Origin of the sequence: Glycomyces harbinensis, assembly GCF_900101745.1 — a bacterium.
Lineage (GTDB): Bacteria > Actinomycetota > Actinomycetes > Mycobacteriales > Micromonosporaceae > Glycomyces > Glycomyces harbinensis.
The window spans coordinates 113,533-227,884 of sequence record NZ_FNAD01000007.1 but is presented as its reverse complement, the minus strand read 5'-3'; the positions used below and the strand labels follow the sequence as shown (position 1 = coordinate 227,884).

At 69.0% G+C, this 114,352-nt stretch carries 97 protein-coding genes and 2 pseudogenes (2 of these 99 running past the window's edge); 33 read left to right on the top strand and 66 right to left on the bottom strand.

Going from position 1 to position 114,352, the window contains the following annotated elements; genetic code table 11:
- Positions 1-232, bottom strand: partial view of a tetratricopeptide repeat protein gene (locus tag BLQ63_RS27835; protein WP_143014891.1) — the 5' portion only. It extends 494 nt beyond the left edge of the window; the window shows 232 of its 726 coding nt (coding positions 1-232); its start codon is at positions 230-232; the stop codon falls past the left edge of the window.
- A 123-nt stretch (positions 233-355) separates the two neighbouring features.
- Between BLQ63_RS27835 and BLQ63_RS13830 the strand changes: the two genes are divergently transcribed.
- Positions 356-790, top strand: coding sequence for a hypothetical protein (locus BLQ63_RS13830; protein ID WP_143014890.1), 435 nt, complete (start codon positions 356-358; stop codon positions 788-790).
- 531 nt (positions 791-1,321) lie between these two features.
- Here the strand turns inward: BLQ63_RS13830 and BLQ63_RS13825 are convergent.
- From BLQ63_RS13825 to BLQ63_RS13785, 9 genes are all read right to left on the bottom strand, one after another.
- Positions 1,322-2,422, bottom strand: a complete 1,101-nt coding sequence (locus BLQ63_RS13825; protein ID WP_091035579.1) for a Gfo/Idh/MocA family protein — start codon at positions 2,420-2,422, stop codon at positions 1,322-1,324.
- Positions 2,419-3,156 (bottom strand): sugar phosphate isomerase/epimerase family protein, encoded by a 738-nt coding sequence (locus tag BLQ63_RS13820; protein ID WP_218125252.1) that lies wholly within the window; start codon positions 3,154-3,156, stop codon positions 2,419-2,421. The genes BLQ63_RS13825 and BLQ63_RS13820 overlap by 4 nt, the downstream gene beginning before the upstream one ends.
- A 129-nt stretch (positions 3,157-3,285) precedes the next feature.
- Positions 3,286-5,667, bottom strand: coding sequence for a WD40/YVTN/BNR-like repeat-containing protein (locus BLQ63_RS13815; RefSeq protein WP_091035573.1), 2,382 nt, complete (start codon positions 5,665-5,667; stop codon positions 3,286-3,288).
- A 202-nt stretch (positions 5,668-5,869) separates the two neighbouring features.
- Complete coding sequence (locus tag BLQ63_RS13810; protein WP_091035569.1) at positions 5,870-6,835, bottom strand: carbohydrate ABC transporter permease; 966 nt, start codon at positions 6,833-6,835, stop codon at positions 5,870-5,872.
- Positions 6,832-7,815 (bottom strand): ABC transporter permease, encoded by a 984-nt coding sequence (locus BLQ63_RS13805; RefSeq protein WP_091035565.1) that lies wholly within the window; start codon positions 7,813-7,815, stop codon positions 6,832-6,834. Before BLQ63_RS13805 ends, BLQ63_RS13810 begins: the two co-directional genes overlap by 4 nt.
- Positions 7,816-7,900: 85 nt before the next feature.
- Positions 7,901-9,595: a type 2 periplasmic-binding domain-containing protein gene (locus BLQ63_RS13800; RefSeq protein ID WP_091035563.1), complete on the bottom strand. Its 1,695-nt coding sequence runs from the start codon at positions 9,593-9,595 to the stop codon at positions 7,901-7,903.
- Positions 9,596-10,002: 407 nt separating this feature from the next.
- Positions 10,003-12,069, bottom strand: coding sequence for a glycoside hydrolase family 36 protein (locus tag BLQ63_RS13795; protein WP_177154933.1), 2,067 nt, complete (start codon positions 12,067-12,069; stop codon positions 10,003-10,005).
- Between the two features lie 116 nt (positions 12,070-12,185).
- The gene (locus tag BLQ63_RS13790; RefSeq protein ID WP_091035558.1) at positions 12,186-13,646 is read right to left on the bottom strand and encodes a DUF5605 domain-containing protein; all 1,461 of its coding nucleotides are present in this window, start codon (positions 13,644-13,646) and stop codon (positions 12,186-12,188) included.
- A gap of 101 nt (positions 13,647-13,747) precedes the next feature.
- Complete coding sequence (locus BLQ63_RS13785) at positions 13,748-14,062, bottom strand: hypothetical protein (RefSeq protein WP_143014889.1); 315 nt, start codon at positions 14,060-14,062, stop codon at positions 13,748-13,750.
- 536 nt (positions 14,063-14,598) lie between these two features.
- Between BLQ63_RS13785 and BLQ63_RS13780 the strand changes: the two genes are divergently transcribed.
- Both BLQ63_RS13780 and BLQ63_RS13775 read left to right on the top strand, forming a co-directional pair.
- Positions 14,599-15,693, top strand: coding sequence for a glycoside hydrolase family 62 protein (locus BLQ63_RS13780; RefSeq protein ID WP_091035552.1), 1,095 nt, complete (start codon positions 14,599-14,601; stop codon positions 15,691-15,693).
- 316 nt (positions 15,694-16,009) lie between these two features.
- A complete protein-coding gene (locus BLQ63_RS13775; RefSeq protein ID WP_091035549.1) occupies positions 16,010-17,092 on the top strand; it encodes a LacI family DNA-binding transcriptional regulator in 1,083 nt (360 codons plus the stop codon).
- A 53-nt stretch (positions 17,093-17,145) separates the two neighbouring features.
- Here the strand turns inward: BLQ63_RS13775 and BLQ63_RS13770 are convergent, their stop codons facing one another.
- From BLQ63_RS13770 to BLQ63_RS13715, 12 genes are all read right to left on the bottom strand, one after another.
- Positions 17,146-19,557 (bottom strand): glycosyl hydrolase 53 family protein, encoded by a 2,412-nt coding sequence (locus BLQ63_RS13770; protein ID WP_091035546.1) that lies wholly within the window; start codon positions 19,555-19,557, stop codon positions 17,146-17,148.
- Positions 19,558-19,582: 25 nt separating this feature from the next.
- The gene (locus tag BLQ63_RS13765; protein WP_177154932.1) at positions 19,583-20,959 is read right to left on the bottom strand and encodes a BNR repeat-containing protein; all 1,377 of its coding nucleotides are present in this window, start codon (positions 20,957-20,959) and stop codon (positions 19,583-19,585) included.
- 281 nt (positions 20,960-21,240) lie between these two features.
- Positions 21,241-22,542, bottom strand: coding sequence for an RICIN domain-containing protein (locus BLQ63_RS13760; RefSeq protein WP_091035539.1), 1,302 nt, complete (start codon positions 22,540-22,542; stop codon positions 21,241-21,243).
- A 244-nt stretch (positions 22,543-22,786) separates the two neighbouring features.
- A complete protein-coding gene (locus BLQ63_RS13755) occupies positions 22,787-23,788 on the bottom strand; it encodes a LacI family DNA-binding transcriptional regulator (RefSeq protein WP_091035536.1) in 1,002 nt (333 codons plus the stop codon).
- Positions 23,789-23,884: 96 nt separating this feature from the next.
- Positions 23,885-25,504, bottom strand: coding sequence for a glycoside hydrolase family 53 protein (locus BLQ63_RS13750; RefSeq protein ID WP_091035532.1), 1,620 nt, complete (start codon positions 25,502-25,504; stop codon positions 23,885-23,887).
- A gap of 118 nt (positions 25,505-25,622) precedes the next feature.
- Complete coding sequence (locus BLQ63_RS13745; RefSeq protein WP_218125251.1) at positions 25,623-26,447, bottom strand: sugar ABC transporter permease; 825 nt, start codon at positions 26,445-26,447, stop codon at positions 25,623-25,625.
- Between the two features lie 66 nt (positions 26,448-26,513).
- A complete protein-coding gene (locus BLQ63_RS13740; protein WP_218125250.1) occupies positions 26,514-27,941 on the bottom strand; it encodes a carbohydrate ABC transporter permease in 1,428 nt (475 codons plus the stop codon).
- Between the two features lie 12 nt (positions 27,942-27,953).
- A complete protein-coding gene (locus BLQ63_RS13735; protein WP_091035523.1) occupies positions 27,954-29,264 on the bottom strand; it encodes an extracellular solute-binding protein in 1,311 nt (436 codons plus the stop codon).
- Positions 29,265-29,757: 493 nt separating this feature from the next.
- Positions 29,758-30,729, bottom strand: a complete 972-nt coding sequence (locus BLQ63_RS13730) for an NAD-dependent epimerase/dehydratase family protein (RefSeq protein ID WP_091035520.1) — start codon at positions 30,727-30,729, stop codon at positions 29,758-29,760.
- Between the two features lie 129 nt (positions 30,730-30,858).
- Entirely contained in the window at positions 30,859-32,046 is a 1,188-nt protein-coding gene (locus tag BLQ63_RS13725) for a hypothetical protein (RefSeq protein ID WP_143014888.1), read from the bottom strand.
- A gap of 236 nt (positions 32,047-32,282) precedes the next feature.
- Positions 32,283-33,008 carry a hypothetical protein gene (locus tag BLQ63_RS13720; RefSeq protein ID WP_091035514.1) on the bottom strand — a complete coding sequence of 242 codons (726 nt, stop codon included), beginning with the start codon at positions 33,006-33,008 and terminating at the stop codon, positions 32,283-32,285.
- Positions 33,009-33,146: 138 nt separating this feature from the next.
- On the bottom strand, positions 33,147-33,749 hold the full coding sequence (locus BLQ63_RS13715) for a TetR/AcrR family transcriptional regulator (RefSeq protein WP_091035510.1): 603 nt from the start codon (positions 33,747-33,749) through the stop codon (positions 33,147-33,149).
- A 169-nt stretch (positions 33,750-33,918) separates the two neighbouring features.
- Between BLQ63_RS13715 and BLQ63_RS13710 the strand changes: the two genes are divergently transcribed.
- The 3 genes from BLQ63_RS13710 to BLQ63_RS13700 all read left to right on the top strand — a co-directional run bounded on the left by BLQ63_RS13710 (position 33,919) and on the right by BLQ63_RS13700 (position 37,011).
- A complete protein-coding gene (locus BLQ63_RS13710; protein ID WP_091035507.1) occupies positions 33,919-35,001 on the top strand; it encodes an alkene reductase in 1,083 nt (360 codons plus the stop codon).
- A gap of 123 nt (positions 35,002-35,124) precedes the next feature.
- Positions 35,125-36,525 (top strand): dihydrolipoyl dehydrogenase, encoded by a 1,401-nt coding sequence (lpdA, locus tag BLQ63_RS13705; protein WP_091035504.1) that lies wholly within the window; start codon positions 35,125-35,127, stop codon positions 36,523-36,525.
- 117 nt (positions 36,526-36,642) lie between these two features.
- The gene (locus BLQ63_RS13700) at positions 36,643-37,011 is read left to right on the top strand and encodes a nuclear transport factor 2 family protein (RefSeq protein ID WP_143014887.1); all 369 of its coding nucleotides are present in this window, start codon (positions 36,643-36,645) and stop codon (positions 37,009-37,011) included.
- A 29-nt stretch (positions 37,012-37,040) separates the two neighbouring features.
- On the opposite strand, the gene BLQ63_RS13695 is transcribed toward BLQ63_RS13700, so the two are convergent.
- From BLQ63_RS13695 to BLQ63_RS13680, 4 genes are read right to left on the bottom strand one after another with little or no spacing between them, the layout of a single operon-like run.
- Positions 37,041-37,835 (bottom strand): strictosidine synthase, encoded by a 795-nt coding sequence (locus tag BLQ63_RS13695; RefSeq protein ID WP_091035498.1) that lies wholly within the window; start codon positions 37,833-37,835, stop codon positions 37,041-37,043.
- 32 nt (positions 37,836-37,867) lie between these two features.
- A complete protein-coding gene (locus tag BLQ63_RS13690) occupies positions 37,868-38,737 on the bottom strand; it encodes an alpha/beta fold hydrolase (protein ID WP_091035494.1) in 870 nt (289 codons plus the stop codon).
- A 51-nt stretch (positions 38,738-38,788) separates the two neighbouring features.
- Positions 38,789-39,784, bottom strand: a complete 996-nt coding sequence (locus BLQ63_RS13685) for an NADP-dependent oxidoreductase (protein ID WP_091035490.1) — start codon at positions 39,782-39,784, stop codon at positions 38,789-38,791.
- Positions 39,785-39,834: 50 nt separating this feature from the next.
- Positions 39,835-40,686 (bottom strand): alpha/beta fold hydrolase, encoded by an 852-nt coding sequence (locus BLQ63_RS13680; RefSeq protein ID WP_091035486.1) that lies wholly within the window; start codon positions 40,684-40,686, stop codon positions 39,835-39,837.
- A 51-nt stretch (positions 40,687-40,737) separates the two neighbouring features.
- Between BLQ63_RS13680 and BLQ63_RS29830 the strand changes: the two are divergent.
- Positions 40,738-40,908, top strand: a pseudogene (locus BLQ63_RS29830) (hypothetical protein); the annotation flags it as partial.
- A 427-nt stretch (positions 40,909-41,335) separates the two neighbouring features.
- Here BLQ63_RS29830 and BLQ63_RS13670 read toward each other — a convergent pair.
- Together BLQ63_RS13670 and BLQ63_RS13665 are read right to left on the bottom strand one after the other, a co-directional pair.
- Positions 41,336-43,834 (bottom strand): tetratricopeptide repeat protein, encoded by a 2,499-nt coding sequence (locus BLQ63_RS13670; protein WP_091035477.1) that lies wholly within the window; start codon positions 43,832-43,834, stop codon positions 41,336-41,338.
- Positions 43,835-43,945: 111 nt separating this feature from the next.
- A complete protein-coding gene (locus tag BLQ63_RS13665) occupies positions 43,946-44,482 on the bottom strand; it encodes an anthrone oxygenase family protein (protein WP_218125249.1) in 537 nt (178 codons plus the stop codon).
- Between the two features lie 80 nt (positions 44,483-44,562).
- Here BLQ63_RS13665 and BLQ63_RS13660 point away from each other — a divergent pair, with 80 nt between their 5' ends.
- Entirely contained in the window at positions 44,563-45,501 is a 939-nt protein-coding gene (locus BLQ63_RS13660; RefSeq protein ID WP_091035468.1) for an AraC family transcriptional regulator, read from the top strand.
- 166 nt (positions 45,502-45,667) lie between these two features.
- Here the strand turns inward: BLQ63_RS13660 and BLQ63_RS13655 are convergent, their stop codons facing one another.
- On the bottom strand, positions 45,668-46,261 hold the full coding sequence (locus BLQ63_RS13655; RefSeq protein WP_218125248.1) for a TetR/AcrR family transcriptional regulator: 594 nt from the start codon (positions 46,259-46,261) through the stop codon (positions 45,668-45,670).
- Positions 46,262-46,414: 153 nt separating this feature from the next.
- Between BLQ63_RS13655 and BLQ63_RS13650 the strand changes: the two genes are divergently transcribed.
- The gene (locus BLQ63_RS13650) at positions 46,415-48,631 is read left to right on the top strand and encodes an MMPL family transporter (RefSeq protein WP_091035460.1); all 2,217 of its coding nucleotides are present in this window, start codon (positions 46,415-46,417) and stop codon (positions 48,629-48,631) included.
- 200 nt (positions 48,632-48,831) lie between these two features.
- Here the strand turns inward: BLQ63_RS13650 and BLQ63_RS13645 are convergent, their stop codons facing one another.
- The 3 genes from BLQ63_RS13645 to BLQ63_RS13635 form a co-directional block, all read right to left on the bottom strand.
- Positions 48,832-50,994, bottom strand: coding sequence for an NACHT domain-containing protein (locus BLQ63_RS13645; RefSeq protein ID WP_091035456.1), 2,163 nt, complete (start codon positions 50,992-50,994; stop codon positions 48,832-48,834).
- A 228-nt stretch (positions 50,995-51,222) separates the two neighbouring features.
- Positions 51,223-51,639: a hypothetical protein gene (locus tag BLQ63_RS13640; RefSeq protein ID WP_143014886.1), complete on the bottom strand. Its 417-nt coding sequence runs from the start codon at positions 51,637-51,639 to the stop codon at positions 51,223-51,225.
- A gap of 455 nt (positions 51,640-52,094) precedes the next feature.
- Positions 52,095-53,963 carry a hypothetical protein gene (locus BLQ63_RS13635; protein WP_091035446.1) on the bottom strand — a complete coding sequence of 623 codons (1,869 nt, stop codon included), beginning with the start codon at positions 53,961-53,963 and terminating at the stop codon, positions 52,095-52,097.
- On the opposite strand from BLQ63_RS13635, the gene BLQ63_RS28855 reads away from it, so the two are divergent.
- A complete protein-coding gene (locus BLQ63_RS28855; protein WP_218125247.1) occupies positions 53,962-54,360 on the top strand; it encodes a hypothetical protein in 399 nt (132 codons plus the stop codon). The two genes, BLQ63_RS13635 and BLQ63_RS28855, sit on opposite strands and share 2 nt — an antisense overlap.
- Positions 54,357-54,698, top strand: a complete 342-nt coding sequence (locus tag BLQ63_RS13630; protein ID WP_091035443.1) for a YciI family protein — start codon at positions 54,357-54,359, stop codon at positions 54,696-54,698. The genes BLQ63_RS28855 and BLQ63_RS13630 overlap by 4 nt, the downstream gene beginning before the upstream one ends.
- Before the next feature lie 231 nt (positions 54,699-54,929).
- Here the strand turns inward: BLQ63_RS13630 and BLQ63_RS13625 are convergent, their stop codons facing one another.
- Positions 54,930-56,462 carry a glycoside hydrolase family 13 protein gene (locus tag BLQ63_RS13625; protein ID WP_245680965.1) on the bottom strand — a complete coding sequence of 511 codons (1,533 nt, stop codon included), beginning with the start codon at positions 56,460-56,462 and terminating at the stop codon, positions 54,930-54,932.
- Between the two features lie 43 nt (positions 56,463-56,505).
- On the bottom strand, positions 56,506-58,167 hold the full coding sequence (locus tag BLQ63_RS13620; protein WP_091035436.1) for a sugar ABC transporter substrate-binding protein: 1,662 nt from the start codon (positions 58,165-58,167) through the stop codon (positions 56,506-56,508).
- A 340-nt stretch (positions 58,168-58,507) separates the two neighbouring features.
- Between BLQ63_RS13620 and BLQ63_RS13615 the strand changes: the two genes are divergently transcribed.
- A complete protein-coding gene (locus BLQ63_RS13615; protein ID WP_091035432.1) occupies positions 58,508-59,722 on the top strand; it encodes a hypothetical protein in 1,215 nt (404 codons plus the stop codon).
- A 92-nt stretch (positions 59,723-59,814) separates the two neighbouring features.
- On the top strand, positions 59,815-60,936 hold the full coding sequence (locus BLQ63_RS13610) for an epoxide hydrolase family protein (RefSeq protein WP_177154931.1): 1,122 nt from the start codon (positions 59,815-59,817) through the stop codon (positions 60,934-60,936).
- Positions 60,937-61,000: 64 nt separating this feature from the next.
- Here the strand turns inward: BLQ63_RS13610 and BLQ63_RS13605 are convergent, their stop codons facing one another.
- On the bottom strand, positions 61,001-63,259 hold the full coding sequence (locus BLQ63_RS13605) for a tetratricopeptide repeat protein (protein WP_177154930.1): 2,259 nt from the start codon (positions 63,257-63,259) through the stop codon (positions 61,001-61,003).
- Between the two features lie 401 nt (positions 63,260-63,660).
- Here BLQ63_RS13605 and BLQ63_RS13600 point away from each other — a divergent pair, with 401 nt between their 5' ends.
- Both BLQ63_RS13600 and BLQ63_RS13595 read left to right on the top strand, forming a co-directional pair.
- A complete protein-coding gene (locus tag BLQ63_RS13600) occupies positions 63,661-64,422 on the top strand; it encodes a hypothetical protein (protein WP_143014884.1) in 762 nt (253 codons plus the stop codon).
- 359 nt (positions 64,423-64,781) lie between these two features.
- On the top strand, positions 64,782-65,345 hold the full coding sequence (locus BLQ63_RS13595; RefSeq protein ID WP_218125246.1) for a TetR/AcrR family transcriptional regulator: 564 nt from the start codon (positions 64,782-64,784) through the stop codon (positions 65,343-65,345).
- Positions 65,346-65,448: 103 nt separating this feature from the next.
- Here the strand turns inward: BLQ63_RS13595 and BLQ63_RS13590 are convergent, their stop codons facing one another.
- The 3 genes from BLQ63_RS13590 to BLQ63_RS13585 all read right to left on the bottom strand — a co-directional run bounded on the left by BLQ63_RS13590 (position 65,449) and on the right by BLQ63_RS13585 (position 66,603).
- Positions 65,449-65,847, bottom strand: coding sequence for an ester cyclase (locus tag BLQ63_RS13590; protein WP_091035988.1), 399 nt, complete (start codon positions 65,845-65,847; stop codon positions 65,449-65,451).
- Between the two features lie 247 nt (positions 65,848-66,094).
- Positions 66,095-66,208, bottom strand: coding sequence for a CGNR zinc finger domain-containing protein (locus BLQ63_RS29960; protein WP_177154929.1), 114 nt, complete (start codon positions 66,206-66,208; stop codon positions 66,095-66,097).
- A 14-nt stretch (positions 66,209-66,222) separates the two neighbouring features.
- Positions 66,223-66,603 (bottom strand): DoxX family protein, encoded by a 381-nt coding sequence (locus tag BLQ63_RS13585; protein ID WP_091035413.1) that lies wholly within the window; start codon positions 66,601-66,603, stop codon positions 66,223-66,225.
- Positions 66,604-66,667: 64 nt separating this feature from the next.
- Between BLQ63_RS13585 and BLQ63_RS13580 the strand changes: the two genes are divergently transcribed.
- The 3 genes from BLQ63_RS13580 (at position 66,668) to BLQ63_RS13570 (ending at position 69,489) form a co-directional block, all read left to right on the top strand.
- Positions 66,668-67,225: a TetR/AcrR family transcriptional regulator gene (locus BLQ63_RS13580; protein ID WP_091035409.1), complete on the top strand. Its 558-nt coding sequence runs from the start codon at positions 66,668-66,670 to the stop codon at positions 67,223-67,225.
- Positions 67,226-67,318: 93 nt separating this feature from the next.
- On the top strand, positions 67,319-68,809 hold the full coding sequence (locus tag BLQ63_RS13575; protein ID WP_091035405.1) for an FAD-dependent monooxygenase: 1,491 nt from the start codon (positions 67,319-67,321) through the stop codon (positions 68,807-68,809).
- The gene (locus BLQ63_RS13570; protein WP_091035399.1) at positions 68,806-69,489 is read left to right on the top strand and encodes a TetR/AcrR family transcriptional regulator; all 684 of its coding nucleotides are present in this window, start codon (positions 68,806-68,808) and stop codon (positions 69,487-69,489) included. Before BLQ63_RS13575 ends, BLQ63_RS13570 begins: the two co-directional genes overlap by 4 nt.
- A 163-nt stretch (positions 69,490-69,652) precedes the next feature.
- On the opposite strand, the gene BLQ63_RS13565 is transcribed toward BLQ63_RS13570, so the two are convergent.
- On the bottom strand, positions 69,653-69,919 hold the full coding sequence (locus BLQ63_RS13565) for a TfoX/Sxy family protein (RefSeq protein WP_143014883.1): 267 nt from the start codon (positions 69,917-69,919) through the stop codon (positions 69,653-69,655).
- A gap of 254 nt (positions 69,920-70,173) precedes the next feature.
- On the opposite strand from BLQ63_RS13565, the gene BLQ63_RS13560 reads away from it, so the two are divergent.
- A complete protein-coding gene (locus tag BLQ63_RS13560; RefSeq protein ID WP_218125245.1) occupies positions 70,174-70,707 on the top strand; it encodes a hypothetical protein in 534 nt (177 codons plus the stop codon).
- A 105-nt stretch (positions 70,708-70,812) separates the two neighbouring features.
- On the opposite strand, the gene BLQ63_RS13555 is transcribed toward BLQ63_RS13560, so the two are convergent.
- Positions 70,813-72,171: a carotenoid oxygenase family protein gene (locus BLQ63_RS13555; protein ID WP_091035390.1), complete on the bottom strand. Its 1,359-nt coding sequence runs from the start codon at positions 72,169-72,171 to the stop codon at positions 70,813-70,815.
- A gap of 76 nt (positions 72,172-72,247) precedes the next feature.
- On the opposite strand from BLQ63_RS13555, the gene BLQ63_RS13550 reads away from it, so the two are divergent.
- Complete coding sequence (locus BLQ63_RS13550) at positions 72,248-72,790, top strand: TetR/AcrR family transcriptional regulator (RefSeq protein ID WP_091035383.1); 543 nt, start codon at positions 72,248-72,250, stop codon at positions 72,788-72,790.
- A gap of 125 nt (positions 72,791-72,915) precedes the next feature.
- Here the strand turns inward: BLQ63_RS13550 and BLQ63_RS13545 are convergent, their stop codons facing one another.
- Complete coding sequence (locus tag BLQ63_RS13545; protein WP_091035986.1) at positions 72,916-73,806, bottom strand: aminoglycoside phosphotransferase family protein; 891 nt, start codon at positions 73,804-73,806, stop codon at positions 72,916-72,918.
- A gap of 251 nt (positions 73,807-74,057) precedes the next feature.
- Here BLQ63_RS13545 and BLQ63_RS13540 point away from each other — a divergent pair, with 251 nt between their 5' ends.
- A complete protein-coding gene (locus BLQ63_RS13540) occupies positions 74,058-74,729 on the top strand; it encodes a hypothetical protein (RefSeq protein WP_091035378.1) in 672 nt (223 codons plus the stop codon).
- 165 nt (positions 74,730-74,894) lie between these two features.
- On the opposite strand, the gene BLQ63_RS13535 is transcribed toward BLQ63_RS13540, so the two are convergent.
- On the bottom strand, positions 74,895-76,076 hold the full coding sequence (locus BLQ63_RS13535; RefSeq protein ID WP_091035377.1) for a serine hydrolase domain-containing protein: 1,182 nt from the start codon (positions 76,074-76,076) through the stop codon (positions 74,895-74,897).
- Between the two features lie 321 nt (positions 76,077-76,397).
- Here BLQ63_RS13535 and BLQ63_RS13530 point away from each other — a divergent pair, with 321 nt between their 5' ends.
- The gene (locus BLQ63_RS13530; protein WP_143014882.1) at positions 76,398-77,309 is read left to right on the top strand and encodes a hypothetical protein; all 912 of its coding nucleotides are present in this window, start codon (positions 76,398-76,400) and stop codon (positions 77,307-77,309) included.
- Positions 77,310-77,436: 127 nt separating this feature from the next.
- On the opposite strand, the gene BLQ63_RS29270 is transcribed toward BLQ63_RS13530, so the two are convergent.
- From BLQ63_RS29270 to BLQ63_RS13520, 3 genes and pseudogenes are all read right to left on the bottom strand, one after another.
- Positions 77,437-79,089 (bottom strand): outer membrane protein assembly factor BamB family protein, encoded by a 1,653-nt coding sequence (locus tag BLQ63_RS29270; RefSeq protein WP_245680964.1) that lies wholly within the window; start codon positions 79,087-79,089, stop codon positions 77,437-77,439.
- Positions 79,090-79,248: 159 nt separating this feature from the next.
- Positions 79,249-79,980 (bottom strand): annotated as a pseudogene (locus BLQ63_RS29955) (Hsp70 family protein); the annotation flags it as partial.
- Positions 79,981-80,523: 543 nt separating this feature from the next.
- The gene (locus BLQ63_RS13520; RefSeq protein ID WP_091035366.1) at positions 80,524-81,387 is read right to left on the bottom strand and encodes a helix-turn-helix transcriptional regulator; all 864 of its coding nucleotides are present in this window, start codon (positions 81,385-81,387) and stop codon (positions 80,524-80,526) included.
- A gap of 141 nt (positions 81,388-81,528) precedes the next feature.
- Between BLQ63_RS13520 and BLQ63_RS13515 the strand changes: the two genes are divergently transcribed.
- Positions 81,529-82,455, top strand: coding sequence for an SDR family NAD(P)-dependent oxidoreductase (locus BLQ63_RS13515; RefSeq protein WP_091035362.1), 927 nt, complete (start codon positions 81,529-81,531; stop codon positions 82,453-82,455).
- Positions 82,456-82,539: 84 nt separating this feature from the next.
- On the opposite strand, the gene BLQ63_RS13510 is transcribed toward BLQ63_RS13515, so the two are convergent.
- The 3 genes from BLQ63_RS13510 to BLQ63_RS13500 all read right to left on the bottom strand — a co-directional run bounded on the left by BLQ63_RS13510 (position 82,540) and on the right by BLQ63_RS13500 (position 87,385).
- Positions 82,540-83,592 carry an alpha/beta fold hydrolase gene (locus tag BLQ63_RS13510; protein ID WP_091035359.1) on the bottom strand — a complete coding sequence of 351 codons (1,053 nt, stop codon included), beginning with the start codon at positions 83,590-83,592 and terminating at the stop codon, positions 82,540-82,542.
- Between the two features lie 92 nt (positions 83,593-83,684).
- Positions 83,685-84,254, bottom strand: coding sequence for a helix-turn-helix domain-containing protein (locus BLQ63_RS13505; protein ID WP_091035356.1), 570 nt, complete (start codon positions 84,252-84,254; stop codon positions 83,685-83,687).
- Positions 84,255-84,346: 92 nt separating this feature from the next.
- The gene (locus BLQ63_RS13500) at positions 84,347-87,385 is read right to left on the bottom strand and encodes an AfsR/SARP family transcriptional regulator (RefSeq protein ID WP_177154928.1); all 3,039 of its coding nucleotides are present in this window, start codon (positions 87,383-87,385) and stop codon (positions 84,347-84,349) included.
- An 18-nt stretch (positions 87,386-87,403) separates the two neighbouring features.
- On the opposite strand from BLQ63_RS13500, the gene BLQ63_RS13495 reads away from it, so the two are divergent.
- Complete coding sequence (locus tag BLQ63_RS13495) at positions 87,404-87,745, top strand: hypothetical protein (protein WP_177154927.1); 342 nt, start codon at positions 87,404-87,406, stop codon at positions 87,743-87,745.
- Positions 87,746-87,773: 28 nt separating this feature from the next.
- Positions 87,774-88,145, top strand: a complete 372-nt coding sequence (locus BLQ63_RS13490; protein WP_143014880.1) for a hypothetical protein — start codon at positions 87,774-87,776, stop codon at positions 88,143-88,145.
- Positions 88,146-88,329: 184 nt separating this feature from the next.
- Here the strand turns inward: BLQ63_RS13490 and BLQ63_RS13485 are convergent, their stop codons facing one another.
- Positions 88,330-89,394 (bottom strand): NAD(P)-dependent alcohol dehydrogenase, encoded by a 1,065-nt coding sequence (locus BLQ63_RS13485; RefSeq protein WP_091035338.1) that lies wholly within the window; start codon positions 89,392-89,394, stop codon positions 88,330-88,332.
- A gap of 97 nt (positions 89,395-89,491) precedes the next feature.
- Here BLQ63_RS13485 and BLQ63_RS13480 point away from each other — a divergent pair, with 97 nt between their 5' ends.
- On the top strand, positions 89,492-90,076 hold the full coding sequence (locus BLQ63_RS13480) for a TetR/AcrR family transcriptional regulator (protein WP_091035981.1): 585 nt from the start codon (positions 89,492-89,494) through the stop codon (positions 90,074-90,076).
- A gap of 63 nt (positions 90,077-90,139) precedes the next feature.
- Here the strand turns inward: BLQ63_RS13480 and BLQ63_RS13475 are convergent, their stop codons facing one another.
- The gene (locus tag BLQ63_RS13475) at positions 90,140-91,231 is read right to left on the bottom strand and encodes a Gfo/Idh/MocA family protein (RefSeq protein WP_091035335.1); all 1,092 of its coding nucleotides are present in this window, start codon (positions 91,229-91,231) and stop codon (positions 90,140-90,142) included.
- Between the two features lie 77 nt (positions 91,232-91,308).
- Positions 91,309-92,280: an aldo/keto reductase gene (locus tag BLQ63_RS13470; RefSeq protein WP_091035330.1), complete on the bottom strand. Its 972-nt coding sequence runs from the start codon at positions 92,278-92,280 to the stop codon at positions 91,309-91,311.
- A 145-nt stretch (positions 92,281-92,425) separates the two neighbouring features.
- On the opposite strand from BLQ63_RS13470, the gene BLQ63_RS13465 reads away from it, so the two are divergent.
- Entirely contained in the window at positions 92,426-93,064 is a 639-nt protein-coding gene (locus BLQ63_RS13465; protein ID WP_218125244.1) for a MarR family winged helix-turn-helix transcriptional regulator, read from the top strand.
- Positions 93,065-93,133: 69 nt separating this feature from the next.
- Here BLQ63_RS13465 and BLQ63_RS13460 read toward each other — a convergent pair whose 3' ends face one another.
- On the bottom strand, positions 93,134-93,811 hold the full coding sequence (locus BLQ63_RS13460) for a response regulator (protein WP_091035325.1): 678 nt from the start codon (positions 93,809-93,811) through the stop codon (positions 93,134-93,136).
- Entirely contained in the window at positions 93,808-95,028 is a 1,221-nt protein-coding gene (locus BLQ63_RS13455) for a sensor histidine kinase (RefSeq protein ID WP_091035322.1), read from the bottom strand. Before BLQ63_RS13455 ends, BLQ63_RS13460 begins: the two co-directional genes overlap by 4 nt.
- Positions 95,029-95,240: 212 nt before the next feature.
- On the opposite strand from BLQ63_RS13455, the gene BLQ63_RS13450 reads away from it, so the two are divergent.
- From BLQ63_RS13450 to BLQ63_RS13440, 3 genes are all read left to right on the top strand, one after another.
- Positions 95,241-95,705, top strand: a complete 465-nt coding sequence (locus tag BLQ63_RS13450; protein ID WP_143014879.1) for a DUF6326 family protein — start codon at positions 95,241-95,243, stop codon at positions 95,703-95,705.
- A gap of 201 nt (positions 95,706-95,906) precedes the next feature.
- Positions 95,907-96,833 (top strand): NAD-dependent epimerase/dehydratase family protein, encoded by a 927-nt coding sequence (locus BLQ63_RS13445; RefSeq protein ID WP_091035317.1) that lies wholly within the window; start codon positions 95,907-95,909, stop codon positions 96,831-96,833.
- Positions 96,834-96,948: 115 nt separating this feature from the next.
- The gene (locus tag BLQ63_RS13440; RefSeq protein ID WP_091035314.1) at positions 96,949-97,662 is read left to right on the top strand and encodes a CPBP family intramembrane glutamic endopeptidase; all 714 of its coding nucleotides are present in this window, start codon (positions 96,949-96,951) and stop codon (positions 97,660-97,662) included.
- A gap of 7 nt (positions 97,663-97,669) precedes the next feature.
- On the opposite strand, the gene BLQ63_RS13435 is transcribed toward BLQ63_RS13440, so the two are convergent.
- Both BLQ63_RS13435 and BLQ63_RS13430 read right to left on the bottom strand, forming a co-directional pair.
- A complete protein-coding gene (locus tag BLQ63_RS13435; RefSeq protein WP_091035309.1) occupies positions 97,670-99,445 on the bottom strand; it encodes an oleate hydratase in 1,776 nt (591 codons plus the stop codon).
- A gap of 127 nt (positions 99,446-99,572) precedes the next feature.
- Positions 99,573-100,136 carry a TetR/AcrR family transcriptional regulator gene (locus BLQ63_RS13430; RefSeq protein ID WP_091035306.1) on the bottom strand — a complete coding sequence of 188 codons (564 nt, stop codon included), beginning with the start codon at positions 100,134-100,136 and terminating at the stop codon, positions 99,573-99,575.
- Between the two features lie 118 nt (positions 100,137-100,254).
- Between BLQ63_RS13430 and BLQ63_RS13425 the strand changes: the two genes are divergently transcribed.
- On the top strand, positions 100,255-101,121 hold the full coding sequence (locus BLQ63_RS13425) for an alpha/beta hydrolase (RefSeq protein WP_091035303.1): 867 nt from the start codon (positions 100,255-100,257) through the stop codon (positions 101,119-101,121).
- Between the two features lie 65 nt (positions 101,122-101,186).
- Positions 101,187-101,693, top strand: coding sequence for a DUF2975 domain-containing protein (locus BLQ63_RS13420; RefSeq protein WP_091035300.1), 507 nt, complete (start codon positions 101,187-101,189; stop codon positions 101,691-101,693).
- A gap of 48 nt (positions 101,694-101,741) precedes the next feature.
- On the opposite strand, the gene BLQ63_RS13415 is transcribed toward BLQ63_RS13420, so the two are convergent.
- The 10 genes from BLQ63_RS13415 to kdgD all read right to left on the bottom strand — a co-directional run bounded on the left by BLQ63_RS13415 (position 101,742) and on the right by kdgD (position 112,968).
- Complete coding sequence (locus tag BLQ63_RS13415; RefSeq protein ID WP_091035295.1) at positions 101,742-102,572, bottom strand: hypothetical protein; 831 nt, start codon at positions 102,570-102,572, stop codon at positions 101,742-101,744.
- Positions 102,573-102,581: 9 nt separating this feature from the next.
- Positions 102,582-102,953, bottom strand: coding sequence for a hypothetical protein (locus BLQ63_RS13410; protein WP_091035292.1), 372 nt, complete (start codon positions 102,951-102,953; stop codon positions 102,582-102,584).
- Positions 102,954-103,089: 136 nt separating this feature from the next.
- A complete protein-coding gene (locus BLQ63_RS13405) occupies positions 103,090-103,524 on the bottom strand; it encodes a GNAT family N-acetyltransferase (RefSeq protein ID WP_091035288.1) in 435 nt (144 codons plus the stop codon).
- The gene (locus BLQ63_RS13400) at positions 103,508-106,111 is read right to left on the bottom strand and encodes a tetratricopeptide repeat protein (RefSeq protein WP_091035285.1); all 2,604 of its coding nucleotides are present in this window, start codon (positions 106,109-106,111) and stop codon (positions 103,508-103,510) included. The genes BLQ63_RS13405 and BLQ63_RS13400 overlap by 17 nt, the downstream gene beginning before the upstream one ends.
- A gap of 128 nt (positions 106,112-106,239) precedes the next feature.
- Entirely contained in the window at positions 106,240-107,751 is a 1,512-nt protein-coding gene (locus tag BLQ63_RS13395; RefSeq protein WP_091035282.1) for a tripartite tricarboxylate transporter permease, read from the bottom strand.
- A gap of 23 nt (positions 107,752-107,774) precedes the next feature.
- Complete coding sequence (locus BLQ63_RS13390) at positions 107,775-108,284, bottom strand: tripartite tricarboxylate transporter TctB family protein (protein ID WP_143014878.1); 510 nt, start codon at positions 108,282-108,284, stop codon at positions 107,775-107,777.
- A complete protein-coding gene (locus tag BLQ63_RS13385; protein WP_091035277.1) occupies positions 108,281-109,285 on the bottom strand; it encodes a Bug family tripartite tricarboxylate transporter substrate binding protein in 1,005 nt (334 codons plus the stop codon). Before BLQ63_RS13385 ends, BLQ63_RS13390 begins: the two co-directional genes overlap by 4 nt.
- A 43-nt stretch (positions 109,286-109,328) precedes the next feature.
- Positions 109,329-110,654: an enolase C-terminal domain-like protein gene (locus BLQ63_RS13380; protein WP_091035972.1), complete on the bottom strand. Its 1,326-nt coding sequence runs from the start codon at positions 110,652-110,654 to the stop codon at positions 109,329-109,331.
- Between the two features lie 5 nt (positions 110,655-110,659).
- The gene (locus BLQ63_RS13375; RefSeq protein ID WP_091035274.1) at positions 110,660-112,054 is read right to left on the bottom strand and encodes an aldehyde dehydrogenase (NADP(+)); all 1,395 of its coding nucleotides are present in this window, start codon (positions 112,052-112,054) and stop codon (positions 110,660-110,662) included.
- Positions 112,051-112,968 carry a 5-dehydro-4-deoxyglucarate dehydratase gene (gene kdgD, locus BLQ63_RS13370; protein WP_091035272.1) on the bottom strand — a complete coding sequence of 306 codons (918 nt, stop codon included), beginning with the start codon at positions 112,966-112,968 and terminating at the stop codon, positions 112,051-112,053. The genes BLQ63_RS13375 and kdgD overlap by 4 nt, the downstream gene beginning before the upstream one ends.
- Positions 112,969-113,067: 99 nt before the next feature.
- Between kdgD and BLQ63_RS13365 the strand changes: the two genes are divergently transcribed.
- Positions 113,068-113,961, top strand: coding sequence for a LysR family transcriptional regulator (locus BLQ63_RS13365; protein WP_091035269.1), 894 nt, complete (start codon positions 113,068-113,070; stop codon positions 113,959-113,961).
- 1 nt (position 113,962) lies between these two features.
- On the opposite strand, the gene BLQ63_RS13360 is transcribed toward BLQ63_RS13365, so the two are convergent.
- Positions 113,963-114,352 carry the 3' portion of a TetR/AcrR family transcriptional regulator gene (locus BLQ63_RS13360; RefSeq protein WP_091035265.1) on the bottom strand. The gene runs 240 nt beyond the window's last position, so only the last 390 of its 630 coding nucleotides appear in the window; the start codon falls outside the window, past its right edge; its stop codon occupies positions 113,963-113,965.

Genomic DNA, 114,352 nt, shown 5'->3' with positions numbered 1-114,352 from the left:
AGGTCGACGGCCGCCGGTAATGCGACTGGGCCCTGTCCTCGTCTCCAGTCGCGGCGTGAAGGTCGCCGAGGATGTCCAGCGTCTTGGCCACGTAGAACTTGAAGTCGCCCTCTTCCCAAGTCGCGAGGGCCCGTTCAGAGCAGGCGACCGCCTCGCCGACGCTCCCCCCGGTGCGCTCATGCAGTCGCAGCGATGCCTCAGTGTGGATGCCGATGATTCCAACGAATTCCAACCAAGCGTTGCCAAGGACACGCATACCAGATTAAATATTGACAGTTCGCAATATTTCGGCAAATCGAGTCTTAATGGCGCGGACCAACACCGAGTCCCTTGACCCGACAATCAGGGAGTCCAGATGATTCGTCTCCTCAATCGAACGTCCTTGACGACGGCGTTCGCCGCCATCGTCACCACCATCGCACTCGCGCTCGTCTTCTCAGCCGCACCGGCGCAAGCCGCTCCGTCCGACACCAGCGCCTCGACACCGGTCATCGCCGCACCCGGCGACGCCAGCGAGATCGGGGCCTTGATCAATGAACGGCGGTGCAACGTCGGCGAGCGACCCAAGCAGATCGTGCTCTTCCTCGGAATCGGCGGGGAAGACGGCATCCGCTGCTTCGGCGGCACGCTAGGTTCGATCAACATCGGCAACGCCCCCGTCTACGACCTGTACTCCGGTGGCTATAACGGTGCGATCGACTGCCACAACCGACTGCACATGTTCGATCCCGAGCAGTACGTCACTCCGATCGACATCTGCACGACGCTGACCATTCTTCCCGGAAGCTGACCGGGAGCAGAACGCGCGACCGCCACCGCACGCCAAATGTCGCACCCGGCCTGGAAGTAAAAGACCTGAGCGTCGTGGCGGACGGTAGGGACGGTCACCACAAGTGCGGTCAGTCGAAACATCGAGCAAGGCGCTCGGCCGGATAGACCACGGTCGAGCATCTTGCTTGGGCAGGGCCGGAAGCGACCCTCGCCCAATGCGAGTGACGCCCACGAGCAGTCGCTCGCCGACCGTCTTCGGATTCTGGGCCGCGACCATCCCAACACGCCCCTCACCCGCGGCAACCTCGCCGCTTGGCTCAGCAGCGAAGTCCGAGGGGTCGAGCCGAGGGGCGCGTTCGTCAGAAGCTGAGACGGCACGGCCCGCACCTCCCCCGTCCGGCGCCCACGGCGGCACCATCTAGTCGGGCGCCTTTGGCGCTGAAAGGACCGGCCATGGCCTGCGAATACCAGATGACGAAGTGCTCGCTGATCTCATAGGCCAGTCCCGAGCGCAGACGCCGTGGGGCCCCTCGCCTCAGGTCGGCCGTAGTCAGAGTGTGCGGGTCGTCGGATCCCAGTGGTGCGGAAGGGAGTCGGGTCGGGTCACCGTGCTCTGCGGTTCGACGGCGCTCCCTGACGCCGCCGCGTCCGCGATCGCGGCCATGACGTCGAGCACGTGGAAGGCGACGGCGGCCGAGGCCCGCTCGTCAGTGCCCGATCGGATGGCGCGGGCCAGATCGAGCACGCCGGCGCCCCTGCCGTACTCGGCTCCGACGGCCTCGATCTCGTCCGGCTCGCCACCGTCCCGCCACAGCCGTGAGGGGCCGCCGAAGCCGTTCGGGTCGGGGAGCGCGAGCGTGCCCGAGGTTCCGGTGATCTCGACGAGGCCGGCCCGCACCAGGTGGGACTCGAAACTGAACACGGCCACCGCGCTCGCGCCGCCGGTGAACTCCAGCAGTGCGCTGTGCGCCGTCGGCACGTTCACCGGGAACTCCGTTCCAGCGCGCGGACCCGAGCCGATGGCACGCGTGGCATGGGACCGCGACGAGGTCGCGCTTGCGCGGCGCACCGGACCGAAGACGTGGACGAGGGCGGTCAGGTAGTACGGTCCGATGTCGAACAGCGGGCCGCCGCCGATGTCGAAGAGGAACTCCGGGCTCGGGTGCCACGATTCGGGGCCGGGAGACTGCATGACGGCCAGGGCGGTGAGCGGTTCCCCGATCTGCCCGTCCCTGACGGCCCGCAGGCCGGTCTGGATGCCGGAGCCGAGGACGGTGTCGGGTGCGCACGCGACCCTGAGGCCGCGCCGCCTCGCCTCGTCCAGCAGCAGCCGGCCGCTCTCGCGGTCCATCGCGACGGGCTTCTCGCTCCACACGTGCTTGCCGGCGCGCAGGATCTCGAGGCCGACCTCCACGTGCACGGCGGGGATCGTCAGGTTCACCACGATCTCGATGTCCTCGCGCGCAAGCAGTTCGGCCACCGTTCCCGACGCGGGGACGCCGAACGCGTCCGCCTGCGCGTTGGCCCGGTCCGTGTCGAGGTCGGCCACGAACCGCACGGCGAGGTCAGGGAAGGTCGTGAGGTTCCGCAAGTACTCGCCGCTGATGACTCCCGCGCCGATGACACCGACGCCTACGAGCCCGCCGTTCATGACGCCTGCCCGGAGACGAACCGCAGGCTCTGCGCGATCCCGTCGAAGAGGTCGCCGGCGTAGTCGTCGAACTCGATCACCCGCACCGCCCGGGGCGCGGCCGCCAGGATCTCCTTGACGGGCATGTCGCCCGATCCCGCGGGCTGCTGCGCGGACGCGTCGGTGCTGCGGGGTCCGTCCTTGACGTGGAGCAGCCGCACGCGGTCGCCGAGCCGGGTGAGAAGCGCGGGCGCGCTCGCGCCGCCGACCTCGGCCCAGTAGGTGTCGACCTCGAGCACCACTGCGGAGTCGAGCCGATCCGCGAACACGTCGAAGGCGTTGCGTCCGTCGATGTCGGACTCGAACTCCCAAGTGTGGTTGTGGTAGCCGACCTCGATGCCGAGCGGCCCAGCCTGGGCGGCGACCTGCCCGAGCCGGTCTGCGACGGCGGAAACGCCGTCCGCGGTCTCCCAGCCGTGGCGGATCATCGGCTCGATGAGCGTCCGCATGCCGAGGGCGGCCGCGGCGTCGAGCGCACGCTCGGCATCGGCCTGCTCGACGAGCGGCGCGTGGCCCGAGAGCGCGGTGAGGCCCGAGTTCGCGAGCGCGGTGCGGTACTCGTCCACTCGGTCGACGAAGCCGAAGAGTTCGACGTTCGCGAAGCCGAGCCCCGCTAGGCGGTCGAGCGTTCCCTGCAGATCGGCGGCGAGCGCGTCACGCACGCTGTAGAGCTGCACCGAAAGCGCGGCGGTCAAATTGAACTCCTTCTGGACAGGGGGATCTGTATCGGTCGGAGGCGGATCGCAATAGGACGAACCGCGGGAGCCTCGCCACGAGCGGTGCCACATCGGCGATGGCCGCCCCGCGTCGCGAGCTTCCTCCCGTCAGGCGATGTCGCCGTAGATGATGCCGCGGCCGTTGGTGGCGAGGTAGACGCGGCCGAAGATGAGCGGGTCGCCGGTGATCGCGGACCCCGCATAGGCCCACTGGTGCTCGTCGTCGTTGATGCGGGTCCAGGTGGTGCCGCCGTCGATCGAGCGGTAGATGCCGGCCTTGCCCCCGGTCAACGCCGACGTGTAGATCGCCGGGTATCCGGAGCGCTTGGCGGCCTTGCCGAAGCCCATGGACTCCGCCGTCTCGAACTCGGTGATCTGCTTCCAGGCGGTGCCGCCGTCCTTGGACTGCCACATGCCGCCCGGGATGCCTTCCTCGTCGTCGCCGCGCCCGGCGAGCCAGACGTGGTTCTTGCGGCCGGGCACGGCGCGGAAGTCGTCGACACCTCTGGTGGGCAGGCCCGTCGCCCCGGTGTCGGCGAACGTCAAGCCCCCGTCGGTGCTGCGGTAGAACGTGCCGCCCGAGAACGAGTACAGGACCGACGCTCTGACGCGGTCGGCCCGGATCTTCGCCCCCGCCGGGAGACCCTCGACCGGGTTCCACGTCTCGCCCAGGTCGGTGCTGTACACCGGGGTGACCTCGGAGTCGCCAGGCGTCCAGAAGATCCGGGACCCGTCCGCGGTGATCGCGACGGTGCCGCCGTGGCCGTCGCCGGGGACGCCTTCGACGCGCGCGGCGTTCCTCCAGGTCTTGCCCCGGTCGGTGGAGACGCCGACGTGGCCCTTCTCGTTGCCGTGCACATTGCCGGTGCCGACGACGATGTCCGGGTTCGCCTGGGCGAAGTCCACACTGGTGCCCGTGGACCAGTCGGTGTCGATCATGGGCTCGGCCCGGTCGAGGTCGGTGTGGACGAAGCCGCCGACGTCGCCGACAGCGGAGACGAGCGTCCCGCCGAGCGCCGCGAGGTCGAGGACCGCGCACTCCTCCACGCCTTCGGCGCGGACCCCGACCGTGAACTGCTCGATCGGCAGCGGGACGCGCTCGCCGGCCTCGTTCTCGCCGATCAGCTCGCCCTGGGAATCCCACTGGGTCAGCTCCTCGGCGCCCCAGATGGTGGCGCCGGTGCCCCACATGATGCGGTCGGAGTCGTGCGGGTCGATCGCGAAGGCGTCGATCATCCAGCCGTGCTTGACGGCGTAGGCCGGTCCCTGGTCCTCCCCGTTCCACGACAGCCACGGGCTGCCCGAGCTGTCCATGACGAACCGGTCGTGGCGGTCCTGGCCCTCGGCGTAGTCCCAGCTGAGCGACCAGGTCTGGCCGGAGTCGGTGGAGCGGTACAGGATCTCGTCAGGCCACCAGTTGTTGCGCGTGGCCGCCATCAGAGTGCCGGGGTTCTGGCGGTCGACGGTGATCCCTCCGAAGCCCGGGATCACGCCGCGGGGGTTGTAGGACGGGGTCACGTCGGTCCATTCGCCGGTCTGGGTCGCCAGGCGCTGGATGCGGCCGCCGTCGCCCGAGGCGGGGGCACCGTTGTAGGGGCCGGGGTCGTGGCCGGTGACGACGTACAGGTACCCGTTGGTGTTGTCCACAGCGGACTGCTGGGGGAAAGTGCGGTTTCCGTCGGCGGAGCCGAGGGCTTCGACGGCCCCGGGCACGGCCTGCCAGGTCGCCCCGCCGTCCTCGGAGACGTAGAGCGGGTCGGCCGGATCGGCCACGCCCACATAGACCTTGCCGCCGATCTGGTCGAAGTCGATCCAGATGACGCCCTGGTTGTCGGCCTGGGTGGGGTTGTTCGGGTCGATGACGAAGTCGCCGGGGTTGGGGAAGTTCTCGACCTTCGCCCAGGTGCGGCCGTGGTCGGCGGAGCGCCACAGGCCGTTCCCGTTGGGGGTGCCGAGGTAGAGCTCGGCGTTGTCGGCGGGGTTGACGGCGAGGCGTTCGCCCATGCCGCGGCCGGGCATGTTGCCGCCCTGCTTGAACGGGAGTTCGGCGATGCCCCAGGTGTCGCCCCTGTCGTCGGAGTGGAGGATCGCGCCGTTGTTGGGGTCCCAGTCGATCGTGTAGGTGCCGACGGCGGCGTAGACGCGGTCGGTGTCGACCGGGTCGGTGGCCATGGAGACCACTCCCGCATAGCCCCACTTGTCGCGGCCGACCCAGTCCAGGAGCGGCTTCCAGGTCCGGGAGTCCTCCTGCCACCGGTAGCAGCCGCCGATGTCGGTGCGGGCGTAGATCAGGTTCGGCTCGGTCTCGTTGAACACGATGCCGGACACGAAGCCGCCGCCGTTGATGACGGCGTTCTTCCACGTGTAGCCGTCGATCTGCTTCGAATCGGCGTTCTCACCGGCCCAGGCGGAGAGGGCCCCGGTTGCGATCGCGGCGGTCGCCGCGGCGGCGCCCACGGAGGCGGTGGCGGTGAACGTGCGTCGTCGCATGATGTTCTCCTTTGCGTTGGGTACTCGAGGTTGTGGAACTTCGAGCCGGACCAGGTGCGGTCTGGCGCTGGTTCGGATGCTGTTCCGGTGTCGGGCATCGCGGATGGTCGGGCGTGTCGCGGGGAGGCGGGATATGGGCGCCCGGACCCGGATCCGGTCCGGGCGCCCTTCCCTTCGGTCCGCCCTCACACGGACCGCGGGTCTATCCCTTCACGGCGCCGGTGATGACGGCTTTCGTGAAGTGCTTCTGGATGAACGGGTACATGATCACGATCGGGACGATCGTGCACACGACCACGGCCATCTTGAGTGCCGCGGTAGGGGCCGCTTCGCCTTGGGACTGGTACTGGGCGGCGGCCTGTGCGCCGTCCGGGAGCCCCTGACTGGACATGAGCATCCGTTGCAGCACCACCTGGATCGGCTGGGTGTCCAGGCCCGGCGTGTACAGCACGGCCTGGAAGTAGAGGTTCCAGTAGCCGACCGCGTAGAACAGTGCGATGACGGCGAGGATCGCCTTCGACATGGGCAGCACGATCCTGAACAGGGTCCGGAACTCGCCGGCGCCGTCCATCTTGGCGGCGTCGAGGAGCTCGCCGGGGATCGAGTTCATGAAGAACGCGCGGAGGATGATGATGTTGAAGGTGCCCACGGCCCCGGGCAGGATGAGCGACCAGTAGCTGTTGAACAGCCCCAGTTTCTGCACCACCAGGAAGCTCGGGTACATGCCGGGTCCGAACAGGAACGTCAGCAGGATCAGCCACAGGATCGGGCGGTGCAGCAGCGAGCCGGTGCGCGAGAGCGCGTAGGCGCCGCAGATCGTGAGCACCATGCTGATGGCCGTACCGACGACGGTGAGCATGGTGGTCATGACCAGCGAGTCGGTGAGCGCGCCACCGCTGAAGATCTCGCGGTAGGCCTGGAAGCTCACGTCGGTGGGCAGGATCAGGAGGTTGCCGCCGGCGCGGGTCAGCGCCTCCTCGCTCGCGAAGCTGGTGGCGACGACCGCCCAGATCGGGAGGACGATGGCGGCGGCGTAGCAGAGCAGGAACAGGGCTTTGACGGCCTTGCCGGCCGGCGAGGGTTCTTCGTCCCAGATGGGGCGGTTGCTCTTGCGCCGCGGCTTGATGCGGAGATCGGTGGCGGTGGCGCGGATGTCGGTGGTGGTCATGACTTCTGGTAGATCCCTTGCTCTCCGAGGCGGTGCGCGATGTTGTTGGCGACGAGGATCAGGATCAGGCCGATGACGCCTTTGAACAGGCCCGCGGCGGTGCCGAACGATTCGCCTTGGTTGCCGATGATGCTCTGGTAGTAGACGAAGGTGTCGAGCACTTCGGTCGACTGGTAGCCGATGGACTGGCGCTGCAGCTGGTACTGCTCGAAGCCGACGGAGAGGATGGATCCGATCTGAAGGATCAGCAGCAGGATGATGACCGGTCGGATGCCGGGCAGGGTGATGTGCCACATCCGCCGCCAGCGGTTCGCGCCGTCGGAGGCCGCGGCCTCGTACAGGCTGGGGTTGATCGAGGCGAGGGCCGCCAGGAAGATGATCATGCCCCAGCCGGCGTCCTTCCAGGCCCACTGCATCCAGACCAGCAGGAGGAAGGTGTCGGGATTGGAGGTGAAGTTGAGCCGTTCACCTCCCCCGCCCATGATCCAGTTGGAGATGAGGCCGTCGGAGCCGAGGACCTGGACGAAGACGGTGACGACCAGGACCCAGGAGAAGAAGTGGGGCAGGTACACGATCGACTGGAAGGCGCTGCGGGCCTTGATGGAGATGATGCCGTTCATGGCCAGTGCCAGCACAATGGACAGCGGGAACATGAAGACCAGGTTCAGTGCCGCGAACTTCAGGGTGTTGAGCAGCGCCGGCGTGAAGTACGGGTCGGCGAAGAGCCGCTCGAACCAGGCGAAGCCGACGAACGGGTTCTCCCAGAAGGGCCGGTAGGGGCTGTAGTCCATGAACGCGATGATGTTCCAGGCCGTGGGCCAGTAGTGGAACACCGCGAGGTGGGCGACCACCGGGAGCGCCAGCAGCAGCAGGGGCCAGTCATGTCGAAACCGCTGGGCCACCGTGCGTTTGCGCCTGACGACCAAACGGTCCGGGGTTCGGTCCGCGTCCGGTGGGGCCGTGCTCTGGAGTGTTGCCATCGCTTGAGATTCCAGTCGTCGTAGATCCGGTGAGGAGGCGGGAGGCGGCCGGGCGACCCGCGTGACGGGGCCGCCCGGCCGGGCGTCATTCGCCGTGAACGCTCTCGTACGCCTCCGTGTAGTACTCGCGGGCGGCCTCGCCGCCGTTGTTCATGTACGTCTCGACCATTTCGGGGATCGACGAGAGCTCGGCGCGCCCGTAGGCGATGTCGTTCTGCTGATCCCAGAGCGTCTGGCCGGCGGCCTTCGCGTCGGCCGGGGCCTCGATCCGCATGCCCGCGAACGGGTTCTCCGCGGCGTACTGCTGGGCGGCGGCGTGGAAGTCGAACCGCTTCTGGACCACGTCGGGGTCGCCGGTGAGGAAGGTCTGGACCTGGCCGACGACGACCTTGTAGTTGATCGGGGCCAGGACGAGTTCGGACCCGAGTTCGGTGTAGACGGGGGAGCCGTCGTTGCCGAGGGTGAAGTGCTCGCCTTCGACGCCGTACTGCAGCAGCTCATACTCGGTGGTGCCGTATGGAGACGCGCACCAGTTCGCGACGTCCAGGATCTCCTCGACCTGCTCCCGGCCGAGGTCCTTGTTGAGGAAGGTCCAGCCGTCGATGGAGGTGTTCATGGAGATCAACGGCTCGCGGCCCTTCGCGCCCAGCGGAGGGAGCGGGTTGATCTCGCCTTCGGCCTCGCCCCGCTTGACCTGGAGCGCGTAGTCGTTCCACCAGACCATGCTGTCCTGGGTGAACAGGACGTTCCCGGCCTTCTGCATCGCGTGTGGGTCGAGGGTCCCGGTCGGGGCGTCGGGGTGGATGAGCTGCTCGTCCCACAGGGTGCGGCGGAACTCCATCATCTCGGTGAACTCGGGCCGCTCGACGTTGTGGATCATCTTCTTCTGGTCGGGGTCCCAGTTCCAGCCGTCGGTGCCGCCCAGGCTGAACCACTGCCCGACGAACCAGTCGAGGCCGGCGAAGGCCCACTTGCCGTTCGCGTCGTCGGACCAGGCCCGGCAGACCTCCAGGAGCTCCTCGACCGTGGTGGGCACCGCCAGGTTCGCCCCTTCCATCAGGTCGGTGCGGAACATGACGGCGTTGCCCGGGCCGCCGGAGAAGCCCATGGGGATGCCGTAGACGCCGGCGCTGTCGGGGTCCTTGAGGTCCTTCGACCAGACCGACTGGCCCCATGACGAGGTGGGCAGGCCGGCCAGCAGCGGCCAGCGCTCGGCGATGTCGCCCTTGAGGATGTCGGTCAGGTTGTAGAAGTTGTTGACGACGGTCTCGGTGAAGTTGCTGTGGGAGCCGAGCATCCAGCTGAAGATCTGGATGGCGTCGCCGTACTCGTTGGCCTTGAGCCACTGCACCGAGGTGTCGGCGAAGGTGTTGCCGTCGGCGTGGCGGAGGTTGATGGTGGTGCCGCCCCAGGCGTCGGTCACGGTCGTGTAGTACGGGTCGTCCCCGGCCGGCGTGTCGCCCCAGATCGGCACGGTCATCTCGTAAGTGCCGCTGCCCGAAGGCACTTCGGACACGGCCTGGACCGGCTCGGGGTAGGAGATGAAGGCGGAGGGGTGGTTCGGCGGCTCGCCCACGAGGTCGGGCTCGACCGGCAGCGGCCATTCCTGGTATGTCGGCAGGAAGTCGAAGCCCTCGGTCGCCTGAACGCTGCCGCTGCCGGACTCGATGTCGCTGCAGGCCGCCAGGGCGGGCAGTCCTGCGGCCCCGGCGACGCCGAGACCGGCGACCTTGAACAGGGAGCGCCGTTTGAAGGGCGCGGTCGAAGAGGGAACGGGCATGGAGAGGTCCTTTCGAGGATGCTGCCGAAAGGGTTGAAGCAGCGAAGAATCATTAAATTTAGATATGCCTACAAACGAACAGTAAGCCGAGAGCCCTTCCTTGCACAAGGCTTGCCCGCGAAAAAGATCAGATGAATAGCCGCAAACGTTCCCGGTGTCAGCGTCTGACACTGGAATTTCGTAGACTTTTGACGGTTTCCGACCGTGGTGTCCTAATGGAATCGACCCTCGGGGCAGATATAGATCCAGCGAATATCCCAAGCAGCGGATGTCCCTGGTTCCCGATGACGATCCCGGTCGACCGTCTGGTCACGCCCGAGTCGAAATACCGGGCCGCCGCAGCGACCCTGCCGCCGGCCGAAACGACCGCGCAGCAGGCTCCCGGCGGCCCGGCGGTGGACCCTGGATCAGCGTCGCACCGTGAAGATCCTGGCGGCGGGTCCCGCCGGCAGCTCGACGACCGGCGTCTCGCCGTCGGTGCGGATCGTCCACTCCGGCAAGGCGACCGGGTACGCCTGCTTCAGGTCCCGCCCGCGCAGTCCTGGCAGCGCGACCTCCGCAGCCTCACCGCGCGACCACAGCGCCAACAACGACTCGGATCCGGTGTCGAGCTGCAGCGCGATCACCTCGTCCCCCCAGCCCGGAAGCCCCAGCGGCCACACCGGATGCGACCCGGCGATACGGTGGCGCCAGTCCTTATGCAGCGCAACGGCCTCGCGCACCAGATCGGACTGCTCCGCGCTCAACTCGTTGAGGAACCCGGAGAGGTACAACCGGCCCATGACGCCCGCCGTCATCGCGAACGCCGTCTCCTCCAAGGTCATCGACGCGGCCGGATACGCCCAGTTCCCCGCCTGCTCGGGAAGGATGCTCGCGGGCGCGGCCGCCGCGATCGGCGCGTACTTCCGGAAGTCCTGCTGGTCTGAGGTCGACTGCAGATGCGCCGCCGAAAGGATGTTGTAGTCCATGCGCAGCGCACCCGAACCGCAGTTCTCGAACAGCACTCCCGGATGCCGGGCCTGCAGGCCGAGCAGCCAGTCGCGGAAGGCGCGGGTGTGACCGAGCAGCCCGGCCCCTGGCGCGGTCGCGTCCACTTCGGTCCCGGCACCGATGTTCCGGTTGTAGTCGAGTTTGAAGAACTCGAGCCCGAACTCGTCCACCAGCCGGTCCACCGTCTCGTCCAAGTGCGCGCGCGCCGCCGGATGCCGCAGATCGAGCTGGAAGTTCCCCGCCACGATCACCCGCTCGCCGAACCGCCGGAAGAACGCCTCCTCCGGCAACCGCTTCGCGATCGCCGACTCGACCCCGACGGCCTCCGGCTCCAGCCACAACCCGGGCCGCATGCCGGCGGCGCGGATGGCGTCGACGACCGACGACAAGCCGCCGGTGAACCGCCCGGGAGCCTCGAGCCACTCGCCCGTGCTGACCCACCAGGCGCTGCCGGGCGTGGCGTACCACCCGGCGTCGATGCAGAAGTACTCCGCGCCCGCCTCGGCCGCCGACGCGATGAGCGGCAGCAGCTTCTCCGTCGACGGCTCGCCCATGAGGGTGTTCATGTAGTCGTTGTAGACCAACGGCAGCCGCGCGTCGACCGGGCGCACCTCGCGGATCGCGCGCCGGTAGTCCGTGAGCGCCGCGAAGGCCGCGTCCCGGCCGCTCGCGGCCACGCAGAGTCCGGCGGGCACCGAGGTGAACTCCTCGCCCGGCGCCAGCCGCGCGGCGAACTGGTGATGGCTGTCGGTAGCGCCGAACACGCCCACCGTCACGGCGCTCCCGGTCTGCGCCACCTCCCAGTGCCAACCCGCGCTGGTCTCGACCTGCCACGCGATCGAAGGGACGGTCTCTGCCGCGAGGACCCCGGTCGGCAGGAACGAACCGGTCGACCAGCTCCCATGGCTGGTCAGCGAGAAGATCCCGCGCGGGTGCTGGCCGCCGTGCATCGCAGGATCGATGTCGGGCAGCAGCTCGCTCAAGGGGCGCTGCCGCCAGCGCCCCTCGGCCCCCCATTCGCTCTGGCCCCAAAGGAGGTCGTGCGCGCCGTCGGCGGGAACGGCCACGAGCGCCGAGCTCACCGAGAGCAGTATGAGGCTCCGGTCGCCGACGTTGCGCACGGCATTTCGGATCTGGAGGCCCGGTCCGGCGACGCGGAAGACGCTGAGCACCTCGATGCCGAACTCCGGTGCGCGCTGGCGGATCCGCAGCTCGGTCTCATTCGATTCGTGGCCCTCGTAGCGGAGCCGCTGCCCGGCACTTGAGTAGAGGAGGCCCTGGTCGTTGCCGGCGTGCTCGACGCCGGCGGTGGCGACGTCCACGATCGCCCACGGCGCGGCCGCTGACGGCGCCTCGGGTGCGGTCGCGAGGTGCACGAGCCGCACGGGCCGGTCGTCGCGGTGGTCGAACTTCAGGTGGAGCCCGGGGAGGGTCCACTCGAAGTCCGGATCCTCGTCACGATGCAACGGCGCTTGCGATGTCATTTGATACTCCGCTCTCGATTGAAACACGTCTATGCGCCAACGGTGCCGGTGCTCGCGAACGCCCTGCGGCCGTTGATTGGTGAGGAATGCGTTGGGGGGGTCCTTACCCTGGTCACTCATCGTTTTTCGGCGAGGATGCGAACGGCCATGTATTCGCGGCCGGGAAGGGAGACGCGGATGGTGCCCTCGGCGTGGTCGGCGACGCGTTCTACGGTCATGTTCCAGGTGTCGATCACGTCGACCGCCCAGCGCTTGCCTTCGGGGAGCGGGAGTTCGCGGAAGCGGGGGCGGCTGAACCCGAAGTAGGTGACCTCGTATTCACCGGCGACCCCGCCGACTCGCGCGTCCCAGTTCGAGGGGAGCGGGTCGAGGGCCCCGGTCGGGGATGCGGCGATGACCTCGCGCAGGAAGCCCATGCGGGCCGGGCTGGTGCCGACGAGTTCGCCGCCTTTGGACCACCAGAGTTCCTCGGCGTCGTTGAGGTAGGTCTCGCCGTGCGCGACGTAGCCGCCCCGTACCGCGCCCTCCCAGCAGCGCCGGGTCAACTCCTCGCCGGAGATGTTCCCCCAGCCTTGGTCGATGTCGCCTTCGTAGGCGCACTCGTCGATCACGACCGGCTTGCCCCAGCCCTCGCGCCACTCGTCGGTGAACTCGGCGGTCCGGTAGACGTCCTGGCGCTGGACGCTGGAGTGGGTGATCCACGGCTTGGCGTAGTCGTAGAACGGGCCGCAGTTGTGGATCGAGTTGAGGTGCCCGTGCGGGTCCGCTTCGGTCACGACGGCGGCCAGTCGCTCCCAGTCGTCCTCGGTCTTGGCGTCGAACAGGTCGTACTCGTTGGCCATGGACCACCACACGTTCGCGTAGGCCGCGAGGCGCCGGACCGTGTAGCGGGCCAGCCGGTCGTCGGCTTCGGCGCCGAGGTCGGCGAATCCCCACCGGTCGTAGGGGTGGAAGAGGATGACGTCCGCTTCGATCCCCATGTCCTGCAAGGCGGCCACTTCCTGCTCGGAGCGGCGGAAGAACGCCGGGTCGAACCGGGTCGTGTCCCAGCCTTCCTCGACCGAGCCGGGGAAGGGGTAGCGCTCGGGCTCGACGTGGTTGTACTGGTACCACTTGGGCAGCAGGCACATCCGCACCTTGTTGAACGGCCCCGCGGCCAAGGTCCGGCGGGTCTGGTCCCGCAGGCGCTCGACCTGGTGGGTCCACGCGTAGGCGGTGGTGCCGACCGGGAGGTAGCGGGTGCCGTCACTGTGCGCGAAGTGGAAGCCGTCGGCCCGGACCGGACCATGAGCGCCCGGTGCCGGTGCGGTGCAGGTGAACTCGCCGGTCGCGCCGTCGAGTGCGGGGACGTTCGAGGCCGTCGTGAAGGTCCACTGTCCCTCGGCGTCGGGCATGAAGCGGACCCGGTGGATCCCGTCCCCGTCGTAGAACCCCCCGACTCGCATCTCCCGCTCACCGTCGTTGAAGACCGCTACCAGGTCGACGTCGGTGAACGGGTTGCCTTCGGCGGGGCAGTGGAGTTCGATTTCGTACACGCCCCAGCGGGCGCAGCTCTCAGGTGCAGCAGGCTGGTTCATCGGATCCTCTCGGCGGCCGTCGCGGCCTCATTCTTACGGATGGCACAACTTACTACGCGGATCGCGGTCGTCCAAGGCTGAATTGCTCCAGGGCAGCCGACTCAGCCGCATGCAAGAAAGCGGAGCGCTGAAGCGGCGAGGGTGTTGCCGACGTTCCAGCCCGGCTGCATGGCCGCGACCTGCTCGATGGCGGTCATCGACTGCTGCGGTTCGCTCACCGTGCCGTCGCAGAGGCGGCCGTTGGCGTTGAAGCCGCCCGACCATTGGCCGGTGACCTGGCATTCGACCTCGCAGCCTTCGGGGGCTGCGTTAGCGCTGACCGCGCCGATCAGTCCCGCGGTCAAGGCGGTGATCGCGGCGGCGGCGATCGCGCCGATGCGCATTCGTCTCCTATGGACGGTGTTCGAACTCTTCACGACTCTCCTCGGGGGAAGGCGGGTTCCGTGAGGGAGCGGCGTCGCCGCTGGAGGCCTTGCGCGTGATCAGACTAAGTTTGGTGACCAAACTTTGTCAAGAGTTCGACGAGCGCTCTTCGATGCCGCATCGTCCGCCTTCCGTCGCAGGACAGTCGCCGCAGGTGGCGGCGGCCCGATCTGCGGCCAGGCGGTCGCACCGACGGCCGCGGCGGCCCCGGATGAGGCCTTCGATCAGCTCACGGGTGGTCGCCGCCGCGCTCGACCTCGTCTGTCTACTCAGGACATCAAGCGATATCGGTAGGTTCGAAGAAGTATGAGATCCTTAGGGGCGCTTGGAAACCCGGCTCGGAACAGAGACTAGATCATCGCGACGGCCTTACGGCAGGTGTTCCAACAAACTTTTCGCAAACCGTTGACTACATATCGAGACGTCTCTATAGTTCGAAACACCCGGAAAGATCATCAGATGTTTCGGAACCAAGTTGCGACGTGTGATCGATAACAGGCAATTTTGCCTGCTCACGGAAGGGAAATTCATGCAACGAACACTTCGAAATCGCGTGCTGGGCGCGGCGACGGCGCTCGCCGTGGTCACCACTCTGGCCTCGAGTGCGCTCATCGCCAACGCCCAGACCACCGACGGCGGCAGCGCCGACGAAGTCGGGGCGCAGGGCCTCCCGACCTCCTACCAGTGGGAGTCCACCGGGCCCCTGATCGGCCCGAAGCCGGACGCGACGCACAACGTCGTCTCCGCCAAGGACCCGACGATCGTCCGCCACGACAACGAGTGGCTCGCCTACTACACGGTGGCGAACACGCCCCAGGGGCACTGGAGCCTGGCCTTCTCCAAGTTCTCCGACTGGTCTCAGGCCGCAGACGCTCCCGTGACCTACCTGGACACCAACCCGAACATCGGCTCCCGGTACGCCGCGGCGCCGCAGCTGTTCTACTTCGCGCCGGGCGACGAGTGGTACCTGGTCTACCAGACCGGGCCGCCCTCGTACTCCACCAGCAAGAACCCAGCCGACCCGCAGAGCTGGTCGGCGCCGAAGAACTTCATCGACGAAACGCCTCCCATCGTCGAGGAGAACAGCGGCGGCTGGCTGGACTTCTGGAACATCTGCGACGACAGCATGTGCTACCTGTTCGCCGCCGACGACGACGGGCGCGTGTACCGCTCGGAGACCACGATCGGCGAGTTCCCGAACAACTTCCGCAACACCCAGATCGTCCTGCAGGACACCCGTGACCTCCTCTTCGAGGGCGGCGCGGTCTACCAGGTCGACAACTCCAACCAGTACCTGCTGATCTGGGAGGCGATGGGCTCCAACGGCCGCTACTACCGCTCGTACACCGCCGACGGCCTCACCGGGCAGTGGCAGCTGCAGAACGGCGACCAGAGCGATCCGTTCGCCGGGATCGCGAACGTGACGTTCCCCGACGGCCAGTGGACGGCCGACATCAGCCACGGCGAGCTCATCCGGTCCGGCAACGACCAGAGGATGAACATCGACACGGGCAACCTCCAGATGCTCTACCAGGGCCGCGACCCGAGCACCGACGGCATGGAGTACTCCCAGCTGCCGTACCGCCTCGCGCTGCTGACCCTCACGGGCGGCGGCTCGTGCTGACCCCGATGAACCTCTCTTCCTCAGCCATTGAATCCACAAGGGAGTCATCGATGCAAGCGGCACCCGACCTCGCGGTCCTCCACCGCTGGCAGCTCGCCCCGGTCGGCTCCACCTGCGGCGCCGACACCGTACTGGCCGACATCCGCCAGGGGTCCAACGCCTGATTCCCCATGGGGCGGCCGGTGCTTCCGAGCGATACCGAACCGGCCGCCCCACCCCGATCCCAGGCTCCGAGTGCTTCCGGCGCTCGACGCCGCAGCCGCAAAGGCGATCTGGTGGGGCTCGATAGACTCGGTGAGCGGCTCCCCCGCCGCAAGTGCGAGCCCTGACTGCCACCGAGGCGCCCCTGCCGCCCGCACTCGACGACCACGCAGGCGGTGAAGGCATGGCGAAGGACGGCAAGATCACCATGAGCGATGTCGCGCAGCTCGCGGGCGTGTCGACGATGACGGTCTCCAACGTCATCAACGAACGGGTCCGCGTCAGTGAAGACGCGCGCGAACGCGTCCTCGCCGCCATCCGCGAATCCGGGTACCAGATCAATCCGTCCGCGCGGAATCTGCGGGCGGGGCGCAGCGGCGTCATCGGGCTCGCCGTTCCCCAGGTCGGCAACACCTACTTCGGGATGATGGCCGAGCTGGTCATCGAGGAGGCGCGGCGGCGCGGCTATCATGTCGCGATCGAGCAGACCGGTGCCCTCGCCGCCGGCGAGGCCGCGGCCATCGCCCAGTCGCGCAGGCTTCAACTGGACGGCCTCATCCTCTCCGCGGTCGAGGTCGACTCGCTGGTCCCGCCGGTGCCCGTGCAGGGCTACCCGATCGTGCTCATGGGCGAGCAGGACCCGGCAGGCCGCTTCGACCACATCACGGTGCCCAACGAGGCAGGCACCGCGGCGGCCACCGAGCACCTGATCGACCAGGGCTGCCAGCGCATCGCAGTCGTCACCGGGGGAAATCTCGATCGGCTCACCATGTTCACGCGGCGCTACAACGGATACCGGACGGCGCTGGAGGACCGCGGCCTCGCGACCGATCCGCGACTGCGGTTCATGGTCGATGCGCTGTCCCGGGAGGGCGCTCGCAGCACCGGTCGCCGCATCGCCGAGGCGGGACTGGGGATCGACGGGGTGGTCGTGTTCAACGACACCGTCGCGATGGGGGTCATGCGCGGCCTGCGGGACCGCGGCGTCAGCGTTCCCGGCGACATGCGCGTCATCGGCTTCGATGACGTCCCCGAATCCGCGTCCTTCATCCCCTCGCTGTCCACCGTCCATCCCGACCACCGGTGGAAGGCCGCCAAAGCGGTCGATCTCATCATTTCGCGCATCGCCGACCCCTCGAGCCCACCGCGCCAGTACACCGTCCCGTTCGAGATCGTGCGGCGCGAGTCCACCGCCTGAATCGGCATCGGTTCGGCGGCCGCCCTATGGGAGCGGCCGCCGAAGTCACCTGCTCAGAGCCCCGCGCACTGCGCGCTCCTGGCGCCCAGCACTCGGTTGGGCGTCCCGTGGTGGACCGGCGCCGGCTCGTTGCCGGCGCAGGAGAGGGGGCCGAATATCGTGTTGCCCGCCAACACGTTCCATCCGGTCGTGTCGGTGATCGTGACCGGCCCGGTCAGCCGGTTCGGGTCGCAGCCGAGTTCGGGGTCGCCGAGGGCGACGGCCGACCCTCCGGTCAGGGTCACCGGGCCGAGCACTCGGGTATCGCACAGCGCCACCAGGTCCGCGCCGTCGGCGGCGATCGGGCCGGTGATCTGGGCCCCGTCCGCCACCAGTCCGGCGCCTTCGGCCACGGTCACCGGGCCGAACACGCGGGCGTTGTCGTCCAGGCAGGTGGTGCCGGCCTTGACCGACAGGGTCCCGAAGCGCGTGCCGCTGACCACCGCGTCGCAGGCGACCGAGGCGTACTCGTCCACCACGGAGACGACTGCCTCCACCTGGCCGTACTCGGTCGTGCCGGTGACGGCGAGCCGGCCGGGGGTCGCGGTGGCCACGGCCGGCAGGTCCTCCCAGTCGACGGGGACCGGCCTCAGCGAATCGTCCTCAGTGGTCAGGACGTTGACCGAGTCCGGAAGCACTGGGGTGCCCCCGGTCTGGACCGCGGTGTAGACGGTGTCCTCGAGGATGTGGGTGGCGCGGCTCTGGTTGTAGACGTCGATCGAGGCGTTGGGCTCGGAGGTGTTCGCCATGTCCGGCACTGACCGGAACATCGACTGGAAGCTCGCCGGCTCCCAGGTGAGCGCCCCGACGCCGCGATTGTCGGCGACGTCGTTGACCATCTGGAACACCGCCTGAATGGCGTCGGCCTGGCCCTGCACCGTGCGGGGGAACGTGGAGTTGGGCATGGTGCCGCCGCCGGTGGCGGGGTACGACGTCTCCGCGATCTCCAGGTCGTACTGCGGGTAGGCGGTCGCGAGCGTGTGCAGATGCGCCTCCATCTGCTCGAGGGTGCCGTGGTGCTCGGGGTAGTAGGAGAGCCCGAGCACGTCGAAGTCCTGGCCTTTGGCGGTCAACCGGGTCGTCAGCTGCTCCCAGTACTCCCCCGCCTTGTCCATGCCGCTGATGCGCCCGATGACCGAGTGCAGTTCCACTTGCGTCTCAGGCGAAGCGTCGCGGACCGCGGCGATCCCGGCGGCAAGGAGGGTAGTGAACCGGTCCCAGGAGTCCAGGTACAGCTGATACTCGGCGGGGTCTGCGGAATGCCGGTACTGCCAGAGGATGCCGCCGCCGGGCTGCGACTGGTAGACGTGCGCCTGATCGCGGAAGTACGCCGGGTTGGCCCCGGTGTGCACCGCTTCCGTGGCGGGGGCACCGACCGCTTCACTGCCCCACATGAACCCGTTGGCGATCTCGTTGCCGACCGCGACCTTGTCCGGGACCGTGCCCTGCTCGACGAGCTGTGCGACGTAGTCGTGGGTGTAGTCGTACACGGCGTCGGTCAGCTCGTCGAATTCCAGCTCGGCCCACGCCCGGGGCTTGGGCTGTTTGCTCGGGTCCGCCCACGAGTCGGCGTAGTGGAAGTCGATTCCCAGGCCGAGTCCGCGCTCGGCGACCCACTGCGCCGAGGTCAGTGTCCGCTCCGGCCCTTGGTAGGGGATCGTGTTCGGGCTGCCGGTGGACTCGTTGCGGGGCTCGTTGAACACCCGCAACCGGGTGTACTCCAAGCCCCGGTCCTCCATCACGTCGAGCAGGAACGGGCCGGCGCCGCGGTCCTCGTCGACCTGCGGGTGGACCCAGTACTCCCGGTTCCTGTTGTCGTCCATCCAGGACAGGTCCGCACCGAGGACGAGGTCGTCGCGAAGGTAGTTGAAGACCATGAGTTCGCTGACGCCGATCTCGGCGCCGGGCGAGGCTCCGGTGACCGTGACCCGCACGTACCTGGTGCCCGGCCGAGTGAACAGGTCGACGCCGCCCGCGCCCGGGACGGCGGCGTCCGACCGGTCGGCGATGACCTCCCACTCCTCACCGTCCGGCGAAGCCTCGACGACGTACTGGTACACGGCGCCGACGTCGGGAAAGGTCACGTGCACCTTGCGGACGTTGTCGTACGTCCCGCCCAAGTCCAGCTGCACCCATTGCCCCGGGCCGGTCTCCGTCGGCGTCCAAGCGGTGCCGGCGTCCTGGTCGATGGCCGCGGCGGCGGTGTCCGAGCCGCTGCTCGCGCTCGCCTCGACCCAGCCCTTCTCGGCGAGGTTGCTCTCGATCGGCTGTATGTCGGCGTCGCCGTACAAGGCCGATGCCGGTGTCGCCGAACCGAGCACGCCCGTCCCGGTCAGGACGAGCACCGCAGCGGCACTCGCGGCCGTTCGGTGCAGCCGAGCCCGGCGGCCGGCCGAGGGGCCCGTTCGATTGCTGGTGGTACGCATGCGTCACTCCAAAAGAGGTCGGTTGCTAAAGGGTTGTCGCCCAATGGAGCGCATCGATCCGGCTGCCGCCGTATCGGGGGGCGAAGACCGAGACGGCGCCGTCGAGCAGCCGGGCGTGGTCGAGCAGCGGATCGGAGTAGTACTCGACGCTCGAGGTGTACCGAGCGGCCCAGTCGGTCCAGCCCGACGCCTTCGACGCCGTGTAGACGCTCAGCCTCCTCGTCGAAGAGTTCCCGGCGGCGATGTACAGGTTGTCGTTCGCGTCGACCCCGAGGTCGGCGCGGGTCATCACGCCCGTGTAGGACAGCACCTGCCGGTTCCATGCCTTGGTGGGCTTGTCGCGCCAGTAGTGCACCAGCACGGACTTCCGTCGCGCACTGTCGAAGTCGGCGTCGCTGGAGACCGAGGGGGCCATGTGCGAGGCGAGCACGTGGACGTGGCCCGCGCGGTCGACCACTTGCGACTCCTGGTTCATCAGGCCCCGGTTCTGTCCGATGCCGACCACCCGCAAGCCGGCCGAGTCGGCGACGAGCGGGTTCGAACCGGTGGTCGCCACCGTGTTGCCCGCGTTGTTGCGCCAGGTGCGGCCCTGGTCCTTGCTGTAGGCGTAGTAAAGGTCGTGGTTGGTGCTCGCGTTCGGCGTCTCCCGCACCGTCCAGGTGGCGTGCAACAGGTCGCTCGTGTCGAGTCCGGTGTCGTCGTACTCGATGCCGAAGAGGTACGCGTTGTTGTCGGCGCGCGTGCCGTTGAGGAACTGCCCCAGGTACCTCCAGGTGCCGCTCCGGTATTCGAAGAGCACCAGGTCGCCCGCGCCGCTGGCGCCGGTGCGGATGCTCATCTGCAGCACTCCGTCCGGGGCCCGGAAGAACCGCGGGTAAGTCGCTTGTGACAGGCGCTGGCCTCCGAGCGAGTCGGTCACGGCTCCAAAGCTCGCCGTCGACCAGGCCGCGGTCGCCGGGGACGTCGCCAGGCCTGCGATCGACTTGCGGTACTTCAAAAGCGAGTTGTGCATGTCGAAGGCGAGGTGCATCGTGCCGTCCTGACCGGAGACGCCGATCGAGATGGTGTTGTGCGAGTCGGTCGAGGTGGTCCGGTAGTCGCCGAGGCGGATGGTCTGCCACGCGCCGGCGGCGATCGCGCGGCGGGCAAGGTTCACATGGCCGGCCTGGTCCCACCACGCCGTGTACTGCCAGCCGTTGAACGTGGTGATGCCGTCCTGCTGGAACGACTCCCCGTTCATGTAGCCGGTGTAGGTGAGCGCGGTGCGGCCGTCGGTGGTAAGCGTGGTGACCGTCGGCGATCCGAGCGAGGGTGCGGCCGCGGCGGCCGACCCCGCCGTGAGGTCGAGCAGCGCTGCCGGTGCGGCGATGAGTGCCGCGCCGAGGGCGGTCCGACGTTTCATGTGAGCCTCCTGGTTGTCGGTGCTGCGAAGGCCCACCGGCGACCGCGATGACCGCGGCCGCCGGTGGGGAGTGTGGATCGTGAGTGTTGGCCGCGCGCCCCGGGCGTTCCGGCACAGGCGCCCGGGGCGGCGGAGTCCTACGGGGTGTGGATGTCGGGCCAGGGATTGGTGGTGACGTCCGAGCCGATGTAGAAGCTCGGGTGCGGCGGCACTGAATGCCGGGAGGCCGTGCGGCGTCACCGGACCGGATTGCATTGAATCGTTCTAATCTCATGGCCGGCTCAGACGGGTTGGCGGGTGAAGCGCTGGTTGTCGTTGCCGTTGTAGGGGTACTGGGTGACTCGAGCACCGTCGGCGGTGGAGTACTCCCACACGTCCATGGCCAGGCCGGACTGCCGGTTGATGATGCTGACGACGCCGCCGCCGTGCTCGGTGAGGCGCCAGTGCTGGCTCGTGGCACCGGTGTCGGCCTGCTGGGTGATGTCCGCCCCGTTGGCGTTGCTCGCGACCTGCAGGACGAGGCCGGAGTGCCGCGCCTTGATCTTGAAGTGGCCCTCGCCGGCGTCGACGAACTCGAACTGCTGGTTGGTCCGGCCGGTGGAGGACCACTGGAGCAGCTTCGCCCCTGCCGCGGTGGAGAGGCCGTCGATGTCGGCGTACTTCCCGCTGTGCCGGGCGATCAGGCGGTAGGCGCCGGGTTGGCCGGACGAGTCGCCCAGCTCGGCCTCCCATCGGGTGTTGGATCCGGCCGCGTCGGCCGGGAGGCGGTCGCGGGCGGCGGTGTCGCCGTACATGGTCCAGCGGGCCCAGTCGACGACCGTAGTGGGGAAGCGCTGGTCGCTCCAGAAGCTGGTGTGGCTGCCGCCGACGAAGGTGAGGAAGGCTTTGGGCCAGGTCATCTCGGCGTAGGCCTGCCGGGCCGAGCTGTACCCGGTGAGGTCGTCGCGGTCGCCGTGGACGAACAGGACCTTGGCGTTGACCGAGCTCGACGGGGTGCCCTGGTCGGTGCACGACTGCGGGTTGGCGGAGATGATGCGGCTGTCGGCCCAGCGGGTCAGCAGGCCGTGCGTGGTCATGCCGCCGAGGGAGTGGCCCGAGACGCCGACGCCGATGTCGGTGCGGATGTGCCCGGCGAGCGGCCCGCTCGTGTTGAGCGCGAGGGTGTTGGTGATGGCCTGCGAGACGTCCTTCGGGGTTTCGCCGTTGCCGACGTCGCTGGGGTTGTGGTTGAAGTGCGGGGCGGGGACGATGAAGCCCGCCTCGGCCAGGCGCCGGATGATGAACAGCGAGTTCTGCGGGCTGCTCTGGAAGCCGTGGGTGAAGTTGTAGACGGGGAAGACGCCGTTGGCGACCGGGGCGTCCGTCACCGGGTTGCCTCCGGCGGAGCCGGTGGCCGGGTAGTAGACGTAGGTGGTGACCGCGCGGCTGCCACGGGTCCAGTTGTAGCGGCGCACGCCCACGGCGAACGGGTTGGCCGGGGCGGGATCGGCGAGTGCCGGGGCTGCGCCGAACAGGGACGTGGCGCCCGCGCCGAGCACCCCGGCAGCGCCGAGGCCGAGGAAGGTCCGTCGTTGCATTGGCATGAGAACTCCTTCAAGGAGAGTCGTGAGGGTTACTGAAAACGTTCCCAGGCACGATGCTCGGCGGACGCCGAGGGCGGCGTGCCGGGAAGCATGTTGTTGTACCAGTTCAATGGCGGAACTCTGGGAGTCCTCCCTCAATCGACCCGAGTCGGTCAATGCTGGGAACGTTCACATTAAATGTCATTATATCGATATATTGAAACGTAGTCAAGTTCTTCGATGTCTCCTTCTGAGGGTCACTGGCTCAGGCGGATTCGCGGACGATCAGCTCGGTCGGCAAGACCACGGACTGCACGTCCTGCTCGTCGAGAAGGGCGATGAGGAGGCGCACGGTCTCCTCGGCGATCGTGTCCAGGGGCTGGCGGACGGTGGTGAGCATCGGGTTCGTCGCGGTGGCGATGGCCGAGTCGTCGAACCCGGCGACGGCCACGTCCCCGGGGACGCTGCGGCCCGCGGCGTGGAGGGCCTGGAGCGCCCCGGCGGCCATGAGGTCGGAGGCGACGAAGACCGCGTCCAGATTGGGAAAGGCCTCCAGGAGCCGGTGCATCGCCCGCTCGCCGCCGGCCTGCGTGTAGTCGCCGTGGACGACCATGCGCTTGGTGACCTTGCGGCCCAGCACGCTGGTGAAGCCCTCCATCCGCAGCGAACCGCCCGGGGTGTCGAGCGGGCCGGTGATCATGCCGATCCTGCGGCGTCCCCGGTCGACCAGGTACTCCGTGGCCTGCCTCGCGCCGCCGCGGTCGTCGGCCGCGGCGTAGGGGATGACGCTCTCGCGCCCGAGCACGGCGCCGCATGCCACGGCGGGCACCTGCGAGCGCTCGATGGCCTCCAAGAGCGGGTCGTCGGCGTGGGTCGAGATGAGGAGTATCCCGTCGGCGTGGCCGCCGCGCAGGTAGCGGGCGACGCGTTCGCGGCCGCCGACGTCGTCGGCGATCATGAGCACCAGGGACATGTCGCGCTCGGCGAGCTGGTTCGTGGCGACCCGCATGAGCACCGAGAAGTTCGGGTCCTCGAACAGGCGCTCCTGCGGTTCGGACAGGACCATGACGATCGAGCCGGTGCGGCTGGTCTTGAGGCTGCGGGCGGCTCGATTGACGACGTATCCCGTCTCGCTCACCGCGCGGCGCACGGCGAGCTCGGCGGCCAGGGAGACGTTGGCCTGTCCGTTGAGGACTCGCGAGACCGTGCCTCGTGAGACCCCTGAGGCCTGGGCGACGTCGTTGATCGTCGGTCGTTTCCGTGGCAATTTCTTCGACGCTCCCTAGGGTTCTCGTGTCGATCTTTCCCCATCGCCGGCGTGCGGGGAGGCCGCCCGTGGCTTGGACGGCCTCCGACCGCACGCTCAGCCGGTGCGGGACAGGCTCACGCCGTCGAAGCTGATCCAGTTCCCGGCGTTGGCGTTCGAGTAGAACCCGACCTCGATCTGGCCGTTGGTGACCTGGACGCCCGTGAGGGACACCTGCGTCCACTGCGACGTCACCGGTAGATCGGCCTGCCGTTCGCTGCCGCCGTACCCCTTGGCGTACATGCGCGCGGTGTTCTGGCCGCCGCCGTTCATGACCCAGGCGGTGAGCGTGTACGTCCCGTTCGGGACGCTCAGCGCCTGGTAGGTCGAGACGGTGTACGCCGTGTTCTTCCAGTGCGTGAATTTGGCGCTGCCCTGGTAGATGCTCCCGCGTGTCTCCCGGAAGGCCGCATCGGTGTCGGCACTCGTCTGGGCCCAGACGCTCCAGCCGCTCGCCGTCCTGCCGCTGCCCGACTCCAGACCGCCGTTGGACAGCACGTTCTCGCCCGTGCCCGGATCGCCGCCGGTCACCTCGCCGAAGAAGTCCAGCGTCGACAGCTTGTTCCCGTTGTGGTCGAACAGGGTCTGGTTGTCCCACGAGTTGCTCTCGCCGGCCTGGTCGTTGATGTACGACATTCCCGCCGACGTGGCCCAGCTGGTGTCGCCGGTCCAGGCCGGCTCCCACCACACCAGGCCCCGGCCCCGGTCGTTCGGCACGTCGGCGATGGCGTCCTGCAGGTCGCGCAGGAACTGCGTCTGCCCCGCCACGGTCGCCGCGTAACCCGACTCCTGGGCGTGGTCCGCGGTGAAGATGTTGCCGCGCCCGTCCCCGTCTTGGAGGGTCCACGCGTAGGCGGTCTCGACGACGAGCACGTCCTTGCCATAGCGCGCGGACACGTCGTTCATGTTGTTGCGCAGCTGGCTCATCGTGCCGTGCCAGTACGGGTAGTACGACATGGCGATGATGTCGTACGGGACGCCCTGGTTGCGGGCGTTGTCGAACCAGGTGCGATAGGCGCCGTTGTTGCCGCCGCGGTCGAGGTGCAGGGCGATCTCGATGCCGCCGGCGCCTTCGTGGACGCCCGCGATGCCGGCCTTGAGCAGGCCGCCCAGCTGCGTCCAATTGGAGGTGCTGCCCGTGGGCTGCAACATCCCGTTGGTGATCTCGTTGCCCACCTGGACGATGTCGGGCGTGGCACCCGCGGCCGCCATCTGGGAGACGACGTCGCGGGAGTAGGTGCGGACCGCGGCGGTCAGCTGGCTGTAGGACATGCTCTGCCAGGCCTTGGGCTTGATCTGCTTGCCAGGGTCGGCCCAGAAGTCCGAGTAGTGGAGGTCGAGCAGGACGTCCATGCCGAGGGCCTTGGCTCGCTGGGCCAACTCGATGGTCGTCGCCAAGTCGTTCGTGCCGCCGCCGTAGGGCTGGCCCGAGGTGCTGTAGGGGTTGTTCCACAACCGCAGCCGCACCAGGTTGGCGCCGCTGTCGGCCATGATCTCGAGTGCGTCGCCTTGCGCGCCGTCGTCGTAGAAACGCTCGCCGGAGGCCTCGACCTCGGCGAGTGTGCCGACGTCGACGCCCATGTAGAAGTCGTCTCTGACGGCCTGGGCCGGGGAGGCCGTGGCGAACGCGACGAAGCTCATGGCGGCCACCAGGGCCACCGCGATCATCCGTCTCATGTGTCGCTCCTTTGCGATCGGGGTCGGGCGCTGCGGGCGCCCGTTGACGGCGGCGGGGAACCGCCGCCGAATTTCGGCGAAGCCCTGAAGTCAGGACTTGTCGCGGTGTTCGGAGTGCTCATCCCTTCTCCGCCCCGGCCATGGCCCCGGTGACCAGGTGGCGCTGCAGGGCGATGTAGAGGATCGTGATGGGCACGGCCAGCACCACCGCGCCGGCCGCGAAGGTGGTGAAGTCGTTGCTGTACTGGTCGGTGATCATCTGGAACAGGCCCAGGGCCACGGTCTGCTTGCCGCTGCTCTGGAGCAGCAGCCGCGGGAGGATGAAGTCCATCCACGGCACCGTGAAACTGGTGATGGCCACGAAGGTGAGCATCGGGCGCATGAGCGGCAGCACGATCTTCCGGAAGATCGTGAGCCGTCCCGCCCCGTCGAGCGCGGCGGCCTCGTCGAGGCTCGCGGGCAGATTGTCGGTGTAGCCCTTCATGAGCCAGGTGTTGTAGGGCAGGGCGGCGGCGATGCTCACCAGGGCCAGGCCGGTGAGCGAGTCGAGCAGCCCGAAGTTGAGGAACAGCATGTACACCGCGATGGCGGTCAGGAAGCTGGGGAACATCTGAAGGATGAGTATCCCGAGCATGCTGGCCTTGCGTCCGCGGAAGCGGATGCGGGCGAACACCCAGCCGCACAGCGCGGAGAGGCCGACGGAGCCGACCATGTTGATCACCGCGACATAGAGCGAGTTGAGGTACCAGCGCCCGTAGTTCGTCTGCGTGAACAGATGGACGTAGTTGTCGAAGGTCGCGTTCTCGGGGACGGGACTGGCGTTCGCCAGTCCCCCGCTGGGGCCGAAGGAGGAGCCGACGACCCACAAGAGCGGAAAGATCACGATGACCGCGACGACCAGGAGCAGGAGGTGGATGAGCGTGTCGGTCAGTCCGTCGCGCACTCGCTGTCGGCCTTCGACGCTCCTGCGGCGACGGGGCCCGGTTCTCACTGAAATGGCTGCCATGGGTCAGAGCTCCCGGATCGCTTTGGTGCGGTTGAGGTTCACTACCGAGATGGCGCCGACGATGACGAAGATGACCAGGCTCATCACCGCGCCGATGTTGTAGAGCCGGTTGTCGAGGGTGAGCTTGAACAGCCAGGTGACCAGCAGGTCGGTGCTCCCTGCGAAGCGGTATTCCACATTGTCCGGTCCTCCTTCGGTGAGGAAGTAGATCACCCCGAAGTTGTTGAAGTTGGACACGAACGACAGGACGATCAGCGGCGCGACCGTCCGCTGCACGATCGGGACGGTGATGTGGCGGAACTGCTGGAGGGGTCCGGCGCCATCGATGCGGGCGGCCTCGTAGTAGCTGTCGGGGATGTTCGCGAGGACGCCGCCGACCAGGGCCATGAAGAACGGGAAGCCGAGCCACAGGTTGACCAGGAGCGCGACCGCGCGGGCCAGGCTCGGGTGCGAGGGGTCGGTGAACCAGTAGACGCGCTCGTCGGTGATGCCCATGTCGACCAGCCACTGGCTGACGGGCCCGAACTGGCCGTTGAACATCGAGCGGAACACCAGCGCGGAGACGATCGCGGGGACGGCCCACGGCAGCAGGAACACCGAGCGCCACACACGCGGGAACCTGACTCGCCTGCTCGCCAGCACCACGGCCAGGAGCAGGCCCGCGGCGTAGGTGGTGACCGTCGCGAGCACCGCCCAGACCAGGGTCCAGCCGAGGATTCCCGTGAACGTCGCGGTCCAGGAGGGGACGGCGAAGATGGTCGCGAAGTTCTCGAAGCCGACCCAGTGCACGAGGTTCTTCGGCGGGAGGTTGTCCCTGTTGTAGTCGGTAAAGGCCACGAGTATGCCGAAGAGCACCGGCAGGACCGACATGAACACGATCAGGATCAGTCCGGGCGACAGCACGATGTAGGCGAACGCGCCCTCCCACAGGCGGCTGAAGTATCCGCGTGAGGTCTCGGGTCTGCGGCCGGTGTTCAGGTCGGCCCGGTAGCGGGCCGCGTCGCGGATGCTCCAGATCCACACGACCGCGAGCAGGGCCAGGGTCAGGAGGCTGATGAGGCCGTTGGCCATGAGGACGATCGAGTTGTCGCCCTCGGTCAGGCCGGTGAGGGTCATCTCGCGCGGCTGGGTGCCGAGTGTCGACAGGCCCCACAGCCCGCGAACGAAGAACCCGCCGTTCAAGCGCGGTGTGAACTGCATACCGGCGTAGTAGTTGCCGGTGGCGATCTCCCAGCCGATCAGGGCCGCGAAGAACGCGAAGAAGAAGGCGGCCTTGCCGGCCTGGCGGTTGATCAACTGGCCCGCACCCCACACCAGCCCCGAGGCGATGCCCGGGACCGACGCGGGGAGGCCGGGGCCCGCCCGCCCCGGACCGCGCGTGGCGCGGTCCGGGGCCGGGGCGGGCAGTTCGGTGGTCTCAGTGGTGGTCACAGCGGTCGATCCCTAGATCCCGTGCAGTTCGTTGTAGGTCGTCACGGCCTTCTCCTGGGCCGCGGCGGCGTCGGAGAGTTCGTCCCACACGTCGATGACCATGGTGTTGCCGGTTTCCCAGAAGTACTGGGGCACTTGCGGGATCAACTCGGCGTTGGCCGACTGGGCGACGATCCCGGCCACGTGCGGGTCATCCTCGATGCCCTCGACGCCGGTCAGGAGGTCGGCGTTGAGGGCCGGGATCTGGCCTGTGGCGGCGTAGACGGCGGCGGCGCCGGCGTCGGAGGCGAGGAAGTTCGCGAAGACGCGCGCGGCGGCCGGGTACTCGGAGTAGCCGGAGACGACCGCGACGTGCATGCCGGCGAAGGAACCGGCGGGTTCGCCGCCCTCGACGCCGGGCAGGGTGGTCACGCCGTACTCGAAGCCGTTCTCCGCCGCACCGGTGTCGAAGAGCGAGAAGCTCCATGGTCCGGTGATGACGTACGGGGTCTCCCCTTTGGCGAAGGCCTCCTCGATGGTCTCCCAGGTGCTGTCGGCACTCGGCACGTTGTAGATCTCTCGCAGGCCGCCGTAGTAGTCGAGCGCGGCGGTCAGTGCGGGGTCGTCGAATCCGGGGTCGTCGACGCTGCCGTCGGGGTACACGTGCCAACCCAGGGAGGACAGGATCGGGTAGGCGCGGTAGATCTCGGCGGTGGACATGCGCATCGTCCACCGGTTGGCGCCGGGGTCGTTGTAGGCCGCCGCGAGATCTTTGATCTCCTCCCAGGTGGCGGCCGGCTCGGTGGAGCCGGTCAGCTCCTCCAGAAGGGTGGTGTTGTAGATGAGGGCGAGCGACTCGGTGGTGACCGGGACGGCGTGCATCTGGTCTTCGACGGAGACGACGCTGGTGTAGGCCTCGCTCATCCGCTCCTGGAGCACGCCGGTGTACTCGCCCAGCGGTGCGGCGGTGCCGTCGTCGATGGCACGCGCGACCTGGTCGTAGAAGCTCATGTAGACGTCGGCGCCGTTGCCGGCCTCACCGGCGAGGGACATCTTCTCGACCGCGTCGTTCTTGGCGACGAGTTCGTACTCGACCTGGATATCCGGGTACTCGTCCTTGAACTCCTCCTTGAAGGCGGCGATGGCGGCCTCGGCGAGATAGTCCTCCTCGAACCAGACCTTCAGCGGCACTTCACCAGAGGCGATCTCCTCCTCGATGACGTACTGCTGAGCGTCGGCGTCCCACTCCAGTTCGGATCGCTGCTCCTCCTCAGTGGGTCCGCCGCAGGCTGCCAAGCCCAGAACGGCCGCCGCCGCGACGGCGATAGCTCCTTTACCTCGCATGCTGTGTCCTTGTCTCAGTTGAGGGATGCCACCGCCGAAGCTCGACGGCGGACTGTGAACGTTTACATCAAAATAGCGACATGCATCACTGAAGGCAAGGCGTGTGTGAGTTATATACGCCTTTTGCGAAGAGATTGTTTCGATAAAATGATTGCAGTTCCGAAACGAGATCCCGAGGAGACAACGGTTTCTGGCCCTGATGGGGAGATTCTGCGTGCACGTTCACATCCGCGGGGAACGCGGAAGGGGCGCTGCACGCCGCCCGTCACCACGGCCTGCGTCCGGCGCGGCTTCGAACCGTGCCGTGTACCCGTCACCTGTCGAGGACAGCGATGTGGAAGGCCGAACTTCAGACGCCGTAGCCGGAGAAGTTCGCCTCGCCGGTCAGCGGCGAGCGGCGCCCGACCGAGGACGTGAGGCCGCACCAGGCATCGTCCGGCCCCGCCTCACGATCGCGCCGGAGTCGTGACAGCCGTGGGCCCGGTCGCGGCGGTCAGACGACGAGGGAGTGCTCGACATCGATGCGGTCGTGCTCGATGAGCCAGCGCAACGACTCCAGGATCGCGGCGTCGGGCTCGTAGGCGGGCGCGTATCCGAGCAGCGTTCGGGCCTTCTCGATGCTGCACACCTGGCTTCGGGACAGGTGCGCCCAGCTCGTGTCGGCGTGCTCGGCGGTCGTGCCGGCCCGGAACTCGTCCCAGCTCACGCTCTCCAGCGACGCCTCCTGCCCGAACCAGGAGGACGCGGCGGTCGCGAGGCCGCGCACGTTCATCGCGGTCGGGGCGACGACGTGGAAGTCTTCGCCTGCTGCCGCGTCCCGGTGCTCGATCGCCAGCGCGAAGCCCTGCGCGACGTCGTCGGCGTGGACGTGGTTCAGGTGCTCGGCACCGATCCCGGGGATCCGCAGCGTGCGTCCCGACGAGAGCGTGCGCCACACCTCGGGGTCGAGATTGCCCAGCGGCCCGATGGGGTGCCAGCCGGGGCCGACGATGTGCCCAGGGTGGAGCGAGGTGGTGGCCAGCCCGCCGCCCGCGGTCTCCTCCTTGAGGATCTGGGCGATCCGGTCCTTCTGGATGCCGTACTCGCCGAACGGGGCGGTGCCCTCGCCTTCGACGATCGGTGCACGGAGGCTGGATCCGTAGCGCCAGATCGAGCCGCAGTGCAGCAGGTGCCCGGTCTCCCCGCGCAGCCGCTCCACCAGATCCACAGCGGATTCGGGCGTGAAGCACACCAGGTCCACGACGGCGTCGGGCCGCAGCGCGGCCACGGTGGCGCCGAAGACGCCGTCGGCGTCCTCCTGCTCGCGGTCGGCGGTGACCTGCCGGACCTGCGCCCACTCGGGCGCTTCGGCGTAGGCGTGCCGCTTCCCGCGGCTGATGTTGACGACCTCGTGCCCCGCGCGCACGAGCCGCGGGACCAAGTACGTCCCGATGTGGCCGCTCCCGCCGATGACGATGATCTTCATGGTGGTCCCTCCCCCTTTCGGGCCCGGCATCGGGCCCGAAGTTCTGATGCTAACCGCGAGCGCAGAGGCCGCCGACGACAGCGTCGGTCCGCACGCAGAGCGTGCGGGCTCCGGCGCGATGTGCTCGGGTCAGGTCGTTCGGCGTTGTTGCGCGAGCCACGTGTGGTTGACGATCGCGGCGGTGACCGCCTCGCGATACTGCTTGCCGCCCGGGCCGCGGAACAGATCCCTCTGATGGAAAGGGGACTCCTCCTTATAGGGAGCGTTGTCCGCGAGCCGCTTCGCCAAGGCCGAGATGGCGTCGCGGCCGCGGGCACGGTAGGACTTCAGCTCGGTTTCGTCAAGGCGGATCAGGGCGGAGTCGTCCAGCATGGTGTTGTAGCTGTATCTGGCGTCGAGGAAGAGGCCGCCCTGCTTCTCGACGAGGAACCACGCCCCGGGCTCGTGGTCGACGTAGCGCATCGCGTCGTCCTCCTGTGCGATCCTGGCCTCCTCGCCCCACTGCTCGACGGGCGGGATCGCCTCGAGCGGTCGCCGCATCGCGTCGTTCAACACGTGGTACCCGAAGGTCGCAGACGAGTCGCGGAACAAGGTGAAGCAGATGATCCGCCTGCATGCGGTGCACGTGAGCTGGCACTCCACCCGTTCCATGAGCCCTGAGGCGTGCAGCGGCCGCAGGTCGGCGAGCTTGACCCAGTGGGCGTCCTCGGTGAGCAGACCGGCCGTGAGTGCCGCGGTGAGCGCATCGGCGGTGGCGTCCACATCGACGCCGCCGCCCGAGCCGCTCGTGCGGACGAGGAGGTCGGCGCAGGCGGGGCAGTCGTCGTCATCGGGCCCGCAGGCCAGACCGGGTTGCTCCACGGTGACGGTGATGCCGAGGAGGTTCCCCGCATCGTTCCAGCCGCGGCGGTCTTTGAAGTCGGCTCGCGCGTATCCGCCGTCCAGCGTGAAATACGGCGTGCCCATCCCCGCGAAGTGGCGCGGAGCCTCAAGGGCCTTCTTGAGGTCGTCGAGGGTGGCGTCGTTGTCGGCGCCGTCGATCCAGTCCGACAGGTCGAGCCCGCGCGGCGCGCCAGGCGTCGGCGCGAGGTGCAGCAGTACCGCCACGACCGCGGCGTCGTGCACGATGATCTCCCCGCCGGAGGCGAACCGCAGCCGCCGCGACCGGCGGGCGGGTTCACCGACGAGCCGCTCCCTGACCGTGGCCGGGCCGCCTCCGAACGCGCCGGCCAGCCGGCGCACGGCCGGATCCTCCTCGGACAGGCACAGCGCCTCGAGGATCATCGGCAGCCGGGTACTCGTTCGCCATCGTTCCACCCGGCCATTCTCCGCCATCGAAACGGAACGGCGCCATAACCTGGGGCACAGCCGCCTCGCCCGACTGGTCCGCCCCGGCCGCCGGCGAACTCGTCCATGCCAGTGCTGTACCGAACTCCGCGCGACCCGACGAGAGTGCGACCTCATAGACCGATCGACCTCTCAATGACGGCCCTCACTCAAGCGGGACGCCTTGGAGCGACGCCACGTAGCGTGAGTGATCCTGTTGCGGCTGCTCAGCGCACCACTCCGGCCATGGCCGTTTTCCAGCGCATGCCGGCGACCATGTGCTCGAGATAGCCCGCATCGCTGACGGTCACCGCGATCGGTGCGTAGGGCCGGTCGGCGAAGGACCGATACCTCAGTGGCTCGTACTCGCCGTAGTCGCACATTTCCATGGGGCCGTCCGGCTCTTCGGGATCCCAGGGTTCGTTCCTCAGCGCTGCGATCTCACTCAGCAGCGGGACGTTCGCGTACGGGCTGAGGCCGTACGAGGTCACAATCTCGGCGGCGCGTTGTTCGAGCGCGTCGGCGTCGCCCGTGGTGAAGACGGAATAGCCGGGGCGGCTGCCCCCGCTCAGCCGGTACACCTCTTCCGCTTTGCGCCTGGGTTCGAGGACGGTCCAGCCATCGTCTGCGAGCAGGTACCCGTTCCTGTCAACCCTGACCTCCTTGCCGTGGATGAGTTCGTAGAGATGCGCGAACTCGTCCTTCAGCCGCATGTCCGCGGTGATCGCCTTGCCCTGCTCCTCGGTGCAGGGGTAGCGCTCGCCGCCGCTCGCTTCGGCGTCTCGGTTGTCCAGATGGCCGTTGTCCAGGCGCCACCAGGCATCAACGAGCAACGCGAGCGGGAAGGCAGACTCCTCCGGCACATAGGGGACGTCCGAGTTCACAATGTGCACCTTCCCTCGAAGCGTGGAGCCCTCGACGGAGTCGACGGACACGGTAAAGATCGTCGTCATGCTGGGACGCCCCTTCAGTTGGCATCGGCGGACATGCCTGTTGGCCGGTCAGTTCGGATGGTAGACACCTGCACTGGCACCGGCATCCTCGGAGACTCGGTGCTCAAGCGTCCGGCGTCCGGCCCGTGGCCGCGTCAATCAGCGTGGCAGAAGGACTTGGATCTGCTCGCGGATTTCACTGAGGATGTCGTCGACGGTGTGGCCTATGTTGATGGTGGCGGCCATGCTGATGAACATGATCGCGGAGACGATGTGCGCGAGCGTCGCCGCGGCGCCGGGGTCGATGCGCTGGTCCCGTCGCAGGACCTCGGCGATCGCCTGCTCGGTCTGGACGGTGAGGCCGAGGGCTTCGCGGTGGTGGGGTTCGGCGGGGTCGCCGAAGACCATCTCCCGCAGGTAGGTGCGGCCGTTGTCGATCTGCTTGCGGTTGCAGGCCACTACGGGGGCGATGATCGCCATCACCGCGTCGAGTACATCGGGGGCGGCCTCGGCGGCGGCTCTGCCTTCGGCGAGCGCGTCGGCGTAGGCCGTGTTCTGCACGAGCAGGAGCAGCTCGCCCTTGTTCTTGGCGTAGAGGAACAGGGTGCCGGTACCGATGTCGGCCTTGTCGGCGATCTGCTGGGTGGTGACCTCGTCGACGCCGTGCTCGGCGAAGAGTTCGCTGGCGGCGGCCGTAATGCGGTCGAGCTTCTCCTGCTTGTTCCGCTCGCGCCGCCCGACCGGTTGCGGGGCGGTTGGCATAGTGCCTCCTTCGGGAATAAACTCTGACTATACTCAGTTATGAGTATAGTCGTTACCGCGTGGGCTCGGAAGTGCCTCGGTTCATTCTCCCACGAAGGCCCGAGGCACCGCGTCTCGTGGCCGCACCGGTGGCGTTCCCGACCGACCGATGCAAAGGACCGTCCATACCATGACCTCGTCTTCTCTCTGGCAGCCGTTCAAACTGGGACGCGTCGAGCTCCCGCACCGGCTCGCACTGGCGCCGATGACCCGCAACCGAGCCGACGCCGACGGCACCCCCGGCGAACTCGCCGCCCAGTACTACGGGCAGCGCGCCTCACTCGGACTGCTCATCACCGAGGGCACCCAACCGTCCGCTGACGGGCAGGGCTACTTCAACACGCCCGGGATCTACACGCCCGAGCACGTCGAGGGCTGGCGGCCGGTCGCCGACGCGGTGCACGCGGGCGGCGGGTCCCTGTTCATCCAGCTCATGCACGTGGGACGCATCTCGCACCCGGACAACACGCCGCACGGCCGCCTGCCGGTGGCCCCGTCGGCCATCAACGCCGACCAGGAGATGTTCACGCCGACCGGGCCGCAGCAGACGCCCGTCCCGCGCGAACTGACCACCGCGGAAGTCCAGGCCGTGATCGCCGAGTTCCGCCACGCCGCGGCATCGGCGATCAGCGCCGGAGCCGACGGGGTCGAGATCCACGGCGCCAACGGCTACCTGCTGCACCAGTTCCTGTCCCCGAACGCGAACCACCGCACCGACGCCTACGGCGGATCGGTGGAGCGCCGGTCCCGGTTCGTCATCGAGCTCGCGCAGGCGGTCGCCGAGGAGATCGGCGCCGACCGCGTCGGCATCCGCCTCTCCCCCGCCTTCCCGCTCGGCGGCATCGACGAGGGCGACACCGAGAGCGTCCGCGCCCAGTACCGGCACCTCGTCGGCGAACTCGCCCCGCTGCAGCTCGCCTACCTGCACCTGCACCACGTCGGCGACGACGAGCTGCTGCGCTCCCTCCGGGACGTGTGGCCGACCGCGCTGCTGGTGCTCCGCTACGGCCGCACCCGCGAGCAGATCGCCGACGAGATCGAGGCGGGCCTGGCCGACATCGCCCCGCTGGGCCGATTCGCGCTGGCCAACCCCGACATCGTCCACCGGCTCCGCACCGGCGCCGACCTGAACGAGGTCGACCCCGAGACCCTCTACGGCGGTGCGGCCGCCGGCTACACCGACTACCCGACCCTGGCCCGGACTCAGATCTAGGCTTGGCTGCGCGACCGAGTCCGCCCGGTCCTGACCGGCGGGCGGACTCGCCGTCGTCCGGCTCATCCGGCCGGCCTGGCGAGATGACGCGCAGGGTGCAAGCGAGCAAGAAGGAGCATCTCCATGAGCACGCATTTCGACGTCGTCGTCCTCGGTGCGGGACCCGGTGGCTACGTGGCCGCGATCCGCGCCTCCCAACTCGGCAAGACGGTCGCGGTCATCGAGAAGCAGTACTGGGGAGGCGTGTGCCTGAACATCGGCTGCATTCCCTCCAAAGCGCTGCTGCGCAACGCGGAACTCGCTCATACCTTCCAACACCAGGCGAAGCAGTACGGGATCTCGGGCGAGGTGACGTTCGACTACGGCGCCGCCTACGACCGCAGCCGCCAAGTGGCAGACGGCCGGGTCAAGGGCGTTCATTTCCTCATGAAGAAGAACGCCGTCACCGAAATCGACGGCCACGGCACCTTCACCGACGCCCACACCATCGAGGTGGCGCTCACCGACGGCGGCAATCAGACCGTCACCTTCGACGACGCCGTCATCGCCACCGGCTCCACCGTGCGGCTGCTGCCGGGGGTGGCGACCAGCGAGAACGTCGTCACCTTTGAGTCGCAGATCCTCAGCCGCGAACTGCCGCGCTCGATCGTCATCGTCGGCGCCGGAGCGATCGGCATGGAGTTCGCCTACATCCTGCGAGGCTACGGCGTCGAGGTCACCGTCGTCGAGTTCCTCGACCGGGCCCTGCCGAACGAGGACGCCGAGGTGTCGAAGGAGCTGACCCGCCAGTACAAGAAGCTCGGCATCGCCGTACTCACGTCAACCCGGGTCGAGTCCGTGGACGACGACGGGACGTCGGTCACGATCACCTACACCGCGGCCGGGGGTGAGCGGTCGAGCATCCGGGCCGACAAGGTGCTCTTGTCCGTCGGCTTCGCGCCCCGCGTCACCGGCTACGGCCTGGAGCGCACCGGCGTCGCACTCACCGAACGCGGCGCCATCACGATCGACCGGTACATGCGCACCAATGTGCCGCACCTGTACGCCATCGGCGATGTCACCGCCAAGCTCCAGCTCGCCCACGTCGCCGAGGCCCAGGGCGTCGTCGCCGCCGAGACCATAGCCGGAGCGGAGACCATGCCGCTGGGCGACTACCGGATGATGCCCCGCGCGACCTTCAGTCAGCCCCAGGTCGCCTCGTTCGGCCTGACCGAGCAACAGGCCCGCGACGAAGGCCACGACGTGCTGGTCGCGAAGTTCCCCTTCGCCGCCAACGGCAAGGCGCAGGGACTGGGCGAGCCGGGCGGCTTCGTCAAGCTCGTCGCCGACGCGGCGCACGGCGAGCTCCTCGGCGGGCACATGGTCGGCGCCGACGTCGCCGAGCTCCTCCCCGAGCTCACCCTCGCACAGAAGTGGGACCTGACCGCCGCCGAACTGGCCCGCAACGTCCACACCCATCCCACGCTCGGCGAGGCGCTCCAGGAGGCATTCCATGGTCTCACCGGCCACATGATCAACCTCTGAGCACGAGTGCATCGGCGAGGCCGAGTTGGCCCGCGCCGCCACCCGCGACCCGGGAACTCCAGCGCCAAGGCCCCGCCGCTCTGTCGTGAATGGACTCAGGTGGCTATCGTCGACCGCATGACCGCATTGACCGAATACATCGACGCCTGGATCGCCGCCGACGCCGACCGCATCGCCCGCGCCGTCACCGAGCATTGCCACATCACCGAGTGCTACGGGCCGGTCTACCGCGGCCGCGACACGGTTCATCAATGGGCCCAGACCTGGTTCGACAAGGGCGGCGTCGTGCACCGGTGGGAGGTCACCGACCACATCGTCACCGGCGACCGCGAGATCGCCGAGTGGAACTTCGAATGCACCTGGGCAGGCGAACGCGCCGGCTTCGAAGGCGCGACCATCGCCCGACACGAGAGCGGGCTGATCCGTACCCTCCGCGAGTATCAGACCACCGCACCGCTCTACGACTGGCACGGCACCTGGCGCTGAACACAAGTCGGGCATTCGCCCAAGCCCGGTCACTTCCGGTAGTGGGGAAGAACCCTCCCGCCCTCCACGTACGTGAGAGCCGCTTCCACTTCGTAGACGTGAACCGCGGTGGCGAACGCGGGAAGCCTGGACGACAGGCTCGCGACGGCGGCGCCCGCGAAGAACGCGCTCCGCGCGTCGGCATCGGTGAAGCCGAGGCTGATCGAGGCGTGGAACTGCCGGTCGGCCGGGTTGTCGTGCGCCACGTTCGGCGTGTTCCACTGGCCCCGGCGCCAGGGCATGAACACCTGGGTCCGCAGCTCTTTCAACTCACCCGTGGCCGCGAGCGCGGGGGCGAGGCGGTCGGTGATGATCCTCCGGAAGGCACCGGTGGCGACTCCCTCCTTTCTCCTGACGTAGATCAGGGCCCTGGCTCCCGCCCGCTCACCGGTGGCCGCGATGTCGTACCAGCGCGCCGAATACGGCGGCCCGGCGTAGAGCAGGGTGCGGCGGAACAGGTTCACCTCGTCGAGATAGGCGAGCTTGGTCTGTTTCCGGCCCAGCAGGGGCGAGAGCACGGACTTGAAGGTGACCTCGGCGATCCCGTCGATCCTGCGGTCGGCGGGGATGGCGGTCTCGACACCGTCGGCCTCGGGCCACAGGCCGGGGTTGTCCTCGGCCAGGTGGATCTGGCGGTACTCATCGAGTCCCGGTGTGGCGCTGATGATCTTGGAGTGCGGGCCCTTCCAGCGGTCCATCCCCTGCTGCCGGGGCCGGTCGTCGCGCACCCACAGCAGGATCGATGACGTGAAGGGCTTCTTGACGGAGGCGGGTGCCGTTGTCATCGCCGATCCTCCTCGGTCGGTTCGGGTGCCGCTCATCGGTTCAGGAACTCGGCGGCGACGGGCGCGAACTCCCGGTGGTACTGGAAGACCCCGCCGTGGCCGGAGTTCGGGTAGATGATCAGCTCGGAGTCCTTGATGCGGCGGTGCATGTCCTCGGACAGGACCGAGGGCACCATGCGGTCGTGGTCGCCGTTGGCGATCAGGGTCGGCTGGGTGAGCTTCGACAGGTCTTGCGGTGTGCCGCGGCCGTACTTCTTGATGGCCTTGAGCTGCGTCTGGAACCCCTTCGTCTTCATCGGAGCGTCGCGGACCTCAGTGTGCGAGCCCGTCGTCCGCTCGACGTACGCCTTCGCGGCGCGCTTGCCGACAGCGTCGCGGTTGAAGAACAGAAACTCCCGCGGATCCGAGCGTGTCAGCGTCGCCTTCAGGATGTCGCGGTAGGTCATCCCGGCGACCTTGTCGATGTCCTTGCCGCCCTTGGGGCCGGTGCCGGTGAGGACCAGCCTGCGGACCAGGTCCGGGTGCTCGGCGATGAGCGTTTGGGCGATCATGCCGCCGAGTGAGAAGGAGAAGACGTCGATCTTGTCGAAGCCGAGCGCGGTGATGAACGCGTAGGCGTCCTCGGCCATCGCCTCGATGCTGTCGGGCACCTCGCCGTTGGAGGCGCCGACACCGCGCTGGTCGAACGTGATGACATGGCGGTCCTTCGCGATCGCGTCGACGATCTGCGGGTCCCAGTAGTCGAGCGTGGCGGCGAGATGGACGAAGAAGACGACCGGGATCCCGCCCTTCGGCCCCAACTCGCGGTAGACGAAGTTGACGCCCCTGGCGGAAACGGTGCGCGTCGGCGCCTCGACGTACGACGTGATGACCGGACGGTCTTGGTTGCTGCTCGTGTTCATGATGGTGCTCCTCCGCGTCTGACTGATGCTAATGATGGTTGATTGGGCTGGTCAGGCTTTGGTAATGACGACTTTCCCTCGGATGCCGCCGCGCTCCAGTGCCTCGAGGGCCTCGGGAAGCTGGTCGAAGGGGACGGCCTTGCTGAGGATCGGGCGCAGCGCGCCGCCGTCGATGAGGGCGGTGATCTCGCCGAGCTGTGCGCCGCTGGCGCGCATGAACAGGAACTCGTAGGTCACGCCGAGCTTCTTGGCCTGGCGGCGGATCCCGGCGCTCATAGCGGTGACCGCCAGACGCACTACCGGGTTGGTGCCGAGCTCGCGCGCGACGGCCGCGTCCGGAGGACCTGCGATGCTGATCGCCTTGCCTCCGGGGCGCAGCACGCGCAGGGACTTCTCGAGGTTCTCGCCGCCGAGGCTGTCCAGTACGAGGTCGTAACCGCCCAGCAGCTGCTCGAAGTCCTGGGTGCGGTAGTCGATCACGGTGTCGGCACCGAGTTCGCGCACGAAGTCCGCGTTGGCGGCGCCGGCCGTGGTGGCGACCGTGGCGCCCAGGTGCTTGGCGAGTTGGATCGCGATCGATCCGACGCCGCCGGCACCGGCGTGGACGAGGACCTGCTGCCCGGCGCGCAGGTTCCCCTTCTCGACGAGGGCCTGCCATGCGGTCAGCGCGACCAGCGGCAGCGAACCGGCTTCCTCCAAGGTGATGGATCGCGGTGTGAGGGCCAGGTCGGCCTCGGCAATGGCGATGCGCTCGGCGAACGTCCCGATGCGGTCCTTGTCGGGCCGGGCGTAGACCTGGTCGCCGAGGTCGAAGCCCCGGACCTTCGCACCGACGCCGATGACGGTGCCGGCAACGTCGTTGCCGAGGACGAGCGGCAGCTTGTACGGCAGGATCGCCTTGAACTCGCCGATCCGGATCTTCTCGTCGAGAGGGTTGAGGCCGGCGGCCTGCACCTGGACGAGCACGTCGCGCTCGCCTACGACCGGCTCGGGGACGTCGGCCAGCTGCAACGGGCCCTTGTACTTGTTGACGACGAACGCTTTCATGGCGTTTCCTGCTCCTTCTTCTCGTCATCGACTGTCGAGGTCGGTCGCCGCTACCGGCGCAGGAAGTCCCGCGCGGCGTTGACGAACGCGTAGTGGTTCTGGAAGGCGACGCCGTGCCCGGAATCGGGCAACATCGTCACCGTCGCGGTCGGCAGCCGCCGAGCAAGGGCGGTCGCGTTCGCCGGCGGGACCAGGACGTCGCTGTCGCCGTGGACGATGAGCACCGGACCGGTGAACCGCGAGAGGTCCGCGGGCTCCTGCCCGCCCCACCGCTGCACCGCGGCCAACTGCGCCCGCACGACTCCTGGGGCGACCGCCTTGTCGCGTCCTTTCGTGCGTTCCTTCAACCGCTTGAGATACGCCCGGGCGGCCTGCCGGCCGACCTGCGTGCGGGTGAAGAACAGCAGCGTCTTCGGATCCTTGAACATGATCGCGGCGCGCAACGTGTTCGCGAGGGTCACGCGGGTCATGCCGGTGAGCCCGGGCCCGCCCGCGGGTCCGGAACCGGCCAGGATCAGTCGATCGACCAGCTGCGGCGCCTGCTCGAGCACCGCTTGGGCGACCATGCCGCCCATCGACATGCCGAGCACATCGACCCGGTCATGGCCCAGTGCCCTGATGACGGCCGCCATGTCCGCGGCCATCTCCTCGAACGTGGCGCGAACGCGCCCGGCGGAGTCGCCGACGCCTCGGTAGTCCACGGCGATGACGCGTCGGTCCCGGGCGAGGCCGTCCACGATGCGCGGGTCCCAGTTGTCGAGGTTCGCGCCCAGATGGATGAGGGCGACCAGCGGAACGCCGTTGCGCGGACCGAGCTCGCGATAGGCGAACGAGGTGTCCGCCGCGGCGATGGTCCGCGTCGGCGCGTCCCGATATCGCTGCGCGGTGCGTGGCTCCGACATGTCCTTCTCCAGGGCTCTCGCTTCACTCAGTTATTCTGAGTATGCTCAAGTATGACTCTACTCAGCAATATTGTCAAGGAGGCCGCGATGCGAGCCAGAGGAATCCCGATGAGGCGCCGAGAACGCGCCAAGCAGGAGAAACGAGAGCGCATCATGGCGGCGGCGCAGGCACTTTTCGCCGAGCATGGAGTGAGTGGAGTCACGACGCAACAGATCGCCGACCGAGCGGACATCGCCATCGGGACCTTGTTCCGGTACGCGTCGACCAAGGCGGAGCTGCTGATCATGGTGCAGAACCAGAAGTTCGCCACCGCCATCGACGACGGACTCGCCGCAGCGGCCGCAGCGGGACAAGACCCGCTCGACCAGGTGCTGGCGCTCATTCGCCCAGTGGTGACCTGCGTACGCGAGCACGTCGAGAACGGCCGCACTTACCTGCACGAACTCGTTCTCGGCGACCCCGCAGAGCCGTACCGGAAACAGGGCCTCACCCTCGCCGGCCGCCTAGAGGACGGCGTCAGCGCTATGCTCGCCCGCGATGCACGCGTCGACACCGGCGAGGCGGCGACGGTGGCGCGGGTGGTCACTGCGATCGTGCACTTCAGCACGACTGCCACCGCCTACCTGCATCGCAGCGACCAGGAAGTTCTCACCGACATCCGCGAACAGGTCCAGGCCGTCCTCGAATTCGGATCCAAACCCTTAAGTATTGCAAGCCAACCAATTCCGCGGCGGCCGCCGCCGCCTCCGGCACTTCGCAATCCTCGAAGCCTTGGACCGCGCGCCGCAGATGTCGTACCGCGGCGGACATCTCGCCCCGTCGGCGGTGGGCGGCGGCGAGACCGTGCCGGGCTCGTGCGAGTTCATAGACGTCTTCATGGGTCTCGGCGAGTGCCGCGGCCCGCGCATGGTGGTCGATCGCGTCGCCGGTGCTGCCCGTTGCGGTGAGTGCTCGACCGAGACCGTTCCTTGCGATACGTTCGAACGCCAGGTACGCCATCTCCTCCGCCTGCTCGACGGCCTGGCTGAAGCAGGTCACGGCCTCAGCAGGCCGGTCCAGGAGCAGCAGGTCCTCACCGAGTTCGATGAGTGCCGCGGTGAATCCGCCCAGGAGACCGGCTTCGCGGCATTGCTCTAGGCAGGCGGTGTGCATCACCAGGGCCGTGGCGGGATCGCCGTGCTCGCGGACGAAGGCCCCGCGGTAGAACTCGATACGGATGCGGTTGTAGCCGTCCTCGGCCTCCAGGTGCTGCTCCGCCGCATCGAGGCGGCGTTCGGCATCGGCCAGCCGCCCGAGTCGCAGCAGCGGGAAGATGATGTTCACATTGATGTGGACGATCGCTCTGGTGCCGGCGTCGGTTTCGGCCAGCGCCAGAGCGGCGCGGTACACGTCGAGGGCCTCGGTGAACCTCCCGGACTGTTCATGCTGGATGCCGATGCTCCTGAGTGCCAGTGCCGCGCCGCCGTTGTCACCGAGTTTCCGGTTGAGTGCGGCGACTCTCTCGAGGCAGCTGATCGCCTCGCGATGCCGGCTCGCGTACATGAGGTGCCGGCCCTGATCCCCCAGGCTGTGCGCTTCTTTCCGCTCGTCATCGAGCCTCCGGGCAATGTCCAGGGCTGTGCGGTTGACCGCCAGGTGCTGCTCGATGCCGCGCTCGTGCATCCGGAATGCGCTGAACGCGTTGGCAAGATGCCAGGCTGATTCGAGATGCCCGGCGCGCTCCGCTTCGAGAACGGCGGCTGCCAGATTGCCGCGTTCGGCCTGGAACCATGCAACGGCGCTCTCCTGGTCGGTGAAGCCCGGCAGTCCGATGTCGTGCCTCGTCGCCTCGTTCTTCAGCATCCTCTGGTGCTGCGAAGGCACCTGGATCGCAGCTTGGTAGGAGAAGTGCAGGTAGACCCCGAGCAGCCGGATGAACGCCCCGTCCAGGTCCTCCTGTGCCTCCTCCAGTTCCGCGAGCCTGGTCGCGAAGAGGCGCACCAGGTCGTGCAGCCGGTAGCGCCCCGGCGAGCGGGATTCCGCCAGATGGACGTCCACCAGCGACTCCAGCATCGCCGCCGCGTCTTCCTGGTCGGTATCGCATAGCGCTGCCGCGGCGTGGGTCTCCACGTCGTCACCGGGGACCAGGCTGAGTCGCCGAAGCAGCCGCTGGTGGTTCGGGTCGAGCTCGAGATACGAGGCGCGCAGCGCCGCAGTCACGCCGCCGTGCCCCATGTCGAGTTCGTCGAGCAGCCTGTTCTTGTGGTCGAGTCGGGCCAGCAGGTCTTCGGCCCGCCACTGGGGTCGACTGCGGAGGCGGGCCGCAGCCAGGCCCAGGGCCAACGGGAGACGGCCGCAGCGCTCAGCGATCGCGACCGCCCCGTCATCGGTGATTCGGCTGACGGCGGTGCCGAGCATTTCCACGGCCTCGCGCATCGACGGCGGTTCGAGGAGCACGGCGTACGCACTGGTCAGTCGCGACAGGTCGCGTCGGCTCGTCGTCAGGACGAGGCTGGTCGTCGTGCCCGGCATGAGCGATTCGAGTTGTTCGACGTCGGTCGCGTTCTCGAACACCAGGAGCACACGGAGGTTGGCGATGGTGCTGCGATAGCAGGCGGCGAGTTCGCCGAGATCGGTGGGGAGGTACCGCTCGTCGACGCCGAGGCGGTCCAGCACTCGCGTCAGCACTGACGCCGCGTCCGGGCGTGACCCGGCGGAGTTCGTGAATCCGTGGAGGTCCACGAACAGCTGGCCGTCGGGGTACCGGGGTGCGAGTGCGTGGGCTGCTCGCACGGCCAACGAGGTCTTCCCGACGCCGGCCATGCCGTGCACGGCGACGATTGCGGCGCCGTCGCCGACCGCGCTGACGATCGCGTCCAGGTGCTCTTCCCGACCGACGAACCCGGCCGGTGGCCTCGGCAGCTCACGAGGCACCGCCGCAAGGGAACCCGATCGCCCGGCGAGCACCGCCCGGCCGCGCTCGTCCAGGTTCAGGGCCTCGACGAGCAGGCGCAGCGTCTTCGATTGCGGCCGCACCTTCCCTGATTCGATGTCACGGATCGTGCGGACCCCCACGCCGGCTTTGAGCGCCAGCTCTTCCTGCGTCATCATCGCGCGTAGCCGCAGCGTCCGGAGGCCTGTGCTGACATCGGGCGTTCGGTCCGGCATCTCGCAATGATAGGTCGACGCACGACCAGAGCGATGATCACATGGCCGAGGGGCTCTGCGTCAGCCCCGAACATCGGCGGCTGCCATCGAGAACACGGTCCGTGCGTTTCCTCATCGGCGCTGGTGGATGACGAGCGACCAGGCGAGGCTGCCGAAGGCCGTCAACGTCGCCAAGGCCCGCACGGTGTTCCACGCGGTCCATCGCGCTTCGTCGAGCATCGCGCGTGCCGCTGCGAAGTCGGCGTCGCTGGTGGAGTCGGTGACCGATCGCAGTTGCTGGTTGAGCGGTTCGTTGACGCCCATGGTGATCACGACGGAGACGAGGTAGGCCGCCAGCGCCACCGACAGCCAGACCAGGGTGGCGCGCTGGCCGGAGCGCATGTGGAGGGCCAGGGCCAGCGCGATGAGCAGGAGTGAGCCGGTGAACTCCACGCCGAGGAACAGCGGGTTCATGATGGCCGCGTCGAGCGATTGGAAGGCCGTCACGAAGGTGCGGTCGTCGACGTCGCCCAGGCCGGGCATGATCGTGTTCGACCAGTCCGTGTAGACGCCGGCCGTCAGGCCGGTCGTCACGGTGGCGAGGAGCAGGGTCCCGGTGCGCAGCGGGTTTCGGGTCGGGCGGGCGAGGGTGTTCGGTGCAGTCGTCATGTTCTTATCGAAACCCATCCCGGTGCGATCATCCATAGTCTGTAGGCGCAGTTCCATTCGAATTCGTCTACGATCGCTGGATGGATCCGATCACCGCGCTGCTCGATGCCCCTCGGGCGCAGGGCGCTTTCCTGCTCCGGGTGGCGATGGTGCCGCCGTGGTCGGTGCGGATCGAGGACGAGGCGCCGCTGACGGTCGTCGCCACCACGTCGGGATCGGCCTGCTACGTGCCCGAAGAGGGCGATCCGGTCCGGCTGCTACCGGGCGACCTGCTGCTGATCGCCAGACCCGACCCGTACCTGTTCGCCGATGCCCCCGACCGGCCGCCGCAGGCGGTCATCCACCCGGGCGGGCGGTGCGAGACGCCGGTCGGCGCGAGTCTGGAGCTCCCGATGCGGCAAGGGGTTCGGACCTGGGGCAACGCCGTACAGGGCCATGACACCATGCTCGTGGGCACCTATCCGAGCGTGGGCGAGGCCGGGTTGCGGCTGCTGAGCGTGCTGCCGCCAACGATCCTGCTGCGCGAGGCCGACCACCGCACCGGGCTCATCGCGGTGCTCGCCGAGGAGATCCAGGGAGAGGGCATCGGCCAGGCCAGCCTGCTGGACCGGCTCTTGGACGGTCTCACGGTCACCGCGATCCGCCATTGGGTCGAATCCCCGGCGAAGCGTCCCCCGGGTTGGCTCGGCGCCGGCGCGGACCCGGTCGTCGCCTCGGCGCTGGACCTCATGCACGACGAGACCGCCCAGCCCTGGACCGTCGCCTCCCTGGCCCGGCGGGTCGGCCTGTCGCGGGCCGGATTCGCCCGGAGGTTCACCGCCGCGGTCGGTGAACCGCCGATGACCTATCTGACCTCCTGGCGGCTGGCGCTCGCCGCCGACCGGCTGCGCCACGACGACACTCCGGTGTTCCGCGTGGCCGCCGAGGTCGGCTACCGCAGCCAGTTCACGTTCAGCACCGCCTTCAAACGCCACTACGGGGACAGTCCACTCGCCTACCGACAGCAGACCGGCTCCTGAACACACATCGAAGACGCCAGACGCCGGCTGTGGCTCGAAGAATCAGCCTTCTTTGACGGGTTGACGCGTGCAGGCCCTGGCGGAGGACGCTCACGGTCTGCCGGGTGAGCTGCCTCGACCGCGGAACCGCTGCCCACCAAACGCATCGGGGCAGACCCCAGATGATCTAGCCCGTCGAAGTCGCTGCGCTTTTCAGGTGTCTGAGCACATCATCGACCAGATCCTCTGGGGTGGCATTCCCCTTGCCGTCGGCGGTGAGGTGACCGGCGAGCGCGAGATCGGCGGCCCCGTGCGTCAGTGCGCGGAGCAATGATGCCAGGCGAACCGAGTCGCCGGGCGGGAGTGCGCCGACCTCTTGGGCGGAGGCGACGAGGTCGACGAACGTGGTCTGCGTCAGGGCCGCGGCTTCGGCGAGCTCCGCCGAATCGACGGTCCACGGTCCGAATACGAGCTTGAACCGTGCCGGATATCGCAGCGCCCAACCAATGTAGTCGTGCAGCACCGTACGCAGTGCCATCGGGGGCAATTGCTTGCGCCGCAACGATTCATGCAATGCCGCATGTAGTCCTTGGAGCTCCCGGGCAGCCACTGCCGCCAGCAGGGCCTGCTTCCCGGCGAAATGCTTGTAGGGCGCATTGTGCGACACCCCCACCAGGCGTCCCACATCGCGCAGTGTCACCGCCTCGACCCCGCCCTCGTCCAAGAGCTGAGCGGCCGCCTCTACCAGTGCTTCGCGTGTGCTGCCCATCACGCCTTCCATGGTTGACAACGTCAACCTAGCGAATTAGGTTGACAGCATCAACCTAGCAGTCGCCAACCGCGAGGGACCGAACCATGCCACCGACCCCGCGTCGAGTGAGAGACCGCCCTCGAACCCGCATCGTTCTCATTTGACCACTTAGGCGGTATCGCAATGTTCACTTGGCTAGCGCGCTTCAACTATGCGCACAGGCGCCTGCTCCTCATCGTGACCGCGCTGTTCATGGTGCTCGCCGGCCTCTGGGGCGGCGGGGTCTTCGGCGCGATGATCACGGACGGGCTGACGCCTCCCGACGCCGAGTCCACCCGCGCCACCGAACTGCTGGAAGACCATTTCGGACATCAGCCCGGCGACCTGGACACGGTGGCGCTCTACACCGACTCGACCGGCGAGCTGACGATCGACGATCCGGCCTTCGAGCAGGCGGTGACGGCGGCGCTCGACCAGCTGCCCGAGTCCGAAGTCCTCTCCTGGACCAGCTACTGGAGCCCGGGACTTACCGAGTCCGAGCGCGCCCGGTACGTCTCCGAGGACCGGTCCTCGGTGATCGCCGCGATCACCTTGGAAGGCGCGGACAACACCGAGCGCCTCGAATCGTACGGCGAGATCGAGAGCCTGGCCCGCGCCGACGACGACCGCCTGGAGACCTACATAGCGGGTGGCTCCACCAGCGTGCACCACCTCCAGGAGCAGGCTCAGCAGGGCCTGGCCACCGCGCAGATGATCGCGCTGCCGATCCTCCTTGTCCTGCTGCTGCTCGTCTTCCGCAGCGCGGTGGCCGCCGCCGTCCCCGTCGCCCTGGGAATCCTCGCGATCCTCGGCTCGCTGGTGCTGCTGCGCTGCCTGACGTACGCCATCGACATCTCGGTCTTCGCCCTGGAGATCACCCTCCTGCTCGGTCTCGGCCTCGCCATCGACTACGGGCTGTTCATGGTCAGCCGGTTCCGCGGCGAACTGGACCGCCGCGGCGGCGACGTGAGCGGGGCGCTGGAGGCGACGCTGAACACGGCCGGACGCACGGTCGCCTTCTCCGGCCTGGTCGTCGTCATCGGGCTGTGCGGGCTGCTGTTCTTCCCGCAGCCGATCTCCCACTCGTTCGGCTGGGCCGGCATCACGGTGGTGCTGTTCAACATCCTTGCCGCGCTGGTGGTGCTGCCCGCCGCGCTGGCGGTGCTCGGCACCCGCGTCAACTCGCTCAGCCCCCGCTGGCTGCGCCGCCGACCCGGCGTCGTCACCCGCGAGGACCGGACGTGGGCCGCGCTGGCCCGCTCCATCATCCGGCGGCCCGTGCCCTGGCTGGCGGGCGGCATGCTGGTGCTCCTGGTCGCCGCGGCCCCGCTGCTCGCACTCGAGCCGGGCCAGACCAACCACCGCTACCTCCCCGAAGACAACGAGGGCCAGGTGGTCCCGCGGATCCTGGACGAGGAGTTCGCCGCGGGCCATGCGGCCGAGAGCCGGTTCGACATCGCCGTCCCCGGGGCGGTGGACGAGCAGGCCATTGAGGACTACGTGCGGGCCCTCGAGGGTATCGAGGGGGCGGTGGACCCCGCCGTCCATCGCGCTGACGACGAATTCACCTGGGTGACAGTGGGTTTCGAGGGAGAGGTCGACGACGTCCACAACCTTGCGCTCGTGCGGGAGATCAGGGCGTTCGGCCCCCCGGCCGGCGCCGACGAGGTCCTCGTCGGGGGCGAGGGCAGCCCGGCGGAGGGCCTCGACAACAGCGAGGCGACGACCGGCGCGCTGCCCTGGGCACTCGCCTTCGTCGGCCTGTCGACACTGCTCGTGCTCTTCATCTGCTTCCGGTCGGTGCTCGTGCCGATCAAGGCCGTCCTCGCCGCGTTCCTGTCGCTGGGCGCCTCACTGGGCCTCGTCATCTGGGGTTTCCAGGAGGGCAACTTCGACGGGGCCCTGCTGGACTTCGCCGTGGTGGGCACGACCGACGTGTGGGGTCTCGCGGTCGTCATCACCATCGCCTTCGGCCTGGTCACCGACTACGAGATGTTCCTGGTGGGCCGCGTCTACGAGGAGTATCAGGCCACCGGTGACAACCGGCGCGCCATCGAGGTCGGCCTGCGGAGCACCGGTTCGGTCATCACCCGGGCCGGCCTGCTGATGGTCGTCGTGCTCGCCGCGATGGGCTTCAGCGCCACATCGCTCTTCGTCATGACCATCGGGGTCGGCCTGACGCTCGCCGTGGTGATCGACGCGACCGTGGTCCGCGCGATCATCGTGCCCGCGGCGATGCAGCTACTCGGCCGGGCGAACTGGTGGCCCTCCCGACCGCGGACGCCCAGCCGGCAGTCGGCCCCGTCTGCGCTCCATGACCCGCAGATGGATCGGCGCTCCAAAAAGGAGAGTGTCAGGTAAGTCGTGGCCGTGGATCGACCGCTCCTGCCGCTCGGGCAGCCGTCGGTGGAGCGAGTCATGTGGACGCGGTCGGGGCCCTCAGCATCGCTCGGGCCGGTGTTCCAGGGCCGGTCGCAACGGCGTTCACAGGTGATCGCGGCGCTGACACGGTCTCGGCACCTCCGGCGCCGGCGAGGCGGGACCCTCGCGGGCCGCGCCGCTCATGTCTGTTCGGCGAGGTACGTCTGGAGCCTGGTGTGCCGGAACTGGTAGACGGGCCCCGACTGCCGGAGTACACCCCTTCGCGCCGCGTCATCGAGGAACCTCATGAGCCGCAGCGGGCCGCGTCCCCTGATGGCGAGCACGATGCAGGCAAGGGCGAACGCCCACACCCCGGTGATGCGTGCGTAGACCAGCCAGAGCACGGCCACCGCCTCGATGAACATCACGGCCCACAAGACCAGTTGTTCGAGCGATGGCCTCCACCAGTCGGCAATCGCAATCCCGCTGCCGAGCAGGCTCGCGAACAGCGCGTACCCGAGGACGGTCGTGTGGATCGTCCTGAGCATCCGGACAGGAGTCGGATGCTGCCCGACGACGCGAGCTTCACGGGACCATCGCCGGATCACCCAGTCGAATCCGCTGAAGATCCGCCGCGCCACGAGCACGAGCACGATTCCGACGCCGATCGACGCCGCGAATGCGGCGGTACCGCCATTGGCAAACGAGCGGCGCACCTCCGCACCGCCGATCTCCGACACCGGGCCGAGGTCCCATCCGGTGGGCTCCTCCTGGAGACTCATCCAGTTCTCATTGAGCACCATCCAGAACGCGAAGACCAGCCCTCCGTGGACGAGGACGGCACGCGACTTCATCCACTTGAGACGACCGATGAGATCGACGTATCCGACCAGCGGCAGGTCGGCCACCCGCCGACGTTCGATCACGGCCGCCCCCACGGCTGCCGACGGCACGAGCACCAGAACGGACAGCACCAGGCCGACGGGGATGATGAGGTCCCATCGCCCGAGTCGGACCTGCTCCAAGGCCGAGATGAACATGGTCGCCGCCGCGGCTAGGACCAGTGCCGCGACATGCAGCCGCCCCGCACCGGCCGACCGGTGCAGCTGCCACCACGCGATGTCTCTGGTCTCGAACCGCTCGCAATGAAGGGCCAGGTACGCCAGCCATCGCCGGGCCTCGCTGGGCTCATAGGGCCGCAGGCGCATCGCGGCCAGCGCACTGTGCTTGCGGCCGTATACCGCCGGCACGTACGCGTTCAAGAGATGGAGCTCGAGTGATGCGGGATCAACCAGGTCGAGCAGTTCGGCGGGGTTCGTCGTGGGGGTGTCGTAGGCGGTCCTGGCCAGGTACAGGTTGAGCGGTGTCGACAGCACCTTCGCGAGGGGTCCGTCCGGTTCCGCCGTGAGCGTCTCGGTCACCGGCTTCCACCGGTTTCGGGCGGCGAACTCGCCGCCGGGCAGATAGGTGGCAGCTTCTCGGGCGGTGACCGGCGCGATCTCCACGACCGCCGCACGCTCCAGTGGACGCTCGGCGGTTTCGACCGCTGTTTCGTATGCGCGGGTCCGCGAGGTCAGCACCAGTGGGAGCGACGTCCCGGAGGGCTCGTCGAATGCGTCGTTCAGCGCCGAGAACGCCGACGCCCGGCTCTCCGCGGGCAGCTCGTCGAAGCCGTCGAGGACCGGCAGGAGACGGCCTTCCTCGAAAAGCGCGGCAACGTGGTCGGCGCCGGCCTTGGTGCGTCCCTTGAGGTATTCGGCGGCCACGGTTCGCGCGATCCACGCTTGGAGCCGGTCGGCGCGGGAGTTCCAGCCCGCGAGATCGAGCAGGACCGGGATCGGTCCGCCGGTCGCGCGGTCGGCGAGGAGGCGGCAAACGAGGAGGACTGCGAGCGAGGTCTTGCCCGAGCCCGGCGGGCCGAGGATCACCAGGCGGCCCGAGGGAATACGGCGCCAGCGCTGAGCGATGTCGTCGGCGGTGCCCGATTCCCAAGCCGGATCGAGCACCGCGGCCGTTCCCGCCACGTCGGCGTCGGAGGGCGCGATGGGGCGCCCGGTCGCCTGCCACGCCACCGGGATCGGTGACGGGTCGGTCAGGCCCCGCTGGCGGGCTGCGGTGGTCCACTGGCGGGCGAGGATCTTCGCCAGGTCGCGTGCGGTGCGGTCGACGCCCGTTGATCGAGCGGCGGCCTCCTGGTGCAAGGACAGCGCCCATCCGACGAGCGCGGTGACCGCGGCCAGGCAGGCCAAGGTTGTCAGCGCCGGTGGACCGCCGGCGCGCCAGCCAAGGTACGCCGAGGCCGCGGCGACGATGAAAGCCAGGAAGTTGTTCAGCGGACCGAGCCGGATCAAGGCGCGCAGCACGGGTTCCTCCTAGGGGCGGGGAGGCGGGCGGATCGATTATCGCACCGTGCGCGACAGCCCGGTTGTCTCACGAGCACCCTCGTGGCCGGAATGGCCGATCCCTGTGGGAGGCGAGCGCTGCGGTCGACACACCGTCCGGCAAGGCGGCTGTTTCAGTTTGCTGGGCGCTCATAGTCGTTGAGGACCTGGAGGGCCTTGGCGATGCGGGTGGCCCGGGCGGGGCCGTCACTATTCGCAGCCGAAACCGGCGCACGGCAGGTCGAGGGCGGCCTTCTCGCTGCTCACACTGCAATACTGCGCAGTGTCGGTAATTGAGGTGTACTCGGCCCGGTAGGCCACCAACGTCTCGTCGGTGAAGGCCGGGAGATCCTTCGCGCCTTGGAAGGCGAGTTCGGCCAAGCCCTCCGCGTCCGTCTCGGCCACGCCGGCGACGCCCCCAGACAGCTCACCGCTCTCGTCCGTGTGCAAGACCATGAACTGCACCTCCGCCCCCTCGATCGGTTCGCCTTCAGTGGTCAGGCGACCGGTCAGCACGACCCTCTCGGTCGGGTCACTGGTGGTTACGCTGGCGGCCTCGATCTCGGTCGGAATGCATCCGCCCGAATCGGGCAGGATCGAACACCCGGTTCCGGCGATCAGCAGCAATGGGACCGTCGTCCACAGCCCGACGCTGAAAGCAGTCGCTCTTCGCACGGGAGATCTTCCTCCAGGGGTTCGGGGGATCGAGAACGGTCGCGGTGAGCAACTGCACCAATATATCAATGACGAGCTTGTAGTAACCTGCTTGAGCCCTGTTACGGTGCAACAGATGTCGTGAGGCATGGCAGGTACTGGCCCGATGCGGCAGGAGAGCCCTGGAAGAAAGCGGCACCGAGCACGCAGGCCGTGATATTCTGTGTGTTGCGGGTCTCTTTCAGAACTCGAGTCCGAAACAATAAGAGTCGTGCGGGAAATCTTGCAGATCGTTCTTTGTCTTTCTATGGATCTTTGATTCATCGGTTGCGTGTTCTCAGAAGCCAGGTCATCGTCGTCAACACTGTTGCTAGGACTTTCAAAGCATCACAGCATGGCCGCCGTCCCAGGACGGCGGCCATGTTCGTTCAGTCCTCGGGGAAGCAGTAGGGGCACAACCGGTTCGAGAAGCCGGGGGTGTCCGGCGCGGGCAGCGCGTCGAGCGGCTCGAATTCGTAGGGCGTGACCTGGTGGCCCGCGCCGGTCTCGTCTCCGAACCGGCACCGCTCCCCGACCCTGGTGCGATGGATCGCCGAGAAGAGCAGGACTGGATTCGGGACCTGCGAGCCGAACGGTTCGGGCGTGTAGAAGTGGTCCTTGTTCCAGCGGACGAAGGGGTGGGAACGGTCGAACTTGTCGCGGACCCGGATCGCCTGGGCGGTGAACGCCACCTGGGTTCCCGGTGGGCGCTCGGCGTTCAACTCGACGTCGTACGAGGTCTCCAGCAGGTTGGCTTCCTCCCACATGTCGATCTCTGGTCCGAACGCCTGGTCCGAACCAGACCAGGCTGTGCCGTTGGCAAGCTCGACGCCGTCTGAGCTGCGTCGGACGCGGTACTGGATGAGGAAGGTCGGATCGGCGAGGAGCCTCCTGGCCTTCATCGGATCGAGCCGGAGGCGGAGGATGCGTTCACGGATGTGGACGGAGTCGCGTGCGTACGGTTCGGGTCTGGGGGTCTCGGAGAAGGTGGTCGTGACCGCCGCTTCGCCGAAGACGGCGAGGAGGTCGGGGCGGACGACGATTTGGCGGCCTTCGATGCGGGCGTAGACGCCGGTGAGTTCGGGGACCTTGCCAGAGGCCTTCACGCCGAACAGGATCGCCATTTCGGACCGGTTGGCCCGATGCAGTTTCTCGAACACGTCGACGCCGAAGAACTCCGCCAGCGTGCCGAGGACTTGCAGGAACAGGGGCGTGTCCACTCTGATGTTCGGCGCGACGCTCGCGTAGACCGTGTTCGTGTACCTCGGGACGAACGGGCGGACGCGCACCTCGGCGGTGAACGGAAAGTTCCCGGCGAAGGGGTCTGGGGCATCGACGGTGCCGGTGGCGTTCACGACGATGGTGCCGTCCTCGAACCTGACGCCGACGTTCTGGTCCGGGTGGATGTTGGGCCGGGTCGCCGTCGCCATGATCACCGCGAACTTGGCGTTGACCTGCAAATAGGTCAATGCCACCCCAGGATCGACGACCAGGCGTGCGCTTGCCTCGCCGAGCTCCATCTGCGGCATCGGAGCGAGTCCGGGCGGCGGAGGGTCGGGCGGCGGACCGATGGCGGCGGCGTTGCCGTGCGTTACACCCACGCCGCTGGTGGCGTCGATCCCGAGCGCCAGCCATCCGCCCAGGATCCGGACGTCGCCGAGTTTGACCAGGGGCGTGATGAGGACCGAGCCGGGAATCCCCGAGGTCATGAGCGCCAGTTCCTCGGACCACAGGCGATTGGTCAGCAGCCTGAAGGTGAGGTAGGGCTGCGCGCGATCGCGGATCAGCGCGGTGAACGCGGCGCGGGCGTCCTGGGACGCCAGTGCCGCCAGAGGGTCGAGTCCCGTCGGGCCGTCCAGGATAGTGGTGCCCACTTGCGCGGTGTCGAGCGTGAACTGGCTCAGGTCCACCACGGCCTTGTCCCAGGCATGCTCCTGGCTGACGTGAACCGGCACCGCGGCGGTGGCGTCCACAGTGAGCAATACCGCGCCGGCGGCCTGCCCCTCCAACGTCAACTCGAAGCGTCCCGCTCCGGCCAATTGCACCGCGACCCTGTTCGCCGCACCGTCGAACCGCAACCTCGGCTGGTCGATCGAGATGGTGCCCGTCGCCTCAAGGCGCCCGAAGGGGGTCGCGGCGGCCCATTCCCCGGACTGCACCGCCGACTTCCACTCGGTCCGCCAGACCGCTTCGAGCGCGTCGACGACGACATGCTCTGCCACGTAGGACACGGCCAGATAGCCGCCCAGCTCCGCCATGGCGAACCTCCGAAGCGAAGAGTTCGTGCCGTTCCGACCGAACCCGAAAAATGTAACGCAGGACACGTCAGTGATCAGTCTAGCGCCGATGCTCACTGCTGGTGGGCCCATAAATGCGCAGCGCACACCTGCAATGGCCGGGACGGCCGCGGCGGCGGGTGTGGGCGCGACGACAGAGCAAGACCCGCTCGCAGCGCTGGAGGGGTGGCTGGAGTACTACCGGCTGTCGTTCGGCCCCGACGTGGTCGAAGGCGTCCGCGACCTTCTCATCGCGGGTCGGCGCTCGCCCGTCGACGCCGGCCATCTGTCGGACCCTGGAGCCATAATCGGGCTTCACAGCGCAGCGGTGCCGCGGAGTAAAAAACGGCGCCACCGGAGCAAAGGAGTCCTCGCATGACGAAGTACCTGATCTCGTTCCCCGGTGAGGCCATGGTGATCCCCGCGGAGGACTTCGCGGTGGTGGCCGACGCCGCACGCGCCGTCATCGAGGAGGCCAAGGCAGCGGGCGTGTACGTCTTCGGCGGCGGCATCGATGAGGACGTGGCCCCAGTGCTCGTCGCCGGCGATGGCACCGTCACCGCAGGCACCCACCCGGGTCACACGGTGCCCAACGGCGGCTACACCGTTCTCGAACTGCCCTCACGGGAGGCGGCACTGGAATGGGCCGCGAAGATCGCCGTCGCCTGCCGCTGCTCGCAAGAGGTCCGGCAGTTCCAATACGACCCGGCCAGCTGACGAAGGCCAGAGAAACCCCGTTGGCAGGCGTCGAGCGCATCGCTTCGGCAGGTGGTTCAGGCCGATCGAGCGGCTGAGAGCTGACCCTCAGCGTCCCGAACCCGCACGCCGAGGCCTATGGGAACGCGCCGAATCTGGGTCCACCGCATCATCCTGAGAGGGATGCGAATTTCGTCATTGAATCTACGTTGGCGGTTTGACAATCGCCCATACGCCCTGTGCGGTCGGCGCCTACGGGGTCGAGGGTGGCCGGCGAATCCAGACGGCCGCGTCTGCGGGCAGGACATCGTCTTGGACTGGGGCGCTTGACAGGACCGGCACGCCCGCGTCGAGGAACACCTGCATCGGTACGGCGTCGGAGCCGAAGTTGACCGCGCACGTGAACGTCCCGCCCCGAGTGAACGCGAGGACCCCTTGTGGAGCGGGGGTCCAATTCAGGTCGCCGCCCCGCAGTTCGTCGATCGTTCTGCGGAGCCGGATCGCCTTGCGGTACATCGCGAGCGTCGAGTCGGGCCGGCGGAGTTGCGCCGCGACCGTCAGTGCGGCCCATGATTCGGGCTGGGGCAGCCAGGGAGCGCTCGAACCGGCCGGAGCGAATCCGAACGGGGGCCGGTCGCCCAGCCAGGGCATGGGGATGCGGCACTCGTCGCGGCCGGCGCGTGCGCCACCCGAGAGGGACCGGACGGGGTCCTCCTGGAATTCGATCGCCAGGTCCGGCGCCTGTGGCAGGCCGATCTCGTCGCCTTGGTACACATAGGCGGACCCGGGCAGCGCGAGACTGAGCAGGGCCATCGCGCGCGCTCTGCGCAATGCGGTTGCGCCCTCCGGAGAGAGCCGGCTTGCCACTCGCACCGCGTCGTGGTTGCCGATCACCCAGGTCGGGGTCCGCCCGACCGCCGCCATCGCCGATACGGCGACGGCGACGGCGTCGCGGATCTGCGGCAGCGACCAGGGCGCCCAGATGAGCTCGAAGCCGAATGCCTGGTCCATTTCGTCCGGTCTGACGAATCGGGCCGCGCGAGCGGGGTCGCGCAGCGGGGCTTCGGCGACCATGATCCTGGGCGGGGTGTAGGAGTCGAGGATTCGGCGCCATGCACGGTAGATCGCGTGGACGCCGTCCTGGTCGAAGTACGGCCGGTTGCCGCTGGCACCGGGGAAGGCGAAGTCGGGCAGCCCGGACGGCTTCACCAGTCCGTGCGCGGCGTCCACGCGGACGCCGTCCACGCCCTTGTCGAGCCAGAACCGCAGTATGTCGGCGAATTCGGCCCGGACTTCGCCACTGTCCCAATTGAGGTCCGGTTGCGCAGGGGTGAACAGGTGGAGGTACCAGTCGCCGTCGGGGAGTCTGGTCCATGCCGGACCGCCGAACGCGGACCGCCAGTTGTTCGGGGGCTGGGCGCCGTCGCCGCCGCGGCCCGGCCTGAAGTGGTAGCGGCCCCGAGCCGCCGCTCCGGGTTCGGACGAAAGGGCTTCGCGGAACCAGGGGTGCTGGTTCGAGGTGTGGTTGGGGACCATGTCGACGATGAGCCGCAGTCCCCGATCGTGCACCGCGTCGAGCAGTTCGTCGAAGTCCCGCATCGAACCCAAGCGCGGGTCCACGTCGCGGTGGTCGGCGACATCGTAGCCCCCGTCCGCCATCGGAGAGGGGAAGAAGGGCGTCAGCCAGAGTGCGTCGACCCCCAGATCGACCAGATAGTCGAGCCGAGAGCGGATCCCCGCCAAGTCGCCGATCCCGTCGCCGTCGGAGTCGGCGAAGCTGCGCACGTATATCTGGTAGATGAGCCCGTTTGCGGCCCAGTCGGTCTCGCTAATCGAGCCTTCCTTTCGCGCGCTGCCGGCCTGCCGCGTCCGGTCGGTCGTTCGTCAGCTCCTCGAGCTGCTTCGCGAGCTGCCGTGCCACAGGTCCGCTCTCGGCACCGTCCACCAGTTTGACCTCCGCTCGCTTGAGCGCGCGCCAGACATCGCCCATTTCGGGCATCGAGGGAATGGGGTCGCCGGAGCGGAACGTCTCGTAGAACGCCCGGATCGCCGGTTCGGCGCCGCGGCTTCGCTCCAGCGCGTCCAGCCGCACCGGGACATGGGGCCAGATCTCGGACAGTGAACTCGATACCGCGGTGCGGGTCAGGTGGTCGACGATGAGGTCTTTGGCGATGGTCTTGTTGCGTCCGCGCCGGGTCAGACAGAACCCGTGCACGGTCACCATCGGACGGACCGGTGCGAAGCCCCGGTAAGGGGGCACCGGTTCCACCGCGAGGTTCAGGCCCGCCTTCTGCGCCTCCCGCAGTACACGTGAGGCGCAGAGCAGGAACGGCGTCCGGCCGGTGATGAAGAGGTCGACTGCCTCGATGCGTCCGATCTCCGGTCGCAGGCAACCGAGACCGGCGAGCCCCAGCTCCCGGAATCGTTCGAGGGCGGCTCGGGAACGCGGCGTGTTGACCCTGAACTCCCCGGTGTCCAGACCGCCGTCCTCGCGCCGGCCGAAAAGCTCGCCTCCGGCCGCGAGCAGCACCGGGTACAGGTAGTACGGGGAGGGCACCTGCATCGCGAACGGCACCTCGGCGGCACCGACGCGCAGAAGCTCCTGACCCATGTGGATCATCTCTTCGAACGACGCGGGAGCGGCGGGAACAAGGTCCACATTGCGCAGCAGCGCGGGGGCGTCGAAGGCGTACGGAATGCCGTACAGTTCGCCGCGGAAGGTCATAGCGTCGATCGCCAGCGGGTCGAAGGCGTCGCGATGGCGCGGCGACAGTCGCAGCGGTTCGATCATTCGACGCTCGGCCAGGATGCCGATCCAGTCGTGCGGTCCGACCAGGATGTCGGGCACCGGGACGGCGTCGTTCGGATCGCGCAGGGTGTCGAAGAGCTCCTCGAATTGGCCGCTGCGCAGTTGCGCGTCGACGCCGTGCGTCGCGAGGAACTCCGAGAAGAAACGCCGCAGGGCGTTGATCCGGAGCTCCTCCCCCCAGACCAGGACCTTCGGGCCCAGCTCGTGGAGCCGTCCCTGTTTGTCCCGGATCCACCGCTGCCCGCTCGAGTCGGTGAAGGTCGCCTCCACCCGGAATTCGGTCGAGTTCGGCGCGGTCAGCGCGATGGGACGGAACACGGGTTCAGCCGCGGGCGGCAGCACCGCCATCTCGAACCGCTCGCCGAGGTTGGGGTCGTCGAGGCTCAGCACCGAGAATTTGGCGTCGTACACCGGAGTCTCTGACGCATTGCGTATGAACACGCCCCAGTCGAGCGCGGGCCGGCCGGCGTCGGAGGAGTATCCCCACCAGGCCGAGACCAGGGCCGCCTGATCGCGGCGTTCCATCGATTCCCGCTCTGCTCGCAGCTCCGCATTGGCCTGATCCCTCGCGGACTCGATCTTGTAGACGTTCCTGGCGGCGACCGCCGCGACGGCGGCGAACAGCAGCGCCGCCATCGAGGAGACCGACGAGATCCAGTTGGGGATGTTGCTCCAGTCCACTGCTCAAGGATATGAACTTCTCGAGCGTCTCAGGGTTCACGAACGGATCGGGCCGCGACCGCTGGATGACCGAACGGCGCCCGCCGGGAACTTCACCAACGACGTGGAAAGGGGGGTCGCGAGCTGCCGCCGCACTACGACCCCGCTCGGCCCAGGCACCACTCGAGTGGGCTCACAGACCTGTCATGGATTCAGGCAGTTCCAGGCATGGCCGTTCTGGGATGGCATGTCCCAGACTGGTCCTGTTGGATCGTCGTCGACCTACCAGCACGGCACCCCTCGATCCATTTCGCGAGAATCGGACAACCCGCTACCCCTGATTGCAGAGGTTCACCCCCGCATGGAGAACGAGCACCTTCAGCCACTGGCTCAAGTCGCCAACCTGGGCCCGCCAGCGCAGATGTTCGGATCGCTCGCGTCGGTCCTCGCCGGCTTCGCGTTTACAGCCCTGATCATCTATCTCGAGCGCCAGGACACCGGCACCCGTGGGCAAGATCCCGATGCCTCCTTGGTGAAGTACGCCCACATCGGCCCGGCCTCGATCGTCAAGACGCTGTTCTACGCGATGTGCGCCTTGACCGTGTGCGCGTTCCTGTACGCGCGACTCGCCGGCGAGTCGGTGACTTCCGGCCGGGTCCTGCTCGGAATGTCGGTGTACGGGATGGTTCTCGGGGCCGCGGTACTTTCCCTGTTCTACGCCTTGAACTTGGTGATGGTGACACATCCGGCTACAAGGTCCAGTGCGGAAGCCACACGGTGGGTGGTCGCCGCAGCTGGGCCGGCAGTAGTGGTCGGCATGTTGGCCGACCTGCTCGACAGCGCCTGGACGGCGGGATGTGGCGGCGCCTGCCCTCAATGGATGTCCCCTCGGGCGTGGAGTTTCGGACTTCTTCTTGTGTTCGCACTCGGCGGGCTACTGCTCACGGTGCCGGCGCTCCAGCGAGCGGAGAGGATCCGCAGACCGATCCGGTGGCTACAGCGCCGAGCGGTCGTCCAGGCCGCGGCTGACCTGCTGCTGCCCAGGCCCCATTTCCCTGCGCTCATCACTTTGGTACTTGCATCGATGATCGGCATGGCATCGCTCTGGGCCCGAGGCGTCGCGGACCCCAGCTCCGGCGGACTCGACCCCCGAACTTGGGTCCATCTGGTCCTGATCCTCACTGCGGCGGTGATGGCGGTCTTCGCGTTCGCCACCGGCAGCGTTCTCGACCCGGCTCCGACAATGCCCCTCGAAGGTAAAGGGCTGGACGGCCACGGGCTGGAGTTCAGTAAGGTGGCCGGCCAGCCGAGGATCAGGGTCATGGCGGTTGAAGCCCGCCAGATGCTCGGGACGGTCGTGGGACTCGAACCGGGCGGCTCGAAGTTCCGCACATGGAACGCGGGCAGTGCCCATTGGATTGAAAAGAACGTGGTCAGCCCCGCAATCGCCGAGGACGACAGCGTCGACCCCGCCCAAGTCCGGGCGGCATTCAAAGAACAGGTGTGCGAGGACGCCAAGCTGCGTTGGTCCGAACACGAGGCTCGACGGCCTCCTCGACTCGCCCCCGACCGCTGACGCTGCGGACGCTTCGAGAAGTCGGCGTCGGACCCTGCCGGTAGCGTCACGCTATGCCGAATGCGCAACATGGGTCTGCTTGGTCCGCTGGATTGCCCGCCACAGGACCGTTCGTCATCGACGTCCCCGAGGCCGAGCTGACCGATTTGAACGACAGGTTGGCGGCCACTCGTTGGCCGTCTGACGCCCCCGACGCGGGCTGGCGCTACGGCGCCGGTCTGGCCGACGTGCGGCGGCTGGTCGAGCTATGGCAGGCGCATGACTGGCGGGCGACCGAGGCTCGGCTCGCCCGCCACGACCAGGTCCGGGTCGACTGCGGCGGGCAGATCCTGCATGCCATGCGGGTGCGGGCCGACGCACCCGCAGGCACCGTGCTCCTGCTGCACGGCTGGCCGAGCTCGTTTCTGGAGATGCTCGACCTGGCCGAGCTCCTCGCCCGGCCCGACCCGGTGGCCTACGACGTGATCGTCGCCTCACTGCCGGGTTTCGCGTTCTCCGGCCCACTCGCAGTACCGGGACCCTCCGGCGCCGAGATCGCCGACATGCTCATACGGCTGCTGGAGGGGCTGGGCGTCGACCGAGTGTGGATCCACGCGTACGACATCGCCGCCAGCGCCGGCGTGCGGATGGCGTTGACCGCCCCGCAGCGGGTGCTGGGCTACCACACCACCGAGCCGGGCCTGCCCCGCGCCGTCTGGCCGCCGGCCGACCTGACCGAGCCCGAGCGGGCGTACCTGCGCTACGCCGACGAGTGGGACCGGGATGAGGGCGGCTACATGGCCATGCTCAGCACCCGCCCCCACACCCTGGCCTACGGTCTGACCGACAGCCCGGTCGGCCTCGCGGCCTGGCTGTTCGAGAAGTGGTGGAGCTGGACCTTGCAACCCGGGCAGGGCTGGGACTGGACCGGCCCGCTCACCCGCACGCTGCTGGACACCCTCACCCTCTACTGGGTCACGGGATCCGTCTCCGGTGCCAACCGCACCTACTACCGTGCCGACATCGAGGGACAGCCGATCCGCACCACCGACCGGGTTGCCCAGCCGGTCGGCGTGGCCCGAACGACCCAGGCCATCGAGCACGCCCCACGCGAGCTCGCCGAGCGGCTGTTCGCGAACATCGGAGTGTGGAACGACCTCGGTCTCGGCGGACACTTCATCGCCGCCGAGCGCCCCGACCTCATTGCCGCCAGCCTCCGCACGCTCATGCGCTGACCGGGTGGGACTGACCGGCGAGCCGGCGGAGGCGTTGCCGGTGACGCCAGGCGCCGCAGCAGCGCTAAACGGAATCGGCGAAGCCGGCGCTTGCGAGCGCATCGCGCAAGTCACTCGCCAGCGGCAGACCGCCGCGTTCGGCCAGTTGCAGGGCCTGGAGCCATTGTCGGCGGGCCGGTGCGCGACGCTGTGCGCGCCAGGCAATGTGGCCCAGACTTGCCAGGCAGTGCGCCTCGCCCACACGGTCCGCCGTCTCCCGGTAGATCGCCAGCGCGGGGGCGAACTCGGCTGCGGCGGCGCTGAACGCGCCGCGAGCGAGAGCGGTCTCGGCGAGGCCGCGTCGTGCGTCAGCTTCCCCGGAGATGTCGCCGATGCGGCGGCAGCTTTCGAGCGCCTGCCGGTAGAGCCGTTCGGAGCGGACGATGTCGCCGCCGCGTAGGGCCGCGTTGGCCAGTCCTCGCAGGGCGCAGGCGCTGCCTCGAGGGTTGCCGACCTGTCGGCACAGGTGCAGCGACTGCCGGTATCGCCTCGTCGCCACGTCGATCTCGCCCCGCTGGGCGGCGACGTCGCCGAGGGCTCGGAGGCCGTAGGCTTCGCCGACGCGATTGCCGATGCTCGCGCATATCGAGGCGACCTTCTCGGCGTGGGCGGCGGCCGTGTCGAGGTCGCCTACTGACATGGCGATCTCGGCGAGCCCCCACAGCGCTTCGGCTTCGCCGACGGGGTTGCCGAACCGCTGGTGGATGGCGAGCGCGGCTCGGTACCGTTCTCGCGCGACGGGATAGTCGTCATTGGACGCGGCCTGGGCGAGGCCCCGCAACGCGTCGGCTTCGCCGACGCGGTCGCCCAGTTGTCGGCGGAGCCGCAGCACGTGATCGAACCCGTCTGTGGCGGCTCGGAATCTGCCTGTCAGGCGGTCGATCTCTGCGATCCCCATACGGGCGCTGGCCTCCCACGAGCGCTCGTCGGCGCGGTGGGCGATCCGCAGGAGCTGCCGGTTGCAGAGCCGCGCCGCGTCGTAGTGCCCCAGCAGGCGCAGCGCACGGTTGAGTGGCGCCGCGAGGGCTGCGGCGTCGGCGTCGTGGGCGGTGACGTGCATGCAGGCCAGGAGTGTCGCGCGTTCGGCGTTGATCCAGTCGGTGTCCGCGTCGCCGCTGGTTTCGAGGCGGTGCCGGTAATGGCGCAGGAGGTTCGCGACCGCGGTGTGCTGCGCGCTGGCGGGGTCTTCGCGGTCGCCGCGGTCCATGGCGAAGGCGCGCACCGAATCGTGGAATTCATAGATGTCGTCGGCGCGTCGCAGCAGCAGGCTCTCGTTGTAGAGCCGGGTCAGCATCGTCGCCGCCTCGACCGCCGTGTCGTCGGTCAAGACGGCGGCGGCATCGGCGGTGAATCGTCGCCCCGGGTGGAGGGCCAGAAGCCGGAACAGGCGCTGGGCCGGTTCGGGGAGGTTGTCGTAGGACAAGGCGAGCGCGGGTCCGCTGTGCTCGTGGGCGGGGATGCGGCGCAGGCGTTCGACGTGATCGCCGATCTGCCAGTCGGGTTTGCTCTCCAGCTGGCGTCCGGCCGCGGCCAGTTCCAGTGGCAGACGCCGGCACAGCTCGACCAGGGCCGTGGCGTCGCCTGGAGCGGCGTCGAGGCGGCCGGACTGGTCGTGTCGCCGCAGCAGGTCGAGGGCCTCGGTGACGGTGACGGTGCCGAGCGGGATGCGGGCGGTCGCGTCCAGGTCGATGAGCCGGCGGCGACTGGTCACGAGGGCCACGCAGTCGGAGCCGCGCGGCAGAAGGGGTTCGAGCTGCGTCGCGTCGGCGGCGTTGTCCAGGACGAGGAGCGTCTGCCGGGCCGCGAGTTCGCGGTGCAGGAGCGTCACTCGCGCTGCGGGGCTGAGGGCGTCGATGCGGCGGCCCGGTGTGCCGAGGTGGGCGAGGAAGCCGCGGACGACGGCGTCGGGGGCCGCGGGCGGTTCGAGCGGGTCGAAGCCGCGCAGATCGGCGAAGAGGTGCACGGCCCCGACGAGTCCGGCGTCGGTGAGGTCGCGGGCGGCCCGGAACGCGAGTTCGGACTTGCCGATCCCGGCCATGCCCTCGATGACGACGACGGCTGCGCCGACGCGGCGGGCCGCCTGGACATGCGCGGCGATGCGGTCGCGGTCGGCCCGGCGTCCGGTGAAGGTCGCGGTCGGCTCGGGGATCGCGGCGCGGGTCGTGACGATGAGGGAGCGGTTGGCGCGTTCGAGCACTCGGTGGCAGGCCTGTGCGAGCGAGCGAAGGCCGGCGGTGTCGAGGCCGAGGGCGCGGGCGATGTCGAGGACCGTGTTGGAGTTCATGCGGACCCGGCCGTTCTGAAAGTGGCCGTGAATGGTCGCGAGCGACGGCGCGCCATCGGGAATGGAGCGCTCCCGGCGGAACGTGCGAATGTTGGTTTGGATACGGCGGAACGACATGTTGCCGGAGGCCGCCCGAAGGCGGCGCAGGAACGCTGCCAGGTCGTCGAGCGTCTGGAGCGCGCGGGTATCCGCATCCCGCTGCGCCGCAGGCGCTTCTGGAGCGTCGGCCGTTGACCGTTGCACGACTGGATGATAGCCGCCGGGGGCAACTGCGGCTGCGGTCGGTGCTCTTCTGTGGACGGCCCGCTGTTCGGGTTCGTTCGGGAAGGCGCATCCGGAGTGCGTGTTCCGGGAGGATCGGGGCTCCAGGGCGACAGACCTCCCTGGAGAGAGGAAGACCGATGGGCAATCGGATTCGAATCCCGCTCGTGCGGTCGCTGATCGCGGCGGCCGCGGGCACCTTGGCCCTGATCCTGTTCGGCGCGTCCCCAGCCGCCGCGCACTACGTGTACGAGGAGGCCTTCACCTACCGCAGCAACGACCTCTGCGTCTTCCAGCGCTCCGAAGTCTCGCACGGCGACGGCAACGGGTACGCGCGCGTCGACGTCGATTCGTCGACCGTGCTCGGGACGCCTTCGGGCAGCTACCCGTGCGCCTGGCCGCTCGAACGCCCGGCCGGCTACATCAGCGCCAAGATCGAGACGTACGTATGGCTCGGCTCCTACTGGTACCTGTGCGACGAGACCGGCTGGGTCTACAACGACACCACCTCGACCGAACTGGCCATCCAGGCCAGGATGATCGGCCAGCCGATCTGCGGACCGGGCTACTACGCCACCAATGGCGTCGGCTACGTGTGGAACAACAACTGGTTCGGCGGCGCGGTCTGGTCGGGCGCGCACTACCTGCCCGACTACTCCTTCAGCGCCATGGAGGCCCCGACCGAGGTCCCCCGGCCCGGCGACACCGTCGGCGTCGTGGACGGCTCGGGCGACCCGGTGGTCGACGCCGAGGGCAAGCCGGTGACCGTGACCATCGGCGCCCCGCCCACCACCGGCCCGGGCACCGGCGGCGGTGCGGGGACGACAGTGGTCGCAGCGGACGGCACCGTGGTCGTCGAGGCGGCAACGCACCTGGCGTCCGAATCGCTCCTCACCCGGTGACACCAGCTGAGCGGCGGGTCGCACCCTCTCACCCGGGCGCGGTCCGCCGCTCAACGCGCCGGCCGGCGGCACCCTCGTCTGGTGAGCCCCGCTCCATCATGCGGCAGTGGGTATCCCCCGCAGACCGTCTCCGATGCATGGAGGTGGAAGCGAGGCGGTGCTCAGCCATTCGATGTTGTAGTGGACCCTGCGGGACGTGATCAAGGCATGCCGACACTCCTTGTCGGCGCGCGCGAGCACCGCGGCCGGGCGGAATTATCCTCTCGGGGTGCGGTGTTTCCGGGGCATGCGGGTTTTCGAGTCGGTACAGAAGCGGGTGGCGCCGGATGGCGGGTAGGGGCAGGCCGCGGGAGTTCGATGTGGACGAGGCGCTGGACGCCGCCATCGGCGTCTTCTGGCGGCAAGGGTACGAGGGGACCGTTCTCGACGATCTGACCACGGCGATGGGCATCAGCCGTCCGAGCCTCTATGCCGCGTTCGGCGACAAGGAGGCGACGTTCAAGCGGGCCGTGGAGCGCTACGCACAGGTCGACATGCGCTATGTCGAGACGGCCCTGGCCGAGCCCACGGCATTCACCGTGGCCGCGCATTACCTGCGCGGCAACATCCTCACGATCACCAACCCCGCCCGGCCGCCGGGCTGCCTGACCGTCCAGGGCGGGGTCTCCGGTTCGGAGGCCGACCAGCCGATCGTCGAGTTCCTCAACTCGGTCCGGGACGAGGTGGAGGCCCGTCTGGCCGACCGCTTCGCGCAGGCGATCGCGGACGGCGACCTGCCCGCCTCCGAGGACCCGGCAGGTCTGGCGAGGTACCTGCTGACGGTCACCGGCGGGCAGGCGATCCAGGCGGGCGCCGGCGCGACCCGGGAGCAACTGTCCCGTGTGGCCGATCATGCTCTGGCGGCGTTCCGGCCGTTCGCATGAGCGCAGCCGGCGGCGGCAGGGCCCGCGCGAGTGCGGCGCGAGCCCTGCGTTGATCCGCCGTTCCGTGCCGGTCGCCGCAACGGCGGCGGCCGGCTCGACGGTGTCAGGCTCCGAGCTGGCGCTGGACGGCCTGGGCGTCGATGAGGTAGTTCATCTCGTAGAAGCGCCCGTCGCGGACCTTGTGGAAGGAGTACTCGGCGAACTCCAGTGTCGCGCCGGTGGGGGCCACGCCGAGCCATTCCTTGGTGTGGGTGCCCTTGTTGTACAGGCGGGCCGCGACGCGGTCGCCGTCGACGGCGATGTCCTGGACGCGCCAGGTGAAGTCGGGCACTGAGTCGCCGTGGGCCTTGAGCTCGGCGATGATGTCCTCGCGCGTGACCGGCTTGCCGTTCTCGACCAGCTCGTCGTGGACGAACTCGGTCATGCGGTCGAAGTCGTGGGCGTTGAGCGCTTCGATGTAGCGCTCGAATACCTCGCGCACTTCGGACTCGGACGTGGTCATGGTGGTCTCCTGTTCCCCGTGGTCGGGCTCGTGCACTGCGTTGGCGATGGGTCGCGACGCCCTCCCCGACCGGCGGTGGCGGTCGTCGCTACGGATAGGAACGCCGACCTGAATATTTATATTCCATGTGGAACAGAAATCGATCCCGAGCGGATCGACACCACCGCCCACTCATCGGTCCTGCGCGCGATCCGAACGGCGAGGAGCGGCACCTGGCGCTCGCACTGCGTTGTTCCGGTCCGGGTTCTTATGGCGCAGTGCGGGTGCGGCGGGCGGCGATATACCGGCGGGACTTCTCGGCGGCACCGCAGTCCTCCATGCTGCACCAGCGGCGGCCGTCGGCTCTTCCCGTGGAGCGCAACTGCGGCGCCGCGACTAAACCATGCGGTGTCCGGTGAAGCTCAGCCAGGTTACGGCGGTGCAGACGAGGAGCATCCCGGTGGCGTTAAGGAAGAGGTTGCGGCCGAGGTCCTTGGCGCGCACGTGCATCGCGATCGCCGTGATGAAGTAGGCGACCAGTCCGATCGAGGTGAGCAGGCCGAGGTAGGGCACCCAGATGCCCGCGATCAGGCCGGCGGTCGCGGCGAACTTCAGGACCGGCATCGTCCACCAGTACTCGCGCGGCCACTCGACCGCCGTGAAGCAGCGCGCGATGAAGGGGACCGGCCGCAGGGACATGAGCCCGTCGCCGAACTGGATTGCGGCCAGCAGCACGACGGGCCAGACCGGGTCCGGCAGGGAGGCGAGAGTGATCATTCCCAGACCGTACCATACGGTATGGTACGGTGGGCTTGACTGATACGCCGAAAGGGGAACACGGGTGGCCAGCAGGGACGATTGGATCGCCGCAGGACTCGCGGCCTTGGCCGAGGAGGGGCTGCCGGGGGTGCGGATCGACCGGATCGCCGCCGGCCTCGGCGTCAGCAAAGGGTCCTTCCACCACCACTTCGATGGCGCCGCGGCCTATCGCCTGTCGCTGCTGGAACGCTACGAGACCCAGGCGGTCGCGGCGATGGAGCGGGCGACCGCGGACGCGTCCGCCGGCGGTCTCGAACAGCTCGACGCGCTCGTGGCCTCGCTCGAGCGTCTCTACGACGCCCGGATCGAGACGGCCCTGCGCGCCTGGGCGATCCACGACGCCGACGCGCAGCGGGTCATGGCCGGGATCGACCGGGCGCGACTGGCGATGCTCCAGGAGATCTGGGCCGACATCGTCCCCGACCCCCGGACGGCCAGGACCGCCGCCCTGATCCCGCACCTGATCGTCATCGGCGCCAGCGCCTCACCCACGACCGCCCAGGATCTTGCCGCCGTGATGCGCCTCCTCGCGCGCGTCGCCCCCGCGATACCCGAACTCCCCGGCGACGCGCCGATCTGAGCCTCGGCCGCGTGACGTTGCGGCCCTTGCCTGGTGAAGACCGCTGTGCTATTAGTATACGTGAACGATACCGTTTACTAATAGGGAGGCGCCGTGGACGCTCGAGTGATCGTGGTGGGGGCGGGTCCGACCGGGTTGGCACTGGCGTGCGCGCTCGCCGCGCAGCGCATCGCCGTGCGAGTGGTGGACCGGGCCGAGCGCCCGGCGCCGACCTCGCGGGCGAACATCCTCCACGCCCGCGGCGTGGAGGTGCTGACCCGGCTCGGCGCGTTGGGCGACCTGCGCGAGCGCGCGTTGAGCCCGGTGGGGATGACGATGTACGCCCGGGGTCGCGAGCTCGCCACCATGCGGTTCGTGCCCGACCCGCGCGAGCCGGTGCAGGCGCTCTTCATCTCGCAGGCCGACATCGAGGCGCAGCTGCGTCTGCGGCTGGAGGCGCTGGGCGTGTCCGTCGAGTCCGGCCGCGAAGTCGTCGGTGCCGTCCAGGACGCCGACGGCGTCACCGTCGAGTTCGCCGACGGCGACTCGCTACGGACCGGATGGCTCGCCGGTTGCGACGGATCGCGAAGCAGGGTGAGAGAACTGGCCGGAATCGCCTTTCCCGGTGCGCCCGTGATCGAACGGTTCCTCCTCGCCGATGTCGACGCCGCCTGGGACCGGTCGCGCAAAGGCTCGGCGGGCTGGTTCCACCCCGACGGGATGCTCATGGCCATGCCGATGCGGGGCCGCGACGGCGGCGGGGACCTGTGGCGGCTCATGGCCGACGTCCCCGACACCGGGGAGCACCTGAGCGCCGAACACATCGTGGAACGGTTGCGCGACCTGCTGCGCGAACGCGCCGGCGTGGACGACCTCCCCATCCGCGAGACGGTCTGGACATCGGTGTTCCGGATCCAGCGGCGGCTGGCCGAGAGCTACCGGCAGGGCCGCGTCCTGCTGGCCGGGGACGCCGCCCACATCCACAGCCCCATCGGCGGCCAGGGCATGAACACCGGCCTCGGCGACGCCGAGAACCTCGCCTGGAAGCTCGCGATGGTCGTCACCGGCCGGGCCGACGCGGCACTGCTCGACACGTACACCCCCGAACGGCGCCCCCTCGCCGAAGAGGTCCTGCGCACCACCACCGCCAACACCCGGCTCCTGGCCGGCGCGACACCGCTGACCCGCCTCGTGCGCGACCGGCTGCTGCTGCCGGTGTTCAACCTGACCTCGGTGCAGCGGCGGGCGACCCGGAAGGCGTCGCAGCTGTGGGTGACCTACCGGGGCGGTCCGCTCGGCGGTCGGGGCTCGGCCCCGCGCCCCGGCGACCGGATTCCCGATCGGGTCTGCTTCGATGCCGAAGGCGCGGAAACGAGCCTCTACAGCGCACTGAGCCCGGCGTGGGCGCTCATCGCCGACACCGAGCACGCGGCGCTGGCGGCACTGGCCCGACGTTCTCTGGGCGAGGTCGCGGTCCTGCGGGACCCGGACGCCGCCGCCCCGATGCTGGTGCGCCCGGACGGCCACCTCGCCTGGCGCGGCGACGACCCGGACGGCCTGCGCGCCTGGCTGACCGGAACATTGCGGATCGAGGAGACGGTATGAGCAGCAAGCGAGAACAACCGCCGGGCCCCGGCAGGCCCCGTGACCCCGACGCGGACGCCGCGATCCTGCGCGCCGGTCTGGAGGTCCTGGTCGAACAGGGCGTCGCGGGAGCGAGCATCGACCGGATCGCCAAGCGCGCCGACGTCGCCAAGGTCACGGTCTATCGGCGCTGGTCGTCCAAAGAAGACCTGCTGGCGGACGCGGTCGAGGCCGCGCGCGAGGAGATCCCCGCGGCCGACGAGACGGACACCCCCGCGGAGGACCTTCCGGGCATCATCGACCGGCTGCTGCCGCAATGGAGCGAGGCGCTGACCCGCCCGAGGCTGCGCATCCTCTCCGCCCGCCTGCTCGGCGCCGGACCCGACCACCCGAAGCTCCTCGACGCCTACCGCGAGCACCACCTCAAGCCGCGCCGCGAACGGGCCCTGGCGACCCTGCGCCGCGCTCGAGACGCGGGCGTGCTCGCGCCCGAGGCCGATCTCGACATGCTGATCGACATGATGAACGGCGCGATCATGCAGTACCTGCTCCTCAACGGGGCCCCGCCCGAGCCCGCCGCCGCCCGCGAATACCTCGAACGCCTCTTCCGCCAGATCGGCTTCCGAGACCCCCGGCGTCCGGCCCTCAAAGACGACGGCGCTGATACTCATCAGGTCGCGGAGGCTGAGTCAGGACCATAGAAGGTACTGATCCGCGCCGATCTCGGGCGTCGATCGCCGTCACGAGCCCGGTCCGGGAAGTACTGCATCCCATCAGGGGTGGCATTCCCGGCGGCCTCGGGAAGCTGCCAGCCGGCCTCCCGCTCGATCGGCGCCGGCAGCGCAGCGGATTACGCCCGCCTTGCTAGAAGTCGTCGATGCGCGGGAGGGTCTGCGCGAAGTCAATGCCTCGCTGCACCCACTTCGCGAGTGCGCCGTCGGACGCCAGTCCGTGGGCGTCGACGTGGATCCATCCGCCGAAACCCCGGGCGCTCATCGGTATGGGGTGGGCACCGGACTCGGCCCCGAAACCGGCATGGTCGACCTTCGCGACCAGGACCATGAGACCCCCGTCTTCTCGCGCCATGACCGCCATGTGCTCGTTGACGCTCCACGCGGACGTCGCTGCCACCCAAGCTCCTTCGACGGGCGTCTCCTCCGAGAAGCTCGGGTGGCTGCGGATCAGATTCCGGATTCGGTCGGCAATCGCCGCGACTTCGCCCATGCACCCATTTTGACATCAGACGCGGCTGCCCGCGCCGCCTGACCCGGAACCGATCCGTTCCTCGTCTGCCATCAGGCACACCTTGGCGGTCGGGACTCGGCTTGCCGTGGATGAGACCGGCGGGCGTTCGGGTGACCGGTGCGGTCGGGCATAGTTGCTGCGTGAAACACCCCCTCCCCGAACAGGTTCGCCGACGGCTGCGATCGATGGCATTGCTGGAACTGATCAACGTCCCTTTGCAAGCGGCGGTCTGGTTCGGGGTACTCGGACTGCCGCCGAGCCCGGCGAACCTGGCCGGATTCGCCGCCTTCGCGTTGCTGCTGGCGCAGGGAGCGTCGTACTGGATCGCCAAGCTGCGGCAGTTGGGATCCGGAGCGTCAGCGCTGCCCGGGGCGACGGCCTTCGCTCTCGCGCTCCGAGCCGACCCGCCGGTACTGTTCGCGGTCGTCATGTTCACCGGCTGGTCCGCGCTCAACGCCCCTGGTGCCGCCACGTACCTAGGCTTGGGTTTCGCAGTGTTCGCGGTGCTGGAGTACGTGAACTACTTCTATACGCAACTGTCGTACGACAACATTGCCGACCTGCGTTATCTGACCGCTCGCGGATTGCGTCGCGCGCACCTGGCCATCGATCTCGAACGCCACCGCGCCGCCCAAGCCCGCTCCCGGCCCGGAGCCCCTCCCCTGCCCCGGTGAACCTCAAGGTCGGACGGTCCCATGGGGATTGTGCTCAGCTCAGCGACCCGCGACCCGGCTCGCTTTCGGTGGTCGACGTCCTGTGCGATGTTCCTCGCGAGGCTTTCAGGACGCCTCTGGAATCCAGTTGCCGTGCAATCCGAGCGGTACGCGGGCGGGCAGGTGGATCCGGGCGAGCGGTGCCGCGGTGAAGTCTTGGGCGGCGAGGATCACCAGGTCCGCGGCGCCGCGTTCAGGGTCGTGGACGTAGAGCAGGTTGTATCCGTCGTCCTCGGCTTTCGGCTGCGCCGCAGGGACGAAGACGGTTTCGCCGGCTGCGGCGTCGCGGCCGAACTCGTGCGCCTCGGTGGTGCCGGCGATCAGGTCGTGCTTGAGGACCGCGTTGGAGAAGCCCTCGTCGGGCCGGTCGGGCTCCGTCGCGCTCGGCGTGGCGTACAGCTCGGTCGAGGCGGAGTAGCCGTACCGGTAGGGGCGGCCCGCGTAGCGGCCGTTGAGGCGCGGGAAGTCCTGGGGGCGGTCGTGGAGGAGTTCGGTGCGGACTTTTCCTGCGGCGAGGTCGACGGTCCAGCGCTCCAGGACGGGCCGGCCTGCGCCGATGTCGATGATCTCGAACCGTCCGGGATGGACGATCACGTCGGCGACGACGGTTCCGGCGTCCTCGTAGGCGTTGAGGGTGTGGCCGACCATGCCCGGCGGCAGGTCGAACCAGCGCACTTCGCCGCCTTCACGGGGCATGACGCCGAGCCGCGTGGGCAGGTCGTCGTTCCATCCGAAGGGCACGCCGGTGGCGAGCAGCTCCGGGTTGAACACCAACGGCGAGGTGTAGATGAGGATGTGGTTGTCGGTGAGGCCGAAGTCGTGCAGGTAGGGGAAGGTCGGCGCGGGGATGTTCGTCGTGCGCTTCACGGTGCCGCCGGGCTCGAAGACGATGTGCTGGATGAAGTCGACGCCGTAGCGGAAGGCCAGGGAGTGCATCTCGCCGGTGCGGTGGTCGAACTTGGTGTGGGCGTTGGCGTTGAAGCCCTCGGGGGTCGCGCCGAGGTCGCAGGGGCCGACGGTGTCGAGGTCGGCGGTGAGTTCGTAGGGCGCCAGGCCGCCTTCGATGAGGGCGTAGAAGCGGCCGCCGTGCCCGGCGACCTGCACGTTGGGGGCGAAGTCGAACCGTTCGTCGACGGCGCGCCCGCGGCGCGGTTCGCCGAGGCGGTCGGCCACGGAGGCCGAGCGGACCCAACGGTTGCGGTACCACTCGGCGCGGCCTTCTCTCAGGCGTACACCGTGGACCATGCCCTCGCCGAGGGTCCAGATGTGCGCGGCGGGGTCTTCGAGACCGAGCGGGTTGGGGCCGATGCGGAGATAGCGGCCGTTGAGGTCGTCGGGAACGGCGCCGGTGACCGGGAGGTCGAACGCGGTGATCTCTTCGGTCACCGGGGCGAAGTTGCCGCGGGTGTATCGGTCGAGCAGCATGGGGGGTCCTCTCCAATGATTTATACAAACGTATCACACGTATGTATAAATCAAGCGCGCCCGGTAGGATCACGCCATGGGACACCGAGAGGACCTGCTCGAAGGCGCCAAGCACTGCCTGGTCGAGCGCGGCTACAGCAGGACCACCGCCCGCGACATCGTCGAAGCGTCCGGCACCAATCTCGGCTCGATCGGCTACCACTACGGCACCAAGGACAAGCTCCTGCTCCAGGCCATGGTCGAGATGTCCGGCGAGCTGGCCGAGGAGACGATGGCGCTCGGCGCCGAGGTCGCCGACGCCGAAGACCGCCTGCGCGCCTTCTGGAAGGGCATGATCGAGTCGTTCCGGCGCAGCCCCGCGCTCTGGAAGGCCAACGTCGAGATCCTGGCCCAGACGCTCCACGACGACGAGCTCCGCGCGCAGCTCGCCGACACCCAGGAGCGCGCCCGCATCGGCCTGGGGCGGGCCGTCGCTCCGGGCGAGGCGGGGCGGGCCGCGGGCTCGATCCAGTTCGCGCTCATCACCGGCGTGATGACCCAGCACCTCATCGACCCCGACCGGGCGCCCGACGCCGATGCGATCGTCAACGGCCTCAAAGCGATCGCGAAGATGCAGTAGCGCCGCGGCGCCCCGGCCGCCTTTTCGCGCCGTTACCGCAGGCCGCCAGGCTCACAAGCCGATAGGACGCGGGGGCCGGCCCAGTCCGGGTGACAATGGGGGCGCAGGCGATGCGGCCGTGCCGGTCACGTTGTGGTGAGTGCCTCGACCAAGCGGTGGCAGCGGAGCGGGTCCTCGGTCAGACCGGCTTCCAAGCCCCACAGCCAGTAGTCGATCGCGCGGATGATCGCCCAACCGCGCGCTTTGGCGGCGTCCAGCTCGCCGGCGCGGACAATGGTGTCGAGCAGCGCGCGCACCCCTGCCGGGCCGACAGCCTCGTCGAGCCGGGTCCACATCAACTCCGGCACCGAGTGCTCGGGGTCGCCGGAGACGGCCTTGGGGTCGACCGCCAGCCAGGGCTGGCGACGACCGGCGAGCACGTTGCCGTAGTGGAGATCCGCGTGCACGAGCAGGGATCCGGCACCGACCCCGAGATCGCGCGCCAGGTCCGCGGCCAGGTCGGCCCACGGTCGGCGGACCGGTCGGCCGAGACGCTCGTTGCGCATGTGCACGGTGTCGGCGACATGCCCCCCGATCTCGCCCAGGGGACGAATGCCGTCCGGCGCGGGGATCGCGAGCTGCCGGATCAGGCCACCGGCGATCTCGGCCGCGGCCAGGAGCGGCAGATCGCGGAGGCTTCGCCGGGAATCCAACCGCTCCAGCAGCAGCGCACCGGCATCGTCGTCGGCGTCGAGAAGCCGCACGGCGCCGGCGCCGTTCCAAGCCCGCAGCGCCGCGGCTTCGTCGACGGTCGAATGCTCCAGCCAACCGACTTTGAGGACGAGCGCTTCTCCGGCCCGGCGTACCGGAAAGACCACACCGAGCTCGCCGTGCATCGCAGGCTCGGCGGTCGGCTCGAGCCGCCAGCGGTCGCACAGTTCGGCCACGAGCGCAGGCAGTCCTGCAATCCACCGGCGTCCCGGCTCACCACTGAGCCGGACCCGTTCTTCGGCGAAGGCCGCAGGCACCACGATCACGGACCACACCCTACCCGCGTCCGGAGGGAAGCCACCATCGCGAAAACCGCCTCAGCCCTCATGGAGAATCCCGGGCCCACAAGCAGATGACCCCGATTCGCATCCGCGACGGTGCGCGCGGCGGCGAGTTCGTTGGTCGCGGGACACATCACCGATTCCAACGGTTTCCAAGGACTCGTTGCGTTCACGCGGTCCACGAACGAAGATGGGGCTCGTCCACCCGGCCGCCATCCGCAACCTGGAGCCGACGCTTGCCATCCGTCCCGAACCAGTCGCGATCCCGACGCTGGGGGCCGTTCCGGCCGCTCACCGTCGTATCCGCAGGGCTGGGTCTACTCGCGGTCGTTGCCGCCGCCATCTATCTGCGGGACCTCGGCATCCAGGTCCCGGAAGCGTCGTCGACCTCGTCAGCGACTGCAGGGGTCGCTGCGGGGGCTGCGGACGACTTTGCGACCTCGACTTGCTCGGACCTCGACGTCTCCGAGTTCACGGAGATGGCCGGAGGCCGCGCCGAGCTGGTGGACGCGCGCGCTCAGGTGTACCCCGATGCCTTTCCCGAAGGCGGCGTGGGCAACCTGTACTGCCAGTTCTCATCGGAGAGCGGCATGACGTTCAGCGTCGGCGTGCTTGCGAACACCGCCGAGGACTTCGCGGCGACCTCGACTGAGCGGAACCGCGCCGTCTGGGAATTGGTCCCTGACGATTACCTGATCGAGGACTTCCAAAGCGGCGTCTTGGAGGGCTACACGAACACGCACGAGTCGGCAACGCTGCAGGAGTTCACGCTCAACGCAGGCTCCGGCCGGCTGCTGTTGACGATTGCGCTGATCGCCGATCCCGGGACCTTCGCGAACACCGACGCGATCGCCGTCGTGGACGCGATCGCGGCCAGGACGGTCGAACGCTTTGCGGAGTACCGCTGACGCCGCGCGATCCAAGGCGGATGGCGAGGTCGCAGATGGCCAGCATCGATCGTCCTCCCGGACCAACGGCTCCGAGAGCGGATCATCGGGCCGCGCTCGCGAAGGCGGTGCCGGCCGCTCCGGAGGCTGTCGCGGATGGTCTCGGGAGCGGCCGGCCTTCGGCGGTCAGTTCGCTTCGCAGAGTGCGTGCTCGATGAGGTCGCTCGTGCTGAGGTTCTGGGCGACACCGGATTCGATGGAGTCGCGCAGCTCGGTCGAGGAGAAGACGGTCGCGCTGTGCTCGCCGTCCTCGGTGGTCGCGGCGCGGGTCATGGCGCCGGTGACGTCGCCTCCGGCGACCCACAGGCCGTCGCCGCAGTCGTCGAAGCCGAGCCGGAAGATCCCCAGGCCGTACGAGGCGCCACCGGGCCAGATCAGGTCGTAGCCCTCGCCGACGACCGGGACCGTTCGCTGCATCTCGTGGAGTTCGGCCGGTTCGATGAGGTCACCGCCGATGAGGGCCCGCATGAAGCGGTCAATGTCGGCGGTGGTGGAAATCAGGCCGCCCGAGGCGTCGTGGTCGATGTACTCGGTGACGTCCACGAGGTCGCCTCCGGGTTCGAACCGGTGGTAGAGATTGGCGTGGGGCTCGGGCATCTTCGAGGTGAAGCCGGCCCAGTAGGTGTCGTCGAGCTCCAGGGGCCTCACGATCCGGTCGTGGACGGCCTTGGCCCAGTGGTGGCCGGTCGCCTCCTCGATGATCATGCCCAGAACGATGTAGCCCGGGTTGGAGTACGACCAGGTCTGTCCGGGCTCGCCCACGGGCCCGGCCGCCAGGGCGGCGGCGAGGGTCTCCTCGGTGTCGGCGATGTCGTAGCGGGTCCGCTGGAAGTGGGCCTCGGTGCCCCAGTCCGGCGCGTCGGCGTAGTCGGGCAGGCCGCTGGTGTGCTGGAGGAGCTGGCGGATCGTGATCAGGCCGCCGTCGATGCCCTCGGCCTGGACGACGCCGGGCAACCAGTCCTCGACGGTGTCCTCAAGGGACAGCACGCCCTCTCCCGCGAGTTGGAGCAGGACGGCGGCAACAAAGGTCTTGGTGACGCTCCCGATCCGCATCAGGCCCTCGTCGTCGACCGACTCCCCGGTCTCGATGTCGGCCACGCCGGAGACGACGGCGCGCGTGTCGCCGTCCTCGTCGGTGACGCGGGCCTGCACGCCCGTGACACCGACGTCGACGATGGAGTCGGCGTCCGCCTGGAGCCGGTCCCGGAACGGGGCCTCCTCTGCCGAGGTGTGCCAGGCATAAGTGAATGCGGCGGCCGCTACAGCCGTCGCCGTGACGACGGCCGATGCGATTCGTCTGCGGTGCATGGTGTCTTCCTTCCGAGGTGGTGCCCGTGACGACCTCTCCCGCCGTCATGCGCCACCATCCTCGCGGAGTCCGACGGCTCGCCACCTCGGTCGCGAGGCGGGTTTTCGCCACCCTCACCCGGCTGAACGGCCGACCCTTGACCGCCTGCACCGGACCATTCCTCTATTGAATGCGCTGGAGTCAGACGCGTGCGCCTATAGCTCGGTCGTCCCACAAGATGCCTTTCCCACCAAGTCCAGTGCTGTCGGAATTCCGACACACCGAGCAGTGATGTGGCGTCGGCGGAGTACCTTCACCTTCTCAATCTGAAGTAGGTCAGAGTGAATGATTCGAAAGGGCGCAGGCATATGCGTCCGTCAGTCGCCGAACGCTCGATCGCCGTCGAGCGGCGTCGTTTCAGGAACTTCCTGTGGCTGGTCGCGCTGCTCTCGCTGACATTGCTCGTCTTGGTGCAGGTCGTATTTCAGCGGGGCTCGGCGTCGGGTTCGGCCCTGATCGGTCGTGGGGCGGACGAGGTCGTTCTGGCCGCGACTTCCGCGGTGTTCGGAGCCGCCCTGGGAAGCGCTCTGGTGGGGATTCTGCTGGACGAGTACCAGCGGCGCTTCAGCGGCCGGGTCTCCGAATACGATCAGTTCCTGCACAACGAGGGCCTCATCGCCGTCTACGAGTCGTCCCAGGAGCCGGCGCTGCTTTCGGCGATGGAGAAGGCGATCAGCGACGCGCGAGCGGAAGTCGTCGGCGTCGGCCTCGGTCTCAGCGTGCTGGCGAACCGGGTGCTGCTGCTGCGCGTGGCCGAGCGGCTGAGCGCCGAGAAATCGCTGCGAGTGCGGATCCACCTCGGCAGTCCCGACAATCCCGGCGTCATGAATCGAATGCGGGAAGAGGAGGCCTGGCATCGGTCGAACGACCTCGCCTACGACGCGACCTGGCCCGAATTCCTGCCCAAAGAGATACGTTCGACCCTGGAACGCTATGCGGGCCAAGCGAATCACAGTCGCATAGAGGTGACTCGGATTCGATCGTGCCCGACGATCGGGGTACTGAAATTCGACAAGCGCATGTTCGTGTTCCTTTATGGGGCGCCGGACATGCGCGGGGGATCGCAGAGCGTCTGGATGGAGCTCGACGCCACCGAAAGGACGGGCAATCTCAACTCCTTCATTTTGAAGTACATCGAGTACTTCTCGGCCGAGGCCGACGAGGTCAGAAGAATGGGAGCGGAGGCGCCTTGAAGTCCATCGCCTGCAGATCCCCCGGCGGCACTGGACCGCTCGCGGCGACGAGATCCCGGTAGCCGCTGCCCCGACTGAAGTAAGGCTCGGGCCGGTCGGTCCGGGGCCTTCGTTCGCGTGGACCGGTTCAGGTGATGTCGGGGACTATGTAGACCTGTGCCTTCCAGTCGCCGGTCAGCACCACCATGAGTTCGCCGAGCAGCGAGACGTGTCTGGGCGCATGGCCACCGGTGCCCGCAGGCGCCGACCGCCCGTCGGTCCCTAGGTCCAAAATGGAGATGTTCCTGCCTCCCGAATCCCTGTCCTCTATAACGACCCGGTTGTCTCGCACCGCCATCGCCGAGCTGAACCGCTGGCCTTCCACGATCACGTCGCCCTCGAAGTCGAGGTTCTGGAAGCTGTCGACGGTGTCGAAGACCTGGTCGCCGAAGACGAGGCCGCTCGGCCCGGTGTACCACTGGTCGTGCAGGTACCAGTCGACCGGGAGCTCCCACACCTGGTCGCCGGTCTCGGTGTCGAAGGCGACGGTCTTGTGCTGGTCGTCGGCGCTCGAGTCACCGAGCGCCGCGCAGACCAGGTCCGGTCCGCAGGGCTTGACGTGCTCGATGCCGAAACCGGGGTCGAGCGGGACCTCCCATGCCTTGCCGAGGTCCGAGAGCGCATGGGCGACAAGGGTGTCGCGGTCCGGGGAGGCCTCGTCGGAGGCCCTGGCGACGACCAGGTCGTCGTAGACGGTCCACGCCTCGTCGTCGATCGGGAGCTCGCCGTCGGTGATGCCGTCGCCGGTCGCGGCGTCGCGGACGACGGCGGTGCCCTCGTGCGGGTCGAGATCGACGATCCGGTCCCCCGCGGCCAGGTTGTCGTAGAGCGAGTAGAAGTCCGGCGGGATCGCTCCGGTGCCTTCTTCTACGCCCCAGACGGTCTCGGCGCGGACGCGGGGCTCGTCGAGGATGAACACGTCGTCGGGGCCGGGCTTCGACCAGACCTCCTCGCCGGTGGCGAGGTCGACGCGGGCCACGGCGTTGTCCTCGAAGCCGTCGCGCCGCTCGAAGACGACGTCGGTGCCGTAGTAGGCGACGTCGTTGTGCTCGTTGAGGGTCCACGGCTTCTGCCACAGTAGGGCGCCGTCGTCGAGCGCGGCAACGGCGCGAATGTCCTCGTCATCGTCGGTGACCAAGTCGTAGGCGTCGATGATGAGAAGGTCCTCGACGACTGTCAGGTACAGCTCGTTGGGTTCGAGCTCGTAGGTCTGCGTCCACAGTGTCTCGCCCTCGGGCGTCACCGCACTCACCACGGTCGAACCGTCCACGACCTCGGCGAGGATCGCCTTGCCCTCGGCGGCGGCCACGGCCGAGGTGTCGTCGGCGCTGAGCTGCTGCGTGTAGGCCAGCACCAGGGGCTCGCCGGTCTCGCCTTTGGTGGCGTCTCCCCCGCCGAACTGGTTGACCGCCACGACGATCGTGATCACGATGACCATGAGGATCGAGGACGCGACCGAGAACGCGACCCAGCGGCGCCGGGGCGGGTCGGCGGTCGGCAGCGGTCCAGGGTACGAGGGGAGCGGGGTCCGCTGGCGCGGCGGGGGCGCGCTCTGCTCCAAGTTCGGGGACGGTGCCGAGTCGGGCGAGGTGGTCGTCAGGTACGGCGTGTACGTCACCGGTGGGGCGGGCGGGGACGGCGCCGAATCGGACGAGGTAGTCGTCAGGTACGGCGTGTACGTCACCGGGGAGACCGGTGGGACGGGCGGGGACGGCGCCGAGTCGGGCGAAGTGGCCGTCAAGTACGGCGTGTACGTCACCGGAGACGCCGGGGTTTGGGGTGGTGACGGGGTCGGGGTGGTCACGGCAGGAAGATCGGGCTCGGCCAAAGCATGGCGCAACGCACCGAAAGCCACCGGCAACTCGGGCTGCTCGGGCACCGACGGCGCAATCCCGAAACGAGCATGAAGCCTCGTAGCCACCAGCGGCATCCGACTGGAACCACCGACCAGCAACAACGCGGTCAACTCCGCGGGCTCGACCCCGGAACGCTCAAGCGTCCGGCGGGTCTCATCCACCGCGCGCGCCACCAAAGGGTCGGCGAGGCTCGTGAGCTCGTCGCGGGTCAGGTGCAGGCCCATCGGGTTGTGGCCGGGCAGTGCGACCGGCGCGGTCGAGGTCCGCGAGAGCATCTCCTTGGCCGCACGAACCTCACCCCAGAACGCCAGCCGATCACGCAGATCCGCGGTCGTCTCCGGCTCGGACAAGCGCCGCCACAGCTCCAGGTCGCGCCCGGCCACAATCCGCCCCAGATGCGCGGCCAGCGTCATATCGACATCGAGACCGCCCAGATCGTCCAAGCCCCCGACCGCGAGCGTCCGCAACCGCCCGTCCTCAGCCCGACGCACCACCGCCGCATCGAACGTCCCCCCACCGAAGTCGAAAATCGCAACCGCACCACCCACCGGGATCTCCTGACCCAAGACCTCCGCGCAGTACGTCGCGGCCGCGATCGGCTCGGGCAGGAGGCGGACCCGGGGCAGGGCCGCGACCTGCGCGGCGCGCTCGAGGACCGCGCGGCGCACCGGACCCCAGTCCGCCGGATAGGTCAGCACCGTCTCAGTAGGGCGCAGCCCCGAAGCGGCGGCCTCGTCGGCGATCCGCCGCAGGCCCGTGGCAAGCAGCTCCTCCACCGGAACCTCCCGGTCACCGAGCAGGACCGTGCCCTCGTCGATGCGCCGCTTGGGATGCGACTCGAACCGCTCAGGCTCGGCAGCGGCCAGACGCTGGGCGTCGCGGCCGGTGTGGAGGTCCCCGCCGGTGTCGAGGAACACCCCGGAAGGCAGCAGCGGCGAACCGTCGAAGAGCAGCGAACGCGGCTCCTGACCGTCACGACCGACAACAGCAACGGTATGGGTGGTGCCGAGATCGACGGCAAGCCAAACAGGGGTCTGCACGATGTCCTACTCACTCAATGCCGAACCAAGGAAAAACCTTGAGACACAACAGGTCGGAACGGGAGCGAACGGTCAATGCGGGCGGGGCGAGCCGTGATCCATCGCGAGGGTACAGCGCTCGAACAACCATGGAGGCTCGCATGAAGATCGCTGCCGTGCAGGGCATCCGCCGAAGACCGTTGGCAGTCGTCGCTGTCGCCGGGGTGATCGAGTCGGTGTCGATCTCCGCGTCCGTCAGTCGCAAGTGGACGAAATGCCCCTCAGCGCCGACGAGCCGTACTAAGAAAGCGGTGCAGGTACCGCGCCGGTGGTGCGGAGGAGGTCGAGTTTTCCCGCGTGGGTGCTTCCCGCTGCGGCCGTGTAGGTCACCAGGTGCAGGTCCTCGCCCGGGACGTTGAGGACATCGCAGTCGAGCCGGATGTCGCCGATCACGGGATGCCGGATCGTCTTGCTGTCGGTGGCGTGCGGGGCGGCGTCCGTCTCCATGTCCCAGATTCGAGCGAAGGCGGCGGACGTTCCCCGCAGATCGCCGACAAGGTGTTCGAGTCCGTCATCGGCCGGATAGCGGGAGGCGGCGTCTTTAAGGTCCATGACGATCGAGGTCTCGAAGGCGTCCTGTCCGCGTTCGGAGTGGACGGTCAGCATCGCCGCACGGGCGGGCCCTCCTCCGAACAGGGCGCGGGCGAGATTGCGCTCGGAGGCGGGAAGCGCGGCGGGGTCACCGTGCAGGGCACACCACATCGCGTTCCACCACGCCAGGGTCCAGTCTGCGGTGAACACCCCGATCGGCACGTCGCCGAGGCGGGCGGCGAGCCGCTGGATGCTCGGGGGCACCGATGCGCTGATCATGCCATCCCTCGGCGGTAGGAGCCCGGCTCCGCGGTACAGGCGGTCGCGTTCGGCCCTGGTGAGTTGCAAAGCCCGGGCGAGCGCACCGACGACCTGGGCGGAGGGGTGCTTCGCGCGTCCCTGTTCCAGGCGCAGGACATATTCGACTGAGAGCCCGGCGAGTTCGGCGAGTTCCTCGCGACGCAGGCCCGGGGCGCGGCGGCCGGAGGTCACGGTGAAGCCGGCGTCGGCCGGGGACAGGCGGTCGCGCCAGGCGCGCAGGAGCGCCCCGAAGCCGGAACGGGAAGCGGTCATCGGACCATTGTTCCAGCGCTGGGGCGAACGAGCCTGGGTACCGACGGTCCTAGGGACGATCAGGGTACTGGTCGGCGCTGCTGAAGGTTGCGACCATGGCGGTTCGCCGAGGCCGGCGCACGAGCAGTGGAGGACAGTCCCTTGCAGCACACCATCGTCATGACCGGCGCGAGTCGCGGTATCGGCCGGATCGCCGCCGAGCGCCTCCTCCAAGGGGCGCCCGACGCACACTTGGTCGTGGTCGCCCGCCCCGGTTCCGGCGCGTCGCTGACCGCGGCATTCGCGAAGAGCGGGTATACCGTCTCGCATTTCGAGGCGGATCTCGGCTCGCCCGCCAGCGTCCGGGCCGCGGCGACCGCGATCGGGGAACGGCTCGACCGAGGCGACCTGCCGCCGCTGCGGGCCTTCGTGGGCAACGCGGGCGTCCAGTACACGAATGCGCTCACCGCGGGGCCCGGCGGGTTCGAGTCCACCTTCGCGGTCAACGTATTGGCCAACCACGTGTTCATCCGCACGCTCGAGGCGCGTTTCGCCGCTCCCGCCAGGATCGTGATCACCGTCAGCGACACGCATTTCGGCGATTTCAGGCACAACCTGGGAATGGTGCCCGGGCCCGTCTGGTGCCCGCCCGGCACCCTTGCCCGGCCCGGTGCCTTCCCCGCGCCGGAGACCGCTGCCGCCGGGCGCACCGCCTATTCCACGAGCAAGCTGGCCGCCGTCTACCTGGTGCACGAGTACGCTCGCCGCCTGCCGGGCGGGATCGACGCCGTCGCCTTCAATCCGGGATTCGTCCCCGGGACCGGCCTCGCCCGCAACGCGGGCCCGGCCTCCCGGTTCGCGATGCGGCGCCTCCTGCCCGCGATGACGCTCACGCCGTTCGCCACCACCGGCCGTGCCGCCGGGCGGCATCTCGCCGACGTGGTGCTCGGCGCGGTCGCGGCACCGACCGGTTCCTATGTCGACCGGGGCCGGGTCGACCGCTCGTCCGCGCAGTCGTATGACGAGCACCGCGAACGCGAATTGTGGGACGCCGTCGAAGCGTTCGCCTCCCGCGCGAAGCGGGCCTGACAACCTGGGTAAACGGTGTCGGCGTCGACCCAACGCTGCCCCGAACACCATGCAGCGCAGCTTAAGCAGGATCCTCGACCGACCTTATTCGGTCGTGAAGGCGAGCACCTCTTGGACTACGGCCTCGGCGTTCTCCTCTGCCAGCCAGTGCCCGGCCTTTGGGATCTCGACGGCACTGCGAAGCTCATCGAGCAGAGGAGCGACGGTCGGCTCCGTGTTGCTAAGGGACCCCTCGGCCGTGAGCAATATCGTCGGCACCGCAATGGGCGGGGCGGCGGAGTTGTCGATCTGATCCTGGCCCAGTGAGCGATAGAGCTCGAAACCGTTGCTGAGGACCTCCGGGCGTGAGTAGGTGCGGAGGTACTCGTCGATCCGCGCCGCACTGAACGGCGGTTCCGTCCGGTCGCCGCCGAACGCTGATCCTCCATGGGCGACCTGGGTGTAGAACTCGGTGAGGTAGTCGCGGACGTCGTCGGGGTCGTCGACGATCCGCTCCGGAATGGATGGTTGGCTGTTGAACGCCATGTGCCAGGAGAACCCGCGGTACTGATCAGCGGGCAGGTGTTCGGTGCTGGGCAGCGGGTAGTCCATGTGCACGTACCGGTGCACGGACTGGGGGTACTGGGCCGCGTATTGGAACCCGACTCCCGCGCCGAAGTCGTGGGCGACCAGTGAGATGCGGTCGAGCCGCAAATGATCCTGCACCAGGGAATGGACGTAGGTCGCGAGCGTCTTCTTGTCGAAGCCGGTGGGCGTCCCCGTGCTGTCGCCGAGGCCGGGCAGATCGACCGCGTAGACCGTATGGTGCCGTGCCAGCGCGGGGAGGACGTCGCGCCACGCGTACCAGCTCTGCGGCCAACCGTGCAACAGCACCATCCCCGGTCCCTGCCCGCCGGTGACTGCATGCATCGACACGCCGTCGACCTCGTCGAAACGGTGCTCGAACAAGCGGTTGAACTCGATGTCGTCGCGGGTCGCGTCGTCGTATCGGCTCGTCGCGCCATCTGCTTCGCCGGAGGGCTCCGCCGTGGTGGTGATCTTCGTGCCCAAGGGGATGCCGAGCAGGGTCCCCGCTCCCAACCCGGCGGCGGCCGAAAGTGCCTGCCGTCGGGTGACTCGCTTCGGTGTCGTCGTCATGCCCCCACCCTCACAGGGGGCATCCACATCTGCCAACTTTCCTGCAGAACTGCAAATCATGCTCGCCGCAGCGCTGAGTCGCACCGAGTTGCTCACGGGCCGGTCAGGTGGATTCGTTCGCCTTGTTGTCCGTAGATGGCGATGGTCTCGGCAGGTCGGTCGGCGTTGGCGTTGGCGATCCAGTGGGGTGTCATGGTGTCGAACTCGGCGGCTTCGCCGGCCTTGAGCACGGTGCGATTGTCGGCCAGGGCGAGGTTGACCGAGCCGTCGAGAACGTAGAACCACTCCCGTCCCGGGTGGGTGTGGTAGCGGAGGGCCCGGGCCTTCGAAGCCGGTGGGTAGATCACTTTGAAGGCTTGGAGGGCCCCGCCGTGCACGCCGAGCGGGATGAAGGTCAAGCCGTGTCGGCGGATCGCCTTGAGATGGACGCGAGGGTCGCCGACACGGGGTGCGGCCACGAGTTCGTCCAGCGGCAGGCCGTAGACCCGGGCGAGTGGGAGGAGTTGTTCCAGTCCGGGGCGGACCAGGCCGCGTTCGAGCCGCGAGATCGTGCTCGCCGAGATTCCGCTGCGGTCGGCCAGTTCGGTCAGGCTCAACCCCAGCGTTTGGCGGAAGCCGCGGAGGCGGGCCCCGACGGCGTCGAGGACCTGTTCGTCGTCCATTGCGGCTCCATTCGCAGTTCCTCGCAATGAGTCTGCTGTCGGCGTCGATTTGCAGTTCTGCAAGGACGCTAGCAGTTTCGCATGGCCGGGTGTCATCGTTCGAGACGCGGCGAGGGCGCGGCGGCGTGGGCTGCGAGCTCGGTGAGTTTTTCCCGGACTTGGTCCGCTTCGGCGTATTCAAGGTCGGTGAGCAGGTCCAGCGCCTCCTGCCACGTCTCGCGGGCGGCGTCGAACATGCCGTTGGCACGGTAGAGGTCTCCCAGGTGAGAGAGGGTGTCGGCCTCGAAGAAGCGGTCTCCGAGCTCCCGGTACTGGTCGCGAGCGCGGAGGTAGCAGTCGAGCGCCTGGTCGCTGTCGCCGAGTCCGTGGTGGATGTAGCCGAGGCTGTCCCAGACGTTGGCCGCCAGGGAGACGTACCCGAGTTCCGTGCACAGGCGCAGTGCCTGCTCGCAGAATCGGCGTCCCTTCTCGTGTTCGCCGACCTGGGCGTGGTACCACCCGATCGAGTTCAGGGCCCGCGCCTCTCCGAATCGGTCCCGTGCTTCCCGATAGAGCGCCAGGGCCTGATGCGAGTGGCCGAGTGCCTCGGCGCCGTCCCCGTTCCGTTGTGCGAGGTGGCTCAGGTTGCGGTATACGGCCGCCTGCCCTGTCAGGTCGCCCGCCTGCGCGGACAGATCCAAGGCGCGCGCCAGGTGTGAGCGGCTGTCGTCCAGTCGCCCGAGCCGGGTGCTGGACCATGCCAGGACGCGGTGCGAGTGGGCCTGCGCGGCCGCGTCCCCTGTCCGCTGGGCCGCGGACAGGGCCGTGTGCTGCACCTCGACCAGTTCGAACAGCCGGCCTCGCAGGGAGAGGAAGTGGTGGAGAGTCCATGCCAGTTGCCACACATGTACATCGAAGACGCCGGAGGCGTGGAAGCCGGCCGCGGACATGGAGGTGTGCTCGGCTTCGAACCAGGCCATGGCCGCCGTACGGTCGGCGAGGGGCTCGGGGACGACCCCGGGGCCGGGGTCGACCAGCGGCACGGCCATGTCGGGGGTGCCCGGGTAGACCAGGAGGTTGGCGGCGTGCGCGGTGTGGACGTAGTGGTTGAGAAGCCGGAATGTGGCGGCGTTCCGGTCCTCGTGCGGATCGACGGTCTCGGCGAGTTCGATCGCGTAGGCGCGCAGCAGGTCGTGAAGTGCGAAGCGGTCGGGGGCGGTTTCCGAGACGAGGTGGGCGCGAACCAGTTCCGCCAGGAGTCTGCGAGCCGGTTCCAGCCTGAGGGCGGCAAGACTGGCGACGGCGGCTGCGGCGATGTCCGGCCCGTGGTGCAGGCCCAGCAGCCTGAACACCCGGGCGGCCTCCTCGCCGAGGGTTCGGTACGACCAGGAGAACACCGCCCGCACGTCCGCGGTCGGGTCGTCGCCGGCCAACGAGTCGAGGCTGGTGTGCGTGTCGTCGAGCTCGGCGGCCAGCGCGGTCAGTGGCCGTTCGGCGCCGGTGGCCGCTTTCGCGGTGGCGACGGCCAGGGCCAGGGGCAGACGGGCGCAAGCGTTGACGACCGCCTGCGCGGCATCGGGCTCGGCGGCCGTGCGCGCGTCGCCGAGCCGGTGGGCGAGAAACCGCCGAGCCTCCTCATCGGTGAGCGGATGCAGAGCGATCGGGTGCGCGTTCTCGACGGCGATCAGGCCGGAAAGCCTGTCGCGGCTGGTTATGAGTACGAGGCTGCCGCTGCCTGCCGGCAGCAGCGGCCGTACCTGGTCGGCCTCGAACGCGTTGTCCAGCAGCACGAGAAGGCGCTTCTCGGCTACCGCGCTTCGGTACAGGTCGGCCTGCGATGCAGCCGTGGGAGGGATGCGCTCGGGAGGGACGCCCAGAGCGTCGAGGAACCCGCGGATCACCGCTTCCGGCGGCAGCGGCCGGCCGCCCGGGTCGAAGCCGCGGAGGTTGACGTACAGCTGCCCGTCGGGAAAGCGGTGGGTCACCTGGTGAGCCCAGTGGACGGCCAGCGCCGTCTTCCCCACGCCCGCCATCCCGCAGATCACGCCGACCACCACTGCTCCGGGAGTCCGCTTGTCGCTCTGCGCCACAAGGTCGTCCAATTCGGATAGCGGTTCCGCTCGGCCGGCGAAGTCGCCGATCGCGGGGGGCAGTTGCCTGGGCACCGGGCCGGGGGCGGGCGCTTCGACCGGTCGGGTCCGGACGCGCGACGCATCGTTCATGCCGGCTCGATGCGGCGCCGTCGCTTCGAGTGCAGGGTCACCGGACAGGATCTGTCGCTGGAGGCGCCGCACCGGTGCCGACGGTCGGATGCCGAGTTCATCGTCGAGCAGTCGATGCAGGCGCTGGTAGGCCGCGAGCGCTTCGGCTTGCCGCCCGCACCGGTACAGAGCGAGCAGCAGTAGCTCCCACAGCCGCTCCCGCAAGGGATGCGCCTCCACGAGCGCCTCCAATTCGACGACGGCGACGGGATGGCGCCCGGCTTCCAGCTCGGCGGAAAGGCACCGCTCGAGGGCCTCCAGCCGTCGTTCCTCCAGCGCGCGAGCTCGGTCGCGGACGACCGCCAGATCGACGTCGGCGAACGCCGGGCCGCGCCACAGTCCCATGCCCGCCCGGAACGCGTGCACCGCGTCGTCGAAGTGCCCGGCGTCCAGCGCCCGGCGCCCCTCGGACGCCAACCACTCGAACCTGTCGGCGTCCAGCGCCCCTGGCGGCACCTCCAGGAGGTAGCCGCCGGGGCGGCTGAGCAAGGTGTCGACGGCTCCCGAACCGCGAAGCAGTCGGCGCAACCGGTATACGTACGCCTGCAACGTGGCCTTCCCCGCCGGCGGCGGGTCGCCCTGCCACAGCTGGTCCATCAGCCAGTCGCGCCCCGCCGTCCGGTTCGGACTCAGCAGCAGCAGCGCCAGCAGCTCACGTTGCTTCGCCGCCTCGACCGCGACCGCCCGTCCCCGGTCGGCCAGCTCAACCGGCCCCAGTATCCGAAACTCCACCACATCCTCCACACGCTCAGTGCGAACAAATGCCGCAATACGCTCCATCATCGCGCAATCGCGCGGCCCTCGCAGTCCCCGCTGGCGCCGCCTCGCCAGCGCGACGCCAGCGCCGTGCCAGCGACCGGTGACAGCCTGAACCGAGGTCCCAACCGCCACGATCCTCCAGGAGCAGACATGATCCGCATCAGAGCGGCGATCATCGGGTTCGCCTCGGTCCTCGCCGCCGTCACCTTCGCCTTGACCGCTTCCCCCGGCCATGCGGCCGAACCCTCCACACCCGACTCCGCGCACCTCGCCTCAACCGGCGGCGGCAATCCGATCGAGGTGCAGACCTCGGCCGACTGCGTGTACTACCTGCGGGTCGTCGGCTACGAGGTGGGGCCCAAACGCACCGACGCCTGCAACCGGGGCGAGGGCGGGACCGGGGCCGCCCACTGGGTGTGCTCGGGCCTGCTGCAGTCCGGGGGCGTCACCGCCTATCACGCCGACAACGCCTGCACGCTGGCGGCGCGCTGACCCACCGGCAGCACTGAAGGAGAAGAGCATGAGAAGCACGCCTGAGTCCTCTACGTACACCCGGATCCGAACCCGCTTGGGCTGGTTCGCGACCGCGGCCTTCGCGATCGCGGCGCTGGCGTCGGCGGCCCTGCCGGCGACCGCGCACGCCGCACCGAACGACGCCGTCATCACCGGCGCCCCGGCACACGCCATGGCGCCGACCGGCACTGCTCACACCGACTCCACGGAATCGGTCAGCCCGCTGGCGTGGATCTACTACGCCTCTTACACCGACTATGCGAGCTGCTACAGCCGCGGCGTCAAAGGATCCGGCGGCGGTCTTCGCTGGAGCGACTTCGACTGCTATCGCGTCAGCACCAACCCCACGCAGTACGACCTGTACGTCAACACGTACTAGCGGCCAGGGGCGGAGATTCGCGGCCGGACCCGTTTGATCGATGCACGGATCTCGGTTGCGGTCTCCGTCCAGGTGAGCGGGCGTGGGTCGTCGTCGGCGATCCACGCCCGCAGATCGAGCGTGAGTCAAGACTCGACATCGATGCGCAGGGCATCGTCAGCCGCGTCGTTGCCGGCCATGTCGTTCACGCCTCCCGATCTCCCAGGTCGGACATGTCGAGGACGAACCGGTACCGGACGTCGCCGTCCTCCAGGCGGGTCAGTGCCTCGTTGACGCGCTTGGAGGGGAGGATCTCGATGTCGGCGGTGATGTGGTGCTCCGCGCAGAACGCCAGCATCGCGGCCGTCCCCTTCGTCCCTCCCGTACCGGAGGAGGTGAGCTTCTTGCGGCCGGCCGTGAGTTCCAGAATGCGCGGACCGGTCAGCAGCGGGTTCCCCACGACGGAAAGGGTCCCGTCCAGCCCGAGCAGTCGCAGCAGCGGGGAGAGGTCGTGGTCGGCGGAGATCGTGTCGAGGATGAAGTCGAAGCGACCACGAGCGATCTGCATCTGACGGTCATCGGTCGTCAGGAGAAGGCCGTCGGCTCCGAGCGCGAGTGCGTCGTCGGCCTTGTCGCCGGTGCGGCTGAGGACGGTGACCTCCGCCCCTAGGGCTACGGCGAGTTTCACGCCCAGGTGGCCGAGACCGCCGAGGCCGGCGATGGCGACGCGACTGCCACGTCCGATGCCCGCCGCCTGCAGCGGCTCCCACATCGTGATCCCCGCGCACATCAGTGGAGCGGCCGCGGCCGGGTCGAGCGCCTCGGGCAGGCGATAGGCGAACTGCTCCCGCAGCACGTACTCGCGGCTGTAGCCGCCCTTCGTCACCGCCCCGTCGACACGGTCTTTTCCGCCGTAGGTGCTGACGGGTCCGAGGTGGCAGAAGTTCTCCTGCCCGATCCGGCACATGGCGCATTCGCCGCACGAGTCGACGAGCGTGCCGACGGCCACGGAATCACCCACCGCGAAACCGGTCACGGCGGCGCCTACCGCGGTGACCGTTCCGGTGAACTCGTGACCGGGAACCAGCCCGCCGTCGTCGGACATGTGCGGTGTGGCGCCGTGGATCGCGTGGAGGTCGCTGTGGCACACGCCGCAGAAGGCGACCCGGACCGCGATGTCGTCGGCGCGGAGACTCCGGCGTTCGATCGTGACCCGTCGCAGCTCGGCGCTGTCGTTCGTACGCTGCCACGCAAGGGTGCTGGTGCTCATCAAGGCCTCCAAAAAAGAATAACTAGTTTGTCTTTATCGAAGCTAGACCACGTGCGAGCCAAAGTCAACTAACTGGTCTTTCTGATATCCTGTGGCCATGTCCGAGCCTCCGATGCCCACCACGTCGCGCGGTATCGCCACGCGCCGCAGGATCCTCGACGCCGCCGCCGCCGAGTTCGCACGAGTCGGGATCGCCGGGGCCCGGATGGATCGCATCATCGCCGCATCCGACGCCAACAGGGCGCAGCTGTACGCCTACTTCGGAAGCAAAGAGGGCCTGTTCGACGCCGTCATCGCCGACCGAGTGGACACCAGCACCGACAGCGTGTCCTTCGATGCCGACGACCTGCCCGGTTGGGCGGTGCGACTGTACGACCAGAACCTGCAGCACCCGGAGCTCGCGCGACTCATCGCCTGGACGAGACTCGAACGGCGCCCCACCGGGCGATGGTTCGACAACGCTGAGCACGAGTCGAAGCTTGCGGCCATCGCGACCGCGCAGGCGGCGGGTCGGCTCCGGGCAGGAGATCCCGCCGACCTGCTCGTCCTCCTCATCGGCATGGCCTCCGCCTGGTCCCCGTCGAGCAGCGTCTACACCGCCACCACCGAGGAGCCCGACGGCGACCACGACCGCCGACGCGCACTGCTGCGCGACGCCGTCGCCCGAGCCGTGACGCCCTGAGTTTCCCTCCACGCGACGAGCGCGGTCTGCCGCGAGCACCAGGTCCGGCTCGTGTCGGTGCGGCTACTGCCGGATGCCGCTTCGTGCGGCCTGCTCGACCCGGGCGACCAGGCGGCTGTTGTGGGCGGCGTGCGCGAATCCCGGGGTGTGGTGGGTGTCGTCGGCGATGTCGCGCGCGAGGCTCGCGTACACCTCGCCCACGTTGATGGAGGCACCGGCCCAGATCTCGGCCGCCGCCGGACCGCTTCCCGTGGCGACGGGGCTGTCGGGCGCTTCGAAGTCCACGCTCGAGGTCAGCGTGAGGTCGCCGACCTGGACACCGGCGGGGTGGTCGCCGGTCAGCTTCAGCCAGCCGTCGGATCCACGGACCTCGAGCCTGAACCGGGCGTCGGGCACTGGCACGCCCGCCAGGACCTGCACCCCCACGGGTGTGCCGGACGAGGTCTTGACGATCGCGTCGAGGTGGTCCGGCACCTCCCGGATGGTGGTCGTGCCGGTGTCGGTCAGCTTCACCTCCGGCCAGAGGAGCTCCGTGCGCGCATCGATCTCGGTGATGTCGCCGAGGACCGTCTCGATCACGTCCAGGACGTGGCCCACCGCGATCGTCATGAAACCCGCCCCGGCGGCCGCCTTGTCGAAGTACTCGTAGACGCTCACCGACTCCGGGCCGTTCCCGAACGTCGTCGCGGTGACCCGGGCCGACAGCAGCCGCCCGAGCCGACCCTGGGCGATGATCTCGGCCGCCCGGCGCACCGACGGGTTGAGGCCGCCCTGCAGCCCGATCGCCGTGTGCAGCGAGCCGGCCGCCAGGGCCATCTCCTCGGTTTCTGCGACCGTCGCGCCCAATGGCGACTCCGAGTAGACCGCCTTGCCCGCCGCGAGGGCGGCGAGCACGAGCTCGCGGTGCGCCGGGACCTTGACGGCGACGGTGACCAGATCGATCGACGAGTCGTCGATCAGCTCGTACGGGTCGGCGTACCAGCGCTCGGCGCCGAAGACCTCGGCGGCCTTGCGCGCGCTCTCCTCTCGCCGGGTCGCCACCGCCGCCAGCGCGAACTGCGGCTGGGCCGCCAGCGCGGGGATGTGCGACGCACCGGCCCAGCTCGCCTTCGTATCTGCGCCGATGATCCCGACGCGAATCACTCTGCTTGCCATGATGTGCTGCTCCGTTCGGTCTTCTGTGGTCGAGGCACGGTCGTCTCGTGCCGTTCGGTTCGTTGCCGCGCCGCGCTTCACCGGTCGATGGCGGCCATGCCGCCGGGGTCGTGGCGGTCACCGGACGCGGGGGCCAGGTTGTTCAGCCGGCCGACCTGGTCCGGGGTGAGTCGGATCCCGTCGGCGGCGATGTTCTCCTCGAGCCGCTCGACGCGCCGGGTGCCCGGGATGGGGTTGACGTCCTCGCCCTGGGCCAGGAGCCAGGCCAGGGCGATCTGGGCAGGGGTGGCTCCGACCTCGGTCGCCACGGCCCGGACCTCGTCGACGATGCGCAGGTTGCGTTCGAGGTTGCCGCCGGTGAACCGCGGGTTGGCACGACGCCAGTCGTCGGCGTCCAGACCGTCCAGGGAGCGGAGGTTCCCGGTCAGGAAGCCGTGGCCCAGCGGCGAATAGGGCACCAGAGCGATCCCCAGTTCGCGCAGCACCGGCAGCACCTCGGCCTCGGGGTCCCGCGTCCAGAGCGAGTACTCGCTCTGGACGGCGGCCACCGGGTGGACCGCGTGTGCGCGGCGGATCGTGGCGGGGCCGGCCTCGGACAGGCCGATGCGGCGGACCTTGCCCTGAGCGACCAGGTCGGCCAGGGCGCCGACGGTGTCCTCGATCGGTGTGCGGGGATCGACCCGGTGCTGGTAGTACAGGTCGATGCGGTCGGTGCCCAGGCGCCGCAACGACCCCTCCACGGCGAGTCGGATGTTCGCCGGCGTGCTGTCCGCTCCTGGCCGGCCCGTGTGGGACACCAGGCCGAACTTGGTGGCGAGCACCACTTCGTCCCGGCGGTCCTCGACCGCCCGGCCCAGCAGGGCCTCGTTGGCGCCGCCCCCGTACACCTCGGCGGTGTCCAGGTGCGTGACGCCGAGGTCCAGAGCGCGCCGGATGGTGCGGACCGAGTCCTCCTCGGGCTGGTCCTTGCCGGTGTAGAAGTCGGACATGCCCATGACTCCTAGACCGATGCGCGAGACTGCGAGCCCGCCCAGCGACGTGGTCTGCATCGAATGGTCCCCTCTTGGATCGGTTCGCCAGGTCCACGTCCGCTGCACGCACGATCTGAACTTGACGCATCAACATCAACTTGACGCATCAAGTTCTACACCCATGAACTTGATGTGTCAAGAACTCGCGCCGTAGACTGGTCTCATGCCGAAGACAGCGGACGCACGACGAGAAGACCGGAGCCGGCCTCAGGGCGATTCGGCGCCACGCGCGACGAAGCCACCGAGCACAGACGAGCCCGCCGACAGCTCGTCCGCCAGGGAGGCGCCCGCGGAAGCGAACGCTGAACCGCGCTGGCTGAACCAGCACGAGCTGGCGGCATGGCTGTCCAACTCCGCGATCATGATCAGCCTGCCCGCCGCCCTGGACGCGCGGATGCAGCGGGAGTCCCAGATGACGTTCTTCGAGTACATGGTGCTCTCCGTGCTCTCCGAGGAGCCGGACCGGACCATGCAGATGAGCGCGCTGGCCGCGCGCGCATCGGCGTCGCTGTCACGGCTGTCGCACGTCGTCGGACGGCTGGAGAAGCGGGGACTGCTCGCCCGGTCCCGGATACCCGGCGCCGGACGGCGCACCAACACGACCCTGACCGAGGCCGGATACGACGTCGTCGTCGCGGCGGCGCCCGGGCATGTGGCCGCAGTCCGCGAATACTTGATCGACGAGCTCGAACCGCGCGACCTGAAGGCCTTGCAGCGCATCGGCACGGCGGTCGAGACCGCCATCAACCGCGGACCCGCCCCCTCAGCGGCTGCGACGCCGGCTTCGCAACGCCGACCTTGAAGTCCTCGCCGGTGGAGAACCGGGTGTACCCCAGGGACAGAATCCCGGCCCGCCCCCGGCGGACGGGCTTCAGTGTCCGATGTCGAAGTCGCCGGCCTTGACCAGGCCGCTCTCGTAGGCGAACACCACGATCTGGGTGCGGTCGCGCAGCGCGAGCTTGGTGAGCACGCTCGAGACGTGCGACTTCACGGTGGCCGCTCCGATGAGCAGTTCCCGGGCGATCTCGGCATTGCTGGCGCCCCGGGCGACCGCGGCGACCACGCCGCGCTCGCGTTCGGTGAGCCGCCCCAGCCGCCGCCCGGCAGCCGAGTCGACCGGTCTCGGCTCGGCGAACCGGCCGATGAGGCGCCGGGTGATCGCGGGCGCCAGCAACGCCCCGCCCTCGGCGACGGTCCGGACCGCGCCGGCGAGCTGCTCGGCGGGGATGTCCTTGAGCACGAAGCCGCTCGCGCCCGCGCGCAGGGCCCGGTAGACGTACTCGTCGGGGTCGAAGGTGGTCAGGATGAGGACCCGCACCTCCCAGTCGGCCTCGGCCATGATGCGGGCGGTCGCCTCGAGACCGTCCAGTTCGGGCATCCGGATGTCCATGAGCACCACGTCGGGCCGATGCCGCCGCGCGGCGTCGATCGCCGCGAAGCCGTCCCCGGCCTCGCCGACGACGTCAATGTCCGGCTCGACCCGCAGCACCATGGCGAAACCGCCGCGCACCAGAGCCTGGTCGTCCACGACGAGGACGCGAACGCTCATGCGGCCCTGCCTCCCAACGGCAGTCGGGCCGCCACCTCGAATCCGCCCTCCGGACGCGGGCCCGCTCGCAGGGAGCCTCCGAGCAGCGAAGCCCGCTCCCGCAACCCGATGAGGCCATGACCGGTGGTCGCGTCCTGCGACGGCTCGCTCCCGAGCCCGTCGTCGCGGACCTCGATGACCAGCGCTTCCCGATCGACGCTCAGCCGCACCTCGGCACGGGCACCGGGACCGGCGTGCTTGAGCACATTGGTGAGCGACTCCTGGACGATCCTGTAGGCGGACAGCTCCGTCCGGCCGGGAAGCTCGGGCAGGCCCTTCGCGTCGAGTGCGACACCGACGCCGGCCTCCCGCATCTGCTCGACGAGCCGGGGCAGCGCCGCCAGTCCCGGCTGCGGCCCGAGGTCGAGGTCGCCTTCGGCGGGCCGCAGCACGCCGAGCAGGTGCCGCAGCTCTGCCAGTGCCTGGCGCCCGGCGTCCTCCACCGCGCCCATCGCTTCGACGGCGGCGGCCGGGTCCTCGGCCGCGACGGCTCTGGCGCCGCGCGCCTGCACGGTCATGAGGCTGACCCTGTGTGCGACGACGTCGTGCAGCTCCCGCGCGATGCGCGTCCGCTCCTCCGCGGCGATCCGGAGCACCTCGGCCTCCCGCTCGCGCACCCTGTCGGCAGCGCGCAGACGGCGCAGGCGGAGCACGCGTCCGACGTACCAGACCCCGAACAGGATCACGCTGCCGATGACGGTGTCCTCCCACCACCGGTCTCCCCCGGAACGCCAGGCCGACACGGACACCAGGGCGACGACGGCGGCCACCCCGGCCACGCCCCAGCGGACCGACCGGGCGTACCGGCCCGCACTGTACAGCGCGATGACGGCGGCCCAGCCCGGCTCGGACCCGCTGTACCCGGTCACGGCGCCCCACAGGACCAGCGCGATGCCGAGCACCGCGAACGGCGACCGCCGCCGCCACCACAGCGCGCCGGAGGCGACGGCGATGGCCGCCAGTGCGAACACCGGCACCTCGTCAACGGCGCGGAAGACCGTCGAGTCTCCCGGTCCGTCCACGAAGAACACCGTGAGGCAGAACGCCAGGACCGCGAGTGCGGCATCCGCGGTGCGGGGCCAGCGCGTGAACGGGCCGCGGACCCCGCCGGCGAAGCGCGCCCGGAAGCGCGCCGACGGACCCCTCCCGGCGCGTACCGCGGAATCATTGCTGGACACAGATTCAAGGTACGCGCGGCCGCCGTCCCGGTCATCCGCCGCGCGACGGATGGGACCTCACCCTCGGGGCGGAACGCCGCCCCGCGCTCCGGCCGAACGACCCACCGCGCGGGGGAGCCCGAAACCATCCGGCGGCCGACGACATCAGGGCCGCATCCCGGAAGAGTGGAACCGGCGGCACCGAGCCGCGAGTGAACCTGAAGGGACGATCCATGAACTCCCCGCATCCCCTTGGCGGCGATACCGTCCGACCGGCCGCCTCCGCGTCCGGGCTCGACCCGAGCCCCGTCAATGTCCGCGTCAAGATCGCTGCGGCCTGGACCTCGACGATGTTCGTCTTCGCCTACGTCGACCTGTTCGGCCTCTACCGCGCCGATGTCCGGAAGGAACTCGAGACCGGAACGATCGGCGGCTTCGCGGTCGGTCAGCCGTTCCTGCTCGCGACCCTCGCATTCGTGGCCGTGCCCAGCCTCATGGTGCTCCTCGCCCTGGTACTCCCGCCCCGTCTGAACCGGATCACCAATATCGCGCTGTCATGCGCCTACGCCGCCGCGATCATTGCCGCGGCGATAGGAGAGTGGCACTACTACCTCCTCGGCAGCGCCATCGAGCTCGCCCTGCTGGCGGCCGTCGCCTACTGGTCCTGGACCTGGCCCCGCCGGCCGCTCCAGGCGTGACGGCCCACAGGGAAGTATTAGGGTTGCCGACGAGAGGGCGGCATCGGCGCAGCGCGCTGCTCGCGCTCACGCCGTCCTCACCGGCAACCTCGTCACCGGCCGGAATCGCGGTTCCGCCGAGGTGATCGCGGCCAGGACCGCAATGCTCGACCGGCCTCCGTCGAGTCCACACCCGACTTCGAACTGAAGGAAAAGCGGCTTATGCAGACAGTGCTGGGATCGGGCGGTCAGATCGCCGAGGAGCTCACCCGCGAGCTGTACCGGAACTTCACCCACGACATCCGCCCGGTGAGCAGGAATCCCCGCAAGGTCCACGAGACCGATCAGCTCGTGCCGGCCGACCTCACCGATGCCGAAGCCACGGCAAGCGCCGTGGAAGGCAGCGACATCGTGTACTTCACCGCGGGCCTGCCGATGGACTCGCGGCTATGGGAGCGGCAGTTCCCGATCATGATGGCGAACACGATCGCCGCCTGTCAGAAGCACGGCGCGCGGCTGGTCTTCTTCGACAACACCTACATGTACCCGCGGACCTCGACCCCGCAGACCGAGGCGTCCCCGTTCGCGCCGGTGGGGCGCAAAGCGACGGTGCGCGCGCGGATCGCGACGACGCTGCTGGAGCAGATGGAGGCGGGCACGGTCGACGCGGTCATCTGCCGGGCTCCCGAGTTCTACGGCCCGGGCAAGACCCAGAGCTTGACCAACTCCGCGTTCTTCGACCGCATCAAGCAGGGCAAGCGGCCCATGGTGCTCCTGAGCGCCCACACCAACCGCACCCTGATCTGGACCCCGGACGCCGGCCGGGCCACGGCGCGCATCGGCAACACCGCTGACGCCTACGGCCAGACCTGGCACTTGCCATGCGACCCGGACCGACTCACCTATCAGGACATGATCGACGTCGCCTCCCAGGTCACAGGCAAGAAGATCTCGTACACCACCCTTTCGCGGCCGGCATTCAGGCTCGGCGGCCTGGTGAACCCGTCGATCCGAGAAGCCGCGGAGTTGCTGCCGCGCTATCGCCAGGACAACATCTTCGACTCCTCGAAGTTCACGACACGGTTTCCCGACTTCCCGGTCACCAGCTACCGCACGGGGATCGCGCACCTCCTCAACGGACAGGCGTGAAGCCCCGGACCGTTCCTCTCTCGATCGGGATCGCCGGATATGGGTTGACGTGTCCACATTTGGGCACACGCTCTCTCATGTGATCGACCCACCGGAGCGATAGAGGAGAGCGGTCATGACCGTTGACAGCCGTGAAGCGACCTTGACCGAGCGGACCCGGCCGGCGGCGCCGGGATGGCCGGAGATCCTCGCCGGGACCGCCGTCTACGTGGTGTCGCTCGTCCTCGTAGCCCTACTGCTGCCGCGGATCGAGAGCGACGCCGCGACCGGCGTCGTGGGGCTGCTCGTATCGGGGGTGATCGGGCTCCTCGCCTTCGCGCTCGCCGTGCGCCTCCGCATCCGCGACCTCGCGGTCTTCGGCGTCCGCCGGGCGAGGCCGCGCCACCTCCTCGTGGGCGCGACGCTCGGCCTGGGCGCGTACGTGCTCGGCACGATCGCCTCGCTCATCTACATCGTCTTGAGCGGCGACACGGAGAACATCCAGACGAGCTACCAGGCGGCCGCCGCGGGCGGCTGGTGGTACCTCGCCCTGGCGCTCGCGGCGGGAGCGGTCCTCACGCCGCTCGGTGAAGAGGCGTTCTTCCGCGGCGTGGTCGCCAACGCCCTGCTCCACCGGTACCGCGCCTGGATCGCGGTCGTCGCCAGCGCCGCGTTCTTCGCCCTCGCCCACGGCGTCAACCCGATCCTGCCCGTCGCGTTCGTCGTGGGCGTACTCACCGCCCTCCTGCTGCGCTGGTCGGGTTCGATCTGGCCGGGCGTGCTGCTGCACGGCGTCAACAACGCGATCGCGCTGCTCGTCCCGGTCCTCATCGGACTCGGCACCGAGTAGCGCCCGACTACAGCAGGTTCGCGTCCGCGAGAAGTTCTTCGAGGTAGGTGCCCTTGATCTTCGCCAATGCCGCCTTCTCGACGATGCGGGCCGTGAACGGCAGCTTGATGTCGTGGAGCGGCTTGCGGTCGTTGAGGTGGTAAAGGGCACTCAGGAGCACCCGCACGTCGAAGGAGGACCCGTACACCTCGGGGACGCCGCGGTCGACGTCGAGCAGGGTGTAGACGGCCTCCATCGCGGTGCGCACCGAGTACTCCGTGGTGAAGACGGTGTCGCGCTCGGTCTCGGCGAAGTTGCCGATGAACGCGAGGTTGACCGATCCCTCGGGCACCACGAGCGGGCGGTCGCCGATCGCCCTCGGCATGAAGTACGAGGTGATGTAGGGCATGTTGCAGGGCACCGTGCTCGCCGAGTCGCGCGCCAGGTCGTCGATCTGTTCGACGGGCACCCCGAGGTGAAAGAGCCACTCGGCGCACAGCTCGGCGCCGGTGCACTCCCTGATGGACTTCTGGACGTAGTCGCCGGGCCTGTCGGAGAAGAGGCCGTAGAGCCAGACGACGAGTTCCTTGTCCGGGTCCTGCGCGGCGAAGTGCGGCTGGCGGCTCATCGTGAAGCCGTAGAGCCAGCTCGAGTCCTTGATGCTGCACGGCCCGCCCGTGATGATCTCGCCCGACCTGGGATCGCGCCCGGTCAACCGCTCGATGTACGGCGCGATCTTGTCATCGGTCAGCGTGACCGTGGCCGAGATCGTCCAGTTGGCCTCGGGGATGTTCTCGCAGAACTTCTCGGGCCGACCGAAGTCGGGGTCCTTTGAAGCGAGCTGCTTCCACAGGGCCCAGGCGCCGCCCCGGTCGGTGACGACGGGAGCGGGGGTGTCGTTGTCTCCGTATGTCGAACTCTCCGTGATCGAACCGTTCGTCACCAGAACGAGGTCGGTGGGGGCGAGATCGATCTCCTGCGACTCGCCGCCGGCGGTCAGCCGTATCGCCGTGGCGATCTTCTTCCCGTCGCGGCGCTCGACGACGACGTCCTCGACCTGCGTCCCGTATCGGAACGTGACGCCGTGCTCCTCCAGGTACGTCGTCAGCGGCAGGATCAGGGACTCGTACTGGTTGTAGTGCGTGAACCGCAGCGAGCTCAGTCCCGCGAGGGACGAGATGTGGTGCACGAAGCGAAGCGTGTAGCGGCGCATCTCCATGGCGCTCGCCCACGGTTCGAACGCGAACATCGTCGCCCAGTACAGCCAGAAGTTCGAGGCGAAGAACTCCTCGCCGAAGCACTCGTCGATCCGTTTGTCCTGCAGGTCCTCTTCACGCGTCAGCGCGAGGGTCAGCAGTTCCTCGACGGCCTTCGGCGTGAGCGTCAGATCCTGCACGTCCTCGATGCGCTCGCCCCGGTGCTCGACGGCGCGGCACGTGTTGGTGCTGGGGTTGGTCTTGTGCAGCCGGTACATGTCGTCGAGGACCGAGGCGCCCGGTGTCTCGAGCGAGGGAACCGAGCGGAACAGGTCCCACAGGGTCTCGAAATGCGCTTCCATCTCGCGGCCCCCGCGGATGATGAAGCCCTTGTGCTCGTCGAGGATGCCGTCCATGCTGCCGCCGGGGAGTTCGAGCTCCTCGAAAACGGTGATGCGGTCCCCCGGCATCTGGGCGTCGCGGATCAGGAAGACCGCGCCCGCCAATGACGCCAGGCCCGATCCCACGAAGTAGGCGCGCCTGCCCTCGACGCCCTCCGGCTTGGGCGGCCGGGCGAACGCCTCGAAGTTTCCGTTGCTCCGATACACGGGATCGCTCCTCCTCCATGCGAACGACATCAGTTCAGCGCTCACGGAGCCTCACGTTATGCGAACATGCCGCGCACCGCATGTAAACGATGCCAGTACTCGGCCGAGGCGCTGCGGGATCGCTCGCCTATGCGGGAGGGGCCGCCAGCGAGGTGATGAAGCGCTCGGCCGCGGCGTCGATCTCGGCGTCGGGGGTCAGCAGCCCCTGCAGCAGCAGGCCCCGCATGCATGCGACTGCGATCAGGCTCTGCTGCTTCGCGTCGGCCGGTGTGAATCCGTCGCGAAGAGCGGCGTCCTCGAGGAGGCGTGCCAGGTCATCGATGTCGGCGACGAACTCTTCGAACGCGTCGGGCTCGTAGACCGCGAGGCCGACCAGGTGGAAGAAGGCCCGCGTTCGATCTCGGTGCGCGGCGTTCGAGTAGACACGCCAAATGGTCCTGCACAGGGGCACGAACCCGACCTCGGGGCCGGTCGCGGCGATGACGAGGTTGTCGCGGCGGCGTGCTTCCGACAGGACGGCGGCCAGCAGGCCCGCTCGTGATCCGAAGTGATAGGTCAGCAGCGTGTGGTGCACGTCGAGCCGCTCGGCGACCTGGCGCATCGAGAGGTTCGCGCCGGGGCCGTTCTCACCGAACTCATCGAACAGCGCCTGTAGCAAGCGCTCCCGACCTTCCCCGACCGGCGATCTCATGGAACCTCCCGTTGACGAACTCACCACTGTTGAGTAGACTACCGCACATCGAATTCACCACTGTTTAGGACCGCGACGCGCCGCCTCAGGACGGCCGCACTACGAAGGGGGAAGCTCGATGAGCGAGATTCTGCACGGCTGCCTGCCGGACACGGAGTACTTCGAGGCCACGGCACAGTCGGGACACCGCTACGGCGTCTGGGTGACCACGCCGCCCGGCTATGCGGACTCCACCGATCCGCTGCCGCTGATCTACGTGGTGGACGGCAACTGGGCAGTCGGCCTCACCGCGCCCCTCATCGTCACCCAGGCAGACCCGTATTTGACGATCACCCCGTACATCCAAGTCAGCGTCGGCTACGCCGGCGAGGAGGCCGCGGCCTGGGCGCACCTTCGCAACCGCGACCTGGTGCCGCCGGGCGAGCCCGTCAGCGACGAGATGGTGGCCACGGTCGCGTCGGCTCGCGACACGGGCGCGATGACCCAGGAGCAGGCGGACGCCTACCTCGCGAAACTGGCGGACACGCAGGCGGACCGCTTCCTCGACTTCCTGACCAACGAGCTCCACCCTGGGCTGCAATCGCGGTTGCGTGTCAGCGAGTCCGGGCACGGCCTCTTCGGCTATTCCTACGGAGGGCTTTTCACCCTCTACGCATGGCTGCGGGCGGCGGCCCCGTTCGCGACCTTCGGCGCGGGCACCCCCGGTGTCGCGAGCACCGACAGCCAGGTGTTCAAGCTCATCGAGGCCCTGCCCGAGCGCAGTGCGGACGCAGCCCCGCGGCTGCACGTCACGCTGAACGAATCCGAACTGCTAGGGGGAATTCCGATCTATCGAACACTGGCGCGCAACGTGCTCTCGGTGGTGGAAGAACTGCACGGCAAGGGGCGATCGCAGGATGTTTCGCGCGCGCTGCTGCACGAAACACACGTCACCGGGTTGCAGGCATCATTCCTGAGCTACCTGAAGACATGCCATGCGCGTTGACTTGAATTTTGACCTTGTGCGCCGAACCTATTGACTTTCGATAGATATCTATCGAGAATCGATGCATGAACAAACTCTTCATCGCCGTGCTGCGCACGGCCATCGCCGCGGCGTTCCTGGCCGGGCTTTTCGCGCAGATCAGCATGGTCGTCCACACGCCCTTGACCAGACTCTTCGACTTCTGGCCGCCGCTCGCCCCGTCGGTGCTGTCCGTGCCCGTGACGATCCTCGGCATCGCCTGCGTGCAGACCGTGCTCGCGGCCTCCTGGATGCTGGTCGGCATGATCGAGCGCGACGTCCTCTTCAACGACCGCGCCTTCCGCTGGCTCAAGCTCATCGTCGCCGCCACCCTCGCGGCGACACTGCTGGCCGCGGGCACCGCCGCGTTCCTCATGTTCAGGGGCATGACCTCGTCGCACGACTACGCGATGACGCTGATACTCACCTTCAGCACGGTCGTCGCCTGGGTCGGTGCCGGAGCCGGAGCCGTGTTCGCGACGATCATGGTCATCCTGCGCGGCCTGCTGCGCAAGGCCACCGACCTCAAAGCCGAGATGGCCGAAGTGGTCTGACGGCGATCATCGTCGACCTCGAAGGACGTGGCGGCTGCGACCGGGGCCTCAGGCGGGGAAGAACACCTCTGGGGCCGTGAACTTGTCACGCTGGGAGCCCGAAAGGTAGGCCATGGCGTCGTCGAGGGCCCTTTCGATGCCGGGGGCCTCCGCTTCGAGGGCCGACTTGATGCCTGCGAGTCGCTCGACGATGTTGCGCATGACCGCCAATACGCCGTCGCCGCCGGTGTCCGCTGTGGCGGCGTCGATGATCGCTCCGATGGCGCCGAGGACGCCCACGATGGCGCCCGCGACGGGTCCGATCACGGCGCCGACGCCGAACCCCGTGCCGATGGCCGAGGAGATCTGCGTCGTCGCGCTCGTGGCCTCGGCCAGGGGGCTGCCGGACTCGGCGCCTTCGGTGATGGCGTCGACTGCGCTGCTCATGAGCGCGAGGTACCGCTCTCGGGCCTTGTCGAGCACGGCCTCCATCGCCGCCATCACCCCGGCGAGCGCCTGGAATGCCGAGAAGGTCATCTCCAGGGACCCGGCCAGGGCCGGCAGGTAGTCCCATTTGAACTGGTAGGCGCTGCTGCCGGAAGGACCCTCCCAGTCCACGAGCTTGCCGCGGATGATCTCGGCCGGGTTCTGGGTGTTGGCGAGCTCGTAGCGCTCCAGTTCGGGCAGGATGACGCGAACGATGCGGTCGCGCACCTGGGCCGTTCCGCCTGATATGGCGCCGACCTCGATGAAGTAGCCGGTGTAGAAGCGGATGCTCGTCAGCAGTTCGGCCGCCTCCCCGTTCTGCGCGCCGAGCGGCGTCTTTGACATGATCGCCCGCTCGACCTGCTGGTGGGCCGTCCTCGCGTCCGAAATGAACGACTGGTCCCCCTTCGGCATGTCCTCGCCCTAACCCTTGTCGGCCGCGGTGTGGAGGGAGTGGAACTCCCCCGCGGTCTCCGTGTCGAACTGCTCGTATTCTTCGGCGATCCGGAGGAGTGCCTCCGCGGCGTCCTGGATGCGTTCTTCGGAGATGTTCAGACACTCCGACAACGCCTCGGTGAACTGGCTCCAGCGCTCCTTGACACCGCTGAACGGGCCGTACGAGGCCACCTCGGAGCCGAGCACGCTGATGCCCGCTTCGCGGAACGCCGCGCTGGCATCGCCCTCCGTCCTGAAGAATTCGAGGCGTGCCTCCTCGATGTCGTCGGCGATGGGCTGCATCTCGCCGAGGGCGACATCTCTGATGGCGTCGGGATCACTGCGGTACTGCTCGGTCATGGACTCCACCTGCTATGGATTCGGGCATCGGGTCAAGCCTGGATCCGAGCACGCGAATTTGCCACTGCACGTTGGAATCCATTGGAATCGCGGCACGGTCGGCCACCTTGCTGCGACGCGGCGGCAGTCGGCGTCCCTACTTGTGGTCGGGCCAAAGGCGCTGCAGCCACACGGTCTCTTCTCGGTCGAGATCGGTGAACCCGAACTTGCGGTACAGCCCGTCCGCGTCATCCGTGGACAGGATGATCCGCCGCAGCTGCATGTCCTCGACATCCGCCACGACCTGCTCGATCAAGCGCTTCGACAACCCCCGGCCTCGCACCGACCGGTCGATGTAGACGTCGCCGAGCCAGGCGAACACCGTCCGGTCGGTCACCAGCCGGGCGAAGCCGACCTGGCGGTCCCCGGCCTCGTACAGCCCGTAGCACACCGAGTGCTCCAGGGCCTGGGCCACGCGCTCCTTCGGCCGCCCTGGCGCCCAGTACGTGTCGGTCGACAGCACCCGGTGGACCCAGTCGAGATCGAGCCGTTCGGGATCGGTGGAGATGACGTACTCATCTGCCGTTTCCATTCCCACCTCCGCCGCCGTCCTTCCGCATCCCGCGGCGCCGCTTTACGGGACCTTCCGCGTTCTCACGCGATCCGTGCTCCGCCAACAGCTGTCGCATCCGCTCGGCATGACTGTGCCCGATGCCGGCGTACAGCTTCCCGGCCTCGTCGAGAGCGCTCCGGGCCTCGTCGTGTCGCCCCAGCGCCAGCAGCGTCTCGCCTCGGCGCGCGAGGGCGTCGGCGGTGCCGACTTGGTCCATGATGCGCTGATGCAGTCCGACGGCGGCGTCGAAGTGGGCCAGGGCCTCGGTCAGCTGCCCTTCCGCGACGGCGAGCTCCCCCAGTCCACGGCGGGTCTCGCCCTCGACCAGCTGGTCGTGGGTCTGCCGCGCCAGGTCCAGGGCGGTCTCGTAGAAGCGTGCGGCCTCCGGAAGAGCGCCGCGCAGCCGGGACACCTCTCCGCGGCCCCAACACGACTCGGCGAGCCCGTGAAGATCGTTGCGGTCCTGGAAGAGGCGCCCCGCGTCGCGGTAGTGCGTGAACGCCAGGTCCAGATCCCGTTCGTCCCGCAGCATCGCGACTTCTGCCAGCCCGAGCAGGCATTCGGCCTCGCCCCGATCGAGCCCCAACTCCACATAGCCCTCGCGTGCGGACTGGAGCTGCCGGACCGCCGCGTCCCAGTCCTCCCGCAGCCTGGCGATGTGGCCGAGCCCGTTGCGGGCGCCGGCCTCGCCTTCAGCGTCCCCGAGTGCCACGTACAGCTCGATCGCGCGGCGGAGTTCCTTCTCGGCGTCGGCATACCGGTCGGCCATGCGCAGTACGCGCCCGCCGAGCGCTCGCCGGGCTTCGGCCTCGGCGAGCCGGTCGTCGAGTTCCGTGGCGAGTTCGGCGGCGGCCCTGAGGAACACCTCCGCGTCGCGGGTGTAGCCGATGCGCAGCAGCGACGGGCCGACCAGCAGGCAGATGTCGGTCAGAACGACCGTGGTCCCGGTTTCGCGGTGCTCACGGTGGTAGTTCAACGCGTCGACGAGATTTCGCCGCTCGAGTGTGAGCCACCGCTGCGCTTCGGCCGCACTGAACCTCAGGTTGGCGGGGCGGATCCTGGAGCGGCGTCCCTGGGCGTCGTCGAAGTGGGCGCTGACCGCGCGGGCGCGGTCGAGCTGGTGGAGCAGCAGCCGAAGCCGGGCCGCCTCACCGTCCGCCGCGGAGACGAACTCGTCCAATTCGGCTTCGATGTGCAGATAGGTGCGGTCGTGGAATCCGTAGGCGCCGTCCGCTCCGACCTTGAGCAGCCCCAACTCGGAGAGCGTATGGAGTCGGGAAGCGGCCGTGGCGGTCTCGGTCCCGTCGAGTGCGGCCAGGACCTCGGCGGTGAGCCGGAACCCCGGTTGCGCGGCGAGCAGGCCGAGCGATCGGCGCAGGTCCGCGTCCAGGCGTTCGACGGCGAAGCGATGGGCGGCGGCGATGAGGTCGACGTCCTGCACCTTCTCCAGCAGGCCGTTGATCGCGGCCCGGGGGCGGCCGCTCAGGAGACGGATCAAGGGCATCGCCAGGGGCGCCGCCGAAATGCTGCGGATGAGGCCGCCGATCTGGTTGCCGTCGTCGGCTTCGAGTCCGGCGAGATGGCGCAGGACCGCCTCGGCGGGCAGGGCCGGAATGGCCAGGCTGCGGGCGAGCAGGCCGGGCGGGGCCACACGGCTGGAGACGATGACGACGCAGTGTCCGTCCCCGGGAAGGAACGGCTCGACCTGGGCGATGTCGAGCACGTCGTCGAGGACCACGGCCTGGACGTTGCGATGGCGGACCACGCTCTTCCAGCGGGCGCGCAGTTCGGGTTCGGCCATGCGGTCGGCGCTGAGGATGTCGTAGCGGCGCAGCAGATCGGCGAGGGCCAGATAGGCGTCGGTGTCGCGGAAGACGCCGCCGCCGAGCTCGCGGGAGGAGCCGCGCATCCGCACGAACGGGACGGCGAGTCCGTTGCGTTCATCGAGGCGGCGGGCGAGTTCGACCGCGAGCGTGGTCTTTCCGGAGCCGGTGTCGCCGTGGATCCACACGATGGTCGCCCCGCCGGCGGTCCGGCAGTGGTCGAGCAGGGCCGCGAGCTCGTCGTCTCGACCGATGACCTGCTCGTTCGAAGCGGGCAGGGCGAAGACGGTGTCGGAGAAGTCGACTTCGAGATGCTCGGCGGGTCCGAGGTACGCCTGGCGGGCGTCCCGGATCCGGGCGTGCAGGTTCTGGAGGACGCCGCCGCTGCCGCCTTGGCGTCCGATCTCGGCCAGGAGCGCGCGGCGGAGTTCGCGGACGAGTGCGGCGTGGTCGACGCCGTCCGCGGTGACCGGGTCGATGAGGCCGAGGCGGAGGGCGAGGCTGTCGCGCAGGACGAGGTTGCCGTAGTCGTCGATGACCTCGTCTTCGCGGAGGTCGGCGAGCCGCTCGCGCAGGACGATGCCGAAACCGGAGGCGGCGCCGGTGGTCCTCACCGCCTGGTGGACGGCGCGGCGTGCCGCTCGCCTGATCGCGCGGCGCACTCGCAGGCGGGGCAGCCGTTCGCGGAATTCGAGTCCCATGAGGTCCGAGATGAGACCGATGACCTCGAAGATCAGACTCATGTGGGGGTGGACTCCAGTCTGCAGGGGGCTTGCGACAGGTTCATCAAGGGTACCCGGTAACGCAAACGTCACAGACCCGCACAGAGGCTCGGGAATCGGATGAGGTTGGGGCGCAGGGCGGCCCGCGGTCAGGACTCGGCCGGTTCCGTCGCGCGGTCGATCTGCCTGGCGCGGACGGCGCGGAGCACGGGGATGACGACGACCGTCAGGACCAGGACGCCGACGAGCGTGGCGGACAGCGGGCGCTGGACGAACTCGGTGACGTCGCCGCCGAAGATGCGCATCGAGCGGCGGAACGAGCCTTCCAGGAGTGAGCCGAGGACGAAGGCGAGCACGAACGGCCCGGGCTCGAAGCCGAGCTTGCGCATCGCGTAGCCGACCAGGCCGAGGGCGACCGCCAGCAGCATGTCGAAGGCGTTGTTGCGGATGCTGTAGACGCCGAGCATGGTGATGACGATCGTGATCGGGGCGAGGACGCCGGGGCGGATCTTGAGCATGCGGACGAAGACCCCGATCAGCGGGATGCTCAGCGCCAGCAGCAGGAGATTGCCCAGGTACATCGAGTTGACCACGCCCCAGAAGACGTCCGGGTGCTCGGTCATGAGCGCCGGACCGGGGGTGATGCCCTGCAGCATGAGCGCGCCGAACAGCACGGCCATGGTCGCGTTCGCCGGGATGCCGAGCGTCAGCAGGGGAATGAACGAGGAGGTGGCGGCCGCGTTGTTCGCCGATTCGGGCCCGGCGACGCCTTCGATGGCGCCCTTGCCGAACCGGGACGGGTCCTTCGCGCTGCGCTTCTCCACGGCGTAGGCGACGAGCGAGGACATCGTGGCGCCGCCGCCGGGGAGGATGCCGAGCACGAAGCCGACCGCCGAGCCGCGCAGGATCGCCAGCCGCGAGCGCAGCCACTGGGCGCGGCTGGGGATCGCGCGTCCGAAGGCGGGGACCGCCGACTGCGGCCGGTCGCGGTGTTCGAGGTTGTAGAGGATCTCCCCGATGCCGAACAGCCCCATCGCGACGATCACGAAGTCGATGCCGTCGGCGAGCTGGTCGGTGCCGAACGTGAAGCGGGGCGTGCCCAGGAGCGGGTCGAGGCCGACGGTGGCGAGCAGCAGCCCGGCGGCGGCCGCGGCGGCGCTCTTGACGAGTGAGCCGCTGCCGAGGGTGCCGACGAGGAAGATCCCGATGAGCGCCAGGACGGTGTACTCGGCGGGGCCGAACGCGAGCGCGACTCCCGCCAGGGCCGGGGCGATGAACGAGAGCAGGAGGATCGAGGCCGTGCCGCCGATGAACGAGGCGAGGGCGGCGACGCCGAGCGCCGATCCGGCCTCGCCGCGCTTGGCGAGCGCGTGCCCGTCGATGGCCGTCACCACCGTGGAGGCCTCGCCGGGCAGTTTGAGGAGCACCGAGGTGATGGTCCCGCCGTACTGGGCGCCGTAGAAGATCCCGGCGAGCATGATGACCGCCGCCGCGGGCTCCAGGTTGTAGGTGATCGGCAGCAGGATCGCGATGGTGGCCGCCGGGCCGAGGCCCGGCAGCACGCCGATGAGCATGCCGATCGTGACGCCCAGGAGGCAGAACAGCAGGTTCTCCGGTTCGAACGCCACCGAGAAGCCGGTGAGCACAGGTGAGAGGTCCATGGTCGATGCTCCAGAGGGGACGGTCAGAGGACGATCAGGTGCGGCAGCGGCACCCCGAGGCCGAGGATGAACAGGGCGTACGCGGCGGCGGTGACGCCCACCGACAAGAGCGCGGTGCTCAGCCACGACTCGCGGCCGAGGAACCGCAGCCACGCCGCCAGCAGGAGCAGCGTCGGGATCTCGAACCCGACGACCTCGAACAGGCTCGCGTACGCGAAGAGGGCGACCGCGGCGGCGGCCACGCTGATCGCGCCGCGCGTGAACGCCTCGGTGCCTCCGGCGCGGCGGGCCGAGACGAGGATGCCGATCCCGGTCGCGACCAGGAGCGCCGAGACGATCAGGGGCCACAGGCCGGGCCCGGGGTCGGTGAGGGTGCCGATGTCGAGGCGCAGGCTCAGCCAGGCCGCGGCCGCGCCGAGGACGACCGGCACCGCCCCGGCGACCGCGGCCAGGCCCCGCCCGCCCGGAGCCGGTGCGTCCGGTTCCGGGAGGGCGTCTTCGGTCTCGTTCTCCGCCATGGGGAGAGCGCTCACGATCCGTCGCCGAGGGTCAGGCCGGCGTCGGCCACGTTCTGCGCGTACTGCTGGGCGGCCTCGCTCAGGTGGTTCCGGGCCTCGATGTCCTCGACCTCCCACACGTCCATGAAGTTGTCCTGCAGGAACGCCTGGTAGTCGGGGTCCTGGCGGGCCTGCTCGAACGCGAGGACGAGCGCGCCCGCCACGGTGTCGGAGACTTCGCCGGGCGCGACGACGAAGCGGCGCTGGTCGACGACGACCTCGTACCCGGATTCGGCCGCGGTCGGCACGTCGGCGAGGAACGGGCTGCGCTCCTCGGAGAAGACCGTCAGCGGGCGCAGCGCCCCGGCCTCGATCTGCGGCATCGTCTCGGCGAGCGATCCGGAGACGGCGTCGATCTCCTGGCCCAGGAGCGCGGTCACCGCGGGCGCGCCGCCGTCGAAGGGCACGTCGGTGGCCTCGGTGCCGGCCAGGCCGAACAGGAGCGCCAGCGAGAGCTGCCCGCCGGTGCCGACGCCGGCGGTGCCGTAGTTCAGCGACGGGGCGGCGACCAGGTCCTCAAGGGACTGGTAAGGCGAGTCTGCGTGCACCACCAGGACGTAGGCCTCGTTGGTGAGCGTCGCGATGATCCGGAAGTCGTCGATCGAGACCGCGTCGGGGTCGTCGACGACCAGCGGCGTGATCGCGAACAGCGACTTGACCGCGAGGGCGATCGAGTAGCCGTCGGCGTCGCCGGACAAGAGCTCCTTGAGGCCGACGGCGCCGTTGGCGCCCGGCTTGTTGGTCAGGGCGATCGACTGGCCGAGCGGCTCTTCGGCGGCGAGGCAGGCGGCGCGGCTGAGCAGGTCGCTGGAGCCGCCGGCGTCGAACGGCACCGTGAAGTCGACGGCGCGCGTGGGGAAGTCGTTCTCGGCGGCATCGGCGCCGCCCTGCACGCCGTTGCAGGCGGTGAGCGCGGCGACCGGTACGGCTGCCGTGGTGGCGAGCAGTCCTCGCCGGGTGAAGGGTCGGGGGTTCATGATCGGCTCCTCATTGAGTGACGGTCGTGTGCGGGGGAAGGGGTCAGCCCAGGCAGGGGCGCTTCGGGTCGAAGGCCCAGCCGGGGGCGAGGTACTGCATGGCGGCGGCGTCGTCGCGCGCGCCGAGGCCGTGCCGGAGGTATCGCTCGTGCGCGAGCTCGACCTGTTCGAGGTCGAGTTCGACGCCGAGTCCGGGCGCGGTCGGCACGCTGATCGCGCCGTCGGCGATCGTGAGCGGTTCGGCGGTGAGCCGCTGCCCGTCCTGCCAGATCCAGTGCGTGTCGATCGCGGTGATCGCACCCGGCGCGGCGGCGGCGACGTGGGTGAACATCGCCAGCGACACGTCGAAGTGGTTGTTGGAGTGCGAGCCCCAGGTCAGCCCCCAGGCGTCGCAGAACTGCGCGACGCGCACCGAGCCGGACATGGTCCAGAAGTGCGGGTCGGCCAGGGGGATGTCGATCGCTTCGGCGCGCACGGCCTGGGCGAGTTCGCGCCAGTCGCAGGCGATCATGTTGGTCGCCGTCCGCATCCCGGTGGCCCGGCGGAACTCGGCCATGACCTCGCGGCCGGAGGAGCCGCCTTCGGGCCCGCAGGGGTCCTCGGCGTAGGCGAGCACGCCGTCGAGGCCGCGGCACAGGTCGATCGCCTCGCGCAGGGACCACGCGCCGTTGGGGTCGAGCGTGATGCGGGCGTCGGGGAAGCGCTCGGCGAGCGCGGTGACGGCGGCGGCCTCGTCCTTGCCGGGCAGGACGCCGCCTTTGAGTTTGAAGTCCCCGAAGCCGTACCGGTCCCGGGCGGCCTCGGCGAGGGCGACGACGGCTTCGGGGGTGAGTGCTTCCTGGTCGCGCAGGCGCAGCCAGGGGTCGTCCTCGCCGGTGCCGTCGCGGTAGGGCAGGTCGGTGCGGCCCCGGTCGCCGATGTAGAAGAGGTAGCCGAGCACGGGCACGCTCTCGCGTTGGACGCCGTCGCCGAGCAGCGCGGCGACCGGGACGCCGAGGTGCTTGCCGAGGAGGTCGAGGAGCGCCGATTCGAGGGCGGTGCGGGCGTGGATCTCGACGCGCTGGTCGAAGGTCTGGCGTCCGCGCCCGGCCGCGTCGCGGTGGGCGAAGCGCCGGTGCACCCGGTTGAGCACGTCGCGGTGGGCGCCGATCGGGCTGCCGACGACGAGTTCGCTTGCTTCCCTGAGCGTCTGGGCGATGGGTTCGCCGCCGGGGACTTCGCCGATCCCGGTCGCGCCGGTGTCGTCGGTGAGGATCACCAGGTTGCGGGTGAAGAAGGGCGCGTGGGCGCCGCTGAGGTTGAGCAGCATCGAGTCGTGCCCCGCGACCGGGACGACGCGCAGGCCGGTGACGACGGGCGTGTGGGTCATGGGGTTCACCGCAGTTCGGGGGGCAGGAGTTCGGCGGGGGCGTCCTGGTAGGCGACGGGCCGCAGGAAGCGGTCGATCGCCAGGGTGCCGACCGAGGTGGAGCGGGAGTCGGTGGTGGCCGGGAACGGTCCGCCGTGGACGGTGGCGGGCCCGACCTCGACGCCGGTGGGCCAGCCGCCGAAGACGATCCGTCCGGCCATGAGTTCGAGGCGGGGCAGCAGGCGGGCCGCCGCGGCACGGTCGTCGGGCGAGGCTTGGACGGTGGCGGTGAGCTGGCCTTCGAGCGCGTCCAGGATCGCGTCGAGTTCGGCGGGGCCGGCGGTGACGATCAGCGTGGCCGAACCGAAGACCTCTTCGCGCAGGGACGGTTCGGCGAGGAAGGTAGCGCCGTCGGTGTGCAGCAGGGCGGGAGCGGGGTCGCCGCCGCCGCGGGCGAGGACGCGGACGCCGGGGACCGCGGCGAGGCGTTCGACGCCCTCGAGGTAGGACTCGCGGATCGCGGGGGTGAGCATCGGTTGGGCCGCACTGGCTTCGAGGTCGGCGGCGGCGGTGTCGAGGAACGCGTCGCGGCCGTCGCTCTCGGGGATGAAGACGAGGCCGGGGTTGGTGCAGAACTGGCCCGCGCCGAGCGTCGCCGAGGCGACGAGGCCGCGTGCGAGTTCGGCGGGGCGGGCGGCCAGCGCGCCGGGGAGGACGAACACCGGGTTCACGCTGGACATCTCGGCGTACACCGGGATCGGCTCGGGGCGGGCCGCCGCGGTGGCGGCGATGGCGAGCCCGGCGGCGCGCGAGCCGGTGAAGCCGACCGCTTTGATCGCCCGGTGGGCGACGAGCGCCTGGCCGAGCGTGCGGCCGGGTCCGAAGAGCAGTCCGAACACGCCCTCGGGCAGGCCGGCGGCGGCGACGGCCGCGCGGATCGCCTCGCCGACGAGGGCCGACGTTTCGGCATGGGCCTCATGGGCTTTGACGATGACGGGGGCGCCCGCGGCGAGCGCGGCGGCGGTGTCGCCGCCGGCGACCGAGAACGCGAGCGGGAAGTTGCTGGCGCCGAACACGGCTACGGGGCCGAGCGGGATGCGGCGCAGCCGCAGGTCGGGTCGCGGCGGGGTGCGGTCAGGCAGGGCCGGCTCGACGCGGACGCCCTGCCAGTCCCCGCTTTCGACGAGGCGCGCGAACATGCGCAGCTGGCCGCAGGTGCGGGCGCGTTCGGAGGCGGCGCGGGCGGCGGGAAACCGCGTCTCGGCGGCGACGGTGTCGACGAGGCGGTCGCCGAGCGCTTCGATCCCGGCGGCGATCGCGTCGAGGAACGCGGCCCGCGCGGTCGGGTCGGTGCTCCGGTACTCGTCGAAGGCGGCTTCGGCCCGGGCGGCGGCGAGGTCGAGTTCGGGGAAGGCGGTCATGCGGCGGCCTTCGCGATGAGGGCGCTCAGCGCGGCGAACTCGTCGGCGTCGAGTTCGGTCAGCGGCGGGCGCACCGGTCCGGCCCCTCGGCCCACGGCCCGCATCCCGGCCTTGACGATCGACACCGCATATCCCTTGCCGCGGTTGCGGATCTCCAGGTAGGGCAGGACGAACTCGTTGAGGCGCCGGTAGACGGAGGCGCCGTCCCCGGCGCGCACGTCGTCGTAGAAGGCGAGCGCGAACTCGGGGACGAAGTTGAAGATCGCCGAGGAGTAGGTGGTGACGCCGAGCTGGAGGTACGGGAGGGCGAAGGTCTCGGCGGTGGGGAGGCCGCCGATGTAGAGCAGGCGGTCGCCGAGGGTGGCGTACAGGCGGGTCATGAACTCGATGTCGCCGATGCCGTCCTTGAAGCCGATGAGGTTCGGGCACGACTCGGCGAGGCGTGCGACGGTGGGCACGCTGAAGGAGGCGTTGGCGCGGTGGTAGACGATGACGCCGAGCGAGGTCGCCGCGCACACCGCGCGGACATGGGCGGCGAGCCCGTCCTGGCTGACCTCGGTGAGGTAGGGCGGGAACAGCAGGACCGCGTCGGCGCCGGCCTTCTCGGCGTCCTGGGCGAACTCGACGGCCTGGGACGTCCCGTATCCGGCGGGGGCGACGATGGGGACGGCTCCCGCCGACTGCTCGACGGCGGCCCGCAGCACGGTGGCGACCTCGGGCGGCGTGAGCGAGAAGAACTCGCCGGTGCCTCCGGCGGCGAACAGGCCCGACGCGGGGTACGTCGCCAGGTGCGCCAGGTTCTCGCGGTAGGCCGGCCCGTCGAAGGACAGGTCTTCGCGGAAGTGGGTGACCGGGAAGGACAGGAGTCCCGAGCCCAGGACCCGCTGGATGTCTGCCGGGTCGTATCGCGTCATTTCGGGGAGTCTCCTGGTTCGTCGGGTTGGACAGTACCGTAGGCCTCTCGCGTTATACCCGTCCAACACTGATTCGATATCGGCTGATACCTTCAACGCATGTCAGCTGGTGAAGCCCCGTATACCCTCGACCAGCTGCGCGGTTTCGTCGCCGTCGCCGAAGAAGGCCACTTCGGACGGGCGGCCGCGCGGTTGCGGATGACGCAGCCGCCGCTGAGCCGCCAGGTGCAGCGCCTGGAGCACGTCATCGGGTTCCGGCTGTTCGACCGCACGGCCAGCGGGGCGGTGCTGACGCCCGCAGGGAGAGTGTTCCTCGACGAGTCCCGGCGGCTGCTCACGTCGGTCGACACCGCGCCGCTCCGGGCCCGGCGGGTCGCCGCGGGCACGGCCGGGACCATCCGGATCGGCTTCACGGCGGTCTCGGCGCTGACCGTGCTCGGGCATTGGATCGCGGTGGCCGCCGCCGAACTGCCCGGAGTGGACCTCGTTCTGAGCGAGATGGTCACGCACGCGCAGCTCGACGCCCTGCTCGCCGGGGAGATCGAGGTCGGCCTGGTGCGGCAGGTCCCCCGCTCCGACGTGCTCGACTCGCGCCTGGTGTCGACCGATTCGCTGGTACTGGCCGCGCCGCGCGACCACCCGCTCACCCGGCTCGGGCGACCGCCCAGCCTCGCCGACGTCGCCGAGCACGACGTGGTCACCTACTCGCCGTCCGAGGCCTGGTACTTCTACGAGCTCGTGGTCGCCGCGTTCCAGCATGTGCGCGTCAACCCCCGGTACGTGCAGCACATCAGCCAGGTCCACACCGTCGCCGCGGTCGTCAACGCCGGGCTCGGCGTCGCGCTGGTCCCGAGCTCCGCCGCGACGCTGCGCCTGTCCAACCTCGTCTTCCTCGACATCGAGGGCATCCCCGAGGACTCCGTGGAACTGCACGCCGCCTGGCGCGTCCGCCACGGCAACCCCGCGCTCGGCAGACTCCTGGACACGGTCTGAGTCAGATCCGGGTCGGTGGCGCGCTCATCGCGGCTGTGAGGAACGTGATCGCCCATCCCCGGGACGCCTCGCCCGCAGCCGGGGACTCGCAGCCGGGCGAGGGTTGCTGGTGGGCCTCGAGGCGGTCGACGGCCGTCACGGCGAGGATCCCCCGCATCCGGAACCGCAGCTCCTGGGGGGCGAGGTCGGGCAGCGCGCGCGCGAAGGCCGCGAGGTAGCGCTCGCGGACCGAGTCCTCGGCCGGGCCGGTCCAGTTGCGGGCCTCCTCGGCCGGGTCGCTGAGGATCGTCACGATCAGCCGGGACGTCCGGGCGCTGCCCTCGTCGCCGGCCGGCATCCGGTCGAACATCGGCCCCGCGAATGCCTCCACCAGGTCGCCGACCGTTGGGTC

What these genes read in the sequence shown, in the direction of transcription:
- BLQ63_RS13830 (WP_143014890.1), top strand. Translation starts at nt 356, where the DNA reads ATGATTCGTCTCCTCAATCGAACGTCCTTGACGACGGCGTTCGCCGCC.
- BLQ63_RS13825 (WP_091035579.1), bottom strand. Translation starts at nt 2,422, where the DNA reads ATGAACGGCGGGCTCGTAGGCGTCGGTGTCATCGGCGCGGGAGTCATC.
- BLQ63_RS13815 (WP_091035573.1), bottom strand. Translation starts at nt 5,667, where the DNA reads ATGCGACGACGCACGTTCACCGCCACCGCCTCCGTGGGCGCCGCCGCG.
- BLQ63_RS13810 (WP_091035569.1), bottom strand. Translation starts at nt 6,835, where the DNA reads ATGACCACCACCGACATCCGCGCCACCGCCACCGATCTCCGCATCAAG.
- BLQ63_RS13805 (WP_091035565.1), bottom strand. Translation starts at nt 7,815, where the DNA reads ATGGCAACACTCCAGAGCACGGCCCCACCGGACGCGGACCGAACCCCG.
- BLQ63_RS13800 (WP_091035563.1), bottom strand. Translation starts at nt 9,595, where the DNA reads ATGCCCGTTCCCTCTTCGACCGCGCCCTTCAAACGGCGCTCCCTGTTC.
- BLQ63_RS13795 (WP_177154933.1), bottom strand. Translation starts at nt 12,069, where the DNA reads ATGACATCGCAAGCGCCGTTGCATCGTGACGAGGATCCGGACTTCGAG.
- BLQ63_RS13790 (WP_091035558.1), bottom strand. Translation starts at nt 13,646, where the DNA reads ATGAACCAGCCTGCTGCACCTGAGAGCTGCGCCCGCTGGGGCGTGTAC.
- BLQ63_RS13780 (WP_091035552.1), top strand. Translation starts at nt 14,599, where the DNA reads ATGCAACGAACACTTCGAAATCGCGTGCTGGGCGCGGCGACGGCGCTC.
- BLQ63_RS13770 (WP_091035546.1), bottom strand. Translation starts at nt 19,557, where the DNA reads ATGCGTACCACCAGCAATCGAACGGGCCCCTCGGCCGGCCGCCGGGCT.
- BLQ63_RS13765 (WP_177154932.1), bottom strand. Translation starts at nt 20,959, where the DNA reads ATGAAACGTCGGACCGCCCTCGGCGCGGCACTCATCGCCGCACCGGCA.
- BLQ63_RS13760 (WP_091035539.1), bottom strand. Translation starts at nt 22,542, where the DNA reads ATGCCAATGCAACGACGGACCTTCCTCGGCCTCGGCGCTGCCGGGGTG.
- BLQ63_RS13750 (WP_091035532.1), bottom strand. Translation starts at nt 25,504, where the DNA reads ATGAGACGGATGATCGCGGTGGCCCTGGTGGCCGCCATGAGCTTCGTC.
- BLQ63_RS13735 (WP_091035523.1), bottom strand. Translation starts at nt 29,264, where the DNA reads ATGCGAGGTAAAGGAGCTATCGCCGTCGCGGCGGCGGCCGTTCTGGGC.
- BLQ63_RS13730 (WP_091035520.1), bottom strand. Translation starts at nt 30,729, where the DNA reads ATGAAGATCATCGTCATCGGCGGGAGCGGCCACATCGGGACGTACTTG.
- BLQ63_RS13720 (WP_091035514.1), bottom strand. Translation starts at nt 33,008, where the DNA reads ATGACGACGATCTTTACCGTGTCCGTCGACTCCGTCGAGGGCTCCACG.
- BLQ63_RS13715 (WP_091035510.1), bottom strand. Translation starts at nt 33,749, where the DNA reads ATGCCAACCGCCCCGCAACCGGTCGGGCGGCGCGAGCGGAACAAGCAG.
- BLQ63_RS13710 (WP_091035507.1), top strand. Translation starts at nt 33,919, where the DNA reads ATGACCTCGTCTTCTCTCTGGCAGCCGTTCAAACTGGGACGCGTCGAG.
- lpdA (WP_091035504.1), top strand. Translation starts at nt 35,125, where the DNA reads ATGAGCACGCATTTCGACGTCGTCGTCCTCGGTGCGGGACCCGGTGGC.
- BLQ63_RS13700 (WP_143014887.1), top strand. Translation starts at nt 36,643, where the DNA reads ATGACCGCATTGACCGAATACATCGACGCCTGGATCGCCGCCGACGCC.
- BLQ63_RS13695 (WP_091035498.1), bottom strand. Translation starts at nt 37,835, where the DNA reads ATGACAACGGCACCCGCCTCCGTCAAGAAGCCCTTCACGTCATCGATC.
- BLQ63_RS13690 (WP_091035494.1), bottom strand. Translation starts at nt 38,737, where the DNA reads ATGAACACGAGCAGCAACCAAGACCGTCCGGTCATCACGTCGTACGTC.
- BLQ63_RS13685 (WP_091035490.1), bottom strand. Translation starts at nt 39,784, where the DNA reads ATGAAAGCGTTCGTCGTCAACAAGTACAAGGGCCCGTTGCAGCTGGCC.
- BLQ63_RS13680 (WP_091035486.1), bottom strand. Translation starts at nt 40,686, where the DNA reads ATGTCGGAGCCACGCACCGCGCAGCGATATCGGGACGCGCCGACGCGG.
- BLQ63_RS13670 (WP_091035477.1), bottom strand. Translation starts at nt 43,834, where the DNA reads ATGCCGGACCGAACGCCCGATGTCAGCACAGGCCTCCGGACGCTGCGG.
- BLQ63_RS13665 (WP_218125249.1), bottom strand. Translation starts at nt 44,482, where the DNA reads ATGACGACTGCACCGAACACCCTCGCCCGCCCGACCCGAAACCCGCTG.
- BLQ63_RS13660 (WP_091035468.1), top strand. Translation starts at nt 44,563, where the DNA reads ATGGATCCGATCACCGCGCTGCTCGATGCCCCTCGGGCGCAGGGCGCT.
- BLQ63_RS13655 (WP_218125248.1), bottom strand. Translation starts at nt 46,261, where the DNA reads ATGGAAGGCGTGATGGGCAGCACACGCGAAGCACTGGTAGAGGCGGCC.
- BLQ63_RS13650 (WP_091035460.1), top strand. Translation starts at nt 46,415, where the DNA reads ATGTTCACTTGGCTAGCGCGCTTCAACTATGCGCACAGGCGCCTGCTC.
- BLQ63_RS28855 (WP_218125247.1), top strand. Translation starts at nt 53,962, where the DNA reads ATGGCGAACCTCCGAAGCGAAGAGTTCGTGCCGTTCCGACCGAACCCG.
- BLQ63_RS13635 (WP_091035446.1), bottom strand. Translation starts at nt 53,963, where the DNA reads ATGGCGGAGCTGGGCGGCTATCTGGCCGTGTCCTACGTGGCAGAGCAT.
- BLQ63_RS13630 (WP_091035443.1), top strand. Translation starts at nt 54,357, where the DNA reads ATGACGAAGTACCTGATCTCGTTCCCCGGTGAGGCCATGGTGATCCCC.
- BLQ63_RS13615 (WP_091035432.1), top strand. Translation starts at nt 58,508, where the DNA reads ATGGAGAACGAGCACCTTCAGCCACTGGCTCAAGTCGCCAACCTGGGC.
- BLQ63_RS13605 (WP_177154930.1), bottom strand. Translation starts at nt 63,259, where the DNA reads ATGAACTCCAACACGGTCCTCGACATCGCCCGCGCCCTCGGCCTCGAC.
- BLQ63_RS13600 (WP_143014884.1), top strand. Translation starts at nt 63,661, where the DNA reads ATGGGCAATCGGATTCGAATCCCGCTCGTGCGGTCGCTGATCGCGGCG.
- BLQ63_RS13590 (WP_091035988.1), bottom strand. Translation starts at nt 65,847, where the DNA reads ATGACCACGTCCGAGTCCGAAGTGCGCGAGGTATTCGAGCGCTACATC.
- BLQ63_RS13585 (WP_091035413.1), bottom strand. Translation starts at nt 66,603, where the DNA reads ATGATCACTCTCGCCTCCCTGCCGGACCCGGTCTGGCCCGTCGTGCTG.
- BLQ63_RS13570 (WP_091035399.1), top strand. Translation starts at nt 68,806, where the DNA reads ATGAGCAGCAAGCGAGAACAACCGCCGGGCCCCGGCAGGCCCCGTGAC.
- BLQ63_RS13555 (WP_091035390.1), bottom strand. Translation starts at nt 72,171, where the DNA reads ATGCTGCTCGACCGATACACCCGCGGCAACTTCGCCCCGGTGACCGAA.
- BLQ63_RS13550 (WP_091035383.1), top strand. Translation starts at nt 72,248, where the DNA reads ATGGGACACCGAGAGGACCTGCTCGAAGGCGCCAAGCACTGCCTGGTC.
- BLQ63_RS13535 (WP_091035377.1), bottom strand. Translation starts at nt 76,076, where the DNA reads ATGCACCGCAGACGAATCGCATCGGCCGTCGTCACGGCGACGGCTGTA.
- BLQ63_RS13520 (WP_091035366.1), bottom strand. Translation starts at nt 81,387, where the DNA reads ATGACCGCTTCCCGTTCCGGCTTCGGGGCGCTCCTGCGCGCCTGGCGC.
- BLQ63_RS13510 (WP_091035359.1), bottom strand. Translation starts at nt 83,592, where the DNA reads ATGACGACGACACCGAAGCGAGTCACCCGACGGCAGGCACTTTCGGCC.
- BLQ63_RS13505 (WP_091035356.1), bottom strand. Translation starts at nt 84,254, where the DNA reads ATGGACGACGAACAGGTCCTCGACGCCGTCGGGGCCCGCCTCCGCGGC.
- BLQ63_RS13495 (WP_177154927.1), top strand. Translation starts at nt 87,404, where the DNA reads ATGATCCGCATCAGAGCGGCGATCATCGGGTTCGCCTCGGTCCTCGCC.
- BLQ63_RS13490 (WP_143014880.1), top strand. Translation starts at nt 87,774, where the DNA reads ATGAGAAGCACGCCTGAGTCCTCTACGTACACCCGGATCCGAACCCGC.
- BLQ63_RS13485 (WP_091035338.1), bottom strand. Translation starts at nt 89,394, where the DNA reads ATGAGCACCAGCACCCTTGCGTGGCAGCGTACGAACGACAGCGCCGAG.
- BLQ63_RS13480 (WP_091035981.1), top strand. Translation starts at nt 89,492, where the DNA reads ATGTCCGAGCCTCCGATGCCCACCACGTCGCGCGGTATCGCCACGCGC.
- BLQ63_RS13475 (WP_091035335.1), bottom strand. Translation starts at nt 91,231, where the DNA reads ATGGCAAGCAGAGTGATTCGCGTCGGGATCATCGGCGCAGATACGAAG.
- BLQ63_RS13470 (WP_091035330.1), bottom strand. Translation starts at nt 92,280, where the DNA reads ATGCAGACCACGTCGCTGGGCGGGCTCGCAGTCTCGCGCATCGGTCTA.
- BLQ63_RS13465 (WP_218125244.1), top strand. Translation starts at nt 92,426, where the DNA reads ATGCCGAAGACAGCGGACGCACGACGAGAAGACCGGAGCCGGCCTCAG.
- BLQ63_RS13460 (WP_091035325.1), bottom strand. Translation starts at nt 93,811, where the DNA reads ATGAGCGTTCGCGTCCTCGTCGTGGACGACCAGGCTCTGGTGCGCGGC.
- BLQ63_RS13450 (WP_143014879.1), top strand. Translation starts at nt 95,241, where the DNA reads ATGAACTCCCCGCATCCCCTTGGCGGCGATACCGTCCGACCGGCCGCC.
- BLQ63_RS13445 (WP_091035317.1), top strand. Translation starts at nt 95,907, where the DNA reads ATGCAGACAGTGCTGGGATCGGGCGGTCAGATCGCCGAGGAGCTCACC.
- BLQ63_RS13440 (WP_091035314.1), top strand. Translation starts at nt 96,949, where the DNA reads ATGACCGTTGACAGCCGTGAAGCGACCTTGACCGAGCGGACCCGGCCG.
- BLQ63_RS13430 (WP_091035306.1), bottom strand. Translation starts at nt 100,136, where the DNA reads ATGAGATCGCCGGTCGGGGAAGGTCGGGAGCGCTTGCTACAGGCGCTG.
- BLQ63_RS13425 (WP_091035303.1), top strand. Translation starts at nt 100,255, where the DNA reads ATGAGCGAGATTCTGCACGGCTGCCTGCCGGACACGGAGTACTTCGAG.
- BLQ63_RS13420 (WP_091035300.1), top strand. Translation starts at nt 101,187, where the DNA reads ATGAACAAACTCTTCATCGCCGTGCTGCGCACGGCCATCGCCGCGGCG.
- BLQ63_RS13415 (WP_091035295.1), bottom strand. Translation starts at nt 102,572, where the DNA reads ATGCCGAAGGGGGACCAGTCGTTCATTTCGGACGCGAGGACGGCCCAC.
- BLQ63_RS13410 (WP_091035292.1), bottom strand. Translation starts at nt 102,953, where the DNA reads ATGACCGAGCAGTACCGCAGTGATCCCGACGCCATCAGAGATGTCGCC.
- BLQ63_RS13405 (WP_091035288.1), bottom strand. Translation starts at nt 103,524, where the DNA reads ATGGAAACGGCAGATGAGTACGTCATCTCCACCGATCCCGAACGGCTC.
- BLQ63_RS13400 (WP_091035285.1), bottom strand. Translation starts at nt 106,111, where the DNA reads ATGAGTCTGATCTTCGAGGTCATCGGTCTCATCTCGGACCTCATGGGA.
- BLQ63_RS13395 (WP_091035282.1), bottom strand. Translation starts at nt 107,751, where the DNA reads ATGGACCTCTCACCTGTGCTCACCGGCTTCTCGGTGGCGTTCGAACCG.
- BLQ63_RS13385 (WP_091035277.1), bottom strand. Translation starts at nt 109,285, where the DNA reads ATGAACCCCCGACCCTTCACCCGGCGAGGACTGCTCGCCACCACGGCA.
- BLQ63_RS13380 (WP_091035972.1), bottom strand. Translation starts at nt 110,654, where the DNA reads ATGACCCACACGCCCGTCGTCACCGGCCTGCGCGTCGTCCCGGTCGCG.
- BLQ63_RS13375 (WP_091035274.1), bottom strand. Translation starts at nt 112,054, where the DNA reads ATGACCGCCTTCCCCGAACTCGACCTCGCCGCCGCCCGGGCCGAAGCC.
- kdgD (WP_091035272.1), bottom strand. Translation starts at nt 112,968, where the DNA reads ATGACGCGATACGACCCGGCAGACATCCAGCGGGTCCTGGGCTCGGGA.
- BLQ63_RS13365 (WP_091035269.1), top strand. Translation starts at nt 113,068, where the DNA reads ATGTCAGCTGGTGAAGCCCCGTATACCCTCGACCAGCTGCGCGGTTTC.